General features: G+C 59.0%; 101 protein-coding genes, 2 pseudogenes and 1 riboswitch (2 of these 104 cut by a window edge). Of the genes and pseudogenes, 67 read left to right on the forward strand and 36 right to left on the reverse strand.

Going from position 1 to position 115343, the window contains the following annotated elements; genetic code table 11:
• Window positions 1–730: the 5' portion of a LysR family transcriptional regulator gene (locus tag GGD50_RS19950; RefSeq protein ID WP_246451343.1), read on the reverse strand. It extends 314 nt beyond the left edge of the window; 730 of the gene's 1044 nt are visible here — the first part of the coding sequence; its start codon is at window positions 728–730; its stop codon lies off the left edge, out of view.
• On the opposite strand from GGD50_RS19950, the gene GGD50_RS19955 reads away from it, so the two are divergent.
• From GGD50_RS19955 to GGD50_RS19965, 3 genes are all read left to right on the forward strand, one after another.
• Window positions 698–1684: a quinone oxidoreductase family protein gene (locus GGD50_RS19955; protein ID WP_183938762.1), complete on the forward strand. Its 987-nt coding sequence runs from the start codon at window positions 698–700 to the stop codon at window positions 1682–1684. The genes GGD50_RS19950 and GGD50_RS19955 overlap by 33 nt on opposite strands.
• Before the next feature lie 183 nt (window positions 1685–1867).
• Window positions 1868–2338: a hypothetical protein gene (locus GGD50_RS19960; protein WP_183938984.1), complete on the forward strand. Its 471-nt coding sequence runs from the start codon at window positions 1868–1870 to the stop codon at window positions 2336–2338.
• A gap of 135 nt (window positions 2339–2473) precedes the next feature.
• Entirely contained in the window at window positions 2474–3037 is a 564-nt protein-coding gene (locus tag GGD50_RS19965) for a CYTH domain-containing protein (RefSeq protein WP_183938763.1), read from the forward strand.
• Here GGD50_RS19965 and GGD50_RS19970 read toward each other — a convergent pair.
• Both GGD50_RS19970 and GGD50_RS19975 read right to left on the reverse strand, forming a co-directional pair.
• A complete protein-coding gene (locus GGD50_RS19970; protein ID WP_183938764.1) occupies window positions 3000–3947 on the reverse strand; it encodes a DUF2950 domain-containing protein in 948 nt (315 codons plus the stop codon). The genes GGD50_RS19965 and GGD50_RS19970 overlap by 38 nt on opposite strands.
• Before the next feature lie 27 nt (window positions 3948–3974).
• A complete protein-coding gene (locus GGD50_RS19975) occupies window positions 3975–5372 on the reverse strand; it encodes a DUF3300 domain-containing protein (protein WP_183938986.1) in 1398 nt (465 codons plus the stop codon).
• Between the two features lie 919 nt (window positions 5373–6291).
• Between GGD50_RS19975 and GGD50_RS19980 the strand changes: the two genes are divergently transcribed.
• Genes GGD50_RS19980 through GGD50_RS19990 form a run of 3 tightly spaced genes read left to right on the forward strand, consistent with a single transcriptional unit; the run spans window position 6292 to window position 10028 of the window.
• Window positions 6292–8043, forward strand: coding sequence for a SulP family inorganic anion transporter (locus tag GGD50_RS19980; RefSeq protein WP_183938765.1), 1752 nt, complete (start codon window positions 6292–6294; stop codon window positions 8041–8043).
• On the forward strand, window positions 8027–8860 hold the full coding sequence (gene ppk2 / locus GGD50_RS19985; RefSeq protein WP_183938766.1) for a polyphosphate kinase 2: 834 nt from the start codon (window positions 8027–8029) through the stop codon (window positions 8858–8860). Before GGD50_RS19980 ends, ppk2 begins: the two co-directional genes overlap by 17 nt.
• Before the next feature lie 28 nt (window positions 8861–8888).
• The gene (locus GGD50_RS19990) at window positions 8889–10028 is read left to right on the forward strand and encodes an AI-2E family transporter (RefSeq protein ID WP_183938767.1); all 1140 of its coding nucleotides are present in this window, start codon (window positions 8889–8891) and stop codon (window positions 10026–10028) included.
• Window positions 10029–10109: 81 nt separating this feature from the next.
• On the opposite strand, the gene GGD50_RS19995 is transcribed toward GGD50_RS19990, so the two are convergent.
• Window positions 10110–10418, reverse strand: coding sequence for a hypothetical protein (locus tag GGD50_RS19995; RefSeq protein WP_183938768.1), 309 nt, complete (start codon window positions 10416–10418; stop codon window positions 10110–10112).
• A gap of 132 nt (window positions 10419–10550) precedes the next feature.
• On the opposite strand from GGD50_RS19995, the gene GGD50_RS20000 reads away from it, so the two are divergent.
• The 3 genes from GGD50_RS20000 (at window position 10551) to GGD50_RS20010 (ending at window position 13984) form a co-directional block, all read left to right on the forward strand.
• A complete protein-coding gene (locus tag GGD50_RS20000) occupies window positions 10551–12344 on the forward strand; it encodes a tetratricopeptide repeat protein (RefSeq protein ID WP_183938769.1) in 1794 nt (597 codons plus the stop codon).
• Window positions 12345–12485: 141 nt separating this feature from the next.
• Window positions 12486–12827, forward strand: coding sequence for a DUF3302 domain-containing protein (locus GGD50_RS20005; RefSeq protein ID WP_183938770.1), 342 nt, complete (start codon window positions 12486–12488; stop codon window positions 12825–12827).
• Window positions 12827–13984, forward strand: coding sequence for an HlyD family secretion protein (locus tag GGD50_RS20010; RefSeq protein WP_183938771.1), 1158 nt, complete (start codon window positions 12827–12829; stop codon window positions 13982–13984). The genes GGD50_RS20005 and GGD50_RS20010 overlap by 1 nt, the downstream gene beginning before the upstream one ends.
• A gap of 248 nt (window positions 13985–14232) precedes the next feature.
• On the opposite strand, the gene GGD50_RS20015 is transcribed toward GGD50_RS20010, so the two are convergent.
• Window positions 14233–15252: a quaternary amine ABC transporter ATP-binding protein gene (locus GGD50_RS20015; protein ID WP_183938772.1), complete on the reverse strand. Its 1020-nt coding sequence runs from the start codon at window positions 15250–15252 to the stop codon at window positions 14233–14235.
• Window positions 15253–15394: 142 nt separating this feature from the next.
• Window positions 15395–15631, reverse strand: coding sequence for a hypothetical protein (locus GGD50_RS33245; RefSeq protein WP_281397198.1), 237 nt, complete (start codon window positions 15629–15631; stop codon window positions 15395–15397).
• On the opposite strand from GGD50_RS33245, the pseudogene GGD50_RS20025 reads away from it, so the two are divergent.
• Window positions 15542–15742 (forward strand): annotated as a pseudogene (locus GGD50_RS20025) (helix-turn-helix domain-containing protein); the annotation flags it as partial. The gene GGD50_RS33245 and the pseudogene GGD50_RS20025 overlap by 90 nt on opposite strands.
• Window positions 15743–15898: 156 nt before the next feature.
• Here the strand turns inward: GGD50_RS20025 and GGD50_RS20030 are convergent.
• Window positions 15899–16843: a LysR substrate-binding domain-containing protein gene (locus GGD50_RS20030; RefSeq protein WP_183938773.1), complete on the reverse strand. Its 945-nt coding sequence runs from the start codon at window positions 16841–16843 to the stop codon at window positions 15899–15901.
• A 75-nt stretch (window positions 16844–16918) separates the two neighbouring features.
• On the opposite strand from GGD50_RS20030, the gene GGD50_RS20035 reads away from it, so the two are divergent.
• On the forward strand, window positions 16919–18475 hold the full coding sequence (locus tag GGD50_RS20035) for a trimethylamine methyltransferase family protein (RefSeq protein ID WP_183938774.1): 1557 nt from the start codon (window positions 16919–16921) through the stop codon (window positions 18473–18475).
• A gap of 74 nt (window positions 18476–18549) precedes the next feature.
• Here GGD50_RS20035 and GGD50_RS20040 read toward each other — a convergent pair whose 3' ends face one another.
• Window positions 18550–21939, reverse strand: coding sequence for a response regulator (locus GGD50_RS20040; RefSeq protein WP_183938775.1), 3390 nt, complete (start codon window positions 21937–21939; stop codon window positions 18550–18552).
• A gap of 251 nt (window positions 21940–22190) precedes the next feature.
• Between GGD50_RS20040 and GGD50_RS20045 the strand changes: the two genes are divergently transcribed.
• The 6 genes from GGD50_RS20045 to GGD50_RS20070 all read left to right on the forward strand — a co-directional run bounded on the left by GGD50_RS20045 (window position 22191) and on the right by GGD50_RS20070 (window position 28100).
• On the forward strand, window positions 22191–23846 hold the full coding sequence (locus tag GGD50_RS20045; RefSeq protein ID WP_183938776.1) for an ABC transporter substrate-binding protein: 1656 nt from the start codon (window positions 22191–22193) through the stop codon (window positions 23844–23846).
• Between the two features lie 104 nt (window positions 23847–23950).
• Window positions 23951–24928 (forward strand): ABC transporter permease, encoded by a 978-nt coding sequence (locus GGD50_RS20050; protein WP_183938777.1) that lies wholly within the window; start codon window positions 23951–23953, stop codon window positions 24926–24928.
• A gap of 3 nt (window positions 24929–24931) precedes the next feature.
• Complete coding sequence (locus GGD50_RS20055) at window positions 24932–25846, forward strand: ABC transporter permease (protein WP_183938778.1); 915 nt, start codon at window positions 24932–24934, stop codon at window positions 25844–25846.
• 1 nt (window position 25847) lies between these two features.
• On the forward strand, window positions 25848–26660 hold the full coding sequence (locus GGD50_RS20060; RefSeq protein ID WP_246451345.1) for an ABC transporter ATP-binding protein: 813 nt from the start codon (window positions 25848–25850) through the stop codon (window positions 26658–26660).
• A complete protein-coding gene (locus GGD50_RS20065; RefSeq protein ID WP_183938780.1) occupies window positions 26657–27583 on the forward strand; it encodes an ABC transporter ATP-binding protein in 927 nt (308 codons plus the stop codon). The genes GGD50_RS20060 and GGD50_RS20065 overlap by 4 nt, the downstream gene beginning before the upstream one ends.
• Window positions 27584–27626: 43 nt before the next feature.
• On the forward strand, window positions 27627–28100 hold the full coding sequence (locus GGD50_RS20070) for a GNAT family N-acetyltransferase (RefSeq protein WP_183938781.1): 474 nt from the start codon (window positions 27627–27629) through the stop codon (window positions 28098–28100).
• A 22-nt stretch (window positions 28101–28122) separates the two neighbouring features.
• Here GGD50_RS20070 and GGD50_RS20075 read toward each other — a convergent pair whose 3' ends face one another.
• The gene (locus GGD50_RS20075) at window positions 28123–29028 is read right to left on the reverse strand and encodes a helix-turn-helix domain-containing protein (RefSeq protein ID WP_183938782.1); all 906 of its coding nucleotides are present in this window, start codon (window positions 29026–29028) and stop codon (window positions 28123–28125) included.
• A 199-nt stretch (window positions 29029–29227) separates the two neighbouring features.
• Between GGD50_RS20075 and GGD50_RS20080 the strand changes: the two genes are divergently transcribed.
• The 8 genes from GGD50_RS20080 (at window position 29228) to GGD50_RS20115 (ending at window position 38051) form a co-directional block, all read left to right on the forward strand.
• On the forward strand, window positions 29228–30418 hold the full coding sequence (locus tag GGD50_RS20080; RefSeq protein ID WP_210318918.1) for an ABC transporter substrate-binding protein: 1191 nt from the start codon (window positions 29228–29230) through the stop codon (window positions 30416–30418).
• Between the two features lie 80 nt (window positions 30419–30498).
• Entirely contained in the window at window positions 30499–31407 is a 909-nt protein-coding gene (locus tag GGD50_RS20085; RefSeq protein WP_183938784.1) for an ABC transporter permease subunit, read from the forward strand.
• Entirely contained in the window at window positions 31407–32258 is an 852-nt protein-coding gene (locus GGD50_RS20090; protein ID WP_183938785.1) for a carbohydrate ABC transporter permease, read from the forward strand. The genes GGD50_RS20085 and GGD50_RS20090 overlap by 1 nt, the downstream gene beginning before the upstream one ends.
• Window positions 32255–34345, forward strand: coding sequence for an alpha-galactosidase (locus GGD50_RS20095; protein WP_183938786.1), 2091 nt, complete (start codon window positions 32255–32257; stop codon window positions 34343–34345). Before GGD50_RS20090 ends, GGD50_RS20095 begins: the two co-directional genes overlap by 4 nt.
• Window positions 34346–34350: 5 nt before the next feature.
• A complete protein-coding gene (locus tag GGD50_RS20100; protein WP_183938787.1) occupies window positions 34351–35442 on the forward strand; it encodes an ABC transporter ATP-binding protein in 1092 nt (363 codons plus the stop codon).
• Window positions 35442–37388, forward strand: coding sequence for a beta-galactosidase (locus tag GGD50_RS20105; protein ID WP_183938788.1), 1947 nt, complete (start codon window positions 35442–35444; stop codon window positions 37386–37388). The genes GGD50_RS20100 and GGD50_RS20105 overlap by 1 nt, the downstream gene beginning before the upstream one ends.
• Window positions 37389–37485: 97 nt before the next feature.
• Window positions 37486–37725 carry a ribbon-helix-helix domain-containing protein gene (locus GGD50_RS20110; RefSeq protein ID WP_183938789.1) on the forward strand — a complete coding sequence of 80 codons (240 nt, stop codon included), beginning with the start codon at window positions 37486–37488 and terminating at the stop codon, window positions 37723–37725.
• The gene (locus tag GGD50_RS20115) at window positions 37722–38051 is read left to right on the forward strand and encodes a type II toxin-antitoxin system RelE/ParE family toxin (RefSeq protein WP_183938790.1); all 330 of its coding nucleotides are present in this window, start codon (window positions 37722–37724) and stop codon (window positions 38049–38051) included. Before GGD50_RS20110 ends, GGD50_RS20115 begins: the two co-directional genes overlap by 4 nt.
• A 48-nt stretch (window positions 38052–38099) precedes the next feature.
• Here the strand turns inward: GGD50_RS20115 and GGD50_RS20120 are convergent, their stop codons facing one another.
• The 4 genes from GGD50_RS20120 to GGD50_RS20135 form a co-directional block, all read right to left on the reverse strand.
• Window positions 38100–40358 carry a bifunctional diguanylate cyclase/phosphodiesterase gene (locus GGD50_RS20120; RefSeq protein WP_183938791.1) on the reverse strand — a complete coding sequence of 753 codons (2259 nt, stop codon included), beginning with the start codon at window positions 40356–40358 and terminating at the stop codon, window positions 38100–38102.
• A 326-nt stretch (window positions 40359–40684) separates the two neighbouring features.
• Window positions 40685–40987 carry a DUF982 domain-containing protein gene (locus GGD50_RS20125; RefSeq protein WP_183938792.1) on the reverse strand — a complete coding sequence of 101 codons (303 nt, stop codon included), beginning with the start codon at window positions 40985–40987 and terminating at the stop codon, window positions 40685–40687.
• 97 nt (window positions 40988–41084) lie between these two features.
• A complete protein-coding gene (locus GGD50_RS20130; RefSeq protein WP_246451349.1) occupies window positions 41085–42185 on the reverse strand; it encodes an MFS transporter in 1101 nt (366 codons plus the stop codon).
• Between the two features lie 271 nt (window positions 42186–42456).
• A complete protein-coding gene (locus GGD50_RS20135; protein WP_183938794.1) occupies window positions 42457–43143 on the reverse strand; it encodes a GntR family transcriptional regulator in 687 nt (228 codons plus the stop codon).
• 109 nt (window positions 43144–43252) lie between these two features.
• Between GGD50_RS20135 and GGD50_RS20140 the strand changes: the two genes are divergently transcribed.
• The 4 genes from GGD50_RS20140 to GGD50_RS20155 all read left to right on the forward strand — a co-directional run bounded on the left by GGD50_RS20140 (window position 43253) and on the right by GGD50_RS20155 (window position 47020).
• Window positions 43253–44176: a substrate-binding periplasmic protein gene (locus GGD50_RS20140; protein WP_183938795.1), complete on the forward strand. Its 924-nt coding sequence runs from the start codon at window positions 43253–43255 to the stop codon at window positions 44174–44176.
• Window positions 44177–44192: 16 nt separating this feature from the next.
• A complete protein-coding gene (locus GGD50_RS20145; RefSeq protein ID WP_183938796.1) occupies window positions 44193–44933 on the forward strand; it encodes an amino acid ABC transporter permease in 741 nt (246 codons plus the stop codon).
• Window positions 44934–44946: 13 nt separating this feature from the next.
• Window positions 44947–45738: an amino acid ABC transporter ATP-binding protein gene (locus GGD50_RS20150; protein WP_425503988.1), complete on the forward strand. Its 792-nt coding sequence runs from the start codon at window positions 44947–44949 to the stop codon at window positions 45736–45738.
• A 76-nt stretch (window positions 45739–45814) separates the two neighbouring features.
• Window positions 45815–47020: an NAD(P)/FAD-dependent oxidoreductase gene (locus GGD50_RS20155; protein ID WP_183938798.1), complete on the forward strand. Its 1206-nt coding sequence runs from the start codon at window positions 45815–45817 to the stop codon at window positions 47018–47020.
• Window positions 47021–47041: 21 nt separating this feature from the next.
• Here GGD50_RS20155 and GGD50_RS20160 read toward each other — a convergent pair whose 3' ends face one another.
• From GGD50_RS20160 to GGD50_RS20190, 7 genes are all read right to left on the reverse strand, one after another.
• Window positions 47042–48433 (reverse strand): LLM class flavin-dependent oxidoreductase, encoded by a 1392-nt coding sequence (locus GGD50_RS20160; RefSeq protein ID WP_183938799.1) that lies wholly within the window; start codon window positions 48431–48433, stop codon window positions 47042–47044.
• Window positions 48434–48466: 33 nt separating this feature from the next.
• Window positions 48467–49444 carry an ABC transporter permease gene (locus GGD50_RS20165; protein ID WP_183938800.1) on the reverse strand — a complete coding sequence of 326 codons (978 nt, stop codon included), beginning with the start codon at window positions 49442–49444 and terminating at the stop codon, window positions 48467–48469.
• 1 nt (window position 49445) lies between these two features.
• On the reverse strand, window positions 49446–50465 hold the full coding sequence (locus tag GGD50_RS20170; RefSeq protein ID WP_183938801.1) for an ABC transporter permease: 1020 nt from the start codon (window positions 50463–50465) through the stop codon (window positions 49446–49448).
• Window positions 50455–52002, reverse strand: coding sequence for a sugar ABC transporter ATP-binding protein (locus GGD50_RS20175; protein WP_183938802.1), 1548 nt, complete (start codon window positions 52000–52002; stop codon window positions 50455–50457). Before GGD50_RS20175 ends, GGD50_RS20170 begins: the two co-directional genes overlap by 11 nt.
• Window positions 52003–52063: 61 nt before the next feature.
• Window positions 52064–53074, reverse strand: a complete 1011-nt coding sequence (locus GGD50_RS20180; RefSeq protein WP_183938803.1) for a sugar ABC transporter substrate-binding protein — start codon at window positions 53072–53074, stop codon at window positions 52064–52066.
• A gap of 114 nt (window positions 53075–53188) precedes the next feature.
• Window positions 53189–54247: an ABC transporter permease gene (locus tag GGD50_RS20185; RefSeq protein ID WP_183938804.1), complete on the reverse strand. Its 1059-nt coding sequence runs from the start codon at window positions 54245–54247 to the stop codon at window positions 53189–53191.
• The gene (locus GGD50_RS20190; RefSeq protein WP_183938805.1) at window positions 54244–55728 is read right to left on the reverse strand and encodes a sugar ABC transporter ATP-binding protein; all 1485 of its coding nucleotides are present in this window, start codon (window positions 55726–55728) and stop codon (window positions 54244–54246) included. The genes GGD50_RS20185 and GGD50_RS20190 overlap by 4 nt, the downstream gene beginning before the upstream one ends.
• Before the next feature lie 234 nt (window positions 55729–55962).
• Here GGD50_RS20190 and GGD50_RS20195 point away from each other — a divergent pair, with 234 nt between their 5' ends.
• The gene (locus tag GGD50_RS20195) at window positions 55963–57009 is read left to right on the forward strand and encodes a substrate-binding domain-containing protein (RefSeq protein ID WP_183938806.1); all 1047 of its coding nucleotides are present in this window, start codon (window positions 55963–55965) and stop codon (window positions 57007–57009) included.
• Between the two features lie 74 nt (window positions 57010–57083).
• A complete protein-coding gene (locus tag GGD50_RS20200; RefSeq protein ID WP_183938807.1) occupies window positions 57084–58292 on the forward strand; it encodes an acyl-CoA dehydrogenase family protein in 1209 nt (402 codons plus the stop codon).
• 75 nt (window positions 58293–58367) lie between these two features.
• Here GGD50_RS20200 and GGD50_RS20205 read toward each other — a convergent pair whose 3' ends face one another.
• The 3 genes from GGD50_RS20205 to GGD50_RS20215 all read right to left on the reverse strand — a co-directional run bounded on the left by GGD50_RS20205 (window position 58368) and on the right by GGD50_RS20215 (window position 62286).
• Window positions 58368–59582, reverse strand: coding sequence for an SfnB family sulfur acquisition oxidoreductase (locus GGD50_RS20205; RefSeq protein WP_183938808.1), 1215 nt, complete (start codon window positions 59580–59582; stop codon window positions 58368–58370).
• 254 nt (window positions 59583–59836) lie between these two features.
• Entirely contained in the window at window positions 59837–61078 is a 1242-nt protein-coding gene (locus tag GGD50_RS20210; protein ID WP_183938809.1) for a Zn-dependent hydrolase, read from the reverse strand.
• Entirely contained in the window at window positions 61075–62286 is a 1212-nt protein-coding gene (locus GGD50_RS20215) for a diaminopropionate ammonia-lyase (protein ID WP_183938810.1), read from the reverse strand. Before GGD50_RS20215 ends, GGD50_RS20210 begins: the two co-directional genes overlap by 4 nt.
• A 168-nt stretch (window positions 62287–62454) precedes the next feature.
• Between GGD50_RS20215 and GGD50_RS20220 the strand changes: the two genes are divergently transcribed.
• Complete coding sequence (locus GGD50_RS20220) at window positions 62455–62961, forward strand: Lrp/AsnC family transcriptional regulator (RefSeq protein ID WP_183938811.1); 507 nt, start codon at window positions 62455–62457, stop codon at window positions 62959–62961.
• Between the two features lie 94 nt (window positions 62962–63055).
• Here GGD50_RS20220 and GGD50_RS20225 read toward each other — a convergent pair whose 3' ends face one another.
• The 7 genes and pseudogenes from GGD50_RS20225 to GGD50_RS20255 form a co-directional block, all read right to left on the reverse strand.
• A complete protein-coding gene (locus GGD50_RS20225) occupies window positions 63056–64216 on the reverse strand; it encodes a M20 aminoacylase family protein (RefSeq protein WP_183938812.1) in 1161 nt (386 codons plus the stop codon).
• 298 nt (window positions 64217–64514) lie between these two features.
• Complete coding sequence (locus GGD50_RS20230) at window positions 64515–66545, reverse strand: methyl-accepting chemotaxis protein (protein WP_183938813.1); 2031 nt, start codon at window positions 66543–66545, stop codon at window positions 64515–64517.
• A gap of 393 nt (window positions 66546–66938) precedes the next feature.
• On the reverse strand, window positions 66939–67730 hold the full coding sequence (locus GGD50_RS20235) for a helix-turn-helix transcriptional regulator (protein WP_246451352.1): 792 nt from the start codon (window positions 67728–67730) through the stop codon (window positions 66939–66941).
• A 572-nt stretch (window positions 67731–68302) separates the two neighbouring features.
• Window positions 68303–68776 (reverse strand): chemotaxis protein CheW, encoded by a 474-nt coding sequence (locus GGD50_RS20240; protein ID WP_183938815.1) that lies wholly within the window; start codon window positions 68774–68776, stop codon window positions 68303–68305.
• Window positions 68776–70361: pseudogene (locus GGD50_RS20245) on the reverse strand (methyl-accepting chemotaxis protein); the annotation flags it as partial. The pseudogene GGD50_RS20245 and the gene GGD50_RS20240, both read right to left, overlap by 1 nt.
• Complete coding sequence (locus GGD50_RS20250; protein ID WP_183938816.1) at window positions 70349–70726, reverse strand: hypothetical protein; 378 nt, start codon at window positions 70724–70726, stop codon at window positions 70349–70351. The gene GGD50_RS20250 and the pseudogene GGD50_RS20245, both read right to left, overlap by 13 nt.
• A gap of 876 nt (window positions 70727–71602) precedes the next feature.
• Window positions 71603–73258, reverse strand: coding sequence for a diguanylate cyclase (locus GGD50_RS20255; protein WP_183938990.1), 1656 nt, complete (start codon window positions 73256–73258; stop codon window positions 71603–71605).
• 476 nt (window positions 73259–73734) lie between these two features.
• Here GGD50_RS20255 and GGD50_RS20260 point away from each other — a divergent pair, with 476 nt between their 5' ends.
• The 10 genes from GGD50_RS20260 to GGD50_RS20305 all read left to right on the forward strand — a co-directional run bounded on the left by GGD50_RS20260 (window position 73735) and on the right by GGD50_RS20305 (window position 86203).
• On the forward strand, window positions 73735–74904 hold the full coding sequence (locus GGD50_RS20260; protein WP_183938817.1) for a transporter substrate-binding domain-containing protein: 1170 nt from the start codon (window positions 73735–73737) through the stop codon (window positions 74902–74904).
• Complete coding sequence (locus GGD50_RS20265; RefSeq protein ID WP_183938818.1) at window positions 74901–75491, forward strand: ANTAR domain-containing response regulator; 591 nt, start codon at window positions 74901–74903, stop codon at window positions 75489–75491. Before GGD50_RS20260 ends, GGD50_RS20265 begins: the two co-directional genes overlap by 4 nt.
• A 28-nt stretch (window positions 75492–75519) precedes the next feature.
• On the forward strand, window positions 75520–76413 hold the full coding sequence (locus GGD50_RS20270; RefSeq protein WP_183938819.1) for a proline iminopeptidase-family hydrolase: 894 nt from the start codon (window positions 75520–75522) through the stop codon (window positions 76411–76413).
• A 65-nt stretch (window positions 76414–76478) separates the two neighbouring features.
• Entirely contained in the window at window positions 76479–78176 is a 1698-nt protein-coding gene (locus tag GGD50_RS20275; RefSeq protein WP_183938820.1) for an ABC transporter substrate-binding protein, read from the forward strand.
• Between the two features lie 144 nt (window positions 78177–78320).
• Window positions 78321–79358, forward strand: a complete 1038-nt coding sequence (locus GGD50_RS20280) for an ABC transporter permease (RefSeq protein WP_183938821.1) — start codon at window positions 78321–78323, stop codon at window positions 79356–79358.
• Between the two features lie 10 nt (window positions 79359–79368).
• Complete coding sequence (locus tag GGD50_RS20285) at window positions 79369–80340, forward strand: ABC transporter permease (protein ID WP_183938822.1); 972 nt, start codon at window positions 79369–79371, stop codon at window positions 80338–80340.
• A gap of 2 nt (window positions 80341–80342) precedes the next feature.
• On the forward strand, window positions 80343–81368 hold the full coding sequence (locus GGD50_RS20290; RefSeq protein WP_183938823.1) for an ABC transporter ATP-binding protein: 1026 nt from the start codon (window positions 80343–80345) through the stop codon (window positions 81366–81368).
• Entirely contained in the window at window positions 81365–82351 is a 987-nt protein-coding gene (locus tag GGD50_RS20295; protein ID WP_183938824.1) for an ABC transporter ATP-binding protein, read from the forward strand. Before GGD50_RS20290 ends, GGD50_RS20295 begins: the two co-directional genes overlap by 4 nt.
• A gap of 468 nt (window positions 82352–82819) precedes the next feature.
• The gene (locus GGD50_RS20300) at window positions 82820–84895 is read left to right on the forward strand and encodes a putative bifunctional diguanylate cyclase/phosphodiesterase (protein ID WP_183938992.1); all 2076 of its coding nucleotides are present in this window, start codon (window positions 82820–82822) and stop codon (window positions 84893–84895) included.
• Between the two features lie 69 nt (window positions 84896–84964).
• Window positions 84965–86203, forward strand: coding sequence for an ABC transporter substrate-binding protein (locus GGD50_RS20305; RefSeq protein ID WP_183938994.1), 1239 nt, complete (start codon window positions 84965–84967; stop codon window positions 86201–86203).
• A gap of 51 nt (window positions 86204–86254) precedes the next feature.
• Here the strand turns inward: GGD50_RS20305 and GGD50_RS20310 are convergent, their stop codons facing one another.
• Window positions 86255–87280: a helix-turn-helix transcriptional regulator gene (locus GGD50_RS20310; protein WP_183938825.1), complete on the reverse strand. Its 1026-nt coding sequence runs from the start codon at window positions 87278–87280 to the stop codon at window positions 86255–86257.
• A 258-nt stretch (window positions 87281–87538) separates the two neighbouring features.
• Here GGD50_RS20310 and GGD50_RS20315 point away from each other — a divergent pair, with 258 nt between their 5' ends.
• From GGD50_RS20315 to GGD50_RS20345, 7 genes are all read left to right on the forward strand, one after another.
• The gene (locus tag GGD50_RS20315) at window positions 87539–88345 is read left to right on the forward strand and encodes a LuxR C-terminal-related transcriptional regulator (protein ID WP_246451354.1); all 807 of its coding nucleotides are present in this window, start codon (window positions 87539–87541) and stop codon (window positions 88343–88345) included.
• A 346-nt stretch (window positions 88346–88691) separates the two neighbouring features.
• Window positions 88692–90368, forward strand: a complete 1677-nt coding sequence (locus tag GGD50_RS20320; protein ID WP_183938826.1) for a globin-coupled sensor protein — start codon at window positions 88692–88694, stop codon at window positions 90366–90368.
• A 113-nt stretch (window positions 90369–90481) separates the two neighbouring features.
• On the forward strand, window positions 90482–90700 hold the full coding sequence (locus GGD50_RS20325; RefSeq protein ID WP_183938827.1) for a hypothetical protein: 219 nt from the start codon (window positions 90482–90484) through the stop codon (window positions 90698–90700).
• A 299-nt stretch (window positions 90701–90999) separates the two neighbouring features.
• Entirely contained in the window at window positions 91000–91191 is a 192-nt protein-coding gene (locus tag GGD50_RS20330; protein ID WP_183938828.1) for a hypothetical protein, read from the forward strand.
• A gap of 248 nt (window positions 91192–91439) precedes the next feature.
• A complete protein-coding gene (locus tag GGD50_RS20335; protein ID WP_246451356.1) occupies window positions 91440–91970 on the forward strand; it encodes a hypothetical protein in 531 nt (176 codons plus the stop codon).
• Between the two features lie 101 nt (window positions 91971–92071).
• The gene (locus GGD50_RS20340; RefSeq protein WP_183938829.1) at window positions 92072–92323 is read left to right on the forward strand and encodes an AbrB/MazE/SpoVT family DNA-binding domain-containing protein; all 252 of its coding nucleotides are present in this window, start codon (window positions 92072–92074) and stop codon (window positions 92321–92323) included.
• Entirely contained in the window at window positions 92320–92718 is a 399-nt protein-coding gene (locus GGD50_RS20345; protein WP_183938830.1) for a type II toxin-antitoxin system VapC family toxin, read from the forward strand. The genes GGD50_RS20340 and GGD50_RS20345 overlap by 4 nt, the downstream gene beginning before the upstream one ends.
• A 65-nt stretch (window positions 92719–92783) precedes the next feature.
• On the opposite strand, the gene GGD50_RS20350 is transcribed toward GGD50_RS20345, so the two are convergent.
• Window positions 92784–93779 carry a LacI family DNA-binding transcriptional regulator gene (locus GGD50_RS20350; RefSeq protein WP_183938831.1) on the reverse strand — a complete coding sequence of 332 codons (996 nt, stop codon included), beginning with the start codon at window positions 93777–93779 and terminating at the stop codon, window positions 92784–92786.
• 243 nt (window positions 93780–94022) lie between these two features.
• On the opposite strand from GGD50_RS20350, the gene GGD50_RS20355 reads away from it, so the two are divergent.
• The 12 genes from GGD50_RS20355 to GGD50_RS20410 all read left to right on the forward strand — a co-directional run bounded on the left by GGD50_RS20355 (window position 94023) and on the right by GGD50_RS20410 (window position 105304).
• The gene (locus GGD50_RS20355) at window positions 94023–95339 is read left to right on the forward strand and encodes an MFS transporter (RefSeq protein ID WP_210318908.1); all 1317 of its coding nucleotides are present in this window, start codon (window positions 94023–94025) and stop codon (window positions 95337–95339) included.
• A 65-nt stretch (window positions 95340–95404) separates the two neighbouring features.
• The gene (gene ltnD / locus GGD50_RS20360; protein ID WP_183938833.1) at window positions 95405–96334 is read left to right on the forward strand and encodes an L-threonate dehydrogenase; all 930 of its coding nucleotides are present in this window, start codon (window positions 95405–95407) and stop codon (window positions 96332–96334) included.
• A gap of 3 nt (window positions 96335–96337) precedes the next feature.
• Entirely contained in the window at window positions 96338–97114 is a 777-nt protein-coding gene (gene otnI, locus GGD50_RS20365) for a 2-oxo-tetronate isomerase (RefSeq protein WP_183938834.1), read from the forward strand.
• A gap of 3 nt (window positions 97115–97117) precedes the next feature.
• Window positions 97118–98380, forward strand: coding sequence for a 3-oxo-tetronate kinase (gene otnK, locus GGD50_RS20370; RefSeq protein WP_183938835.1), 1263 nt, complete (start codon window positions 97118–97120; stop codon window positions 98378–98380).
• The gene (gene otnC, locus GGD50_RS20375; RefSeq protein WP_183938836.1) at window positions 98377–99015 is read left to right on the forward strand and encodes a 3-oxo-tetronate 4-phosphate decarboxylase; all 639 of its coding nucleotides are present in this window, start codon (window positions 98377–98379) and stop codon (window positions 99013–99015) included. Before otnK ends, otnC begins: the two co-directional genes overlap by 4 nt.
• A gap of 285 nt (window positions 99016–99300) precedes the next feature.
• Window positions 99301–99741 (forward strand): acetyl-CoA carboxylase biotin carboxyl carrier protein, encoded by a 441-nt coding sequence (locus tag GGD50_RS20380; RefSeq protein ID WP_183938837.1) that lies wholly within the window; start codon window positions 99301–99303, stop codon window positions 99739–99741.
• Window positions 99741–101132, forward strand: coding sequence for an acetyl-CoA carboxylase biotin carboxylase subunit (gene accC / locus GGD50_RS20385; RefSeq protein ID WP_183938838.1), 1392 nt, complete (start codon window positions 99741–99743; stop codon window positions 101130–101132). The genes GGD50_RS20380 and accC overlap by 1 nt, the downstream gene beginning before the upstream one ends.
• Window positions 101129–101557, forward strand: coding sequence for an acetyl-CoA carboxylase (locus GGD50_RS20390; protein WP_183938839.1), 429 nt, complete (start codon window positions 101129–101131; stop codon window positions 101555–101557). Before accC ends, GGD50_RS20390 begins: the two co-directional genes overlap by 4 nt.
• Window positions 101554–102261, forward strand: coding sequence for a 5-oxoprolinase subunit PxpB (gene pxpB / locus GGD50_RS20395; RefSeq protein ID WP_183938840.1), 708 nt, complete (start codon window positions 101554–101556; stop codon window positions 102259–102261). The genes GGD50_RS20390 and pxpB overlap by 4 nt, the downstream gene beginning before the upstream one ends.
• Window positions 102258–103253, forward strand: coding sequence for a 5-oxoprolinase subunit C family protein (locus tag GGD50_RS20400; RefSeq protein WP_183938841.1), 996 nt, complete (start codon window positions 102258–102260; stop codon window positions 103251–103253). Before pxpB ends, GGD50_RS20400 begins: the two co-directional genes overlap by 4 nt.
• A 31-nt stretch (window positions 103254–103284) precedes the next feature.
• Window positions 103285–104052 carry a 5-oxoprolinase subunit PxpA gene (locus GGD50_RS20405; protein WP_183938842.1) on the forward strand — a complete coding sequence of 256 codons (768 nt, stop codon included), beginning with the start codon at window positions 103285–103287 and terminating at the stop codon, window positions 104050–104052.
• Window positions 104053–104098: 46 nt separating this feature from the next.
• Entirely contained in the window at window positions 104099–105304 is a 1206-nt protein-coding gene (locus GGD50_RS20410) for a pyridoxal phosphate-dependent aminotransferase (protein ID WP_183938843.1), read from the forward strand.
• Between the two features lie 64 nt (window positions 105305–105368).
• Here the strand turns inward: GGD50_RS20410 and nac are convergent, their stop codons facing one another.
• On the reverse strand, window positions 105369–106274 hold the full coding sequence (gene nac, locus GGD50_RS20415; protein WP_183938844.1) for a nitrogen assimilation transcriptional regulator NAC: 906 nt from the start codon (window positions 106272–106274) through the stop codon (window positions 105369–105371).
• 240 nt (window positions 106275–106514) lie between these two features.
• Here nac and GGD50_RS20420 point away from each other — a divergent pair, with 240 nt between their 5' ends.
• The 6 genes from GGD50_RS20420 (at window position 106515) to GGD50_RS20445 (ending at window position 111257) form a co-directional block, all read left to right on the forward strand.
• Window positions 106515–107294 (forward strand): SDR family oxidoreductase, encoded by a 780-nt coding sequence (locus GGD50_RS20420; RefSeq protein WP_183938845.1) that lies wholly within the window; start codon window positions 106515–106517, stop codon window positions 107292–107294.
• A complete protein-coding gene (locus GGD50_RS20425) occupies window positions 107291–107998 on the forward strand; it encodes an ABC transporter permease subunit (protein ID WP_183938846.1) in 708 nt (235 codons plus the stop codon). The genes GGD50_RS20420 and GGD50_RS20425 overlap by 4 nt, the downstream gene beginning before the upstream one ends.
• Window positions 107995–108753: an amino acid ABC transporter permease gene (locus tag GGD50_RS20430; RefSeq protein ID WP_183938847.1), complete on the forward strand. Its 759-nt coding sequence runs from the start codon at window positions 107995–107997 to the stop codon at window positions 108751–108753. The genes GGD50_RS20425 and GGD50_RS20430 overlap by 4 nt, the downstream gene beginning before the upstream one ends.
• The gene (locus GGD50_RS20435) at window positions 108750–109517 is read left to right on the forward strand and encodes an amino acid ABC transporter ATP-binding protein (protein ID WP_183938848.1); all 768 of its coding nucleotides are present in this window, start codon (window positions 108750–108752) and stop codon (window positions 109515–109517) included. The genes GGD50_RS20430 and GGD50_RS20435 overlap by 4 nt, the downstream gene beginning before the upstream one ends.
• Window positions 109518–109650: 133 nt before the next feature.
• Window positions 109651–110487, forward strand: a complete 837-nt coding sequence (locus GGD50_RS20440) for an ABC transporter substrate-binding protein (protein WP_183938849.1) — start codon at window positions 109651–109653, stop codon at window positions 110485–110487.
• 95 nt (window positions 110488–110582) lie between these two features.
• Window positions 110583–111257 carry a 4-carboxy-4-hydroxy-2-oxoadipate aldolase/oxaloacetate decarboxylase gene (locus GGD50_RS20445; RefSeq protein ID WP_183938850.1) on the forward strand — a complete coding sequence of 225 codons (675 nt, stop codon included), beginning with the start codon at window positions 110583–110585 and terminating at the stop codon, window positions 111255–111257.
• A 66-nt stretch (window positions 111258–111323) separates the two neighbouring features.
• On the opposite strand, the gene fdhA is transcribed toward GGD50_RS20445, so the two are convergent.
• The 3 genes from fdhA to GGD50_RS20460 all read right to left on the reverse strand — a co-directional run bounded on the left by fdhA (window position 111324) and on the right by GGD50_RS20460 (window position 115101).
• Window positions 111324–112514 carry a formaldehyde dehydrogenase, glutathione-independent gene (gene fdhA / locus GGD50_RS20450; protein WP_183938851.1) on the reverse strand — a complete coding sequence of 397 codons (1191 nt, stop codon included), beginning with the start codon at window positions 112512–112514 and terminating at the stop codon, window positions 111324–111326.
• A gap of 243 nt (window positions 112515–112757) precedes the next feature.
• A complete protein-coding gene (locus GGD50_RS20455) occupies window positions 112758–113855 on the reverse strand; it encodes an FAD-binding oxidoreductase (RefSeq protein WP_183938852.1) in 1098 nt (365 codons plus the stop codon).
• Between the two features lies 1 nt (window position 113856).
• Complete coding sequence (locus GGD50_RS20460) at window positions 113857–115101, reverse strand: aromatic ring-hydroxylating oxygenase subunit alpha (protein ID WP_183938853.1); 1245 nt, start codon at window positions 115099–115101, stop codon at window positions 113857–113859.
• A gap of 91 nt (window positions 115102–115192) precedes the next feature.
• Window positions 115193–115343, reverse strand: a riboswitch (cobalamin riboswitch); it runs 48 nt beyond the window's last position.

Here is a 115343-nt window from a genome sequence, read left to right on the forward strand (position 1 = left end):
AGACCAACAGGCAATTGTGACCCGCAAGGTCGTCAGGATGCGCCGGCAGCCCGTGTGAGTTCCAATAGGAGGGGGCTGCACATATGACCCGCTGGCCGCGCAAGATCAGGCGCGCCTTTAGCGAAGAGTCTCGCAGAGGTCCGTTGCGTATCGCGAGATCGATGTTTTGCTCCACGAGATCGATAACGGCATCCGAGAGATGTAGATCTATCGAAACGCCTGAGTGCAGTTCCATGAACCGGTCGATCGCCGGGACGATTTTGCTCCTGCCGAAGTCAACGGTTGAAGTCATTTTGATGGGGCCACGCAAGGGACCGCCTCTCACTCCTTCGACGGACGCATCCCAGTCGGCGAGCAATCGCCGCGCATTGGATAGGAACTGCAGACCCTCGTATGTAAAAGAAAGGCGTCGCGTTGATCGCCTGATCAATGTCGCGCCTGCCTGCTCCTCCAATTGCTGCAACGCCACCGTAACCGTCGACGTGGCGACGGCGCTCTGTCGTGCCGCTGCTGACAGGCTTCCCGCCTCCGCGATGCCAACGAAAAGACGGAGCGCGTCCAAAGTGTCCATTTCTCGAAAACTCCGAAAGGTGTTGTCGGAACTTACCTGATTATCAAGCAAACCGAAATGATCGATATTTCCGGCATCAAGTTTGGATGCAGCCGCTCGGTGAGTGGCGCCAGGAAGGAAATCGAAATGCCGGTCAAAGCACGAGCAGCGCGGATTCATCAGTATGGTGCGCCAGAGCTTTTAACGTTCGAGGACATTCTCGTCCCGGAACCGGGCGATGGCGAGGTCCTCGTCCGCAGCACGATGATTGGTCTCAATTTCGTCGATGTCTATTTCAGGCGTGGTTCGATGGAGGTGCCGTCGTTCCCTGCAACGATCGGCAACGAGGCTGCGGGGATCGTCGAGGCTGTCGGACGCAACGTCACATCCGTAAAGGTGGGTGATCGCGTCGTTTTCGGCCACAGCACCGGCGCTTACGCCACCGCCGGTCTCCATCCCGCTGACCGGTTGGTGGTCATTCCGGACGGCGTCTCCGATGCGCAGGCGGCTGGCAGTTTCCTCAAGGGATTGACCGCCAGATATCTGATCAAGGACGTCGTGCCGTTGAAGCGCGGCGACACGATCCTTTATCACGCCGCGGCTGGCGGGGTCGGCCAAATCTTCGTGCAATGGGCAAAGTCGCTCGGGTATCGGGTTATTGGTACGGTATCCAGCGACAGCAAGGCAGAGGTTGCGCGCCAGGCGGGGTGTGATCACGTCATCAACTACCGCACGGAAGATTTTGTAGCGCGAACCTTCGAACTGACGGATGGTCTCGGCGTCGACGCTGTCTTCGACTCCGTCGGACGGGATACCTTCCGTGGCTCCCTTGCCGTCCTCAAAGTTCGCGGCACGCTGGTTCAATTCGGTAAGGCGTCTGGCGAGATCGCGCCCATCGATCCTTATGAACTGGGTCCGCGGGGGCTGCACGTCACATGGCCGATGCTGCAGCATTACGTCACCACACCGGCTGAGACCGCAGAAGCCGCTGCTGATCTATTTGCTGCAATCCAATCGGGCGTCCTGCAAGTCGATCCTTCCCGCATTTATTCGTTCGATGACGTCGTCCAGGCTCATCACGATCTGGAAGAGCGACGCACGACGGGTTCGGCGGTCCTTCGCGTAACCCAATAGCGAGGATGCCGAACGGCACCCGTGGGCGCCAAGGCTTTGGCGGCAAGAACGTTAGCCGGGTGTGACAGGCAGCATTTCGGCGCGTCTGGGTATCCTACAGTAACTTACCGGCGATCCAGCGTATCTTACTACGAGGCTGGGCGCCGCTGTTCTATTATCCTCCAAACAGCGGAGGGTAATATCATGACTGGAGAGGAAAAATCGGAATCCCACTCTTCGATGATCAGTGCGGAAGAGCTGCGTAAGCGCGCGCTTGAACTGCAGCTCGTGGAAATGCAGCGCGACGAGAAGATCAGATCGCGCGAAGCCGAAAAACATGCGGAGTTTGTCGAAGAATTTTTTGGAAAACAGATTAGCGACAAGGAGCGGGAGACCATTCGCCGCGTGGTGATGAAGTCCGTTGCCGACGGTAAGGTAGAAGCATTGATCTACAGTTTCCCTTCCGACTTCTGCACCGATGGCGGTCGCGCCATCAACAGCCAGCGCTCCGATTGGCCTTCCACCCTGCAAGGAAAAGCCAAAGAGCTTTACGAGCTTTTCAATGAAGTAGCTCGTCCGAAGGGCTACACCCTCACCGCTGCGGTCATCAACTTCCCGGGTGGCATGCCCGGCGACATCGGCTTTTTCCTGAATTGGGAAGCGCCGGTCGCCTGATCCCTACCGAAATCGGCGCTTCGATGGAATTGGCGACCAACAGGGCTTCCGCAGTGGATTGATATACGGCAAGGACGGCTGGCTTTGCCGCCTGTATTGTCGGTTCGAACACCGACCAGGCCAAGGGGGCGACTCATGAGGACAAGAGAGATCGAGCGGAAGTTTCTTGTCCGAAACGACATGTGGCGACGCAAAGTAGTGGCGGCAAGTGAATTGCGCCAAGGCTATCTTCTTTGCGACGCCGGCAAGTCGGTCCGCGTGCGCGTGGTGGACAATCGGACGGCTTTCCTGACCATAAAGTTCAAACGGCAGGGGATTGTCCGCGATGAGTTCGAATATGCCATCCCGATTCCCGAGGCGGAAGAATTGCTTGAACGCGCGGCCGGTGCAGTGATTGAGAAGTCCCGCTACCAAGTGCCCGTTGGCAAATTTGTCTGGGAAATCGATGTATTCCACGGCGCCCATTCCGGCTTGACGATCGCCGAGATCGAAATGCTCTGCGAGACCGATCGGCCCGTGCTGCCGCGTTGGCTCGGACCGGAGATCACGGGGGATCCAAAGTATTCCAACCAGACCCTGGCCATGACCATTCTGGATCCGCAGGCACAGCCTCGCCCCCTCGTTGCCAAGAGGGCCATCGTTCCAGAGGAGGCATCTGACTCTATTCGCCGACTACCGACCAGTTGTGGTCTGGATTGAACTCTTTGATGGATGCCGCAATCTCTGCAGTATTCTCACCGAGATCCCGTTCGTAAATCACGCTCTGGTCGCTGATCATGAACGTCTGCACGCCCGTTTCTCGATACTTCACCGGCCATGCGATGAGCGCAAAGCCGTCGGTCATGTGTCCGTTGACCACGTAGCTGTGCCGGCCGCCGAAAACGTTCGGGCCCTGGCTAGTCAGGATGCGATATCGGTAACCAAAATAGCCTTCGCCTTTCAGCGCCTTTCCGAATGCCGCATTTTCGATCAGATCACTGGCAGGGCTTTCGTCATCGTCCGTCTCGGCCACCCAGTAGAGCCCGTTCTTCTTTCCCTTGTCGCTGATCAGCACTTGCGCGTACTCGTAAACGCCGTCGCCGTTTCTATCCTTGCTGGCGTAAACGCGCTGCGCCTGCACATAGTCATGCATCGTCTGGATGGTTTGCAATTCATTTTCGCCGATGCGCCGGTTGAGGATTTCTTCCAGGCCCGCTTTCGTGTCAAACGCCCATTTGCCATCCTCTCGCTTGACCAGAGGGAACGGCAGCGGCCAAAGCTTGTCTCCGATCAAGACGATCTTGCGATCCCAGATATCCTGCATGGCGACCTGATTAGCCGCACCTTCCTTGATAAGGCCGAGGGCGGTCATGGCTTCTTCGCTCGCCTTCAGCTTGGCGCCATCGAGTCCCAGCAACTGCGCCAGACCGTCGACATCGTTGGAGGATAGCGCCGTTTTGAGGCGATCGACGGCCTCTGGCGGCTGATCGAACTCTGGCGACTTGCTGTGTGATGCAAAGCCCGCGAGCCTTTGCCGGTCCTGCGCCTCGCTGACATGCCAGCTTGATAAGACGGCGACCGAAGCCGCGAATATCAATGTGGGCAACTGCATTCTGGGCGTCGTTCTCATCGCCTGCCTCCCCGAAAAATATCGCGCCTATCTCCGACCTCTACCACCGCCGCCGCCTCTGCCGCCGCCCCTGCCGCCGCCGCCATGTGGCATCGGGCGCCGACCGCCTTGGTGCATTGATCTGGAGGGCGGCCGCTGTGCGCCCCCCATGCTTTGACGGCCACGCTGGGATGCCATCGCCTCCCGGCGGCCAGATGAGACGTTGCCAAGGGCCGAAGGCTGACGCCCTCTATTGTCGGGCCTGGAGGCCAATGCCTGCTTGCCTTGGCGAGCTCCGGCGGCCTGCCCGCCGCGATTTGCACCCGCCCCAGCCTTTGGCGATTTGGGATTGTTCCGGGCGACATTTGCCGGCCGATTGGCACCTTCCGTCGTCCTGGCCGTCGTCCTGGCTGCTGGCCTTTGTTGCAAGCCTTGCATCGTGTCTCTACGGACGTCAGCCGCACGGTTGACGCGCTCGGACGCGGGACCGCTTCGCTCCCGATTGATGCTCTCGGCTCGGTTACGCAAATTGTTGCCGCTGTCGGATTGGAGATTGTTTCTGATGGCAGACCTGTCCATTTTCGCAAGCTGGTCCTTGCCGATACTCAACTTGCTGCGGTCGACATTCTTCCAATCGACATCATTCCATTTAACCTTGCCGCTGAAATTTCGATTGTTGAAGCAGTTGTTGCAGTCGATATCGACATCGCCGCGCCAATTGCCGCCCCATACGCCCCAATTGTTCCAGTTGACGGCCGCAGCCCACGCAATGCCCGTGACGGCGGCCGCAAAAAAGGGTGCTCCCGGATAATAATAGTTGGGATAGGAATCCGAATAATAGGAGACGGGCTCAGAAGCGTAACCGGGTTGATAGAGCATCTCCGGCGCATATTGGGGTATGTAGATCTTCTCGGGATTTGTCGGCTGGATAACAACGTTGTCGTTTTCGTTGACGACGGTGATTTTGTCGTCGCTCTTGATAATGCCTTTCGCGACGGCTTCATCGCGTAACTGCTGGATGGCGACCAGAACGTCCTTTTGCTGGTTCGTCAGGGCATTTCCGAAGGCCTGTGTCCATTCCAGGTCATCGCTCATCATCTTGACGACTTCCGGATAGTTCAGCAGTGAAATAACGCTGCCGTCCCAGTCGCTTTTCGGCTTGAGGTCCGCATTCTTTTTTTTCGCTTCCAGGAAGCGGCTTGCCTCGACGATCTGGAGCGGAAAGAGCGACGCTGCCGAGATGGCTGCGACAAGGTCGTCGGGATAGAGTGCGATGCGGGCAACGAGAACTTCCAGCTCGTCGTCGGAAAGTAGCGCCGGCGCATCTGCCGCCGTTTGGGCTGCGGGCGCGCTGTTCGCCGATGTTTGTGAAAAGGCGGGAAACTGCGCCTGGATCGCAAGAAGCGATACTGCTGACAAGCCGAAGACGAGCTCTCGAAGTTTCATCCCCATAGCGATCTCTCCCCCATAGCGATTGGTCTGATATGCCGTTTCGTCTTCTCGGCTGCCGCACTGCTTATTGCTTTTCGTTCCGAAGCTTTGTCTTGATCGGCGTTCCCGGCCGGACCAAAAAGCGGCGCGGGCTTTCCCCACCTAAGGCCCTTGCAACGCCCAACGGCCTGCAGATGCTTGCATTGCACTTGCCGCTGCTCCCATCGGCGTCGTGTTCGATCGCAACCATAATATTGCAGGCGATTGCATTAGTTATGTATAATACAAGAAGTTACGCCGCTGACCGGACGGACATCGGGGATTGCAGCTTGCTCCGCGCATCGGAAAGCGCCGCGCCGGGGAAGATTACCTTGCTGCCGGCGTAATTGTCAGAAGGGCGACCTTCTTTGGAGGGCGATAGACAGTGGAGCCGCCGGCAGGTCCGCTATCTCGAATCTGATCGCGCGGTTTGGTAGCCAAAAGCTTACCTTCGCAGCGGTGATAGCCGTTGCGAGGTCCTATGTTTGCGTACGAAGCGTCCGTCAGCAGACTTTATCCCTCCCGTGGACCATGACGCGTGCGCTGCGGTGCGGCTTCGCTCGTTTCTCAACCAAACCGCTGCACAGGGAGAAACGATCCTCGATCAGCACCGGGAAGGAGCGCGAACGTGCCTTCATAACCAGCGGTGCGCGCTTGCTCTTCCTCCGATTCATCGGTCATGGCGGCCGGCGGCATCCAGTCGGATCTGATGCGCCACGGGGATGTTACACGATGCTACACGCGTTCGGGCGGCCTCCGCGTTAAAATCTCGTCCATCTGTCATAAACCTGTCACGAAGAGGGCGAGCCCTTGCCTGAGCTATGCCTTCATCGAGCAGTGATCAAGTGTTGGGACGTCGCTCAAGCGAACGCCCTTTGCGGACGGGAGCTTTAGGATGGCCGTGAGTTTTCATCTGCCCATATTGCGGGGCCTGGGCGGCTTTCGATCCGATTGGCTGCGTAGCGACATCCCCGCCGGTCTGTCGATTGCCGCGGTCGGATTGCCCAGCGCCATCGCCTATCCCGCCATTGCCGGACTTCCGCCGGAAACCGGAATTTATGCCAGTATTGTCGCTCCTATTGCATACGCCCTCTTCGGGCCGTCGCGATTATTGGTGGTCGGACCCGACGCCGCGACGATGACCGTGCTTGCCGCTGCCATGGGTGCGGTGGTCGCCGCCATGCCTGCCGGAACTCCGGTTGATCGAGTCGCCATTGCTGCCGCCCTCGCTTTGGGCGTCGGGTGTTTCTGTTTCGCCGCTCGGCTACTGCGCCTGGGCATTTTGGCGAACTTTCTCTCGCGGCCTATCCTCGTTGGTTTCTTCGCCGGCGTATCGCTTTCCATCCTGGTGGGCCAGATCAGCCGGTTTACGGGTGTCCGCATTGAATCGGATGGTCTCCTGGCGCCGGTTGCGGAAATCCTTCGCAAGAGCGCATCCATCCATTGGCCCTCATTGCTGTTCGGGCTGGCCATGTTTTGTCTGCTATGGGTCGCAAAGGCGATGCGTTCCCGTATACCGGGACCCGTGCTCGTCGTTGTCGTATCCTTCCTGCTATCCGCCATCTTCGATTTTCAGGGGCGCGGAATTGCCGTGATCGGCGACATTCCTCGCGGGCTTCCGTCGATTAGCTTGCCGCCGATCTCGCAATTGCCGCTCGACAAGATCGCCCTGGGATCGGCCGCTGTTTTCCTCGTCAGCTTTGGTGCAGGCATTGTCGCTGCCCGTAGTTTCGGAGCAAAGGCGGGCGAGGAGGTCGATGCCAATCAGGAATTGATCGGTCTGGGTGCTGCCAACATCGCGCCCGGCCTGTTTGGCGCATTCCCGATCAGCGTTTCGGATTCGAGAACGGCGATCAATTTTTCGGTGGGCGGCCGTTCGCAGGCATCCGGCCTGGTGTCTGCAGCGACGTTGATTGCGGCCCTGGTCTTCCTGCACAGCGCCTTGCGCATCCTGCCTATTCCCGCCCTTGCGGCAATACTTGCGACTGCTGCGATCGGCCTTATCGATGTTCATGAGCTGAAAAGAATATGGCAGATCAGCAGAATGGAATTCGTCTTCGCGCTGATCGCCATGTGGGGCGCCATTAGCTTCGGCGTTCTAAACGGCGTGGTCGTCGCCATCGTTGCGACGCTGATCTATCTCCTGCGCAAGACGATGTTTCCTCGCGATACGCTTCTCGGGCGCATTCCCGGCCGGGACGGCTTTTACGATATGCAGCGCTTTCCGGATGCCGCTGCCATCCAGGGCGTGGCGATATGCCTGATCCAGGGCAGCGTGCTGTTCTACAATGCCGATTACGTTCGCATAAGACTGCGCGACATCGCCAAAAGCCTCGCGCCGGACACACGCCGCTTCGTGCTCGACGCCAGCGCAATGGTCCACCTCGACAGCACGGGTGCTGCGGCGCTCGATGCGGTTCAGGAGGCTCTGCAGCAGCAAGGTATCGTCTTTTGCGTAGCGGAGCTGAACGCTGAGGCCAGGGCGCTGCTGGAGCGCGCGGGAGTCGCCGATCGTATCGGCGCGATGAGTTTCTTTGACGACAAAGAGGATGCAATCGGGTCGTTCCGTCTTCAGGAGGCGGAGCGCAAGGCAGTGCAAAACGAGACACCGCAATTCAGGGAGGGAAGTCATGAACAAGATGTATGACCCCAATCGTGACGGGGAGACAGATGGCGGCTCAAAGAAGAAAAAGCGGAACAAGGATTACGAAAAAGAGATCGCAAAGCTGCAGGTCGAACTTGCGCACCTGCAGGCTTGGGTCAAAAGCTCCGGCGCCCGCATCGTGATCATTTTCGAGGGCCGCGATGCGGCCGGCAAGGGTGGCATGATCAAGCGCATTACGGAACGCGTCAGTCCGCGTGTATTTCGCGTGGTTGCCCTGCCGGCACCCAACGACCGTGAAAAGTCGCAGATCTATATGCAGCGTTATATCGCTCATTTGCCCGCGGCAGGCGAGGTCGTGATCTTCGATCGCAGTTGGTACAACCGCCCCGGCGTCGATCGGGTCATGGGCTTCGCCACGGAAAAGAAGGCTAAGCGCTTCCTTGAGCTTGCTCCTCGTTTTGAGGCCGCCATTGTCGAGAGTGGCACAGTTCTGCTGAAATATTTCCTGACTGTCAGCGAAGCGGAGCAAGAGCGTCGCTTCAGACGTCGGATCGACGATCCGGTACGGCAATGGAAGTTAAGTCCGATGGACGTGGAGTCCTATCGTCGTTGGTGGGACTATACGCGGGCCTACGACGAAATGATCAGAATGACGGATACTCAGCACGCTCCCTGGTGGATCGTCCCTTCAGATGACAAGAAGCACGCCCGCATCAATTGCATCTCGCATATTCTGAAGTCGATTCCCTATGAGCGAGTGAAGTTCGATAAACCTGAATTGGGCAAGCGGCAGAAGCGACCCGGGGATTATGTTGAGGACGAGGGCGTCCGCAATATCGTTCCGGACCTTAACTGGTAGACCACAGAATGTGGCGGGAGCTTATGCCATGCAGTCAATCTCAGCTCCGCCCGCACAGGAATTAGCGGGAGATACCAACAGCGTCCGAACGAGCCCGAGCTCCGCCGACGCACGAATAGGCGAATTCATCCGGCTCGCTGTCGCCGGCCTTTTCGCCTATTGGTCCTTTACGATCGTCGCTCCCTTCATCTTGATCATCGCCTGGGCGGCTATACTGGCAGTCGCCCTTTTTCCCGTCTTTGAATTGTTGAGAAAGTTGCTTGGCCCTCGAGGCATTGCCGCGGCAGTTTTGATCGTGATTGCGTGCCTTGCGATCGTGATCGCGCCGCTGGCAACCATCCTGTTTGGCTTCGCCGACGGTACGCGCGCGCTTCTAACCGGCCTGAAGGAAGGGACGATCGCGTTGCCCTCAGCGCCGGAGAGCATAAAAGCGTGGCCCTATTTCGGAGAGCGCGCTTTTGAGCTTTGGAACTATGCCATAGCCAATTTTGCTGAGATGCTGAAGCAGTTCCAGGAGCCGATAAGAGCGGCCGCCGGCGTCATTCTGGAGAGAACAGCGGCTCTTGCAGGCGGCGTGCTCAGTTTCATTGCATCCCTGTTGCTTTGCGGCGTTTTCCTGGTCACTAGGCAGCAGTTGGTGTCGGCGGTGAACCTTGTCGTCACCCGGATCGCAGGCAATCGGGGAACCGATTTTGTTCGTCTGGCAAGCATAACGGTCCGCAATGTGTCTCGCGGCATCATCGGTATCGCATTGCTGCAGACGCTTCTGTGCGGGCTTCTCCTGTTTCTTTTCGACGTTCCTGCTCAGGGAGTGTTGAGCTTTGTCGTTTTCATACTCTGCATCATCCAGATCGGACCTGGCATCGTGCTGCTGCCCCTGGTCATTTGGGCCTGGTTCGCATGGCCATTCACGGACGCCTTATTGTTCATGCTCCTCGCAGTGCCGATCGCCCTTCTGGATAATATTCTAAAGCCGATTTTGATCTCGCGCGGCTTGTCCACCCCGATGCCTCTGATCTTGCTTGGCGTCATCGGTGGAACCCTGGCACACGGGTTGGTGGGCTTATTTCTCGGGCCGGTCGTCCTTGGTGTTTTCTATGATCTGTTTGTGGCCTGGACAAATCCCACAGTTCCCGCCGGTGAGAGTCCCGCAGTGACGTCGGCTTGAGAGGACGGATCGCGGCTGGTTATCGCCGCCTGCTGCCGAGCCATACTCATCGGCAGTGTCGATATGCTCTTCAAAGCAGCACTATGATTTCGGGCGCGCGGACGGTGCGCGCAAGATCACGATCTTCGAATTGCGGAGCGCATCACGAATTTCGCCAGTAAGAGCCTCGACGAGACCGGCATACTCCTGGCGCCGTACTTCCCGGACATTATCAGGCAGGTAGTCCACTCGCGTCAGTGTTTCGACGGCGGCTGCAAGGTCTTCGCACATGCTGCGGAAAGTCTCGTCGGCGCTAAAGAGCTGTTGCACGCGCGCGACTTCATCAGGGAAGCGCACTTCGACAATTTGGAGTGCGGACAAATGCGTTAAATTGTTCTTTCCCGATATCATTTTCCGCCCCGTACGTCACGGTCACGTTAAAGGAGATTGAGACATTATATTGCCACAACGTAAATTAGAGGCGTAATATACATGAACATACAAGGGCGATAAGACGACCGCTATGGTCGCGGAGGGGATACCATGCAAAGCGCTTGGGCAAGCGGCGGGGACGACGCGTCGTCTCCTGATATGTGGGAGATCAGAGAACAGCTACAGCGCATCCTTTCAAGCGAGGAGTTTTTGGCGCCGGAACGGGGCCGCAGGTTCTTGGAATACGTCGTCGAAGAGACGCTTGCCGGGCGCGCTGACTACCTCAAGGCCTATACGATCGCACAGGAGGTTTTTACCCGGGATGCATCGTTCGACGCGCAAAATGACCCGGTCGTCAGAATAGAAGCGGGCCGGATTCGACGAGGCCTCGAACGCTATTATTTGGTTGCCGGGCATGATGACCGGATCGTCATTACTATACCGAAAGGGGCCTATATCCCCTGTTTTCGGTACGCTGCTGCCGCGGAGATGCGGCCCGATCCGCCCGAGACGAAAGATGTCTCGGAGACCGAACCCGAAATCCAGAAGCCAATGATTGCGGCGGATCGCAGGGACGCACCGCCGCCGCCCGTGTGGCTGTGGTATGCGATCGGGGCGGCGATAGCCTTGGCGACGTTTGTTGCCGTTGTTCCGCCGCTCAGCGTCCTTTTCTTTTCATCGCGTGGCATTCAAAATATCACCCCGGTGGCGGCGGGAGTAACCGTTCCCAAAGTTCTCGTCGAACCTTTCGAAGAAATATCAAAAGGGGGCGGGTCCGCCGACGTTGCCCGTGGCCTCACGGAAGAGGTCATTGGCGAGCTTGCGAAGTTCAAGGAAATTGCCGTCATTGCAAAACAGCCGCCTTCGAGGCCCGACACGCGCGTGGAAGAGCCGCGCTTTGCGCTGCAGGGCGGCGTTCGCGTCGACGGAAACAAGCTTCGGCTAACGACCAGACTCGTCCGCCGTTCCGATGGATCGGTGATCTGGGCGAACAATTACGACAGGGACCTTCGAGTGCAGGATATGCTCGAGGTCGAAGCCGATGTTGCGCGGCGGGTTGCGACGGCTGTCGCCCAACCTTACGGCCTGATCTTCCAGGCCGACGTGCCGCGCCTGACCGAGTCTCCTCCCAATGACTGGGACGCTTATGCATGTACCCTGTCCTATTACAACTACCGAATCGAACTGAACCCGCAAAACCATGCGGAAGTGCAGGACTGTCTCAAGCGTACGACCGCGCGGCTTCCGAACTACGCCACCTCATGGGCATTGCTTTCTCTGACCTATCTGGACGAGGTCCGCTTCCAATATCGGCTGGACGTGCCGCAATCGGCTCAGCCGTTGACGCTGGCTCTTGAAACCGCAAAGCGCGCGGTTGAACTCGATCCCGAGAATGCACGGGCATTGCAGGCCTTGATGCTGGCGAACTTCTTCAATGGCGACGTCGACGCTGCACTGAAGGCGGGAGCCGCCGCCTATGCGATCAATCCCAACGACACGGAAGTTTCCGGAGAATATGGTTTCAGACTTGCCTTCTCCGGCAGATGGGAAACGGGCTGCGAACTGATGTCGAGTGCCATCAGCAGAAACCCCGGCCCGATCGGATATTATGAAGTGGGCATGGCAATGTGCGCCTACATTCGGGGCGACTACCAGGCGGCCGAACTATGGGCGCGCATGGCAGATCTCAAATATAACCCCATGCACCATCTTGTCCTGCTCGCGATTCTTGGTGCTCAGGGCAAAGTCGAGGAAGCCGGCCATGAACAGGAGTGGCTGAAATCGAATGCGCCCGCGTTGCTGGTCAACATCCGCAGGGAAGTCGCAAAGCGCCTGCAGCGGCCCTCGGATCAAGAGCTTTTTCTGACCAGTTTAAAAGCCGCCGGCGTCGCGATTACACCCTGAAGCGTGGCGTTTTGCCGACCTAAACAAAGAGCGGCCAATAGACGATACGTGATGCTACAGGCGTTTGAGGTCTGGCAGCGTTACTATCTCCTCCTTGACTACGGCTGGTCGGCTCCGTGATGCAGCCGAAAAGGAGGAACCGTGTTTCTCGACTATTTCGCACTTGGGGTGTTGTTTTTCGTAGTGATCACTTTGTTCTACGCAGTGATCGCGATTCATGACATCCCCCACCTGATTGCCAAGGCCCGTAATCATCCTCATCAAGACGCGATCCATGTTGCCGGATGGGTTAGCCTGTTCACCCTGCACGCCATCTGGCCGTTTCTATTTATCTGGGCAACGCTTTATCGGGAGGACCGCGGCTGGGGAATCCGGCCTGACGGCAAGCTTTCGCGCGAAGCGGAGGCAAACGCTGAAATCGCGCGTCTTCACGCCCGGATCGCCGAGCTCGAAGCGCTCCCGCTGGAGAAGGAGAAAATCTGATGGATCTGCTTCTCATACTCACTTATGCCGCGCTCTGCTGGACGATCTTCAAGATATTCCGGATCCCGGTGAACCAGTGGACACTGGCGACCGCCGTGCTTGGCGGCATCTTTCTGATCTCTGCCTTGCTCCTCATCATGAGCTACAATCATCCTTATTCCAGCGACGGACGGGTCTATTTCACCTCGGCACCTGTCATCCCGGTCGTCGGGGGCCAAGTCGTAGAGGTCCCGGTCACGCCAAACCAGCCGCTGAAGAAGGGCGACGTCCTCTTCCGGATCGATCCCAGACCCTATCAGTTTGTCGTCGATCAGAAGAAGGCAGCTTTGGCTGAGGCGAAGCAGACGGTTCTTCAATTGAAGGCTGCTCTCGATGCCGCCAACGCTGCGGTCACCGGGGCTGAGGCATCGCGCGACCGTTCCCTGCAGGCGTTCGAGAAATTCCAGCAGTCGAATGAAAACGCAAAGTCCAGCGGCAGGGGCGCGGTCTATTCCGAACTCGAGGTCGAGAACCGGCGTGGGATCTATCTGACCGCGGAAGCGGCGGCCGATACGGCACGCGCTCAAGCAGCTCAGGCCAGGCTGGCCTATGAATCCGAAATCAATGGCACGAACCCAACCGTGGCCCGACTGACCGCGGAACTGGGGAATGCCGAATATGAGCTTGACCAGACGACGGTGCGCGCGCCGACCGACGGCTATGTAACGCAGGTCTTTCTCCGTCCGGGGATGATGGCCAATCCGCTGCCGCTGCGTCCTGTCATGGTCTTCATCAACAGCGAAGACCGCATGCTGGCCGCAGCATTCATTCAGAACTCACTGCAACGCGTGCGCGTTGGCGATGAAGCGGAAGTCGCTTTCAAAGCGGTACCGGGCAAGATATTCAAAGCGCGCGTCCAAGAGGTCATCGACGTTATGGCTCAAGGCCAGCTTCAGCCGGGCGGCGCCTTGATAGATCCGCAGTCACCGGAGCGTGCCGCACCGGGACAAACGCTTGCCCGCATCGAATTGCTCGAAGATACCGACAAATACCAGTTGCCGGGCGGTGTTGTCGCGGAGGTGGCTGTATATACCGAGCACTGGCATCACGTCGCCGTCCTCCGAAAGGTCCTTCTGCGCATGAGCAGTTGGATGAACTACGTCTTCCTGGAGCACTAAAGCTCGTCGCGATCTTTCAGATTCGCTCCCACGCTGTAGCTCCTTGTTTGTGCATGTCGTTTTCGCAAAACCGCCGCACACTTTTGCGCGACATGCACTAACGGCCCTCCCTGTGGCGATATCAAATTGCCATTCAAGAAAAAAAGCTGGCAATGACATTGTCATTGCCAGCAAAGCACTTGCCGAGACTAGGAGAACCCGGCAAGTCGGGAGGGTTTGTGGGACCAGTGGCGCGGTCAAGATCGACGTTATCCGCTCACCGCATTCAGGAGGCCGTGTCGAGAAATCACCCCAACCGGCCGTTCGCCATCCAGGACGGTGATTTCTCCATCATGCTCCTTGGCGATTTGCAGAAGCCTCGACAGCTTGTCCGTTGCAAGGACGGTTGGGCCGGATTCAAAAAGGTGCGTCACGTCGACAGGCTGCATCACCCTTCCAGCGGAAACCAGTTCGAGCCGGGAAATTCCCTTCACGAAGTCGGCGACGTAGTCGTCCGCTGGTTCCGTCACGATCTGCTCCGGCGTTCCCACCTGGACAAACCGTCCGTCCTTCATGATTGCGATGTGCGTTCCAAGCCGGATGGCCTCGTCCAGATCATGGGTGATGAATACGGTCGTCTTTTTGAGCACCTTCGACAGTTCGAGGAACTGCTCCTGGAGCTGGCGTCTGATCAATGGATCGAGGGCGGAGAAGGGCTCGTCCATCAGCAAGATCTCCGGATCGGCTGCCATCGCCCTTGCAAGACAGACGCGCTGCTTCATGCCGCCGGATAGCTCATCAGGGAAGCGGTCACCCCAGCCGTCCAAGCTCACCAGCTTGCGTTTTTCGATTGCGATCTTGTGGCGCTCGTTCCGGTTCATACCCCGCAGCTCCAAGCTGAGCGCCACGTTGTCGATCACCGTGCGGTGCGGAAGCAACGCCATGTTCTGGAAGACCATTCCCACGCTCTGAGAGCGCAGTTGCCTGAGTTGCGGCCCCTGCAGCGCGTTGACGTTCTGATTGGCGACGTGGATCTCGCCGGCCGTCGGTTCGACAAGGCGATTGATATGCCGGACCAATGTGGACTTCCCGGAACCGGAAAGTCCCATGATACAGAAAATCTCACCCCTTCCGACAGAGAACGAGACATCCGCCACCCCGACGACACAGCCAAACCGCTCCAAGATTTCCTTCTTGCCCAGTCCATGGTCGTTAATGGCTTTGTGCGCGTCCTTCGATTTCTCGCCGAAAATTTTCCAAACGTTCCTGCATTCGACTGTCTCATCCATGAGCGCATTCCTCAATTCTTGATGGCCGACGACTGCGGCACTTCGGCAGGGGCGTGTGAGCTTCCCATGAAAGACCGGACGAGGCCGACTGGCCCGCGTGTGAGCCATTCACCCCGCTTGGTTGGTTTTGCGAGCGCTTGTGTCAAACGATCCAGCACGATCGCGAGGGCGACATGCCGAGGCCACCGACGGTCGCTATGCCGATATCGAGACGCCCAATGCCCCGCAGCACCATCTGGCCGAGGCCGCCGACGGCAATCATCGAACCGATGACGACCATTGAAAGCGACGTCTCGATCGGGCAAGGCAACTGATAAAAGCCACCAACAAACCCATTGTCGACATCGCAGTGGCATGCGGCTTTGTCTCGGCCACTCACTTTTCGAAATGCTATCGTCTTCTGTATGGGTGCAGCCCGCAGCAAACAAGACTGGACTGTATGAAGACAGTTGGGGTTCGGAAGAAGAAGCGACATACCGCATTCCAATAGACGCCGCATTCGGCACTTTTGCGGGTCTGCGACCCCCAACGACGGTGGCCGGACCAAGAAATTGCCGCTTCCAGTGACGTAACGCGCGTTACTGGCTGCCGTCATAGGCTGAGTTTCTGAGTGCGATGGGGTCGCCTATCGCACTCAGGGCGAGTTTCATCGTGGTGCGCTGAGGATCTCCCCCTCTTGGCGGCTACGTCGTCCCTCCTCGACGAGCCAGTCACGCACCCGTCTTGCCTGGGTATTGAGTTCTCTCGAGCGCGGCCAGACGACGTGGAAGGCCAGGTTGGTGTGCAGGACATGCCCGCCCACGGGAACCAGCGCTTTCGATCGGATCTGCTCCTCGATAAGATGCTGCCAACCGAGGGCCACGCCTTCGCCTGCCAGAACGGCCTGTATGACGAGCACATAATCGTTGATCGCCAGCCGCCGCGGTTGAGCGGAATATCGGACCCCCGCGCTTGCGAACCACTCAGACCAATCGTAGGCGGCTCTCACAGGTTCTTCCAAATGGATGAGGGGTAACGTCACGAGGTCTTCGGGCCGCTCGGGAAGACCGCGCCGTTCGACAAAGCCGGCGCTTGCGACGGGAAAAACAACTTCCGGCGCGAGCATGGCGGAATGATAGCGCGGCCAGCTTGCCGGATCGCCGCCACGAACGCCAAGCGGGATCGGTTCCTCGTCTAGATCGAGGTCACGCACGCTGGTCTGGATGCGCAGATCGATGTCTGGAAGGTCGGCACGGAGACGGGCCAAACGCGGCAACATCCACATGGAACCGAATGCGGTCGAGGCCGCCAGCGTGACATTGGCTTCTCGGCCTTTCGTTCTGATGTCCTCCGCCGACTTCTGGATGCGCGAAAGGCCGACGGTGACATCCGCATGGAAACGCTCGCCGACATCAGTCAATTCGACGCTGCGATGCTCGCGATGAAAAAGGGGTATGCCAAGCTGGTCTTCGAGTTTCCGCACGGCAAAGGAGACGGCAGCCTGGGTCATGCCGAGTTCTTCGGCGGCCCGGCTAAAATTTTGATGCCTTCCGGCCGCCTCGAAAATTATGAGACTGGAGGCGGACGGCAAAAGTCTTCTGAAGGTTTGCATAAACAGAGCTTATACAAAAGCCAAGTTTTTTCCAGCGTTACAAAGCCTCAAAGTCGTTTAGCCTCTATCCGGATTATGGAGGCGGAAATGACTGAGGTAACTGAAGAGAGCACTGGCAGACGTGGACGAAGTGGGCGGTCCGCCCGACGCGATGGCGTGGGGAAAGTCCACGCTCCCTATATCGTTCGCAACATTCCGACCTATGACATTCTCTCGGAAGAGAACCTGCAAAAGATCGAACGCACCGCGGACCGCATTCTGGCAGAAATTGGCATAGAGTTTCGCGACGATCCGGTGGCCGTCGAACACTGGAAGAAGGCCGGGGCCAAGGTGGACGGCGTGCGCGTTCGCTTCGAACCGGGAATGCTTCGTGAGATTGTCTTGTCTGCCCCGAGTGTCTTCACCCAGCACGCCCGCAATCCGGCAAACAGTGTGCAGATCGGGGGAGGCAATGTGGTCTTCTCGCCAGCCTATGGTTCGCCCTTCGTCATGGACCAGGACAAAGGCCGTCGGTACGGCACCATCGAAGACTTTCGCAATTTCATCAAGCTCGCTCAGGCGAGCCCGTGGCTGCATCATTCCGGGGGGACGATCTGCGAGCCGGTCGACGTGCCGGTGAACAAGCGTCACCTCGATATGGTCTACAGCCACATCAAATATTCCGACCGCGCGTTCATGGGCTCTGTGACGGCGGAGGAGCGCGCAGAGGATTCGATCGAGATGACGCGGCTCCTTTTCGGTGCGGACTTTGTCGACAAAAACTGCGTCATCCTCGGCAACGTCAATGTAAACTCTCCCCTTGTCTGGGACGGCACCATGACGAGGTCGCTGCGCGCCTACGCCCGCGCCAATCAGGCTGCAGTCATCGTGCCGTTCATTCTGGGTGGTGCCATGGGGCCGGTCACGAACGCCGGGGCTATCGCCCAATCCTATGCGGAAACGCTCGCCGGCTGCGCTCTGACCCAGCTCGAACGTAAGGGGGCGCCGGTTATTTTCGGCAACTTCCTGTCTTCGATGTCACTACGGTCGGGATCGCCCACCTTCGGCACTCCCGAGCCCGCCATTGGCTCGATGGTCATCGGGCAGCTCGCACGGCGGCTGAAGCTGCCTTTGCGGTGTGCAGGCAACTTCTCCAACTCCAAGCTCCCCGACGGTCAGGCCATGCAGGAGGGGCTGATGTCCATGCTGTCGGCCATTCACTGCGGCGCGAACTTCATCCTGCATTCGGCGGGCTTCCTCGATGGCCTTCTGTCCATGTCCTACGAGAAATTCGTGATGGATGCGGACCTCTGCGGAGCGCTCCATTCCTATCTTGCCGGCGTCACGGTAGACGACAACACGCTGGCCTACGACGCGTTCGAAGAAGTGGGGCCAGGCAGCCATTTCCTCGGCTCCGCCCATACGATGCGAAACTACCAGACCGCATTCTGGCAAACGACTCTGTCGGACAACGAGCCTTTCGAGAAGTGGAGCGAGGAGGGCGGATCGACTGACATTGCGACCCGCGCCAATCGGCAGTGGAAGAGCACGCTCGCAGACTACGAAGCCCCACCTCTCGACATCGCCCTGGACGACGCCCTGTGTGAGTTCGTCGCCAAACGCAAGTCGTCGATGGCCGATGGCTGGTACTGAGGGGCAACCGAGGCAGTCGATCCGCTGCCCTACTGCCGCGCCAAAACGTTGAGCGTATCGTGCAATGTCCCTGCTCAGTTCAAGTTGCGGCCATCGCGAACCATGGCCCGTAACTGATCGAGATCCCGATGCAATGTCTCGGCGAGATCGCTGAGGTCGGCATCCAGGCTGGTTTTGGTGGCATGGGCGAGCGCGAACTCACCCGAGCGTATGACGTCGCGCCAGCGGGGCTGAAGTGGCAGGGTTTCGAGCAGTAGATATTTCTCGAGTGTTCGGGCCTGCAGCGAAGAGCGGTCGAGGTTCACGCGCCAGATTCCACTGCGCTCGGCGAAGTCGATCTTGCCTTTGCCTGTCATCCGTTTCCAGAGCTCCAGGCTCTGTTTCATGACATCGATGATGGTCAGGCGAAAGGCGCGCTGGTGCTTCGGCTCACCTTGCGGTTCGAGGGACAGAGCATCGGCGTGCTCAGGCTCCGGCACCAAAACGGTCAGGTTGGCGCCGGCGCTGTCGATTGCTCCCAATACGTGGTGAACCACGCGGTCTCTGCGGAGCATATCGCTCGCCGAAACCGGTTGAATGACGAGCGCAAGTCCGCCGCCGGTTCCGATATCGAACTCGAAGACGCTGAGCGTGAATGCATCGCCGCCAAGGCGAACGCTCGGCTGGAAAAATTCTCCCTCCCGTTTCACGGCCTGATACATGGCTTCAGCAAGCTCGGTCCCCGTCAACGATGAAAGCGCTGTTTCGTTTGCGATGATCGGCATGTCAAACATGCCGAGGGCAGCCTGGTTTGCGTAGATGATCCGGTGCTGGTGATCGGTGCAGAGAATTGCCACCTCGAAAATCTCAAGAAGTCTGGCCATACGCTGCTGCGACAGCCGAAGCGCGTCCTCGACTTCAACCCTTCGCTCGATCTCGGCCTTAAGCGAGCTGTTTTCGCGGATCTGGCTGCGTGCGCGTGCGGCCTCCAGCAGCGTCGCCACCCTGGCCAAAAGCTCGTCCTTGACGAAGGGTTTGACGACATAATCATTCGCGCCATGTTCGAAGCCGGCGATCACGTCGCGCGTGCGGCTGCGCGCTGTTACCATGATGATCGGCACATCGAGCAAGTCGTAGCGCTCGCGGATGGCCTTGGCGACTTCCAGCCCGCTCATCCCGGGCATCATCACATCGAGCACGACGAGATCGGGCTTCACGCGATTGATGAAGGCCAGCGCATCCGCACCGCTTTCCGTCGCGCGCACGACATAGCCGACCGGCTGCAGCACATTGCGCAGCACCTGGATGTTGATCGGCTCGTCGTCGACCACAAGGATCAGCGGCGCGCCGGGAGCCATCGGTGCATCGGCGGCGATCTGGCTGCGGGCGATCATGTCGACCGTTTCGTGGAGCCGCTTCTGATCGAGTTCCTCGCCGAAATAATCGATATAGGACGGCTCGACCGTTGCGGCCGGCAGCACGAGCGTGAAGCGTGATCCTTCGCCCAGGACGGAATGGGCGGTAAGCTTGCCATTGAGGAAGGTAGCGAGCTGGCGGGCGATGGTCAGCCCGAGGCCAGTGCCGGCCGGTCCTCGTGTGCCATCCCCGAAGCCCGCCTGCTCCAGAGGCTGGAAAATGCGTTCGAGGCTATCGCTGGCAATGCCGACGCCCGTATCCTCGACGCTGATCGCCACATTCTTGCCGGCCGGCGTGGCAACGACCCGGATCGTGCTCTGGCCGGCATATTTGATAGCGTTTCCAAGGAGATTGTAGAGGATCTGCTCGAAACGCACGGGGTCAGCCATCACGAAGGGAATATCTTCGGGGATATCGACCTCAAGGGCCACCGGCTCGCCGCGTAGCAGCGGTTCGCACATTTTCAGCACATTGCTGACGCTGGTTGCGATATGCACCGGGTGGATGTCGAGCCGCATGCGGCCCTGGCGGATGCGGTAGAGATCAAGCAGATCGTCCACCAGACGCGAAAGCCGTCGGGCGCTGAAGCTGATGAGCTGAAGCTGGTTGCGCTGGGTTGCCGTCAATTCACCGGCCACACCCGCCACCAGGGTTTCGGAAATGCCGATAATGCCGTTCAAGGGCGTGCGCAATTCATGCGACGTGTTGGCGACGAAGGCGTCCTTCATCCGGTCCACCTCTTCGAGGGCCTTGTTCTTCTCCTCGATCAAGCCGACATGCGTTTCCAGTTCGGCGTTTTTCTGATTGATGAGGTTGAGCTGCTCGCGCACGGCATCGCGCATGCGCGTGAAACTCGCCGTCAGCCGGCCGAGTTCGGACGGGTTTTTGATCGTCGGCATGGCATGATCGAGATCGCCGTCGGCGATCGCGCCTGCCGCATCGGTCAGGCGCTGCACGGGCCGGGTCATCGTGCCGGAGAGATAAAAGACCAGGGTGACGAGCACAGGCAGCAGAACCAGGGCCAGCGTGATGACGATCTGCCGGAGGGAATTGCTGTTGGCGAAGGCGACAGATTCCGGCACTTCGGCAACCAAGCTCCAGGGAACGCCGCCAAAATGCAATTGGACATTTGCCGCAAGCGCCGGAACGTCGCCAAGCCCGTCCTCAACGAGCGCCGTGCCGGAGGGCGTGCTGTCACCGATCGCCGCGGGATTGCTACGCGCACCCGGCTGATGACCCGCCGGCGCAGAGATGTAGAAACCATCGGAATTGAGGAGATAGAGACTGCTGGTTTCCCCCTGCTGCGACTGAACGATCCGGTTGAGCCCCTTGGTGCCCATGCGGAAGATGACCATGCCGCGCACTTTGTTGTAGAAGGCAACGCGAACGGCGACGTAGGCGCCGAATTTGCCGGTGACCGGATCGGTGGTGAAATCGCCCACCAACATGGTCCGCTCCCGGGGCGCTTCGGCCATGGCGCGCGCCAGGCGGGAGAGGGGCGTCGGGGCAACCAGCGTCTTCAGGTCCGTACCAAGATAGCGGTCCTTCTCGACCGAATAGACGACACGCTGTTCCGGGGTGATGAGGTACAGATTTTCGAATTCGGACGTCGTGACGAAGCTGACGAAATCATCGTGGAACTGCTGATGAGCGTTGGCATATTCGAGCGCCGAACGCAGCATGGCGTCATTGTCCTTCGGCAGCGCCGCGCCGCCACCATCGTTGTCGATCCCGAACATCTGGCGCAGGATGGCGGTTGCCCGCTCGGGCGAAGGATCGATCTGGCGAAACGCATAGGCAAAACCATAAAAGTCGCCGATCGAATAGCGCACGGCATTCGACTGGCTGAGGCTTTCAGCCTGCCTTGTGGCAAAGGTCAGATATTGTTCGATTTCGCTGCGCTTGGCGTCTCGAACGAAGGCGAGCTTGGCAAAAGTCTCCACCGTGACGCTGCGATTGAGGATGTAGAAGAAGGCGGAAGCGGTGGCCAGCAATGGCAGCAGGCTGATCGCCAGGAGGATGAGCAGAAGACGGCCCCGAAATCCGGATGGCGACAGCGCTCTCAGCATCGGCAGTATTCCCGCATCATGTCTGGTATGCCCTCCTCCCGCTTTCCCCATGGCGGATAATTCCGGCCAATCTATACAATTGCGGAAAAAGGGGAGTCGGTTTTTTCGATATGATCGGAATTTCCGGTTTTGACGATTTTGCCGCAACTCTTGCCGGAATTGTCGGGTGACTTTGCCGCTTGCCTCGCGCTGATATGACGTCGCAAACCGGGCCGGGCAAGAACCTGCGCCTCGAGAGATGGGGAACGGAAATGAACATCAGGACTATTTTGAAGGCCGCGCTCATTGCCAGTGTCATGGCGCCGGTCGCGGCGCGTGCAGAGGCGATGTTGACTGCGTTGCCGGACGAATCGACCGCATGGGTCGAGAATTTCAATCCCTTCAACACCACGACCCGCGTGCCGTCGGTGGAAGATTTCATGTACGAGCCGCTGATCATCTTCAACGCGCTCAAGGATGGCGAGCCGAACTATCGGCTGGCGGAATCCTTTACCTATTCGGACGATCTGAAAAGCGTCACGTTCAAGCTCAGGGATGCGAAATGGTCCGACGGCAAGCCGTTTACGGCGAAGGACGTGGCCTTCACCTTCAACCTGATTAAGGACCACAAGGCGCTCGACCTGCAGGCGATCTGGGATCAGATCGACGGCATCGAGGCGGTTGATGATCACACGGTCAAGATCAATTACAAAAAGGCCGACAGCGGTCTGATCTTCAAGATCGTGCAGGTCTATATCGTCCCGGAACATATCTGGGCCTCGGTCAAGGACCCCGTCACCTTCACCAATCCCCACCCGGTCGGCAGCGGCCCGCTCACTGAAATCCGCCGCTTCACGCCGCAGGAATATATCCAGTGCCGAAACCCCAATTATTGGGACAATGCGACGCTGAAGGTCGATTGCATGCGCTTCCCGCAGGTCGCAGGCAATGATCAGACGATCGCGCTTGCTGCAAAGGGCGAACTCGACTGGTTCGGCTCCTTCCTCCCGGACATTGAAAAGACCTATGTCGGTACGGACCCCAAAAACCATGGCTACTGGTTCCCGGCCGGTTCCATGGTTGCCTTCACCATGAATTTCGAAACGGCGAATGCCGGAAATCATGAGGCCTTTAACAATCTCGCCTTCCGCCGCGCCTTCTCCATGGCGATGGATCGTCAGGCGATGGTCGACATTGCCGGCTATGGTTATCCCACGCTCAACGAATATCCGTCCGGCCTCGGTCGCGCCTTCCACTCCTGGAACAATCCGAAGGTGGATGAGGAATATGGCGTCTACTCGAAATACAATATCGAGAGCGCCAAGGCCGAACTTGCCAAGGCCGGCTTCAAGGATATCGACGGCGACGGTTTCGTGGAAAATCCCGACGGCAGCAAGATCAGCTTCGACATCATCGTGCCGAATGGCTGGACGGATTGGGTCAACACCTGCCAGCTCGCGATCGAAGGATTGACCCAGATTGGTATCCAGGCAAAGCTTTCAACTCCCGATGTTCCCGGCTGGACCGATGCGCTGACTACCGGCAAATACGATGTCGCGATCAACTCGTTTCGCACCGGCGTCACACCTCATTTCATGTATGACGAAGCGCTCAATTCGCGCAACAAGGGCAAGACGCGCTTTGCTTCGGCCCATTACAGCAACCCCGAGCTTGATGCGCTTTTGAACTCCTTCTACACGACCAATGATCATGCGCAGCAGCTCCAGACCATGAACAAGATCGAGGAGTTCATCGGCGCGAACCTGCCCTTCGTGGCGGTCTACAACAATCCGCTTTGGTACGAATACAACACCAAGCGGTTCACCGGCTGGTTCAGCGCGGACAATCCGGTTGCTCGCCCGGTTGTCTACGATGGTGTGCCAGAGCGTCTCCTGCATCTTCTGGCACTGCGTCCGGTCGCACAATAGCTCCGGCGCGTCCGGTTCGATCCCTCTCCCCGGACCCGCTCCTTCGGTTCAGGCTTAAGGCCTGAACCGAACGGCGACGGTCACCCACCGCCGGAGACAAGCCGATGATGTTCATTCTGCGAAGACTGTTTTTTTATGTCGCCGCCTTTTTCACCGCGGCCACGATCAATTTTTTCATACCGCGGCTGATGCCGGGCAATCCGGTGGACGTGATGTTCGCCAAGATGAATTCCTCGCTGCCGCCGGAAGCCAAAACTGCCCTGATCGAAACATTCGGTTTTGCTTCGGGACCGCTTTATCTGCAGTTTCTCGACTATATAAAAAGCGTCTTCACCTGGAATCTGGGACCATCGATCAAATTCTATCCGCTGACGGTGGGCCAGGTACTCGGCCATGCGCTTCCCTGGACGATCATGCTCGCCGGCACGGCGTCCGTCCTCGCCTTCCTATCGGGTTCGTTGCTTGGGGTGTCGGCGGCCTGGCGTCGCGGCGGCATCCTTGATACGATCGCTTCTCCCAGTGCGCTTGCGATCCAGTCCATTCCCGCGGTCGTCGTGGCTCTGACGGCGCTCTATGTCTTCGGCCTGATCCTGGCTTGGTTTCCAACGAGCTTCGCCTTCGATCCTCAGCTTGATCCGGGGCTAACGCCGAGCTTCCTCTCAAGCGCGCTTTACCACGCCGTCATGCCCGTCGTGTCGCTCGCCTTCGTTCACATTGGCGGCTATCTCGTCACCATGCGCAACAACATGATCGGCCAGCTTGGCGAGGATTATGTTGTCATGGGTCAGGCCAAGGGCCTTTCCGACCGTCGTGTGATGTTCAACTACGCGGCGCGCAATGCCCTGCTGCCAAGCGTGACGGCGTTTGCCATCACGCTTGGCGCCGTGATGGGCGGCTCGCTGGTGACCGAGGTGGTGTTCAATTACCCAGGTCTCGGTCATCTCCTCTATCTCGGCATCGTCGCGCGCGATTATCCGCTGATACAGGGTCAGTTGCTGATCATGACGCTCGCCATGCTCTCGGCCAATCTGCTCGTCGACCTCATCTACGTCCTGCTTGACCCAAGACTGCGGAAGGCTTGACCCATGAAAAGGATGCTCCTTCCCATTCTCGGCAACCGCAAGGCGCTTATCGGCCTTGCCATCGTCATCCTCTATGTCGCCGTCGCCGTGCTTGCTCCCGTGCTGACCGGCCATGATCCGATCAAGCGGGTCGGCCGGCCGCACGAGGCGCCGTCTTTGGACCATATCCTCGGCACCACGCGGATGGGCCGCGACGTCTTCACGCAGTTGATCTGGGGCACGCGCACATCGCTGTTCATCGGGCTTCTCGCAGGCTCGATCGTCACTGTGATCGGTGTGATCCTCGGCGTGACCGCCGGCTATTTTGGCGGCGTGATCGACGAAGCGATCAACTTCGTGACCAATATCGCCCTCGTCATTCCGCAATTGCCGCTGCTGCTTGTCATCGCCGCTTTTGTCGGCGAGGCAAGCCCGTTGGTCATCGCGCTCATCATCGGGCTGACCTCCTGGGCCTGGGGGGCACGCGTCACGCGGGCGCAGACCCTGACGCTCCGGCAACGTGATTTCATCCTTGCCTCCGAACTGATCGGCGAGCCCAAATGGCGGATGATCGTCGTCGAACTGATGCCCAACCTGCTTTCGATCATCGGCTTCAACTTCATCGGCTCGGTCATCTATACGATCATCACCGAGGCGACACTGGAGTTTCTGGGCCTGGGCGATCCACTCGCCGTTTCCTGGGGCGCCATGCTTTACAATGCGCAGACCTCATCGGCGATGAGCGTCGGTGCCTGGTGGGAAGTGTTCGCACCGGCAACTGCGATCGCCATTATCGGCATCGGCCTGTCGATGATCAATTTCGCCGTCGATGAAATCTCCAATCCGCGGTTGCGCACGCTCGGGACGGTCCATGCGGCCGTCCGGAAACAGCGTAAGCTCGACCGCGCTCGGACCGTGGTCCTGGAACAGGAGGCTTAAATTGAACCTCTCCTCCAATCTTGTGGAAGTGCGCGGACTGCAGGTGGATTTCCTGACCCATAACGGTCTCTTCACCGCCGTCAAAGGCGTGGATTTCGACATAAGGCGCGGCGAGGTGATGGGGCTGGCCGGCGAGAGCGGCTGCGGAAAATCGACCATAGCCTTCGCCCTGATGCGGCTGCATCGTCCGCCGGCGATCATTTCGAGAGGCGATATCCGGATCGACGGAACCGATGTGCTGGCGCTTTCCGCCCGCGCCTTGGAGCAATGGCGCTGGCGCAAGGCATCCATGGTGTTCCAAAGCGCCATGAGCTCGCTCAATCCGGTGCTGACGATCTTCGAACAGTTCCGGGATGTGTTGTCCCGGCATGACCGAATGGGACGGGACGCGGCGCGGGCGCGTGCCGAAACGCTGATGCAGCTCGTCTCCATTCCCTCCGATCGGCTTGACGACTACCCTCATCAATTGTCCGGCGGCATGCGCCAGCGTGTCGTGCTCGCCATCGCGCTCGCGCTCGAACCGCAGCTCGTGATCATGGATGAGCCCACGACTGCGCTCGACGTGGTGGTGCAGCGGGAGATCCTGCAGGAGATCGTCACGCTCAAGGAAAAGCTCAACTTTTCCATCCTGTTCATCACCCACGATCTGGCGCTGATGGCACAATTTGCGGACCGGATTGCCATCATGCTGAAGGGTGAAATTGTCGAAACCGCGCCGGTCGCCGATATCGTTGCCGCACCCCGGCATGATTATACGCGGCGCTTGTGGGACGCGATGCCGCGGCTCGGTCACGCGATGGAGGCCGTCGTATGATGGGCGAAAATTTCCCGCCGCTGCTCGAACTGCAGAATGTCAGCAAGATCTTCACGCTGAAGCCTTTCTTCGGGCCGGAAAAGCGGGTCGAGGCGCTTCGAAACGTGACTTTGACATTGCAGGCGGGTCGGGCGCTGGCGATCGTCGGCGAATCCGGCTCCGGAAAATCGACCGTAGGGCGAGCCGTCGCCCGGCTCTTCCAGCCGACGTCGGGCAGCATCCTGTTTACGGGCCGAGATATCGCCGGCCTTACAACCCATGCCGACCAGATGAGCTATCTCCGCCGGGTGCAGATGGTGTTCCAGGATCCGTTCGCCGCGCTCAATCCGGCGCATAAGATCCGCCATCATCTCGTGCGGCCTCTCGTCCTGCATCGCGGCTTGAAAGGCGAGGCGTTGGAGGAGGCGACGCGCCGAACGCTCGTCGATGTCGAACTCGATCCGGACGTGACGCTCGATAAATATCCGCATGAGCTTTCGGGTGGGCAGCGCCAGCGCGTCAATCTCGCTCGCGCGCTTGCCGTCGATGCGAAGTTGATCGTCGCGGACGAGCCGACATCCATGCTCGATGTCTCGATCCGCCGCTCGGTGCTTGATCTCATGCGCCGGCTGAAGCTCGAGCGCGGCATCGGCTTCCTCTACATCACCCATGATATCGCGACGGCGCATTATATCGCCGAGGAGACGGCGGTGATGTTTGCCGGCCAGATCGTCGAATATGGTCCGTCCGCCAGCGTGATCCGCGATCCGCAGCATCCCTATACGCGGCTCCTGCTTTCGGCTGTGCCCGATCCGGCAGTCCGGATCACGAGCGGTCGTGGCGAACGGGGACAGCCGTTCTCCATGCATGCCGAAACGGTGCGGAATTCGTCTCGCAGGCCGGTTGGGCAGTCGGTCGAAGTTGCCTCCGGCCATTTCGTCTAACATCATCCCGATATCAACCCTCCAACAGGAGACATTGCACAGCATGCCTGATCTTCTGGTCCGTCTTTACGACCTGCCTGCCCATGACAATGCGAAAGTGGCAGCCCATGGCATTGAGATACGCCGGGCGCTCACGCCGGAGCGCGGTCTGGTACTCGACTGGATCGAGACGCATTTCGGCTCGAAATGGGCAGCCGAAAGTGAAACAGGTTTCGGCAGCCATCCGATCATGACGTGGATTGCGGTCAGGAATGGCGAGATGTTGGGCTTTGCCTGCGGCGATGCCACTGCCAAAGGCTTCTTTGGGCCGACGGGGGTCGCTGAGGATCAGCGCGGCAAGGGGGTGGGCGAGGCGCTGTTGTTTGCCGTGCTCTACGGCCTTCGCGAAGCGGGCTATGCCTATGCCATCATCGGCGATCCAGGTCCGGTCGAATTTTACCGCAAACGCCTCGATGCACTCGAAATCCCCGGATCATCGCCCGGGCTCTATCGCGGCATGCTCCGCACGTCTTCCTGACAACCTATCGGGACATGACGCCTTAGGTTGGTCTTGCAGCGGCAACACCGAAGCTGCTGCGATATTTCGCAGGTGTCGTCGAAAAGCGCCCTTCGAACGCTTCATAAAAGCGCGACAGCGAACCGAAACCTGCTTCAAAGGCGACAGCGGCGACGGGCAGATCGCTGGAAATCAGCAGGGACTGGGCGGTATCGAGACGATGACGCGTTATCGCCTGGTTGATTGTAAGTCCTACCGCCTTTTTGAAAATCGACATCGCATAGTTCGGATGCAGCCCCGCGGCCAGTCCCACGTCTATTGCCGATATTTCGCCTAACGCCTTCTCGGCAATGAAGCGGAGCATTTTCTCAATCCTTGGCAACCGGTCGGGGTCCTGGTTGCGCGATATTTCGATGGCCGAGCTGCGTTCGCGCAGGTCTTGCCAGCCGTCGCGCGCAATCCGTCTAATGCGCGCAACGAGTTCGTCACGTACGATCTGCTCCAGCTCCGGGTCGCCGGACAACAGCTCTTCGCGCCATCTGAGAAAGACATCCCGATCAGGAGGCCTGGGGTTTAGCGCTTCTATAAGGCCGCCACGAAACACGGCGTCGCGGAACGAGCTCATGCTGTTGAAATTAACGAGAACGGACATCGGGACATAGAGGCAGACGAAATTTGTCGGCTCGGTGACCTCCACGACCTGATGCGGGATCATTCCCCAGAACAGGCAGAGCTGCCCCGCGGAAATCTGCAGCCTGCGGCCATCGAACCAGTAGGTGATGCGCCCGTCGAGAACATAGTTCAGCTCCACCTGACTATGCATGTGAGGCCCGCTCATGCGCCGCACGTCCAATCGTTCACCGGCACAGAAGCGATGGTCGCCAAACACGACGAGCGGATGGCGGGTTGGGCCGTCATGAACTGGAACTGACTCATCTTCGAGCAGCATCGGGGCGTCCTTTAGCAAGTTCGCGATCTTAGAAAACCGGAAGTGATCTTCGCAATCGCGGTAGCGGTCTACGAATTTGGATGATGAATATCAATCGCCGCACATGGGAGTGACATGTGCGTAGGCGATATGGCGCAACGAGTCAGTGGAGGATTGTGTGCCCTTTTTTAAAAATTTCAGCTCGATTGCATTGAGCTACATGCTGATCTCGTCGGCAGCTTGTGCTGGAGAAATCGTTCTCAATTCCGATCAATCCGACCCAACGCCGAAGAAGGCAATGGAGCAATTGATCGTAAACTTCGAGGCGAAGAACCCTGACGTAAAGGTCAAGTGGAACGATTTCGATCACGAAGGCTACAAGTCCGCTATCCGCAACTTCCTGACTGCAGACGCTCCCGATGTCGTCGCCTGGTATGCAGGCAATCGCATGGAGCCTTTCGTCAAGGCGGGCCTCTTCCAGGACGTGAGCGATGTCTGGGCAACCAACGGTTTGAACGACCAGTTGAAGGCGGCTTCCGCCTCCATGACGATCGACGGCAAGAAATGGGGCGTTCCCTATACCTACTATCAGTGGGGCATCTACTACCGCGCCGATATTTTCAAGGATAAGGGCATCGAGCCGCCGAAGACCTGGGACGAATTGGTGGGAGCTTGCGCCAAGCTGAAGGCCGCCGGCGTCACGCCGTTTGCCATCGGCAGCAAGGCACTCTGGCCGACCGCCGGCTGGTTCGACTATCTCGATCTGCGCCTGAACGGCTATCAGTTCCACATGGATCTGACGTCGGGCAAGGTGTCCTACACCGATCCGAAGGTCAAAGCCGTGTTCGCCAAGTGGGCGGAACTGGTGAAGCCCGGTTACTTCCTTGCAAACCATTCCGCGCTCGATTGGCAGGATGCGATTCCGCAATTCGTCCAGGGCAAGGCGGCCATGTACCTCATGGGCAATTTCGCAGTTGCTCCGATGAAGGATGGCGGACTGAAGGAAGATCAGATCGGCTTCCTACCGTTCCCGGAAATCACGGCCGGATTGCCGTCTTCTGAAGAAGCGCCGTTGGACACGTTTCATATCCCGTCGGGCGCCAAGAACAAGGAAGACGCGAAGAAATTCCTTGCCTATGTGGCTTCTGCGGACGCGCAAACGACAATGAATGCCACCCTTGGCCAGTTGCCGGTCAACAACCAGTCGACTAAGCCGGACGACAAATTCCTGAAGGCAGGCTTCGAGATGCTGTCGAAGGCGCAGGCCCTCTCGCAGTTCTACGATCGTGATGCACCTGCCGACATGGCGAAGGCCGGCATGGAAGGCTTCCAGGAATTCATGGTCAAGCCCGACAAGATCGATGCGATCCTCGCGCGTCTCGATAAGGTGCGCGCTCGCGCATACAAATAGCATCCTCCCATGATGATAGGGTGCCGGACGTCCGTGACGTCCGGCAGAATTCTTACCAGCAGTTTGTATAGGAGCAGACGGTGGGCACGCCCAGTACCGCTCAACCAACGTTCTGGAAACGCAATCAGCAGGCTCTTGCCCCCTGGCTCTTTCTCGCGCCAGGCGTCCTGATGTTTCTGGTCTATGTGATTGTTCCCGTATTCCAATCGGTGTGGATCAGCTTTCACGACTGGGACGGCCTTGGGCCGAAAACCTGGATCGGTCTTGGAAACTATGTCGAGCTTTTCTCCGACGATGCCTTCTATACGTCGCTGGAGAACAACGTCATATGGCTTGTCCTCTATCTGCTCGCCGTTCCGGCCGGGTTGGCGGCAGCGCTGTTCTTGAACCAGACCGTGGCGGGTATCCGCCTCTACAAATCCCTCTTCTTCTTTCCCTTCGTCATCAGCCAGGTCGTCGTCGGCCTGATCTTTACGTGGTTCTACGCCCCGAACTTCGGCCTGCTTTCGGCGCTGCTGAACGCCTTGACGGGAACGCAGATCGCCGTCCTTGCCGATGAGCGTCTGGTGACCTACGGCATTATTGCTGCCGGCCTTTGGCCGCAGATAGCCTATTGCATGATCCTCTACCTGACGGGCCTGAACAACATCAATCCGGAGCAGATCGAAGCCGGGCGCATGGATGGCGCAAAAGGCTGGCATTTGTTCTGGAACATCGTCCTGCCGCAGCTTCGCCCGGCAACCTTCATCGCGGTGGTGGTGACGGTCATCGGCGCTCTACGGTCCTTCGACCTCGTCTCGGTCATGACCGCCGGCGGTCCCTACGGATCGAGCCGCGTTTTGTCCTATTACATGTATGAGCAGGCGCTTTCCGAATATGGTTTCCGCATGGGCTACGGTGCAGCGATTGCCGTCGTTCTCTTCCTGATCATGATGATCTTCATTGCCTTCTTCCTCATTCGCATGCTGAGGCAGGAAAGGAATTCCTGATGTTTCCGACACCTGTCCAGAAATCCGGGCCATGGGTTTCCATCGCCTATCAGATCATTCTGCCGATTACTCTCATCGTCTGGCTCCTGCCATTGATCGGCGTGGCGTTGACATCGATCCGCCCATCGGGGGATTTGGCTGCCGGCAACTATTTCGGCATCCCATCCGGCTTCGCCGGCGTCGAAAATTATACCGCCGTCTTCCGGGATTCACCCATCGGTCACTACATACTGAACTCGTTCAAGATCACCATCCCGACGGTGATCGGCGCAGTCGGGCTGTCCTGCCTCTGCGGCTTTGCCCTTGCGGTCTATCGCTTCAAGGGAAGCCTCGCGCTGTTCTTCATCTTCGTCGCGGGCAACTTCATTCCATTTCAGATCCTGATGGTTCCGGTTCGCGACCTTACCTTGAAGATGGGCCTATACGACACGGTAACCGGGCTCGTATTGTTTCACGTCGCGTTCCAGACGGGCTTCTGCACGCTCTTCATGCGCAATTTCATCAAGGGGCTGCCGTTTCCCTTGATCGAATCCGCGCGCGTGGAGGGCGTCTCGGAGTGGCGGATTTTCGTCCACGTCGTCCTGCCCTTGATGCGCCCGGCGATTGCGGCGCTGTCCGTGCTGATCTTCACCTTCGTCTGGAACGACTATTTCTGGGCGACAGTTCTTGTGCAGGGACAGGCTGCAATGCCAGTCACCGCTGGTCTTAATGCACTTAATGGACAGTGGGTCGCCGCATGGCATCTGGTGTCGGCGGGCTCGATCGTCGCCGCCATGCCGCCGGTTCTGATGTTCTTCTTCATGCAGAGGCACTTTATTGCAGGCCTCACTCTGGGAGCGACCAAAGGATGAGCAAGACTGTTGTCGTCACAGCGGGAGAGGTCTCCTTAGCGCTCGGTCTGCCGAAACGCGGCATGCCCGAGATTCTTGGTTTCGGCCGGGGCGCGCGTGCGCCCGAATTCTGGCCCGACGTGCCGCGGTCGAGCCGTGTCAATGGCATGGATTTCGATGTGCCCTCGAATGTCCTGTTGCCTGTTGGCGGTCTCGGCTTCTTCGGCTGGCCGGCAATCTCAGGCCATCGAGATGGACGTTCGTTCATTCTGGATTTCGGCAATTGGCAGTCCGAAGAGAGCGATGCGGGCGTCGTCCTGGAGGCCAAGGATGCTATCGCGGAAATCGGCCTCCAGATCCGCATGGAGGCAAGCCCGACCGGCGTTCTGTCGATTTCGACCTCCCTGACCAATAACGGCTCCGGCGACTACACCCTAGACCGTTGTATGGCGGCAAGCTTTCTGATGCCGGCTGGCGCAGCGGAACTGACGAGCTTCACCGGCATGTGGGGCAGGGAGTTCCAGACCCGCCGCTTCCCGCTTTCCAGCGGGCTCTGGATGCAAGAAAGCCGGCGCGGACGCACCTCGCATGACCGCTTTCCTGTGGTTTTCCTCGACAGCGGCGACGAGCAGATGGGCTTTCATCTCGGCTGGAGCGGCAATCATCTTATCGCGATCGACACGCTCGACGACGGACGCCGGCTGGTGCATCTCGGCGAACTCTTCGAGCCGGGTGAAATGCGCCTTGCGCCGGGAGAAAGCTACGACAGCCCGACGGCCTTTGCAGGCCCCGACAGCCAGGCCTTCATCGCCTTTGTCCGGGAACGCGTGGTCGCATGGCCCGGTGGCGCGATGCGACCACGGCCGGTGACGCTCAACACCTGGGAAGGCAATTACTTCGATCATCGCATGGAGTCCCTCAAGGCCCAGGCGGATGCCGCGGCGGCGATCGGTATCGAGCGTTTCGTGCTCGATGACGGATGGTTCGGCAAGCGCGACGACGACACGACCAGCCTTGGCGACTGGTTCATCGACGCGCGAAAATATCCTGACGGCTTGAAGCCGCTTGTCGATCATGTGACGTCGCTCGGTATGGAATTCGGCCTCTGGTTCGAGCCTGAGAACGTCAACCCGGAATCGGAATTGTTCCGCGCTCATCCGGATTGGGCCTTGCAGGTCAAGGGCCGTTCGCTTCTCCTGTCGAGAAACCAGCTTGTGCTGGATCTGACGCGGCCGGAGGTCAGCGACTATCTCTTCGAACGCATGGCGGCGGTGCTGTCTGCCCATGCGATCTCCTACATCAAATGGGACATGAACCGCGACCTGACCCATGCCGGCGGCGTTGATGGTCGTGCGCTCATCGCGCGGCAGACGCGCGCCGTTTACGCGTTGATGGATCGGATCCGGCAGGCATTCCCGGCCGTCGAAATCGAAAGCTGCGCATCCGGTGGCGGGCGCATTGACTATGGCGCCCTCAAGCGTACTCACCGCGTCTGGACGTCCGATTGCACCGATGCCTTCGAGCGGCTGGAAATTCAGGACGGCGCCTCGCAGTTCGTGCCGCCAGAAATCCTCGGCGCTCATATTGCCGCTTCGCCGAACCATCAGACCGGCCGTAGGCTCAGCCTTTCCTTCCGCGCCCTTGTCGCGCTCGCCTATCATCTCGGCGTCGAGCTCAATCCGCTCACCCTGGAAGCGGAAGAGAAACAGGAGCTTGAAGGCTGGATCGCGCTCCACAAGCGCCTGCGGCCGCTGCTGCATGCCGCCGGCAAGCAATTTCGTCTACCGGCGCTCGACGGCCGCTACGTCTGGGGCGCTGCCGATTCCGAACGTAACCTGGCCTTCGTCGTTCAGGGGCCGCAGATGGTCGGCGAACAGCCGGCGCCCGTCCGCCTGCCGGTTGATGGCGACGACAAGGGGCAGTGGCGGATAGCGGCAGTGCATCCCGCCGAGCCCGACTTCATCCGAATATCCGAAGGTCAACGGAAACTTCTGAGTGGAGAGCTGACGTTCAGCCTCGATACGCTCAGGCATGTCGGACTGCCCCTGCCGATGCTCCGTCCCGAAAGCGGGCTCCTTCTCGAACTCGAACCCGTGATCAAAGGCTAAATTCCATGGGAAATGTAACGCTCAACCGCGTGACGAAGCAGTTCGGCGCCGCCAGCGTCATCAAGGGTGTCGATCTGACGATCGAGGCCGGCGAATTCTGCGTCTTCGTCGGACCCTCCGGCTGTGGCAAGTCCACGCTTCTGCGCATGATAGCCGGGCTGGAGGACATCTCCTCCGGCGCGCTCAAAATCGGCGGCAATGACATGACCAGGGTCGGCCCGGCCGAACGCGGGGTCGCCATGGTGTTCCAAAGCTATGCGCTCTATCCGCACATGACGGTGGCGGAGAATATCGGCTTCGGCCTGCGCATGACCGGTCATTCAAAAGACGAAGTCGCCCGCCGGACCAAGGCGGCTGCCGAGATGCTGCAACTGCAATCGATGCTGGGCCGGAAGCCTTCCCAGCTTTCGGGTGGTCAGCGTCAGCGCGTCGCTATCGGACGCGCCATCGTGCGCAACCCGCAAGTCTTCCTGTTCGACGAGCCGCTCTCCAATCTCGACGCCTCGCTCAGGGTGCAGATGCGCACGGAGATCAGCAAGCTGCACCAGGATATCCGCACGACGATGATCTACGTCACCCACGATCAGGTTGAGGCCATGACGATGGCCGACAAGATCGTCGTGCTTCAGGGCGGACTGGTCGAGCAGGTGGGATCGCCGCTGGAACTTTATCATCGGCCAAAGAACATTTTTGTCGCTGGCTTCATCGGCTCTCCGAAGATGAACTTCCTCAAGACCACGGCTTCACCCGTTGCCGATAGTGTCAAGGTCAATCTGCCCGGCGGCCAGTCGATCACCCTGCCGGGCGCTTCGGTCAGGGAAGGCCAGTCGGTCACGCTCGGAATTCGTCCCGAGCATCTCGATCGGGGCGAGGGGAATGGTACTGCGCTTTCCGGCAAAGTCCGCCTTGCCGAATATCTGGGATCGGAGACAATGTTCTATCTCGCGCTTGCAGATGGTAGCGAGGTTGCGGTGAAGGCAGATGGTCTCGCGCAGGCTAAGCCCGGCGACGATCTTTCCATTCATGTCCGGGCCGCCGCCTGCCATCTGTTCGACGATGCCGGCAATGCCATCCTCAACGGAGATCTGACGAAATAATGCTTGGCGTTTGCTACTATCCGGAACATTGGCCCGAAAGCTGGTGGGAAAAAGACGCGCGCCGCATGCGGGCGCTTGGGATTTCCTATGTGCGCATCGGCGAATTCGCCTGGTCGCGCCTTGAGCCCGCGCGTGGTATGTTCGATTTTTCCTGGCTCGACCGGGCGATGGACACGCTAACGAAAGCCGGTCTGAAAATCGTCCTGGGGACGCCGACGGCCACGCCGCCGAAATGGCTGATGGACGAATATCCCGAAATCGCCCCGGTTGATGAGCAAGGCAAGGTGAGGGGCTTCGGCTCGCGCCGCCACTATACCTTCTCGTCGGACGTCTGGTGGAAGGAATCCGAACGCATCGTCGAAGCCGTCGCCAAGCGATATGGCGAGCACCCTGGCCTGGCCGGCTGGCAGACGGACAATGAGTATGGATGCCATGACACGAGCCTTTCCTGGGGCGTGGAGGACCTGAAGGCGTTTCGCCGCTGGCTGCGTCTTCGCTACCAGTCGACGCAGCAGTTGAACGAAGCCTGGGGCTCGGTGTTCTGGTCGATGGAAGTCCAGAGCTTCGACGATGTCGTGCTGCCGAACTTGACGGTGACTGAGCCCAATCCGGCCGTCAGGCTCGATTTCTGGCGCTTCCATTCCGACCAGATCGCCGCCTATGACCGGATGCAGTGCGATATCATCCGTCAGCATTCACCCGGCCGCTGGATCACCCATAACTTCATGGGTTTCGTCAACGATTTCGATCATTGGAAGGTTGGCGAAAATCTCGATCTCGCCTCCTGGGATTCCTATCCGATCGGCTTCGTCGAGAAGTTCCCCTTCAGCGAGGAAGAGCGTGTGCGCTGGGCTGAGACATCGCATCCGGACATCGCCGCCTTCCATCATGATCTCTATCGCGGTGTCGGCAATGGTCGCTTCTGGATCATGGAGCAACAGCCGGGGCCGGTGAACTGGGCGCCCTGGAACCCGGTGCCGAAGCCGGGCATGGTGCGGCTTTGGGCCTGGGAGGGTCTTGCCCATGGCGCCGAGGTGGTGAGCTATTTCCGCTGGCGCCAGGCTCCCTTCGCGCAGGAACAAATGCATGCAGGGCTCAATCTTCCGGGTCTCGACGAACTTTCGCCGGGAGGCTTGGAAGCTGAAACCGTCGGACGGGAAATTGCGGCGATCGGTGCCTTGCCGGAGGCTTCTCAAGCGCCAGTGGCCATCGTCTATGACTACGAAAGCTACTGGTCCGCGGTCATTCAGCCGCAGGGCAAGGATTTCCGCTACGAGGAGCTCGCGTTCCGCTGGTACGAGGCTGTCAGAAAGCTGGGGCTCGATGTCGATTTCGTTCGACCGGGCGCTAGTCTGAAGGGTTATCGGCTGGTTCTCGTCCCCTGCCTGATGCATGTCTCCGATCTGGCTCTTGCCGCATTCGAGCAGGCGGACGGCGTCGTCCTCTTCGGCCCGAGAACCGGTTCGCGGGACCGCAATTTCAAAATCCCAACCAATCTTCCGCCTGGACCTGTCCGTGACCTTGCTGGCATTCGGATCACGCAGGTCGCCTCCCTGCGACCGGGTCTCGGCATTTCGTTGTCCGGCGCGATCGATGGCCAGGCGACCCGATGGCGCGAATATATTGAGACTGCGGCGGACGCCAAGGTCGAGACGACATTCGAAGACGGCCTTCCGGCGCTGGTATCCAAGGGACGATATCGCTATCTCGCCTGCTGGATCGAGGGGGCTGCCCTCCAGGATCTGATGCAATATCTTGCCAATGGTCTCGATCTGCAAACCGTTGCTCTGCCAGATTTCATTCGTTATCGCAGTGCCGGCGAGCTAACATTCGCGTTCAATTATGGGCCTGATGCTTGGTCGATTCCTGAAACGCAGGAGTTTGTGATGGGCGGACAGCAAGTCCCCCCATTCTCGCTCTCTGCATGGAGAAAGGCGTCGGTCTGAACATCGAACGGGTGGTGCGCAGAAGCACATTCTGCGCACCCAATCGCCGTAGTCGCGCATCCTTGCCAAATTTTGCCATCGCGGCTATGTTTTTCGCATGAGCACGATGAACATTTCCCTGCCGGATCATCTCAAGAGCTTCGTTGATGAGCAGGTGGCAGGACGTGGATATGGGACGAGCAGCGAATATATCCGCGAACTGATCCGGCGAGATCAGGACCGTCTTATTTTGCGTGGGCTTTTGCTTGACGGGGCATCGTCTGTGCAGACTGATCCTGCCGACGGACGCTATTTCAACGATCTGCGCGATCGAGTGCGTGGTCATTCCAGTAAGTGACAAACAAAACCATCATCCCTCGGGAGCTGGCTCGCGGTGACGTCGAAGCGGCCGTGGACTACTACGCAAGCGAGGCTGGGACCAAGGTCGCCCTCGGCTTTATTGACGCTCTACAGGCCGCTTACGATCTCGTAGCGAGGCATCCGGAATTGGGATCGCTGCGTTATGGATACGAATTGGGATTGCCTGAACTGCGCAGCATTGCGCTAAAACGATATCCCTACATCGTCTTTTATCGCGACCAAGAAAATCACGTTGACGTGTGGCGCGTGCTTCATGACAAACGGGATATCCCGCAGTCGATGCAGGAACCCGAGAATCATTGATTTCCGGACAGATGCCGTCTGAAGCGTGGCGGTGAAAGCGTGCGTAGCTTACCCTGCCTCTGTCAGTCTTTCATTCTTCGTACGGCAAAATTCGATCAACTGCTTCGAGGTCATTGGTCGTGCCAAAGCGTAACCTTGCAGCAGATGGCAGCCGAGATCCTTCAGGATCTTCGCATGCTCCATCGTCTCCACGCCCTCGGCAACGATGTCGATGTTCTGTGACCGGCCGATCTCGATGATCGAGGAGACCAGGCGGCGTTGAGATGGAGACGTGACAATCGGGTTGATAATTTCCCGATCGATCTTGAGCCGTCGTGGCTCGAATCTGAGTAGGCTGACGATACTGGCATGCCCGGTGCCGAAATCATCGATCTCGATTTCAATGCCAAGCTCTTTGACGGCCGGAATGATCTCATTGAGAACAGGCTGGAGATCGTCGAAGGAGATTGTCTCGAGCAGTTCGAAACACAGGCGGCCTTTTACCAAGGGAAGCGCGGACAGTTCGGCAAGCAGGTTTGCCTCCGCCAGTCGACGCGCCGAAATATTCACGGAGACACGCGGGATGTGCATTCCCAGGCTGTCCCACCTTGTCAGCTCGAACAGGGCCTTTTGCAGGATGAGCCTATCCATGTCGCCGGAACGCCCCAGATTTTCTGCGACGCCAAGAAATTTGTCCGGGGTGAGCAGACCCTTTTGCGGGTGTTCCCAGCGGGCAAGTGTCTCGACGCCGGCGATATCCAAGGTGTTGGCGTTAAACTGCGGCTGGAAGAATGCAACGAGTTCATCGCGATCGAGCGCATGATTGAATTCGTTCGCCAATTCTTTCGAATGGATCGCGGCGCTGCGAAGCTCTTCGGTGAAAATGGCCGAGCGGCCGCGACCTGCCTTCTTCGCCTCGTAGAGAGCCAAATCGGCATTTAGAAGCAATTGACCGAGTTCCCGCCCGCGCGCAGATGCAGTCTCCCAGGCGACGCCGACGCTGGCGCCGACCACACACTCCCAACCATCGATGAAGAGCGGCTGCTCGAGCGTATCGACGATCTGCTCAGCCAATTCGTTTGCTCCGCGCTCGGGATTGGCACTCCAACTAGCGAAGATGAACTCATCTCCGCCGATCCGAGCCGCTACGTCATGTGGACCGGTCAAATCGGCAAGGCGCGACGCCGTTGCCTGCAAGACCGCGTCGCCTCCAGCATGCCCCTTCGTGTCGTTGATCTCTTTGAAGCGATCCAGGTCGATATGAATGAGGATCAGACAATCTTCCGAACTGGGTCGCGGCGGTTGGGCGATCATCTGGTCAACAAATCGCCTGTTAGGAAGCCCCGTGAGGGCGTCATGCAGCGACAGATATTCCAGCCTTTGCCGTGCTCGAACGAGCTTTTTCTTGTGAAGGCGGAGCTTCTCAATGGTTTTCTGGCGCGATTTCGTCAGAAAGCCAACCCAGACCATCGGCGCAACGACGCATAACGCCAACAGGCTCGCATAAAGCTCAAAAATGGCTATGCCGTTATTTTGACCCCAACCGCCCTTGGGCAGGGCGACGAGGGTCCAACGGCCATACGTCATATCGACGGATGCCACCACCGGCTGCTTCGAAAACGTTCCGAGGTCGCCGAGAAAAACTTGTTTGGACAAGTTCGGTTGCGGCGTGGTGCTGACGGCAATCTCAAGGTCGCTCGATCCAAGACCGCTATCTTGGTAGAGCCTCGGTATGTCTATGATCCCGGAAAGAAGGCCCCAAAAAGTCTGGCTTTTTCCGTCATTGATATAAACCGGGCACCTGACCACGAAAGCAATTCCGCCTTGGACCAGCTCCACGGGGCCCGTCAAAACGATGTTGTGGGTGTTGCGCGCCAGCATCGCGCTATCCCGCTGCTTCTCGTTCGTTCGGTAGTCAAGGCCGATGGCCTTTTCGTTTCCTTTTTCCGGATAAACCCACTTGACCACCATGCCGGGCGCGGCGGCAAAGCTTCGCAGTTGTGAATCGGGCTGCAAGATTTCCGCGGCAAGTTTGGAAAAGGCGTTCTGGTCCATCGTCGGATTGACCGCGACACCGGCGGCCAGGCCTTGCAACAGCTTGACGTTGCTATTGATGTTCGTCTGAAGCCGCGACGATATGGTGGCAAGTTCGCCCGCAACAACCGAGCGCTCGTCGGCCAGCGATCGTTCCCGCTGCCAGTTCGTTGCAACACAGACGACGATGGCTGCAATAGTCGCTGCAAATATTGCCGGCGCAAATGCGCTGGCATGGCTTATTGCAGAACTCGCGAAGCCGCGTAATATTTTTGAATTTCTTCGAAACTTCATCAGGTTGCCGGTATAGAGAACAGGCCTGCATCCTGGCACAGTTTCTTTAAAGCAACGCTAAACCCATCAGCCAATCTACTATCGAAGAAAGCCGTCTATTCTTTCTGGATTGCGGCACTGAATGTCGCTGATTGTTGATTTCAACGGCTCGTTATATTTGACGGGCTTCGCCTTAATTATTTGAATTAACAACATAATTTTATGGGCGGCGATGTTCTGATCACAGCTCACAAGCTGCAATCCCGGTTCGATTGCGAAAGTGGATGAAAGCGATCTTCTTCTGTAATTTTTGCTGTGACAACCGCCCGCCAGATCCGCTTATTGTCTCAGAATGCCGGTTTGGGTGGCTCGATGGTGGCAAAATCTGGGATGAAACATCCGAGCTTCATATAGATGCAGGCTTCGTGCGCTGCCACGATGAAAGCATCTCTTGCAAGCTCAGGCGTGGATTTGCCCTCGACTGCGGCGCTGCAGATCATCAACGCATCCTGATATGCCTGATCTTCTTCGGCGGGCCAGTTTACCAATAGGCAATCGAGTGCTTCCAAACTGCTCCGGATCGTTCGAAACTCGCCGATCCGGTGTAGCTCAAGGCTTACGGGCTCCTGCCATGTTCCACACGTCATCATGATCTACCTCTGACGCTGAAACGGAGCAAAGGGGATTTTTGTTCCTGAGAGAGGCTGCGTGACGGTCTTTCCGATCCTTGAAAGCTAATCGCGGTTTTCAAGATTGGGATGATGCCAGCATCCAGGACTGGCGGGCGCCGAGCAATAAGACCGCAGCGGCAAAGACAGCGACTGCCGAAGCGACGTGAAGTACGGTTCGAAAGCCATAGGTCTGTGCGATGACACCGACGGCCGGGCCGGCCAGTACGCCGCTGATCATCAAGGTGTTCCAGTAAATCGCCGTGGCGCGCGCCGGACGGTCTTCGGCGTAGGACTGGACAAAACTGATGCCAAGGCTTGCATAGAGTCCGTAGTACAGCCCCTCCATTGCCGCGCTCGCCAACATCTGTGGAAAGCTCTGGACCGAGGCCAGGAACTGAATGGCGATAACGGCTAGCAGCGTTGTCGCCAATAATGGCTTCCGGATTCCAAACCTGGCCATCAGAAGCGGCGTTGAAAAAATAGCGAAGACTTCCACAAAGGTTTTGACGGTGAAGGCTAATCCCGGCGCATAGCCTGGCAGCCCAACTTCCTGCACGTAGAAAAGGGGCAAGGTCGAAAATGTCAGCGAGCGGGCGGACGATAGGCAGAACACAAATGTTGCGGCGAGCCAAAGACCGGGATTTACGCGACCGCCTTCGCGCTTTTCCAAAGCGCCTTCCTTGGGCTTGGCCTTGGCGTTCTGTGGCTTCACCCACCACCAAAGTACCAGCCAGACGAGCCCGAGTAGGAGGCCGCATCGGAAAACACCAACTTTGCCGATTTGATCTGCGATGACAAAGGAAACCGCCGGCCCGACCATCCAGGCCGTGGAGGTTGTGGCGCGCATGAAGGCGTTTAGCCGGCTCCGTTCGATCTGGTGCTGCTCAGCCAAACCGCTGCCCAGACTGAACATTGTCGATACCGCGCTCGTGCTGACCCCGAACCCGACCACGCCGAATGTCAGCACTGTCCAGAGAGCCGGAACGATTGACAAAGTGAGGTTCGCTAAGAGATAGCCGCCCAGGGCGACCCCGATCAGCGGAAAGGCACTTTTGCCGCGATCAATACGCTGAGCAAACTGACGATTGATCGCGATCGCCAAGCACGAGAGGGCTCCCGCATAGATGCTGATCGTCCATGGGGCCTGCTTCAGACCGTCAACGATGAAAAAGCCCATGAATGGCGCGATCATCGCATTGCAAACTGTTCCGACGAACAGAAGGAGCAGAAAGGGGAGGAGTGCACGTCTAGGGGGGGCGGGACATAGGGACCGAATATGAAGCTCTTGGGATGTCACGCATCGCACGACTTACAGACCTGCGCAATCACAGGTGCAATCGGCTTTCACCAACGTCCACCATCTTGCCACTGCGAGACATTCTCACCGCCGGCCAGCCAAGTCTGTGAATGCTTTCGCCGAAGCTAAGCTGAAATCCGGCGGGCGACCGTCAGATGACTTTGCGGACTTCCTGCTCGAAACTGAGGACGTGATGTAGCGCGATCCGTTCAGCGGTTTCGGCATCTCCGCGGCAGACGGCTTCAAGCATGAGTGTCTGCTCCTGCACGACCTTATCGAGCCCCGGCGCCAGTTCCGGAAATCGCCTCATGGCGACATGAAGAATCCGGAGGGAGAGATTGTGGTAATGATCGAGCGTGTCGAACAGATAGCGGTTCTTGGCGCTTCGATAGATAAAACGATGGATGCGCCGGTCTAGCGCGAGCAGGGCGTCAAGTTCCGTGGGCAGAGAAAGAGCCTTCAGCGCCTCGATCAGTTCGCCGGCTTCGCGGCGTTCCGGCTCACGCAAACGTTCCGCCGCCAAGCGCGTCGCCCAGGATTCGATCCGTGCTCTGGCTTCGTAGATTGCGGTAAGGTCGCTGATATCGATCCTGCTGACAAAGGTACCCCGACGCGGATTGACGTCCACGAAGCCGTCACGCTGCAGCCGGAGCAGGGCCTCGCGCACGGGCGTACGGCCAACGTCCAGGCGGCGCATCACTTCGTTCTCACGCAGAACAGTACCCGGCGGCAAGTGTACCGTGATGATATCCTCCCGGAGCTGCAGATAGGTGCGCTCAGCCAGCGTCAACCCTGCTTCCGGGTCGTCGAGCATTTCTTCCGACACCCAATTGTCCATCACATCGTCTCCGTCCTGAGAGTGATCCGGTCCGATTGCTGAATCACTTGACAATGCACTTCGATAATATACTCTGTAATATATTACAAAAATATTAGGAGGGTGAACCATGAATAGCAACGAAATTTCCTCATATCCCCCACTCAAACGTGGTGTGGCGGCAATCTTGGGCTTCGGGCTTGGGATGCTGGCTGCAACCGTGGTTGCGCAGGCCGAAGACTTTGAAACGCTGAAGCCAGGCGTGCTCCAGGTCGCGATCGAGCCCTACATGCCGTATACGGCGCTGAAGGAAGACAAGCTGGTCGGGCTCGACAGCGACATTATCGACGCGGTTGCCAAGAAGCTTGGCCTCAAAATCGAAACCACGGTGACTGACTTCCCCGGCATGCTCGCTGCGGTGCAGTCTCAGCGCGCCGACATCACGATCGGCGGCATCGCCTGGTCCGACGCTCGCCAAAAGGCGGGCCTGTTCACTGATCCTCCCTATTATTCTCCGCCCGCCATGGCCGTTCATGGCTCGACGTCTTATCCGGACGTCAAAAGCCTTGAAGGCAAGGCACTTGGCACTGTCACAGGATATGTCTGGGCCAAGTCGATAGCCGAAGTGCCGAAGGCCAATGCGCGCACTTATCCGACGGCTGACAGCGTGTTCGAGGATCTTTCATCGGGAAGGCTCGATGTCGGCTTTCTCGACCCCTTGCTGATCATCTATCAACAGCAGCAGCGGCCCGACATGAAGTTCCAGGTCGCATATCTCAATGCCCCAACCGCAGAGCAGGTCGCCGCGCATCCGGATTACAAATATTTCCAGCCGTATATGACCGGCTTCTACCTCCCCAAGCAGGCTCCGAAGCTCACAAAGGCGGTCTCGGATCAGATCGACGCAATGTACAAGGATGGTTCGCTTGCGGCCCTTGTGACGAAATGGGGAGGCGATCCGAAGCAATTCCTGGTTCCGTCGCCGGATATGGCCGCGCAGCGTCGTGGTGTCGACCGCTCGCAGACTTGGTCGCCGCCGTCAATTGCTGACTGACTACCGGGAGGACGACATGAACCTTTGGCAACCTCTTGCTGAAATGTTTCAAGTTCCCTGGGGCGAATATGCGGCCAATCTGGGCGAGGGTCTTTTACGGACCCTTGCCTATACGCTAGCGAGCTTCATCGGTGCTGCAGCCCTGGGTCTTCTGCTTGCCTTGATGCGCCTCAATCGGCTGCGCGCCGTACGCCTGCCTGCGGTCATCTACACGGAAGTCTTCAAGAACGTACCGCTGCTGGCCATTATCTTCGTCACGTATTTTGGCTTGCCCTCGGTCGGCATAAGATTCAGCGTGTTCGTCGCTGGCGTCTTGAGCCTGGTGCTGTTCTATGCGGCCTATCTGTCGGAGATCTTTCGTGCAGCGATTGCCGGCATCCACCCTGGCCAAAACGAGGCGGCGCATGCATTGGGTCTCGGACGCGCGACCACTTTCGGTCATGTGATCCTGCCCCAAGCGCTTCGCCTCGCGCTGCCGGGTACCAATACGATGTTTGTGGATCTGCTCAAGTCGACATCGCTGCTGGTGACCATCTCGGCGGCGGAGCTGATGACAAGGGCGCAATTGATTGCCTCGGAGACGTTTCGTTCACTCGAAGTCTATCTGGTGATCGCCGCAATCTATTTTGCCGTCTGCTACCCCCTTTCGCAAAGCCTGCTCTGGCTTGAGCGCACTATTCACGCAGGCGTTCCCTTGTCGCTTGGTCGCCGGCGAAGGCTCCGGCTGGCGCAGGCTTTGATCCAAAACGGGGGCTAGGCGAATGGCACATATGACAGTCGAAACTGCTGGCATCGCGGCTCCTTCCGACAATGCTGCGGCAATCAAGATCAGGGGTCTTCGGAAATCGTTCGATGGAAGACTGGTGCTCGATGGCATCGATCTCGACGTTCCGCGCGGCCGCATCATCAGCATCATCGGTCAAAGCGGGGGCGGCAAGACGACCCTCATGCGTTGCGTGAATCTGCTTGAACAGCCCGACGACGGCTCTATCGAAATAAATGGCGAGGCGATCTTTGTAAAAGGTGCGGTGACTTGCAAAGACCTTGCCAGATTGCGCCAGCGCGTCGGCATGGTGTTCCAGCGCTTCAACCTATTCCCGCATCTGACCGCTGTGGAGAATGTGGTTCTCGCCCAGATGCACGCGGCGGCTGTCGGGGAGGGGGAGGCTGTCGAGCGTGCGGTGCGATTGCTGACGCGGGTCGGGCTCGTACACCGGGCAATGGCCTACCCGGAGCGCATGTCCGGGGGTGAGCAGCAGCGTGTCGCCATCGCGCGTGCTCTTGCGCTCTCGCCGACCGTACTCCTGTTCGACGAGCCGACATCTGCGCTTGACCCGGAATCGACCGGCGAAGTGCTGCGTGTGATGCGTGAACTCGCAAACGACGGGATGACGATGATCATCGTCACGCACGAGCTGCCATTTGCCCGGGAAGTATCGGACTGGGTCGTCTTCATCGATGGCGGCCGGATCATTGAACAGGGACCGGCAGCGGATGTACTCGACAACCCTCGGGAACCTCGAACCGCTGCCTATGTCGCGCGATACGCAAAACCGGCCTGACCGCAGGGCACGTCAGCGCACCCACCTGGATCTTGGGTGCGCTACCGATCGGTTCCTCTAAAGACTCATGGATGAGATGAATAGGATTTCGACAGATATCGCCGTCGTTGGCGGTGGCGTCATTGGCTTGGCCATCGCACTTCGGCTTCGCGCCGACGGACGTGAAGTCATGATCATAGAGCCGAACGAACCGGGCTCCGGCGCTTCTTACGGGAACGCCGGGACGGTAGCGAACTACGCGGTCATACCGGTCGGGACGCCATCCGTTCTTCGAAACTTTCTGTCGCTGCTGCTTAATCCGAACAGTCCTCTGGCGATCCGCACATCCGCATTGCCGACCTTGTTTCCTTGGCTGGCGCGGTTTGCCTACGAATCTCTGCCACATCGCTATAGGGAAAATGCCGGCCAGATCGCCGAACTCGTCTCGGACGCGTCGTCAGCCTGGACCGAATTCGCCGCCGAGATAGGCGCATCGAATTTCCTGTCGGCAAAGGGTTGTCTTTACCTTTATCACACGCGCAAGGCGTTCCAGGCAGCCTGCGCGGACATTGAGCTGCGTCGCAGCTATGGCGTTTCGCAAGAGCTTCTCTCGGCCAGCGAAGTACTTGGGCTTGAGCCGCGGCTTCCAGGGTTCGAAGGCGGCGGCCTCTTCTTTCCCAAAGCCATCAACCTTAGCGATCCGGGCGAAGTGATGCGCCTTCTGTCTGCGGCGGTGAAACGGGTTGGCGTCGAATTCGTCCAAACCTCTGTGACCGGCATGTCACGCAAGCAGAATGGCCTGCGTATCGCGGCGTCGCCATACGAAGTGCATGCCCATACCGTGGTTATCGCCGCTGGCGCCCATTCACGCAAACTGGCTGCGGAGATTGGCGATCCCGTGCAGCTCGATACCGAGCGCGGCTACCATGTCGAATACGACATGCCGGAACCACCCATCGAGCGGCCGGTTTGCCCGACAGCACATGGCTTTTATTTCTGTCCGTTGCGAGGACGGCTGCGTGTTGCCGGTCTGGTGGAACTCGGCGGCCTTACCGCTCCGGAGAACCCGCAACTCTTGCAAGCTCTGGCGCGGAATGCTCGCCGCTTCTTTCCCGAACTCGGTGCGCCAAGTCGTACATGGCTTGGCTTTCGCCCTTCGATGCCCAATTCCGTGCCGGTTATCAGGCCATCGAAAGGCGGCAAGGACGTTATTCTTGCCTTCGGGCATGGGCATATAGGGTTGACCCTGGCCCCCCGCACCGCCCGGTTGGTTAGCGCGATACTGACGAGCAAAGGCAAATAAGCGTCCAGCGACCAACGCCCGTCATTCTGCTGCCACCTTGGACTGGCGCGACAAGATGCGATAGGCGGCTCCGGGGTGCGGAGCAACCAGCCGCGGCCCCGCTTGTCCAAGCTTTTCGCGCAGCGTGCCCTGCCGGTACTCGGTCTTGTAGACGCCGCGCTTCTGCAGCTCGGGCACCAGCAAATCGACGGCATCCTCGAAACTTTCTGGCGTCACCGCATAGGCGAGGTTGAAGCCGTCGACATCGGTATCCTCGATCCATTCCTGCATCAGGTCGGCGACGGTCTGCGGCGAGCCGACAAAGACCGGTCCGAAACCGCCAACGCCCACCCAGTCCGCCATTTCGCGCACCGTCCATTCCTTGGTCGGATCGATGGTGGTGAAAGTCTCGACGGCCGATTGCACCGCATTGGTATGACGGTGCCGCAGCACCCCGTCCGGTCCGAACTGGCCGAAATCGATACCGGTCCAGCCGGAGATCAGCGTCAACGCACCTTCGAAGGATGCATATTTGCGGTATTCGTTGAACTTCCGCTGCGCCTCGGCATCCGTCTCGCCGAGAACCACGGTTTGCAGGTTAAAGGCAAGGATGTCGCGGGGATTGCGGCCGGCGCGTTCGGCCGCCTCGCGGACATTGGCAACATAGCGTTTCAGCACGGGTTTCGACGGGGAGGCGACGAAGATGCATTCCGCATGGGCGCCGGCGAAATCCTTGCCGCGGCTTGAGGCCCCGGCCTGGTAGAGAACCGGCGTGCGCTGCGGCGAGGGCTCGCTCAGGTGAATGCCGGGAACCGTGAAGTATTTGCCGGAATGGCTGATCGGATGGACTTTTTCCGGATGGGTGAAGATGCCCTTTTCGCGATCGCGAACGACCGCATCGTCCTCCCAGCTTCCTTCCCAGAGTTTGTAGCAGATCTGGAGATATTCGTCGGCGAGATCATAGCGGTCATCATGGTTGGTCTGTGCCGGCTGGCCGATATTGAGTGCGCCGCTGTTCAGATAGGAGGTAACGATATTCCAGCCGACGCGACCCTTTGTCAGATGGTCGAGCGTGGAGATACGCCGGGCAAAGGTATAGGGATGCTCGAAGGAGAGCGAGGCCGTCAGCCCGAAGCCGAGATGTTCGGTCTCATAGGCCATGGTCGGAATAAGCTGCAGGGGATCGTTGACGGGCACTTGCGCCGAATGGCGCAGGGCTGCATCGACATTGCCGTTCAAGACATCATAGACGCCGAGCACGTCGGCGATGAAGAGACCGTCAAACTTGCCGCGCTCCAGCGTCTTTGCCAGATGCACCCAGTAATCCAGGCCCTTGTAGGTCCAGGACTTATCACGCGGATGCCGCCACAGCCCCGGCGACTGGTGTCCGACGCAATTCATGTCGAAGGCATTGAGCCTGATTTCACGGGTCATGTCATTCTTCCTGCATCTATCGGCGAGCATCGTTTAGGCGCCGACGGTTTTTCTATTGATGAAACTGAAGGCGAGCACGGCGAGGATCAGCGTGCCGGTGCCCACCTGCTGCCAGTAGAAGTTCAGGCCCGTCAGCAGCAGGCCATTGGCAACGATGCTGAGCAGCAGGACGCCGAGAACGGTGCCGAGGACATTGGGCCGGCCGAGCGGCGATAGGGTGGTGCCGATGAAGGTCGCGCCGATGGCGTTCAGGAGAAACGCATTTCCGGAGGAGGGGATGTAGACCGTCACCGTTGCCGTCAGGATGAGGCCGGCCACAGCGGCAATCACTCCGGCAAGAATGAAAGTGACGGCAACGGGGGCACCAAGTCCGACGCCGGAATAGCGCACGACGCTCGGCTGGATGCCAATTGAAACCACGATGCGTCCAAAGCGCGTGCGGGCTAACACCGCGGCCGAACCGGCTATGACCACGGCAGCGATCACCAGCGGCACCGGTACATTCGCGATTGTGCCGTGGCCGAGGAAGCGGAAGGCGGCGGGAACGCCCGAAGGCGGCAGATAGACCGGATTGCCGCCGTTGGTCAGTAGCTGCTGGAGACTGCGGCCGATGAACAGGGTACCTAGCGTCGCAAGAAATGGCGCGACACCGATCACGGAAACAAGGATTGCATTAAACGCGCCGACAAGCGCGCCAGCACCGAGGCCGGCAAGCAGAGCCAACGGCACCGGCTGGCCAGCCAGCACGAGGGAGACGAAGGCAAAGCTTGCAAAATCGACGGCCGTACCGACCGAAAGATCGATGCCACCCGAGGATACCGCAAAGGTCATGGCGATCGAGACGATGGCGAGCAGCGTGAAGTTGTTGACCAGAATACTCTGCAGGTTGCCGGGTGTCAGGAACGTTGGCGCCAGAATCGAGAAGACGGAGAAAACCGCAATGAGCGCCACGATCAGCCCATAGCGTGCGAGGCTGGCGACCGAGCGTCCGGCGAGGGTCGGAGCGGGCATGTCAGATCTCCCGTTTGCGCAGCAGTGTCGTGGCTGACACGACGATCAGGATGAGAAAGCCCTCAACACCGCTGACGAGTGTGCTCGGCAGGTTCAGGAGCTGGAAACCGTTGGTGAGGAAGCCGACGAACAGCGCCGAAATCAGCGTTCCAGGAATGGTCGGCACCAGGCGGCGCGAAAAGACGGAGCAGAGGAGCGCGATGACGACGACGGGCAGGAGCGCCTCGCCCGATCCTGTCGTGCTGCCGCTAAGATAGGAGACCGACAAGATACCGGCAAAACCACCGCAGAATCCGCTGGCAATGAAGGCGCCGGCAAGCAGGCGCTTGAGCGGCAGCCCGGCGGCGCGTGCCGCATCAGGAAACTCACCGATGGCGTAGAGCCTCAGACCGATCGGCGTGTATTGTACGATTGCCGTCGCGGCCGCCGTAAAGCCGATCAGGAGATAGGCGAGAACGGGGATGCCGAAACTGTCGGACGCCGAAATTGCGGTGAGAAAATCGGTCGAAGCGGGCACGACGGTATTCTCTGTAAGCACAAGTTCGAGGCCGGCCACGATGTTCATGACCGCAAGCGTCGCGAGCAGCGGCACGATGCCCACGAACACGACGGCGGCAGCGTTGACCGCGCCGATCGCAAGTCCTGTCAGCAGAGCGGCGGCGGCGGCTGTGAGATCGCCGTAGCCGAGTTTGATCAGCGTGGCATAGACTGCGGCACTCAGACCCATATTGGCCGCTATCGAGAGGTCGATGCCGCCGGTGACGACATTCGAACCGCCGGCGATCAGCACCACCGTCAGCCCGATTGCCAGCACGCCCGAAAGCGCCGACTGGCCGAGAACATTGCCGATATTGCCGACCGAGAGGAAATAGGGTGTCGTCAGTGAGAACGCGGCGAGGATCGCGGCGAAAGCAAGCAGGGAGCCGAAGCGCAGGAAGGCCACGGCCGCCTTGCCGCTCGATTGCGGCGCGGACTTGGAGGACGCAGTGGGAAGAGGCGCATACTGAACGTCAGCCGACATGGCGCAATCCTTCCGAAGCGCCGGTCGAGATCGACAGCACTTCATCCGTTGTGGTTTTCGAGGAGTCGAGTTCGCGGATCAGCCGGCCGCGGAAGAAGACCAAAATCCGATCGGTGATGCCGACCAGCTCCGGCAGGTCGGAGGAGAGAACGATGACACCGGCGCCGCGGGCGGCAAGCTCGCCGATCAGCGAGTAGATCTCGACCTTGGAGCCGATATCGACGCCGACAGTCGGCTCGTCCAGGAGATAGATTTCCGACTGACGGCTCAGCCATTTGGCGATCGCGACCTTCTGTTGATTGCCGCCCGAGAGCGTGCGGACAGGTGCATCACGCCCGGCGGTCTTGATCTGCAGCCGCTTGATCAGGTCGTTGGCATCGGAACGTTCACGCTTTTGATTGAGGAAGCCGAAGCTGTAGCGGGAAAGGCTCGGAAGGGTGATATTCTCGGTCAGGCTCAGATCGAGGCCGACGCCGTGTCCGCGCCGATCCTCGAGAACAAGCGCAAGCCGGCGGCTGACGGCTTTTGCGGGGCTGCGCGGCTGGGCCGCCCGCCCCTCTATTTCGATTTCGCCGCTTGCCGCCTGTTCCAGACCGAACAGCGTTCGGATCAGGTCTTTGGCTCCGGAGCCAAGCAGGCCGGTGATCCCCAGTACTTCCCCGCGCCGCAGGGTAAAGCTGACATCATCGAACCGGTTGGGCGTCGAAAGCGCTCGCACGTTTAGAATTGCCTCGCCCAGATCGACCTGGCGCTTTGGGAACATGTCTGCAATGTCGCGTTCGATCATCAGGCCGGCGATTGCCTTTGCAGAGGTTTTGCCGATGGGCAGCGACGCCACATCCAGGCCGTTGCGCAGCACGGTGACATGGTCGCACAGCGTCTCGATCTCGTTGAGGTAGTGCGAGATGTAGATGATGGTCACGCCTTCGTCGCGCAGGCGGCGGATCAGGCGGAAGAGGATGTCGGCCTCACGCCGGACAAGTGCGGCCGTCGGCTCGTCGAAGACAAGAACTTTCGGCTTGTGGAGCAGTGCGCGGGTGATCTGGACGATCTGCCTTTCGGCGGTCGACAATTCACCGATCAAGGCGTTCTTCGGCAGGCCCACGCCGAAATAATTGGCGAGAAGCTCGCTGGCGCGCCTCTGCATGGCGCGGCGATCAAGAAAAGGCGTGCCTCCAAGCCGCGTCTCGCGGCCGAGAAACAGCGCTTCGCCGACCGTGAGTGTCGGAACCAGCAGCCGGTCTTGGTGGATGAAATGGATGCCCAACTCTTGGCAGAGGTGTGGCGTCAGCCGGTCATAGGGCTTGTTTTCGATTTCGATCTGACCCTCATCCGGCGTGTGCAACCCGGCGAGCAGCTTGATCAGCGTCGATTTGCCGGCGCCATTTTGGCCGACGAGACCGTGGACGGTGCCGCGGCGAATGGCGAGCGATGCGCCAGCTAGTGCCTGTGCGCCGCCGAAACGTTTCACGACGCGGTTGAAGCGAATGATGACATCGTCATTCTCGGCCGGTAGCGTCGGGATGGATGCAGTCATGATGCAGCTTTCCGGAAAAAGGCGGACCTTGCGGCGTCGGGCCGCAAGGTCTGGTTTAGTGTCAACCGATGCCGAGCTTCTTGATGATCTCGCCAACGTTCTTCTTGTTGGCGAGCAGCGCCGGTACATAGGTCTCGCGCGGCAGCGTGTCGCCGCGAAGCAACTTGGCGACGTTGCGGATCGCCACACGGCCGATCTCGGCCGGCTGCTGAGCAGCATCGGCGCCAGCCGGCGAATTCGGATCGGCAACGAGCTGGAGAACCTCCGGGCTGCCGTCGACACCATAGGTGCGGATCTCATTGCGCCCGGCGGCGGCAATTGCCTGCGTTGCGCCGAGCTGCGGAATATCCCAGGCCGACCAGACGGCCTTGATCGAGCCCTTGTCGGGATTTTTATTGAGGATGGCTGTGATCTGCGTGAAGGCGTCCTGCACCGTATTGGGAATGACGTCACGCAGTTCCGGCTGGATGAGCTTCACCTTGGGGAAATACTTGATGACGTTGACGAGCTGGTCGTAGCGGATCGCGCAGGGCGTCACGCCATAGAAGCCGTTAAAGACGACGATATTGCCTTCCCCGCCGATGTCGGAGACGAGCTGCAGGGCGAGATCCTTGCCGATGCCCCAATTGTCCGACGTCGTGTTGTTGATCGAATTGGTCGAGCCGACATCGACGGTCAGCACCGGAATGCCGGCATCGCGGGCCTTCTTCAGCCAGGGATCGATAACGCTGAGCGTGCCGAGGATCTGCACCAGCGCATCCGGCTTCTGGGCAACCAGTGTCTGAAGCTGGGCAATCAGCTTCCCGTCGTTGCGGCCGGCATCGACTGCGATCGGTTCACCGCCGAGCCGCTTCACCTCTTCGATCTGGGCATTGTAAACCTGAAGATCGAAATAGTGGTCAGTGCCGGTGGCGCTGATGGCGATGCGCTTGCCTTTAAGCGAAAGACCGTCGTCTTCGGCCCTTGCCGCAGGTGCAAGCAGCATGCCCGCGCCAGCAAACGTCGCTCCGGCGACTGCCGCGAGCTTCAAGATGTCCCGGCGCCCAAAGCCGCCCTCAAGTCCTTCATTCATAACGATGTCCTTTCGATCCAATAATCTATAAACTATATAGATTTTATTGTAATAAGAGGTACGTTATTCCAAAAGCATTCGGTCGCGGGAAATTTCTGAGGCCGAATGCTGGACTCAGCGATCGGCGTTGCGGCCAGGGCCGTAGGTCAGCGCCAGCGCGCCGACGAGTACGGCGCCTTTGACGAAATCCTGCGTGTAATAGGGAGCATTCAGCATGGTGAGGCCGTTTAGCAGCACACCGACAAAGACGGCGCCGGCGACTGTGCCGAGCACATTCGGACGGCGCAGGTTGAGGACGGCAAAGCCGATCAATGCGGCAGCGACCGAGTCCATCAGCAGGGACCCGCCGGAGGAGACATCGCCACGCCCGACGCGGGCGGCGATCACGATGCCGCCGAGCGCTGCCAGCGTTCCCGAGATGACATAGGCAAGCGTCTTCAGCCGCCTCGTGGAAGCGCCGGCAAGCCGCGTCGCCACCTCATTGCCGCCGGTGGCAAACAGCAGCCGGCCGATGCGCGTGCGCTCGGTCAGCACGAAGAGGACGATGGCGACGACCGCCATCAGCACGACGGAAACGGGCAGGGTACCGAACAGGCTATAGCGGCCGATCAGCAGGAAGGCGGGATCATAGCTGCCGGTCGCCTTGGAGCCGTCGGGCAGGACCAAGCCTGCCGAGATGGAGCGCCCAGCCGTCGGAATGAGCTGCAGACCTGACAGCAGGAACATCACGGCGAGCGTGGCCAGCAGATCAGGCACACGCAGGCGCACGATGAGAAAGGCGTTGATAAGCCCGACGGCAGCGCCGAATGCAAGCACCAGCGGCGCGGTGGCGAAGGCATTCAGATGCCAGACGATCATGGCGTAGCTGGCCGCCATGACGCTGGAGGCAGCAACCGCGCCGATCGACAGGTCGAAGCCACCGACGGCGAGCGTTACGGTGACTCCGGCGCCGAGGATCGCAACGACGGATACGGCTTGCAGGATGCTCATCAGGTTGCCGATATTGATGAACGCCGGTTCGGCGTAGGTGAAGCCGATCACCATGAGCCCAAGCAGGATGAAGACCGCACCGGCGCGCAGGAAACTGCCGAGCGCTACCGCTGGGTTGTTCCGGTCATAGTTTTCCGGTGTTGCGCCGGCCTTTGGCAGCGCCTCGTCATCGATGGTCGTCATGCGGAAATTCCCTGTAGGGCTGAAGAAGAGGCGAAATCGGCGGCAACTGGCCGCAGCGTGTGACGGTCGATGGTCAGAATGCGGTCGGCGACCTCGTAGGCCTCTTCGGGATCGGATGTTGCGATCAGCGTGGCACGGTCGGTGCGAGCGCGGATCGCCTGGATGATATCGTGGCGGGCGCCGACATCGACGCCCTGGAAAGGTTCGTCGAGCAGCAGCAGCCGGCTCGGTTCGGCCTCCCAGCGGGCGATCACCGCCTTTTGCTGGTTGCCGCCCGACAGCGTCCAGACGGAGGCGAGTGCACCGGTGGCCTTGATGCCAAGGCGGGAAATCGCCTTTTCAGCCTCACGCCGCTCGCGGCCGCCGAAAAGCAGACCGCGCGGATACCACTTGGCAAGATGCGGCAGGCTGATGGTGGCGGCCAGCGAATTGCCGGGCCAGGCGGCCGGCATGAGCGACGAGCGATGGCGGTCTTCCGCCGCCATGGCGACACCTCCGGCAATTGCATCGGCCGGCGATCTCGGTCGATAGGGTCTGCCGTCAAGCCGCATCTCGCCGCCGGCAAAGCCTCCCACGCCGAAGATCGCCGAGAGCAGGCGGCTCTTGCCGGCACCGAGCACGCCGGTTATTGCGACGACCTCGCCCTCGTGCAGGGTCAGATCAAAGGGCCTGCTCGTCGGTAGAAGACGCATGGCGCGCATCTCGAAGATGGCCGGGCCAGTCGCCGGTCGCGCATCCGCTCTCGCCGCTTCTAGCCTGCGGCCGATCATCATTTCGATGGCGCTCGGAAAATCGATAGGGCGGGAGAAGCTGCCGACGATACGGCCGCCGCGCATGACGAGCGCCTGATCGGCAATCGCTTCGAGATCGGCAGTCCTGTGGGAGATATAGAGGATCGCAAGGCCCCGCGCCCGAAGGCTGAGCAGGATATCGAACAGGCGCCGGCTCTCCTCGGCCGAAAGGCTTGCGGTCGGCTCGTCGAGGATCAGCAATTCAGCCTTGTTCGATAACGCGCGGGCGATTGCAGCGAGTTGCCGGTCCGCAGCGGAGAGGTCGCCGAAATCCCTGTCGAGCGGCAGCGAGAAACCAGCGGTATCGAGCATTGCGCGCGCTTCGCGACGCACGCTTGCTCGCGAGACGAAGAAGGGCGTGCCCCGCTCGGCGAAGCGATGCAGAAGAAGCGCATCGGCGACCGTCAGACCGGCTGCTCCGACAAGATCGGTGGACTGATGCACAGTCACGACCCCGGCCTTCGCCGCCTCGGACGGGGTTTTGGGCGAAAAGGGCCGGCCGTTCAGTCTGATCGCGCCGCCGTCGGCCGAAAGCACGCCCGACAGTATTTTCACCAGCGTCGATTTGCCCGCGCCGTTGGCGCCCATCAGTGCGACGATCTCGCCGCGTTCAATGGAGAAATTTGCGCCTGAGAGCGCGCGCGTGGACCCGAAACTGCGGGTGACGTTTTCGACATGAAGAAGTGGCATCGGGCAAATCCGAATTTGCATTCGAGCCGCAATATTGGCCTGCGGGGTGCCTGATCTTCGAGGCAAGCCTTTGCCGAGGGAATGCGCGGCGGGAATAAAGAATCTCCTGAAGCGCGGAAAATCGGATCATTTAATCTACTAAAAAGATAGAGTTTATATCTAATGAATTCATGCGTCGCGAGGAGTTGCCAACCTGTCAGACGACGCTTCCGATTGATCAGAAGGATCGCGACGATGAAATCCCTCGCACGGCTGGCGCTCTCCGCAGCCGCAATCTCTTTTTCCCTCTATCAGCCTTCCTTTGCCGCTGGCCTCAGCGGCGCGCCTGCCCCCTTCGACAAGGGCGGCGTCAAGGTTGCGCTGATCAGCTATATCTCGGCCGGCGACTTCTTCCAGGCCTATCAGTCGGGCGCGGAAGCCCAGGCCAAGGCGCTCGATATAGACCTGCGCGTCTTCCCAGGCCGGCAGGATGCAGCCGAGCAACGCGAACAGATCCTTCAAGCGATCAATCTCGGTGTCGCCGGGATCGTCATCGACCATGGCTTGCCGGAATCGCTCAGCGATGTCGTTCAGCAGGCGCTGGACAAAGGCATCAAGGTCGTCGCCTTCGACGTCAACCTGAACAACCCCAGGATTCCGCAGGTGGAGCAGAGCGACCACGAGCTTGCCGAGCACGCGCTGGAGCAGGTGGTGAAGGACAACGGCAAGAGCTTCAAAGCCGGCTATGTCTATGTTGCCGGCTTCGCGCCGCTCGACCGTCGCAACGAAGTCTGGGAGAAGTTCAAGTCGGAGAATTCCGGCGTGGTCGAAAAGGCCCGCTTCGGCAATGTCAGCGATACGACGGCGACCTCGACCGCCGACCAGGCCAAGGCTGCCTTGACCGCCAATCCTGACATCAGCGTCGTCTTCGCGCCATATGACGAATTTGCCCGCGGCGTGAAGCTTGCGGCGAACGATCTCGGTATTGCGGGCAAGCTGAAGATCTATTCGGCCGACGTGTCGACCGCCGATATTCAGGAGATCACCGAAGAAGGTAGCCCGTGGGTCGCGACGGTCGCGACCAATCCCGCCGTGGTCGGCGCCGTTTCCGTTCGGGCCGCAGCTCTCCAGATTGCCGGCGTGGAGATTCCCCATCAGATCACCGTCAAGCCGACATTGCTGACGCAGGAAAGCCTGCGCGCGGCCGGCGTCAAGACGATCGAGGATCTGGCGCAGAAGGTCCCGGCCTTCAACACGAGCGGCGCGATAACCGCGAGCTGGATTCCGGACAAGCTTTTCTAAGCTGCGACGCTCGATCTTCCGGCGGGGGCGTGCGGCCCCGTCGATCCATTTTTCAGAAACTGGAGTTCCGACCCATGAGCCAGTCCAATGTCGTCTTCGCGACCAATCGCAGCACGACGCGAGAGGACCTCTTTGCCCGCGCCGAAGAAATCTCGGCCAGCCTTACCAAACGCGCCCCGGAGCTTGACCGCGAAGGCCGCCCGCCGCGTGATGAAATCGTCAAACTCAAGAATGCTGGTCTGCTGAATGCCCTGCATCCGACGCAGATCGGCGGTGGCGGGCTCGATTGGGTTGATGGGCTGCGGCTGGTACGCATCCTCGCGCGCGGCGAAAGCTCCATCGGCCAGCTTCTTGGCTATCACTACGTCAACAGCCAATACGTCTATTGGGCGCTCGATGAAGCGCGCGCCCATGCGCTGGGTTCTGAAACCGTTGTGAAGAACCTCTATTGGGGCGCGGCCGTCAATCCGCGCGATCCGGGCCTTGTTCTCACCCACCGTGGCAACGGTTACGTGCTGAATGGGCGCAAGTCCTTCTCCACGGCAGCCCATGTTTCCGACTACATCAACGCCAATGCCGCACTCGACGACAAGGTCGTCGGTTTTGCCGTGCCGACCAGCCGGCCGGGCTATACGGCCAATGACGATTGGGACAATTTCGGCCAGCGGCTATCCGACAGTGGCAGCGTAGAATTCCATGATTTCCCTGTCTATGAAGAGGATTTTGTTGGTGCTCCGACCGCCCCCGACGCGGCTCCGTCGGTGCTTTCGACCTTCAACACCCCGTTCATCCAGCTCGTCTTCGTCAATTTCTATCTGGGTACAGCCGAGGGGGCGCTTCGAGCTGCCGTCGACTATGTGCGCGCGACAACACGTCCCTGGGTGACGTCAGGTGTCGCGCGTGCTGCCGATGACCCCTATATCCTTGAGCGGGTTGGCGAGTTCACCGCCGCGCTCAAGGCATCCGTCGCGTTGGCGGATACGGCGGCTGCCGCAGTGCAGGCAGGGCTTGCAAAGGGCCATGCCGTCACGGCCCGCGAGCGTGGCGAAGCGGCTGCGGCTGCCTATGCCGCCAAGGTGCACGCCACCCATGTCTCGCTCGATATCACCTCCCGCGTCTTCGAGTTGACCGGCGCACGCTCGACGGCAGAGAAACATCGCTTCGACCGTTTCTGGCGCAACGTGCGAACCCATACGCTGCATGACCCGGTTTTCTACAAGGCCAAGGAAGTCGGCGAATTCGTGCTGAACGACAAAATCCCGGAAGTCAGTCTCTATAGCTGAGGTCAGGCATATCGTTCACAAGACAAAACCCCATTCCCGGCGCCGGGAATGGGGTTTTCATTTTCTGCGGGCAAATCAGAGCGCGCCGTTCTTCGGCGGTATCACCCCGTTCAGATGGTAGTTGCCGACGACGTGGTACTTCCAGCGCACAGGATCGTGCAGCGTATGGGTGCGCGCATTGCGCCAGTGGCGATCGAGATTGAGGCCGATCTGCACAGAGGAAGTTCCGGCAAGCTCGAAGAGCGTGCTTGAGGCCTCAAGCGCCACCTCGGTCGTCAGCACCTTGGCGGCGACAACTGCAAGCGTCGCTTCGACAACGGTCGCTTCCGTCGTCTCGATCTGGGCCGCATCGACCTTGCGGCCGGCGTGTTCGATCAGTGCTGTCGCGGCCTCCAGCCGGATCGCGATCTGCCCAACCTTTGATATCGTCAGCGGATCGTCGGCGGCGCGCTCCACGCCACTATTCATCCAGGGGCGCGATTTGGTGCGCACGAATTCCAGCGTTTCCGCAAAGGCGGCGCGCGCGATGCCGAGATCGATGCCGGCATGGATGATCTGGCCGACGGAGCCGATCGTCGTCGGCCGCTCGAAGCCCTTATGATGAAGAACGACGGAATCAGCGTGGACATAGACGTTGTTGAAGATCGTCGTACCGCTGCCCGTCGTGCGCTGCCCGAAGCCGTCCCAGTCGTCGATAATCTCGACACCTTCAGTACCTTTGGGCACGAAGGCCATCACCATCTGGTCCTCTTCATTCAGCGCAAAAACCGTGACCCAGTCGGCAAACAGAACGCCGGTCGAGTAATATTTGGTGCCGTTGATGCGATAGCCGGGTCCGTCCCGCGTTACGCGGGTATTGTAGTGCCCGACTGTCTTCGTGCCGCGCTCGGAAAGCGCATTGCCGAAACGGTCGCCGGCGAGCGCTCGACCGAAGAAATACCGCTGCTGCTCCTCGCTACCGTCCGTGCGCAGCGCCTCCAGAATGTAGAAGTGGTTTTGTGGGATCTGGCCGATCGAGCCATCTGCTTCCGCGAGAATCGCGGTCACCTCCGCCAGGACTGCGTTCGAGACGTCGATCCCACCATATTCCATGGGAATAGCGATCGCCAAAAGGCCGGATTGCGAAAGCTGGTCGAGTTCGGCGAAGGGCAACCGGCGTTCCGCATCGCGGTCCGCGGCGGTGGCGGCAAATTGGGCGGCGAGCCTGCGCGCGGTCTCAAGCGCCTCGTCAGGACTTGCAATTCGATTTACTGCAGGCTGGGTTATGTGAATGACAATGGGCGCGCCCATGCCTTAGCTCCTTGTTCTGCCGGCAGACATTGGAAGCGTCCGGCGTGTTTTCGACCTCGGCGCAGCGGTCAGCGCCTTCGGCTCCAATCTAGGCACCAAGGAGGTCGAGCGAGCAAAGGCATAATTTCTATAAATAATATAGATTATAAAACGCCGTTTCTCCAAAGGGCCGGGCACCTCGCATAGGCTCGCGGCTCCATCGAAAAGCGAGAAGACTTTGGGTCAAGAGAGGCCAGCCGCGGGTGAAGGCTGCGTCAGTGCGTCTTCGCCGCAAGCCGCCGGACAACATCCAGGAGCATGTTCGCTCCCGCGATTAAGTCCGCATCGGATGTGCTTTCCTTTGGATTGTGGCTGATGCCGCCAGTGCTGGGGACGAAGATCATCGCTGCGGGCGCGATCCTCGCAATCATCTGTGCATCGTGCCCGGCACCGGACGTCATGCGCCGGCATGAGTGACCGCGGCTCTTAGCAGCGCCTTCGATCATCTCAACGATATTCCGATCGAACTGCACCGGCTCGAAACGAGCCAGACCCTCGACTTCGATCGAGACGCCTTCCTGGTGCTCAAGCTCGTCCAGAAAGGCAGCCAGTGCGGCCTCTTCTTGTTGCAGGCGGCTTTCGTCCGGATCCCGCAGATCGACCGTGAACACAGCTCGTGACGGAATGACGTTGATGGCGTTCGGCTGGAACTCCATACACCCGACCGTAGCGACCGTCGGCGTATTGGAATTCTTCGCTCGGTCCCGAAGGAAGGTAATCACCCGTGCGGCAACATAGCCTGCGTCGCGCCGCATCGAGATCGGCGTCGTGCCAGCGTGGTTCGCGTCGCCCTCGATCGTCACCTTCTGCCAGGATATGCCCTGCAGATTTTCGACGGCACCGATCTGGACGCCTTCGCGTTCGAGCACCGGACCCTGCTCGATGTGCAGCTCGATATAGGCATAGGGACGCATGAAGCCCGGTTCATGCGCTCCATCGTAGCCGATGCGTTCCAGTTCCCTGCCAAGGACGCTGCCGTCCGTGCCGACCGTCGCCAGCGCGATCTCGGCATCGAGACCGCCCGCGTAGACGAGCGATCCCATCATATCCGGAGCGTAACGGACGCCTTCCTCGTTGGTGAATGCCGCCACCACGATTGGCTGCGACGGCTCGAATCCGGCCTCCAGGAGTGTCTCTATCACCTCAAGTCCCGACAGCACGCCGTAGCATCCGTCATAGATGCCCGCATTGATGACGGTGTCGATGTGAGAGCCGAGCATGAGGGGCGCCTCCTCGGTCACGCTGGCTGGCTTCCATATCCCGAAAATGTTGCCGATGCGGTCGATCGTAACTTCCAGCCCTGCCTGCTCGATCCAGGAGACGAACTTGTCGCGGCCCAGCTTTTCGGAGTCCGTCGCAGCGAGACGGCTGAGTTGACCGCCGCTATCCCGGCCGATGTTACCGAGTTCCACCAGACGGCTGAGCAGCCGCGCGGGATTGATCGAATTGTCGCTCATCCCGCGACCCTTTCCATATTTCTTGACAGAACTTCTGAGGGCGTCGCTCCGATGAGCTCTTCATAGAGGTTCGGATCCGTCGCGCCTTCAGTGTTGATCAGGAATATGCGCGACTGCGGTCCGAGGCCGATCTTGTCTCGCAGTGCCTTGTCGGCGGCCAGGTTCAGAAGGGCAGCAAGCCCGACGCCGCCGCTTTCGCCCGCGACCATCGCAGGGTCGGAACCCCTGGGGTTGGCGAGGAGCTTCATGGCCGCGATCGCCTCGGAGTCTTCAACTGCCATGAATGCGTCGGCGGTCCGCGAAAGGATGCGCCAGGCGACCAAGGACGGCTCATAGCATTCGAGCATCGCCATCACCGTGGCTTCGCCATGCTCGACCTTGACCGGATGACCGGCACGGGCGGTCTCGAAAAGGCAGGCCGCACGAGACGGATCGACGACGACGAAATAGGGGCGAGCGTCTCCAAGGAGGATGGAGAAATGGCCAGCCACCGTCGCGGCGATGCCGCCGACGCCTGCCTGCACGAACACATGGGTCGGCGGTTCCGGCATCTGCCGAAGCGCTTCGCTGAGAAGGGCGGTGTATCCTTGCATGACGAAGCGGGGGATGCGCTCGTAGCCGGGCCAGGATGTGTCTGAGACGGTGATCCAGCCCTTCTTTTCGGCGACGCGGGCAGCCTCGTGAACCGAGTCATCATAGTTGCCGTTTACGCGGATCATGTCGGCCCCGTAGCGCGCGATTGCAGCGACGCGTTGGGCGCTGACACCCGAATGAACGAAGATCGAGCACTTCGCACCGACGAACTGCGCACCCATGGCCACCGAGCGGCCATGGTTTCCGTCGGTTGCGCAGGCGAATGTCATCTTGGCGGCCACGGCCTTCACGTCGTCATTCTGCAGCTCGGAGACATCCACCTCTCGACCAAACTCTTTCGAGGCTTCCTCAAGGACAAGCCGGATTACGGCATAGGAGCCGCCAAGTGCCTTGAAGCTTCCGAGGCCAAGCCGATGTCCTTCGTCCTTGATGACAATCGATCCCACTCCGATTTTGCGCGCGAGTGCCGGCAATGAGACGAGGGGAGTGACGTTGTGGCCTTCGCGATGCCGCAGGAAGCGCTCAACTTCGTTGGCTGCCTCGGCACTCAGAATCTCGGCGTCTCCAGCCTCTAATGGCGTGCGAAAATCGGCTTGGTCGTTCAGCATGAACATCGTCGAGACGTCCTCTTTGAGTTGACGGTGAATGAGAATTACTTCATCTCGAACGAGAAAGGCGCTCCTTTTTGACGCCATTTATGCAACATTCGCTCGCCAACGCGAGGAAAATGGGTTTGAATCGCCAATTGAGGTGAAATCCTGAAGTCCACAAAGGAACGGAACATGCCGGAAAAGACGCGCGCCGATATGGTCGAACTCGATCGCTTCGACCTCGCGATCCTCGAAATTCTGCAGTGCGACAACAAGACGCCGCAGCGGTCGATCGCCGAGGCGATCGGCTTGTCGGCCCCGGCGGTCCAGCGGCGTGTGAAGCGGATGGAGGAAACCGGGACGATCATGGCCAATGTCGCGGTCGTCAACCCTTCACACGTTCGCCAAGAGATCTCGGTGTTCGTCGAAGTGGAGATGCATAGCGAGCATAAGGACATGCACGACCAGGCCAAAAAGGCCTTCAGCGAAGCACCCGAGGTGCAGCAGTGCTACTATGTCACCGGGGAGGTGGACTTCATCCTCCTCGTCGTCGTCCGGACGATGGCAGACTACGAGGCCATGACCAGACGCCTGTTCTTCGCCAACAACAACGTAAAGCGCTTCCGCAGCTTCGTCGCGATGGACAGGGTGAAGGTAGGCCTGAACGTTTCCCTCGATACCCGCCGAAACCGCACCTGAAGGAGCGGCACGCATGTATGCCCGAACTGATCGTCGGGCGCGGTCTGGTTCGTCTCTCTGCCTGTGGCGATCGGTTGGGAGCGGAGAAGAATTCTCAGTAGACGCGAAGACGTTCGCGGACGAATTCGCGGTGCAGGCTCGCTCCTAAAGGCAAGAGCGCGTCATTGAAGTCGAAGTTCGGATTGTGGAGCGGAGCGGAATCCTCACCGTTTCCCATGAACACGAAGCAGCCGGGAACATGCTCCAGGAAACGTGCGAAGTCTTCAGAAGCAGTCATCGGCTCGCGAGCAACGCGGACCTTGTCATCGCCTAAAACCTTGCGGGCCGCGGCGAAGGACACATTCACGAGTTCCTCGTCGTTCAGGGTGGGAACGAATTCCCTGGTGTAATTGACTTCGACCGCCACATTGTAGGCGAGGGCCGTTCCTTCGGCGATGATGCGCATCTGCTTTTCGATATCGCTGCTCACCTCCGGGCGGAAGCTCCGCGCATCGCCCAGGATCCGGGCAAGACCCGGAAGCGCATTTCGCGTTCCGTCCGTCAAAAGCTCCGTCACCGAGACAACTGCGATGTCGCCGGGGCTCAGCCGGCGCGAGACGATCGTCTGCAGATTGGTGACAAGGGCATACGCCGCAACGAGAACTTCGCTTCCTGCCTGCGGTTTGGAGGCGTGACCACCGACCCCGCGCAGGATGATCTCGAAATTGTCTTCGGCCGACATGACCGGGCCGACGTTGGTTTCGAAGGTGCCGACGGCCATTCCCGGCATGTTGTGGATGCCGAATATTTCCTCGAACGGAAAACGTTCCAGAAGGCCGTCCGACAGCATGGCCAGCGCCCCTTTTCCCCATTCCTCGGCGGGCTGGAACACGAACCGAACGGTTCCGTCGAAGTCATCGTCTTCGACGAGCATCTTGGCTGCCCCGAGAAGCATCGCCGTATGTCCGTCATGTCCGCACGCATGCATGACGCCCGGCGTCTGCGACTTGTGGCTGAAGCTGTTGTTCTCAGGGATCCTCAGGGCGTCCATATCTGCTCTAAGGGCGATCGAACGATTACCCGATCCGCGCGTCAGGGTACCCACGACTCCTGTCCCGCCGATACCCTCGACGACGTCGTCCAATCCGAACTCGCGCAGTTTCCCGGCGACGAAAGCGGCTGTTCCTTTTTCTTCGAAGCCGAATTCAGGATGGGCATGTAGATGACGGCGCCAGGCGGTCATTTCTTCGTGCAGTTGCTGCATCTCGAAACCCATACGTTTCCTCCCCGTAGACGCGGATACGCCATCCGGCACAAACACTACTTGGTCGAGGACAAGTCGGCATGCTCCGGGCTGCGGCGGCTCTTTCAACGAGTAGCGCATTCCCGATGATTTAACCGCTGTATTTTAGTCCCCGTTTTGAAACAAAAACTCGGTTGTGCTGCCAAAGGAACCGCAGCGGTCCCCTTTTCTAAAGCTTTCCAATCGGCGTGCTGCGATTGATTGGTAGATGCTCGCGACAGAGCAAATTCGTGGAGGCGTACTCAATGGTCGTTGAGCACGCCTCTGGCTATCAAAATTTGTCCCAATCGGCCTTGTGGGCCAAGGCTGCGTTGCCGGAGAAGGCGCCCGCGAGCTTGCGGCCAAGTGCGCGCGCTGGCGATGCAACCGGATTGGCGGTCTCACCGGCTGCGCGCGGTGCCGTCCCTGCCTCAAGCTTGAAGCGGGCGATGAGATCGCGAAGTTTGACTGCCTCGTCTGCCAGGCTGTTGGTGGCGGCGGTGGATTCCTCCACCATGGCTGCGTTCTGCTGGGTGACCTGGTCCATCTGATTGACGGCGGTGCTGACCTCGGAGAGGCCCGTCGATTGCTCCTTGGCGGCGGTTGCGATCGAATGCACGTGATCATTGATCTTCACCACATGATCCTGGATCGATGTGAGCGCCGTGCCGGTTGCCGTCACCAGCTTGACGCCGGAATTCACCTCTTCGCCCGAGCGGTTGATCAGCGTCTTGATATCCTTGGCGGCGTTTGCCGATCTCTGGGCCAATTCCCGCACCTCCTGGGCAACGACTGCAAAGCCCTTCCCGGCCTCACCCGCACGCGCGGCCTCGACGCCGGCGTTCAAGGCAAGCAGATTGGTCTGGAAGGCGATCTCGTCGATGACGTTGATAATCTGACCGATCTCGCCCGAGGCCTGCTCGATCCGCCCCATGGCGACAACGGCCTGCTTGACGATGGCGCTTGACTGTTCGGTGCTCCTGCGTGCCTCGTCGACCATATGGCTTGCTTCGAGCGCCCGTTCCGTCGAGCTCTTCACGGCGACCGTGATTTCCTCGAGTGCAGAGGAGGTCTCCTCCAGCGCGGCTGCCTGTTGCTCCGTTCGTTTTGAAAGATCGCCGGATGCCAGGCGCATGTCACCGGCATTGTTGCTGATCGTTTCGATCGCGGTGCGGACATCGCCAAGTACGGAGCGCAAATTGGCCATCGTCGCGTTGACGTTGTTCTTCAGTTCGCCGAAAGCCCCCTGGAACTCTCCGCGCATTGTCCCCGTCAGATCGCCTTCGGCCAGTGCGGCGACGACGCGACGGGTCTCGGCAACACCTTGGTCGACGGAGGCGACAAGCTCGTTGACGCTCGTCGCAAAGCGGTCGAGATCGGCATTGTCATAGGCCTTGGTGATGCGCTGCGTGAAATCGCCGGCGACCGCTGCCGATACGACGGCTCCGATGCTTAGCTGCAGATCGGCGCTTTTTGCATGCAGCGCCGCTTCCTGGGCATTCAATTCTTGCACCTTGATGCCGTTCTGCTTGAACACCTCGACCGCGCGCGCCATCGCACCGATTTCGTCGCGGCGACCGACATAGGGAATGCTCGTGCCGAGATCGCCGTCGGCGAGCAGACCCATGCTATTGGTCAACATATTGATAGGACGGGCGATCGTTTTCCCGCCGAATACGGCGGATGCGATCAGTGTCGCCATGACCAGCAGCCCGACACCAAGATTGAGCAGCAATACGAGTTTTGCTGCCGCATTTGCCTCGCCGTCAACCTGGGTCGCCATCGCCTTTGCCGATTCAACACCCTCATCGAGCAGTTTGGATAGCTCGTTCGTCATGCTGAGCATCCTTGCTTGGACGTCCTTTTCCTTCCCATCCAATGCTGCGCCACCATCTTTGCTCTGCAGCTCCGCCTTCATGACCTCAACCATGTCGTTCGTCGCAGCGAAAAAGCTCTCGGTCATGGCTTTAAGCTGTTCTATCCGGTCTCTGTTGACCTGCAATCTCAAACTGCCCTCGGCGTCGTCCAGATATTTGATTGCTGAGTGATGACGAGCTGCGATGTAATCAACGGCAGTGGTGAGTTCCTCCGCAGAGGAGGCAAGACGCAGATCGCGCACGCCGACCTGCATGCCGCGCAACGATGCCTTTGCATCGACGAGGTCGCGGGAGACAATCAACTGGCTTTTGAGATAGGCTGAGCGTTCATCGATCACCCGGCCGCCATAAAGCACGATCAAAAGCATCGCCGCGACCATGAAAATGCTAATAGCGGAAAGTGCGGCCAATTTGGCGCCGAGGCGCGACGAAATGGATGATAGCATTCGTATACTCTCAATCACCGCGAGATGCCGTCATAGGGCTCGCGGAAGCTAAAATATCGTCCTGCATCATGCATGCGATGTGCCAAGTATTGTGGCGGCGTGGAAAAGCTATGTCGCCCAAGAAAATCGATTAATCACCTGACATAAAAGTAAACGATCGTCTTTTATTAACCGTGGTCCATGAGGTTTTTGCGCAAATTGGACGATCCTGCATAAAATGGCTATTCAGGTGCAGGTTGTGGCCCATGTCGGATTGAGGAGCATCAATCCCATTCAACGGTTGTGCTCGGGGGATTCGGAAATATCGGCTGCGTCGAACTCAGCATCGCTTTCGGCGAGCATTGACCTGAGGGCAGGTTGGTCAGCCGTCGCTATCGCTTGGTGGCGACGATGTTATTCGCTCGTGGGTTTACGCTGCTTTGTTGCGTTGGATGGCATTTCGCCGAAGGACCTGCGATAAAGCGCAGCGAAGCGGCCCATATGGGAGAACCCCCAACTCTGGGCGATTTTCGCAATCGACAGAGAGGTGGTTGGATCCTGCAGTGCGTTGCGAGCGCCCTCCAAGCGGATTGTCCGCAGATAGTTGAGAGGTGTCGTGCCCTTGAATTGCTGAAAGGCAGCTTGCAGCGATCGAACGCTTGTGCCGGCGGCCTCTGCGATATCGGCGGTGTTCATCGGCGATGCGACATTGACGTGCATATACTCGATTGCTCTCTTCAAATGCCTGGGGATTGCCGGGGATGCTAATTTTGCGAGCCGCCCTGAATAGTTATTCGGGACCGTTTCCAGCAACGTGATCATCATCGCATTCAACAAATGTTCGATGAGCGTCGAAGGAGGGTGGGCAAAAAGGCTTGTGTCGAGACAGCTCCAAATAAGAGTTCCCAGCATCGCTATCTGCGCGCCTTTTGCGGTAGCCAGATTAATTGCGCCCATAAAACTGATGTCTTTGACAACGGGCGCATCCAGCAATGTGCTCAATTGCCGGATCATCGCGGACTTTTCGAACGCTATGCCGACATGGCTGAGGTCTACATGAGGAGTCAGTGCCTCAAAGCTTGACATGTCGCCCAATAGGACGGTTGTCGGCTTTGAAGTGCCCTGTCTATAGCTGGTTCCTATGGCTTTCGTATCCACAAATGGAACGTAGAGCACAAAGACATCAGGTCCGTCTGAAAGTTTCATTCTTATTTCGGAATGGCGTCTTCCATTCCAGATTCTGTAGTGCCCGACGTGGTAAGGCCGGTCTTCGACGGAGATCAGCGGGTCTCGTCGCAACGCTTCTATCATGAGTGGCGTCACGGACCGTGTATGGAGCTTGAACCTTTTGTCGCACTCGACATTTCTAATCTTGAAACCGACATGATCTACGTACCTCAGTCTTTGCTTGCGGCATTGGAAATATCTAAGGCCTATCCGTGGGATAGAAGGATTGCGCGTCAGCGGAATCCGTTTCCGGATATGTGGGACTGGGGGCCGTTAGTACAGCAATGCGATATACGCACTGCGCTCAGGATATCCGCTAAGCGCAGAATAATCTGCTCGCAGTTGCAGCATTTTCGTTTGGGCGGATCATGGGTGCCGTACATCGGGTGATTGCGAACGGGAAATCATTCCCGTGAGGGGCTTCGGCTGGAAAATGGCTCCAGCCGAAGCGAATGGTTGGAATGCCTGGCCATTGCTGGCTCCGATGATCGGAACGTCGCGGGCTTGCATTTGAGGCGGGCGGTTTACTGACGCCCCGCAAAATAGAGCCGCTACGCCGCCGCTACCTGCTCGATGTTGGCGAACATTTGATCGAGGTTGAGGAAACAGACCATACCTTGGTCGAGCGGGATAATTCCGTACGAGAAGGTCGGGTCGAACTCGGTGCCGAAGTCCGGCACCGGCTGGATTTGTCCATTGCCGATCGACAGGATGTCCGACACGCGATCGACCACCAAGCCTATCGTGCTTGATCCTACCTCGGCAACGACGATGGCGCTGCGGCTGGTGTGTACGGAGCTTTGCACGCCGAGCTTAGCGGCAAGATTGATGATCGGAATAACCGAGCCCCTGAGGTTCATCATGCCGAGAACATGCGGTGGCGCGTGGGGCAGTGCCGTTGCCGCTGCCCATGCCCGGATTTCCCGGATCGATGTCGTCTTGATGCAGAACTGCTGGTCACCGAGATGAAAGGCAATGATTTCCAGCGTCGTTGCCTGACTTTGGGCTGAAGAGGTCGCCTCCATCAAAATTCCTCCCATTCCTTGGTGGCTGCCGCAGTCGCCGCCTTGCCGCCAAAGGCGCGGGCAATTTTGTTGCCAAGCGCGCGTGCCGGAGAGGCAACCGGCTTTGCCGTGTCACGGGCAACCCGCGGGCCAGCAGCACCGTCCAACTGGAAGCCGGCAATGAGCGAAGCTTCACCGCTTCCTGGGCTAGGCTGGAAGCGGCCGCCGTCGACTGTTCCACCATGGCCGCATTCTGCTGTGTCGTCTGATCCATCGAATTGACCGCCGTGTTGATCTCGGCAAGACCCGTCGACTGCTCTTTGGCGGAGACGGCGATGGCGTTCATGTGGCTGTTGACCTGACCGATGAAGCCACCGATGACGTTCAGCGCTTCGCCGGTGTCGCGCACCAGCTTCACGCCGCTTTCGACTTCGGCCGAGGACTTCTGAATATGTCCCTTGATCTCCTTGGCCGCCTGGGCGGAGCGCTGGGCAAGTTCACGCACTTCCTGGGCGACGACGGCAAAGCCCTTGCCGGCTTCACCGGCACGTGCCGCCTCGACGCCGGCATTCAGCGCCAGCAGGTTGGTCTGGAAGGCGATTTCGTCGATGACGCCGATGATGTTGGAAATCTGCTGCGAACTCTCCTCGATCCGCCGCATCGCCTCCTCGGCATGCGAGACCACTTCGGCGGATTTCTGGGCGCTCTGATTGGCTTGGGTCGCGACCGTGCGGGCTTCTTCGGTCAGTTTCGTCGACGAGCCGACATTGGCGACGATCTGATCGAGGGCTGCGGCGGTCTCCTCGATCGACGCGGCCTGCTGTTCCGTCCGCTTGGAAAGATCCTGCGCGCCTGACGAGATTTCGCGTGTGCCGCTGTCCATCGCATCGACACTTTCGGCGATGGTCGACAGTGCTGAGCCGAGCTGGCGAACGGAGCGATTGAAGTCCTGGCGCAACGGTTCGAAGTCCGCCGCGAAGGTCTCGTTGATTTGGAAGGCGAGATCGCCGGCGGCCAACCGCTTCAGACCGGATGCGAGGTTTTCGGAGGCAAAACGCAACTGTTCGGCTTCCTGCTCGCTGCGGCGCTGTACCTCGGCACGTTCGGCCTCCTGATGACTGCGAGAAACTGCAGCGTCTTGTTCGAGACGAGCGTTGGCGACGGCGTTCTGTTGGAAGACCTTAACGGTTTCATACATGGCGCCAATTTCGTCCCGGCGCATTTTGAAGTCGATATCGACACTTGTGTCGCCGTCGGCAAGTCGGCGCATCACCGCCGTCATCGTCTTGATGGGCCTGGCAACTCCGATCATCAATACGATCGCCGATGCGAACAGGACGAAGATGACGCTTGCGCCAATGATCAACGAGATCGTTTCGGCGCTTGAAACGGCAGCGGCCAAAGCCGTTTTTGCTTCCTCAGTAAAGTGACGAGCGTTCTTGATCGAGGCTTCTGTTGCTGTGCGCGTACGCTCCATGACCTGGTCGATGTCTGTGGTGGCGACGACGGCCAATGCCGTATCGGTTTCCGTCTGGCTCAAGGGAGCGCCGTTCTTTTTCGCCATGGCTGCGGTCAGAGCGGAGGCACGTTTTGCTATAAGGCCCTCATACTCGCGCAGGCCACAACGATGTCTTTCAAGGCATCGGGCTTCAGAGCGATATTGATGGGCTCCTCAAGGCCATCCCATGCCTGTTGGCTGCTTCTTTTGGCCTGGTTAAGTGCGGCTTCGATATCCCGAGTGGTCGCGCCGGAGCCGACTTCGTTGGAAGCCGCCCGCATTTCCGCGAGAGATACGGCGGCAGTCTGAATGCCATTGAAAATCGTTTGCTCACGAGAAACAGCGGCGTTCGCCGAACTGATTTCGCTGCTTGCTATCTGCTGATTGATAAGGATACCTGCGATCAGGACGATGCCGATACCGGATGAAAGTGCGAGCTTGGTGCCAATCTTGAGGTTCGCCAAGAAGGACATAATAGAAATCCTTTGTGTTTAAGCGCCGGCAGCCTCCCCCCTGCAGCCGGAAGCGTTGAATGGTTTAGGTTGGAGATAAAAGAGACGGCGGGCCTCTACGCCGTCTGCACCGATCGCCCGTCTGCGTTCATTGGGTGATGCGGCATGGCACCGGTGTCGTGCCTGAGCGACCTACAGAGCGCTTCAAGGTAGTTCGTTGCGCTGACGAGGAGTTCATGTTTGCTCATCAACAGAAGTTCAACTTCGTCGGGGAGCATCGGAATATTCAGGGTCGGGGCATCCGGTCGATTGCGCTTTTGGGATGGAAACGGAATAAGATTCGGCATGCTGTTCCAGTATGAAAAGACAGAGGCGCCGTCGTCATTGGGCTCTTTGTGAATTGGTGAAAAAAGCCGCCTCAAATCATTTGTGCAGCGTGGACAGGCTTTTGGTCGCGCGACATGGAACATCGCGGCAATTGCGCCCGCGTTGGATGAATTGACGGTAACTCTTAACAAACACTGGATTTTTGCGGGTTTGCCTTGGCCATCGCGGTTGCGAAGGAACTTCGCTGCTCATTCTGGATATTATGATGAAAGCTGGATAGAGAGAGGCATGAGCAGATAGCGGAAATGCATCTCCGCGCCCGTTCCTGTAGAACTCCATCTCGATCCAGATTCAACACCCCGCCAAGCCGCAATATGCAGGCACGCAAGAACTCCTGCACCAGGTGTTTCTGATGCAGCATCATAGAACTTGGTATGAGAGGACGTATCGCTGAGCACGCATGTTGCCGCTCGGGCGGCGCCATCTGGCGCAACTACGCGGCCGGATACACTGGCGCGATCCGCCTAGATTTGGCGACTGTTACCTTCGCCGAAAGCTGTACAATGCCCGTTACGCAACAACCTGATTTCGCCCGCCTCTTTTTGCTGCATAGAGATTTTGGTCGGCGATCTCCAGAATTTCGTTGGGTGCGTTGGCAGAGAGGGTGCCAGCGACACCTATGCTGATCGTGACCTGCAGCCCGTTGCAGATCTCCGACCAGTCCCAATGCTCGACGGCCGAACGCAGTCGCTCGCAGACATCGGCGGCGCCTCGGGGAGGGCCTGCCAGCAGGACGATGAACTCCTCGCCGCCAAAGCGAATTGCCTGGTCGGTAATCCGCAACTGGTTGCGCAATATGGTTCCAATGGCACTCAGAACCTGGTCGCCGATCATATGGGAGAAGTTGTCGTTGATCGACTTGAAATGATCGACATCCAGCATCGCGATGGAATATGGACGGTTCTCAGATTCCAGTTCCTTAAAGCGGCTGTCGAGATATTTGCGGTTATAAAGCCCAGTCAGCGCGTCCAGATAAACGGCACTGGCAAGGATATCGGTTTCTTCCTGCAGTTTCTGATAGGAGGCCTCCAGCGTGTCGGCACGCTTCGTTTCCGTTTCAGCGACTTCCTTAAACCGCTTGGTTTCATAGTAGATTTCGGCGAGACGCGCGCGCTGCTGGGTTCTCTCGGCGCTATTCTGCAAATATGCGTGGTGGAACTTTTTATGCGTCTCCAGCGCCAGGTCGAACTGTCCCAGCCCCTCATAAGCCTGCGACAGATAAAGATAGATCTGGATATAGGAATCGAAGCTGCCGCCGTCGCCGATCAGATCCAGCGCCTCAAGCAGCAGCGAGCGGGCTTCCACGAAGTTTCCGCCATTGATGTGGATTTGGCCTAGAGTGTAGAGATATTGCTGCCTGTCCCGGACATAGCTGTTTTCCTGAAATGCCTGGTAGCGGACCATGCACTGGAGCGCCTTGTCGTGCTCGCCTAGATGGCTGTAGTAATCGGCTTCGTTGCCGAGACAAATGCGAGCAGCCCAGCGGTCGCCGATCTCGATTGATATATCCAGCGCCTGTTCGGTCAGCTCCAGCGCTCTCACTAGCTTCCGGTGCCCTTCTTCCTGCTGGCCGAGAGACTGCGCGATATAGCCGCCTTCCGAATGAGCGCCGCCGAGATTGATGAGCCACCAGCATTCGAAGGTCTTATCGCCGATCAATCTGGCGAGCTCGACAGCCCTTTCGCTCATCAGGATGGCGCGGTCGGGCTGCTTGTTGTACCAGAAGATAATGCCGATGACGTTGGTGGCCAGGCTCTGCACCCTGGCGTCTTCGGTCCTGTCGGCCAAATCCAGGGCGCGGGTAGCCTCTTCGATCGCTTCCTCCGGCAAGCCCAATTCCAGGAACAACCATCCGAGATAGGCCCGGGCATAGGCTTCCTGAATGGGCTCCCCGTTTGACTTCCAGAAGTCTACTGCCTTGCGGACATGCGTTATCCCGAGTTCGGCCTTGCCGATCTGCAAGCAGTACCAGGCGATATCGGTGTCGCATAGCGCGGCGGTCCGATCGTCGCTCCGCGACTTGGCATCGGCAAGAGTTTGGCTGGCAAGTGTGAGCGCCTCAACCGAACGGCCGGTACATCCGAGGTGCCAGGCTTCCCGTAAGTTCGAATTTGCTTTTTGAGCAATTGCCTCGATATCAACAACTTGCATATTGAACGCCAATATTTGTCTTCCGGGCACCGATAGCATCAGAAGTTTAACAATGATGCAAATTGACCAATAAAACATGCCGCAGGTTCGTATTTATTGTGGCATGCAAGTGAGGGTGTTCCGCGGTTGCTGTTGGAGTGTCTGTTTTAGTTATTGCGCATCCTCGCATCGAGCGCCCCGCCACGGTGCGATATCACCGCATCGCACCTATGCGATTGATTGAAAAATGAGCATGTTTTCTAATTGACTATAAAGTGAGCCTATCGTAGCGTTGAAGTAAGAAATGGCATTAATCGCCGACGGCAAACGAGCCCCGATTTCCGCATATCCTGCGGACGGGGCTTTTTTATTGCCGTTTGGTTGGTCTTACCAAGCACGTATTCGAACTGAGATATTGGCGTGATAAGCGATACACCCAGTCAGGATAATCGATTGCCTTTCGGGCGGCAGACAAGCGGTTGCCGCCTGCGTTACGTGTCGTGGGACGCCTCATGATCCGGAAGCCCATCCCTGTTTCGCTTCTTTATTCGACGACAGGCACTTACGCAGCGCTTGGCCGCGATGCTGTGGACGGGGCCTTGGCGGCGATCGCCGAAGTCAACGGTGATCCCAACTGCTTCTTCCAATTCGAACCGCGCGTCGATGATCCAGCCGGTAGCGCAGAACGCTATGCCGAACTTGCCGAAGCCACCATCCGGCAACGGGGATGTCGGCACATTGTCGGTGCGATCACGTCCTGGAGCCGGAAGGAAGTGCTTCCGGTCGTCGAACGCCACGGCGCGCTGCTGTGGTATGCCTTTCCGCATGAAGGTTATGAGACGAGTGACAGCGTCATCTATCTGGGGGCCTGTCCCAACCAGCATCTGCTGCCCTTGTTCGACTATGTCCTGCCGCGCTACGGCCGGCGGCCGTTCATCGTCGGCTCGAACTATATCTGGGGCTGGGAAATTGGCCGCATTGCACGCGAGATAACCGAAGCCGTGGGTGGTGAGGTTCTGGCTGAGCGCTTTGTGCCACTCGGTTCGGAAGAGGTTGACCATCTGATTGCCGAGATCCGCCAGAAGCGGCCGGATTTCATCCTCTCCAACCTCGTTGGTCGTTCCGCCCAGGCGTTCATCCGTGCCTATGCGGAGCTGCGTGAGGACGACGTCCAGTTTAGCGCCGAACGCCGACCACTCGTAGCCTGCAACCTTTCGGAAATCGACCTCGCGGACCTCAGCCCGCAGGCCAAGGCTGGGCACATCGTCACCAACATCTATCTGGACAGGCTCGACACTGAGGAAAACCGGCGTTTCAAGGCGCGGTTGGCAGCCCGTCGCGGCGGCGGACGCCCGGTCACCGGGCCATTCGTCTTCGCCTACATGGCGGTTTCCGTCCTGGCTCAGGCAGTCGCTGATGCCGGCACGGACGATCCGGATCTGATCCGCAAGGTGGTCACGCAACGGCGGTTCGATACGCCCATTGGGCCTATTTCGTTTGATCCGCGCACACATTATGCCGGGTTGCGGCCATTTATCGGCAGGTCCGACAGTGAGGGCGGTTTCGAGATTTTCGACACCGAAACGCCCGTTGTCGAGGCTGACCCTTACTTGGTGCGTTCGATTTTTCCGGGCAAACCCAGCGGCTATGCGCCGGGAGCCGGACTAAGGGTGGTGAAATGAGCCGCTTCGAACGACCGATGTTTTCCAGTTGGCGCGCGGTGATCTTGCATCGGCCGCACCCGGCCGTCGAGGCGCTGACGCGCCAGTTGGACTCGCTGCATATCCAGGTCAGGGCCGTCTGGCCGCAGCTCGACGAGCAGGATGCGCTCGCCGACGTCGTGTTTTTCGATGCCGATATGGGACACGACCAGCAATTTCCCTGGCCATCAGGCTTTTCGCCCATGCCGCTTGTGGCGCTGATCGGCTCGGAAGCGCCCGGACGGATCGAATGGGTGCTGGGCCAGGGCTCCAACGCGCACATGCTGAAGCCGATCGGCTCCACCGGCGCCTATAGCGCGCTGCTGATCGCGTCGCATGCCTACCAGAAGGCCCGCGGCGATGCCGACGATATTCGTACGCTCGAGGACCGATTGCGACAGCGGCCGATCGTTGTGCGCGCCGTATTGCAGTTGATGCAGCAAGGATATGCCGGCGAAGCGACCGCTTTCAAACGCTTGAGAAGCATCTCGATGGATTGGGGCATGACGATCGAGGAAGCCGCGGATGCCATCTGCAAGAATGACAGGCGTACCCGTGGCGGACTCTAAGGAAGATGATGAAGAAGGGAGACGAAACATGCAGCTAACCGAAGACTATGCACTCTACGGCGCCTATCAGACCTGGTATCGGATCACCGGCGATCTCGCCTCCGGCAAGCCGCCGCTGATCGTCGCGCATGGCGGGCCGGGCTGCACGCATGACTACGTCGACAGTTTCAAGGACATCGCCGCCACGGGCCGCGCCGTCATCCATTATGACCAGGTCGGCAACGGCAAGTCCACGCACCTGCCGGAAAAGGGTGGTGATTTCTGGACGGTCGATTTCTTCAAGGCGGAACTCCACAATCTGATCGACCATCTCGGCATCCGCGATGCCTACTGCCTGCTCGGACAATCCTGGGGTGGGATGCTGTCGGCAGAATTCTCAGTCGATCGGCCGGCCGGGCTCAAGGCGCTGGTGATCGCCAATTCGCCGGCGGCGATGAAGACCTGGATTTCTGAGGCCAATCGCCTTCGGGAAGCCTTGCCGGCCGATGTGCAGGCCACGCTGCTCAAGCATGAACAGGCGGGCACGACGGACAGCTACGAATACGCCAAGGCGACCGACGTTTTCAACGAACGCCACGTCTGCCGCGTCGTCCCCATGCCGCCCGAGGTGAAGCGCACTTTCGACGCCATCGCCGACGACCCGACTGTCTACCACACGATGAACGGTCCCAACGAATTCCATGTCATCGGCACGATGAAGGACTGGTCGATCGTCGGCCGCCTCTCGACCATCGACGTTCCGACGCTGTTAATCTCTGGCCACTATGACGAGGCGACGAAAGCCTGCGTGCAACCCTATGCCGATGAAATTCCGGATGTGCGCTGGCGGATATTTGAACAGTCCAGCCACATGCCGCATGTCGAGGAGCGCGCGGCCTGCATGGCAGAGGTCGCTGCCTTTTTGGATGAGAAAGCACCGTGAAAACAAGAGATTGCCTCACGGGGCAGCCGCATGGAACCAGCTATAATAAAAGGGAACAGATAATCATGACGATACGATCGACAATATCCATCCGCTGCACTGTGGCGGCTTTCGCCGGCCTTCTGCTCGCGCAGACCATGCTTTCAGGGGCGGCCCATGCCGAAGACCGCGCGGCGCTGATGACCCAGCATCGCGGCGGCACGATGACGCTTTCGGCCGTTTCGGCTGCCGGCACCATCGATCCGATGCTCAACTACACAGCCCAATATTGGCAAGTTTACCAGATGACCTACGACGGTCTCGTCAAGTTCAAGCAGGCCGGCGGCACGGAAGGTTTCAAGATCGTGCCCGCGATCGCCGAGGCGATGCCAGAGGTCAAGAACGACGGGAAGACCTATGTGTTCAAGATCCGCAAGGGCATCAAGTTCTCCAACAGCAAGGACGTCACCCCGGCCGATGTGCTGGCCTCGTTCCAGCGGATCTTCAAGGTCAAGGGCCCGACCATGGGCAGTTTCTACAATGGCATCGTCGGCGCCGATAAATGCATGGAAAATGGCGATACCTGCACGCTTGATGGCGGCGTGATTGCCGACGAAAAGGCCGGCACGGTCACCATCAATCTCGTCGCGGCGGATTCGGAGTTCTTCGCCAAGCTCGCGGTGCCGCATGCGAGCATCGTTCCGGCCGATACGGCTGCCAAGGATGCCGGCACGAGCCCCATCCCGGGGACCGGCGCCTACATGATCGCAAGCTACAATCCGAATGAACAGATGGTGCTGAAGCGCAATCCTTATTTCAAGGAATGGAGCGCCGACGCCCAGCCGGACGGCTATGCCGACGAAATCGATTACAAGTTCGGCATGACGGAAGAGGCCGGCATCAATGCCGTAATCAACGGTCAGGTGGACTGGATGTACGACACGCCGCCGGCAGACCGCTTGCCGGAACTAGGCTCGAAATATGCCAAGCAGGTTCATCTCGATCCGCTGGCGGCCTTTTGGTACGCGCCGATGAATGTCGGTCTGCCGCCCTTCAATAACATCAAGGCACGACAGGCATTGAACTATGCGATCGACCGCGATGCGCTCGTCGGTCTTTTCGGCGGCGAAGTGCTGGCACAGCCGAGCTGCCAGATCCTGCCGCCTGATTTCCCCGGCCATGTCGATGATTGCCTTTATACCAAGGATCCTGGCCCGCAATGGTCCGAGGCAGACATGGATAAGGCCAAGCAACTGGTCGAAGATTCCGGTACGAAGGGCCAGAAGGTGACCGTGATCGCCGAAGACAACGCAGTTGCGCGCGGCATCGGCACCTATTTGCAGAGCGTGCTCAGCGAGCTCGGCTACGATGCCTCGATGAAGGCGATCTCGCCTAATATCCAGTTCGCCTACATCCAGAATACCAACAACAACGTCCAGATCAGTGTTACCCAGTGGTACATGGACTATCCGGCCGCATCGGACTTTCTGAACGTGCTGCTTTCCTGCGATAGCTTCCACCAGGGCAGCGATTCCTCGATCAATATCTCAGGCTATTGCAACAAGGACCTCGACGCCAAGATGAAGGCAGCCATGACCCTTTCGCTGACCGATGAGAATGCTGCGAATGCGGAATGGGCCAAGATCGACAAGGCCTATATGGGTGAATCGCCGCTGGCGCCGCTGTTCACGCCAAAGAGCGTGAATTTCACCTCGGCCCGCCTCGGCAATTATCTGTTCAACAAGCAGAATCGTTGGATCGTTTCCCAGTCCTGGGTGAAGTAAATGGCTTGGGTGAAGTAAATGCCTTCGGGCAATGGCGTGCGATACACGCCATTGCCCGTTCGATCTCTTCTTGAACAATCCGGACCGGCAAGAACAGAGGGCTATTTGCAGCCGCTCGACTGTGCATGATGGCAGGAAACGGAAATGACCCTCGTACCCGACAGCGTTGCAAATCCGGTGGAGAGTTCCGAAAGCCAAGGCGTGCGAAAAGGCTCGGGGCATTGGCAACGGGCCTGGCGGCTACTCAAGCGCGACAAGGCGACGGTCGCCGCTGCCCTGGTACTGCTTTTGATTATCCTGTCCAGCCTCGCTGCGCCGCTTTATGCGAACTACGTGTCGATGACCGATCCGTTCCGGTCCAATCTCAGCGGCAAGGTCAATGTCGACGGAAAGAAAATCAAGATCATGCAGCCTTCGACGGAAGGCCTGGGCCTTGGTGTCACGCCGATCGGTCCGACCTGGGCTGCACAGTATTTTCTCGGCGCCGATACGCAGGGACGCGATGTCGCTGCCCGGCTTCTCTATGGCGGCCGCAATTCGCTACTGATCTCCTCCTGCGCCACTGCGATCTGTCTGATCCTGGCCGCGCTGATCGGCATCTGTGCGGGCTTTTTCGGTGGCGTCGTCGATATCATCCTGTCGCGACTGCTCGATATCCTCTGGGCCTTTCCGGTCTATCTTCTGGCGATTTCTCTGTCGATCGTGCTGATCTCCAAGGGCATCGTGCTTGGCCCGATCGAGATCACCGCCGATAGCCTGCTGCTGCCGATCGGAATTATCGGCATCATCTACGTGCCTTATGTGGCGCGGCCGGTGCGCGGCCGCGTGTTGGAGCTGAAGAACAGCGAATTCGTGCTGGCCGCGATCGGGCTGGGCGTTCCCGAATGGCGCATCCTCTGGAAGGACATTCTGCCCAATGTCACCACGATGCTCATCGTGTTCATTCCGCTGATGATGGCACTCAACATCGTGACGGAATCGTCCTTGTCCTTCCTTTCGATCGGCGTGCAGGCGCCGGATGCGAGCTGGGGAACGATCATCCAGGACGGGCAGACCCTGCTTTATACGCGCCCGGCCGTGGCACTGGCACCCGGCATTGCCATCGCGCTCACGGTTCTGTCGCTCAACGTGCTCGGCGACAGCATCCGCGATGTGCTCGACCCACGCACCAAGATCGTCTGAGGAAGCGGAGATGGTTTTTGCAATCCTTCAGCGTCTCGGCCAGATGGTGTTCGTCATGTTCGGCATCTCGGCGCTGGTGTTCCTGATCTTCTTTGCGACGCCCGGTTCCGACCCGGCCGCGCGCATTGCCGGCCGCAATGCGTCCCAGGAGACGATCGCGCAGATCCGCAGCGAATTCGGCTTCGACCGGCCTCTGCCGGTCCAATATGCGCTGATGATGAAACGGCTGTTCGTGACGCAGGATCTCCCTTCCTACGTCAATCGCGGCATGCGCGTCGTGCCGCAGGTTGCGGAGGCTGCACCCGTGACGCTGTCGCTGGTGTTCGGTGCCGCCGTGCTCTGGGTAGTCGGCGGCATCGTCTTCGGTGTCGTCGCCGCCATGGCCCGCGACACGCTGCTCGATCGGGGGCTCATGGCGCTCGCGCTGATTGGCGTCTCCATGCCGGTCTATTGGCTGGGCGAAGTGATGAACCTGATCTCGCAGAGCCGCTTCCACGACACCTGGATGTTTTCCTGGGTTCCGGCGCTCGGCTATAAGCCGCTGTTTTCCGATCCCGTCGGCTGGTTCCTGACGCTGATTATTCCCTGGGCAACGCTCGCAGCACTTTATGTCGGCATCTATGGCAGGGTGCTGCGTGCCAACTTGGTGGAAGCCTATCAGGAGGATTATATCCGCACCGCCCGTGCCAAAGGGCTGAGCCCGGCGCGGGTGATGCTCAGGCATGCGCTCCGGACGTCGCTGATCCCGTTCGTGACCATGTTCGGCCTTGATTTTGGTGCCCTTGTCGGCGGTGCAGCCCTTCTCACGGAAGTCGTGTTCGGCCTGAACGGCGTCGGACGGCTCACCTATCAGGCGTTGCTCAACCTCGATCTCCCGATGATCCTCGGCACCGTCATGTATGCCTCATTCTTCGTGGTGCTCGCCAATGCGTCCGTCGATATCGTCTACGTGCTGATCGATCCGCGCGTGAGGAAGAACTGACGATGCAGAACGCGGAAAAACCCATTCTTCTCGATGTCCAAGGTCTCACGGTTTCGTTCGTCACTGATTATGGTCTTGTCAGGGCCGTGGATGACGTGTCCTTTTCCGTGCGCGAAGGAGAAATCCTGTCGATCGTCGGCGAATCCGGCTCAGGCAAATCGGTAACGCTGCTTTCGCTGCTCGGCCTCCATGATCCAAAAACCACCAAGGTCGAAGGCGCGGTCGCCTTTCGCGGAGAGCGGATTCTCGAACTGTCAGCAAGTGCCATGCGCCGCATCCGCGGCAAAGAAATCGGGCTCATCTCGCAGGACCCGATGACGGCGCTCACTCCGGTCTATACGATCGGCTGGCAGATCGCCGAACAGATCCGCGCCCATGAGCCGATCTCGGCCGGGGCTGCCCGTTTGCGGGCGATTGAGCTTCTGGGTGAAGTCGGCTTTTCCAACCCCGCAGAAGCGGTCGAGCGCTATCCACACCAGCTATCGGGCGGCATGCGGCAGCGGGCGGTGATCGCCATGGCGCTGTCCTGCCAGCCAGCGCTCTTGGTCGCCGACGAACCGACGACGGCGCTGGACGTGACCGTGCAGGCACAGGTGCTCGACCTGCTGCTCAGACTGCGCAAGGAACTTGGTCTGGCGATTGTTCTCATCACCCATGATATGGGCGTGGTCTCCGAGGTCGCCGACAAGGTGGCGGTGATGTATGCCGGCCGCATCGTCGAGCGCGGCACGACGCGCGAAATCTTCTCCAATCCCATCCATCCCTATACCTGGGGCCTGATGGCCTCGATCCCGCCGCTGGCGGGCGAGCGTCCGAAGCGGCTGATTTCGATCGGCGGCATGCCGCCGACGCCGGGCAGCATTCCTGAGGGCTGCGGTTTTCAGCCGCGTTGCCGGTTCGCCCGGAGCGAATGCGCCGCCCGCCCGCCAACCCGCCATATCGGCAATCAGTCGGTGCTCTGCTTGCTCGATGGAGAGGAACGCGAGGCCCTGCGCAATACCGTCCTGATATCGGAGGAGCCCGCATGAGCGCGACCGAGAACACCAGGCCGCTGCTTTCCGCCGAGGGGCTGACCAAGAACTTCGTCGTCGGCAAGACCATCTGGCCGGGTTCGGGCCGTATATTGCAAGCCGTCGAGGAGATCAGCCTCGATGTCTATCCCGGCGAAACGCTGGGTCTGGTGGGTGAATCGGGCAGCGGTAAATCCACGCTCGGTCGCTGCCTGACGCGGCTCTACGATATCACCGCCGGCCGGCTGACTTTCGACGGCCAGGACATTTCCAAGGCGGAGAAACGCGCGCTTATGCCCGTGCGGCGCAAGGTGCAGATGATTTTCCAGGATCCTTCGTCCTCGCTCAATCCACGCCGCAAGGTGCGTGATATGCTCGAGGAAGTGCTGAAGGTGCATGCCATCCGCAGCGGAGTGGCAATCGATAACCGGCTGGCCGAACTGATGGAAATCGTCGGCCTGCGTCGCGAATATCTCGACCGTTATCCGCACGAATTCTCCGGCGGTCAGCGCCAGCGTATCGGGATTGCACGCGCGCTCGCCGTCGAGCCAGCCCTGATCGTCGCTGACGAGCCGGTATCGGCGCTGGACGTTTCGGTGCAGGCGCAGATCGTCAACCTTTTCGCCGACCTACGGCAGCGGCTAAACCTCACCTATGTGTTCATCGCCCATGACCTGGCGGTGGTCCGGCAGGTGTCGAGCCGGGTGGCTGTCATGTATCTCGGATCGATCGTCGAGATCGGCGAAACGGATGCACTTTATGGTGCACCGCACCATCCCTATACCCAGGCGCTGCTCTCGGCCGTTCCGCAGCCGCACAATCGCGGCAAGCGGGGGCGCATATTGCTCGACGGTGAGATACCAAGTCCCCTTAACCCTCCCAGGGGTTGCAAATTCTCGACCCGCTGCCCATACGCCAAGCCGCTTTGCCACGAGGTCAGGCCGCCGCTGACTGCCGAGACGGGCGGCCATAGCGTCGCCTGCCACTTTCCGCTTGCGTGACGGCGTCGTCTTTTCAGGCGCGTCATCTTTTCGATTGGCTTTCTGAGATTGTTTCTATCGATCCAAAGTGGCGTAGGCATGAGGAGCGACACGCAGACGGTGAGACTGATAAAACAAGACTATCCGTATTACGTCATCTGATCCAAAATGCGCGGTGAAGGCTTGCTCCCTTCGGCACGCTCAGCATTTTATTAAACTTCTCAAAGGCTAATCGTCCCACGCCTTGCAGCAGCGACCTTCGGATATCGATGACGCAGCGAGGCCGTTGATCCCGCCCGAATGACTTGTGCGGCTTCCCCCCAATGAGAATAGACCGGATGGATGACACGTCTGGTCACCGCTGCAGCCAGGAGGATCGCCATGAAGCTACCCTCGTTTTCGCGCAAGGTATCCTATGGCGCGTTCACCGCAGGTAAGCCGACAGTTCGAACAAGTGTGCTGCCGATCGATGCGGTGACGATCGAGCATATGGCTCCGTCTGACCAACGTCATTCCTCTTTGGATGGATACATCAGGTCCATTGGGCGGCACTATGTCGCCGCTGTCGTCGTCATGACGATGCTCATTGGCGCGACCTACCAGACCGTCGAGATCGCACTCGATCGCCATTCGCTGCAGCAGGACATCAGCTATCTTACGGGGCGCCAGTTCATCCGTTTTCAGCAGCTTACCAATCAGACGCGCGCCGTCATGAGCGCCTCGGCCAACGCGGAGATGCCGGAATATATCATCAAGCCGATGGTCGATGATGTTCGCAAAGCAATCGGCGACATCCGCGCCATGAGCACGCAGCTCAACGAACTGCACGGCAAGTTGGAACGGAATCTTCTTGAAAAGCTCAATACGCGCGATGCCGCATCGGAAGAAATGCGGCTGGAACTCGCCGGGCGGCTGGAGGATTTCCTCAAGCGCGCCGATAGGGTTGTGTCGGCAAAACTGGAAGATCGACGTCAGCGTTATTCTTTTTGGGGGCCGATCGATTTTGCTGCTTCTTCGGACAGCATGCTCATGCGCCAGTTCAGTGCGTTGATCGACAGCGCGCATGATAGCAGCGACGGGAGCATAGATCATGCACGCCTGATCAGCGCCGTGCTTCTTAGCCTCACGGCGACCGCACTCATTCTGGCCACCTCAATTCTTTTCATGCCGCTTCTGAGGAGGCTCCGTAACGAGCACCGGCGAACGATCGATTTTGAGTCCAAGTTGACGCATCAGGCGCATACCGATGCGCTCACCAGCCTCAGCAACCGCTCGTCCTTCAATGATGCGTTGATCGCGTTTTTTGTGTCGCTGGAGCGGAGCGGCACGGGCTTTTCGATGCTGCTGGTCGACCTCGATCATTTCAAGGGCATCAACGATAGTTTGGGGCATCCGGCGGGGGATGCGGTTCTCCGCCACGTTGCCCGCATCCTTCAAGGGACCTTTCGCTCCACGGACATCGTGGCGAGACTTGGCGGCGACGAATTTGCCGTTCTGCTCCCCGGTCTTGCCGATATAGCGGCGTTGGAAGCACTCGCCGAGCGCGCGGTTGCGGCGATTGGCGCGGAGTTTTCTTTTGATGGTCGGGGCTTGCCGATTTCAGCCAGCATAGGCGGTGCGATTGCACCTCAGCATGCGGCAGACGAGACATCGCTCACGCGTGTTGCCGATCTTGCGCTTTATGCTGCGAAGGCCAAGCGCAATACCGCCGTGATCTTCGACGAAGCCTCGCTCGCGCGGCGTCTTGAGGAGAACCAACTGGCAGCGGCTCTGGCTTTCGCCGCCGACCGCGACGAGTTCGTGGTCTACTATCAGCAGAAGGTCAATCTGCAAACCGGAGAACACCTGGGCTTCGAGGCCCTGGTGCGTTGGAATCATCCCCGGCTTGGCATCTTGCCGCCAGGTCGCTTCTTGCCGCTCGTCGAAGGATCCCACTTGATCAGCAGCATGACGCGCTGTGTCGTCAACATCGCGGCTCGTGATCTCAAGGCGTGGAAGGCCGCGGGGCTCCGCCCCGGATCGGTGGCCGTCAACCTTCCAGAGGTCCTGCTGCTCGGTCGGGACGGCTATGATATCATTGCTGCGGCGATCAGAGCCAATGACCTTGAATGGCGCGACTTCGCCGTTGAAGTGACAGAAGACGTTTTTCTCAACCGTGGCGCCAGCCAGATATTGGAGACCATAACACGCTTCAGGGAGCGGGGCATGTCGGTCTCGCTGGATGATTTCGGCACCGGTTTCGCGTCACTCGTGCACCTGCGTGACTTTCCATTCGACGAGCTCAAAATTGACCGCAGCTTCGTTGCCGATCTTGGCAGCGATATCCGATCGGAGCAGATCGTGGGAGCGATGATCAACCTTGCTCGCAATCTGGGCAAACGCTGTGTCGCTGAGGGTATCGAAACCAAAACCCAGCAGGATTTCCTTCTGCAGGCAGGATGCGAGATCGGCCAAGGCTATTTGTTTGCCAAGCCTGAACCGGCCTCCGCAGCAGTCGAGCGTCTGACGGTCTCGAACCGCGGCACACGCATCGCATCACGGAGAACGATGCGCATCGCAGGCTGACGTTCAAGGAGAATTCCGCATTCGGTGGATCGATCAATTTTATCAATGAAGGAACAGCGGATGAATGGAATGATGCGGGCATTGCTCGCGGTTGCTTTGGCGGTCACTGGCCCGGTGGCGCCGGCGCTTGCCGGCGACGGGGTGTCGGTGGATGTCGTGCATTTCTGGATATCGAAGAGCGAGTCTGCCGCACTCGACGTGTTTCGAAAAGCTTGGGTGGCGGCCGGCAACCAGTGGACCGACATGCCTGCCGCCAATAAGGTCGCCGTCCAGCGTGTCGTGAGTGATCGTATCGCCAATGGCTATCCGCCGGCCGTGATGCAGTGGAACGCGAATGTTGGATCGCGGGAACTGCCGGAGATGGGAATCGTTCAGGATATAGATGACGTCGCCGAGGCGGATCACTGGCGGGATGTCATGCCTGCGACTGTCCTCGACCGGATATCGTACCGGGGAAAGGTGTATTTCGCGCCGACCAATATCCATGCGGAAAATTGGCTATGGACCAGCAGGAAGATATTCGACGATGCCGGCCTTAGCGTGCCGGTTTCCTGGGACGATGTCTTCAACGTCGCCGAAAAGATCAAAGCCGCCGGACATGTTCCGATTGCACTTGGCGGTGCACGATGGGAAGTGTCGCTCATTTTCAACGACATCATCTATCATAAATTCGGACCGGAGGGATATGCACGCCTTATGAGCGGTGATACGGCATTGGTTCAGGATCCGCGGATGATCGAGGCCCTGGAAATGCTTTCGCGTTTGTCGGACTATGTGGAACCGTTCGCAACGCGAAAAAGCAAGACTTGGGCAGAGGCCACGGCCGCGGTTGGCGCCGGCCAGGCTGGCATGCAGTTTATGGGAGATTGGGCAAAAGGTGAGCTTGTGGCGCGCGGCTATCACGTCGACGAGGACTTCGATTGCGTGCTCGTTCCCGGCACCTCCATCGCTTATTTCATGGTGATCGATGCTTTTGCCTTTCCGCTGACGAACCGTGATGGCACGGCAGATGCCCAAAGAGCGTTTGCGCGCATGATCCTGGACCGGGACAATCAGGTCGCTTTCAGCCGGATCAAAGGCTCGCTTCCCGTTCGCACCGACGTCGATCCGGCCGGTCTCGACCGTTGCGGCCGGCTAGGATTGGAAATGATCAGGGCGAAGAAGGGCGAGGTGAGCGCTCAATCCCAGGCGATGCCGAGCCAGATGTCGGAAGGTTGGATTGGTGTGGTCGGGGATTTCTTCAATGACAAAAATATGTCGCCCGCCGAGGCGCAGAAACGACTGTATGAACTCTTGATGCAGCGATAAGCGGTGCAACGGAAATTTGAGGTCACTGGATCGAAATGACTTCAGTGACCTCTAAGCCTTCAATGTTTGTGACGGCAGGTACCCGAAACGCTTCTTGTATTCGGCTGCAAATCGACCGAGATGCGAAAATCCCCATTTGGCCGCAACGTCTGCAACGGTCTGTTTCGTGTCGGAGGAGAGCAAATCGTGATGAGCGGCGGTCATGCGCATCTCCTGCAGATAGGTCATGGGGCTCGTATTCCTAAACTGCCTGAAGCCCTGCTGCAGGGTTCGAACGCTGACTTTGGCGGCGATCGCAATATCGTCGAGCGATATCGGGGCGGCGATATGCTCGTGCATGAAGTCGATGGCCCACTTGACATGGCGCGGAGCGGGGGCAGGGGCCGGGCGTCCCAGTTCGTTCGAGTAGCGATGCTGACAGTTTTCAAGGATGAGATAGGTGGCGGCGTCGCAAAAAGAGGCTAGAGCCAGGGGCGATTGCCGCAGGGGGCCATCCTTGCAAAGGCCGCGATGAAGCTGCTCGGCCAGATGCACCAATGCAAGCCCCGCATCCGACGTCATATCGAAATAGGGATGGATGTCGATCTTGCCGCTGATGGTCCGGTCAAGCATATGGCTCAGGTGGCCGGTGATCTTGGCCTTATCGATGAACAGAGCCAGATGACGGCGTGGGCCGAATAGAAGGGTACCGGTGGTGGGGTCTCCTTCCAGAATAGTGCCGCGCCCGGGAACCGACTCAATGGGTTTCCGCGGGTAGTTGAAGATCAAATTTCCCTGCTTTGGCAGAAAAATGATCATCTTCTCGCTGGGCGCCTCCCGCTTGAGGGCGATCGTCCCTTCGTAGGCGCAATCCGCCACCCTTACCGCTCCTGCGGAGAGAAAGTTGCAGTGGAACCTAATGGGACTATTGTTCAGTGCCGCAACCTTGATCGGCGATCCTGGCGTCGACAATACCTCAGAGAGTTCATCCGGATCGGTGCCGCTGACCACGGTTTCTGTTCCCAATGAGATACCCCCTGCGCCGCCCGTCGCCGGACCTTGGATCGAACCAGCGCGGGTATAAGAATTTAACGACATTCGCGACCTCGAAAGATCATACCTGTCCGTGACAAGGTACGTACCTCAAACCCCACCCAAAACTCCTTTCCGGATTAAAACCGGCGTTGACCAAACCTCATCGATACCCCCAAATTGGGATGAGGAAATGAATGATTCGTTAAGAGTAACGATAAATGTGATTAAATTTAATCAGTTCCGCAGCTCTCTAATATCAAGCTCGTCGACTGACAATGTGCTTGGTTGTCGCGCAGCCCAGCGGTTAACTGGACGAGCGATATGCTCGTTCTGCGGCAGTTAGTGTGTTATTTGTTCGCGGCCAGAATCGAGAATCAGTTGGCTTTTCAAAAAAAAGGGACTGCGATGGGCTCCGCTGATCGCACGGGGGACTTTACAGGCTACGTTGACCTTTCGTCTGTTCCGACCGTGCGCAGGCTGCGTCAAAACGCGCTGCTCGAAAGGCTGCGGAAGGCCATTTCGTTCGAATACGTGACGATTGGCGGCCTGGATCTGGAAGGCTATGAATTCGGCTGCAGCCAGTCGATCGACACGGATATGCCGCCACTCTACATGGACACCTACTTTGCCGAGAAGATGAGTCCACAAGACCCTTTGGTTGTGGCCGGCAAAACAAGGAAGACGGTCTACACGGAAGAAGAAGCCTTCGATCTGTCATCACCACCGCTGAGGCTTCTTTATCTTTCGCGCGCTCATGACGTGCGAAACAGGATCTTGTTCCCCTTGTGCAGAAACGATGTCGTCTACGGCGCGGTTTGTTTCACAAATGCGCGGCCATTCACAACAGACGAGCGCGACTTCTTATCGATAATGGCCGAACCGCTCTATGGTGCCGTTACCCAACCTATCATGGACAGATTTGCCGCCAGTCATTTTCGCCTGACTGGGGGCGAACTGCTTTGCCTGAAACTCGCCAGTCGCGGTTTGACCAGCGAGGAGATTGCCGATGAATCCTGCTACACAGCGGAAACGATCAACAGCTATCTCAAGTCGGCGACCCGAAAGCTCGGAGCCTCCAACCGCGTCCAGGCAGTCGCCTCGGCGATAAGAAAGAACCTGATCGATTGATCCCTGGGCGCTTCCGGCGTCTCGTGAGCGCTCGCGAAACGAATAGCGACGAAATATCGGGATATTGCCGCCGTTTGACCGACCTCAACGCGGTCGCAACTGGCCTCTTGTGGTCCATTTTTAGGCCTAAACGGGCAGCTTCTCTACCAATGGCCGAAAAACGCATGGATATCCGATGCGCGCGGAGTAGGTCACGGCTGGCTGAAATGTTTACGCATCATTAACTATCTCGTCCCAAATCCGGTACATCCGATGAGGTTCGGTCTGTACCTCTTCCCGCCATGAAGACGGGTTTCGGAGCGCTTGTCGCGCATCATCCATTTCGAAATCCGGCTTTGGAGGAACAATGTCGAACCATTCTTATGAACATAGCGATCGTCACACGCATCACGGTTCGGCCGCTGGGCCAAGCGGAACGTCCTTAAAAAATCAGAACATCGACCGCCGGTTGGAATTCATGGGCTTGGACACGAAGGCTCGTGCCAGCATTCGCTCGCTGAAGGCTCTCATCGAACGCGAGCTGCCGCGGGGCCTGGACAAGTTCTACGCCGAGCTTCGCAAGAGCCCCGAAGTCAAGCGGTTCTTCTCCTCGGACGAGCACATTGCTCGCGCCAAGGGCGCGCAAGCGGGCCATTGGGTGAACATTTCCGACGGCAATTTCAGTGAGGACTATGTCGGAAAGGTGCGTACGATCGGCACGGTTCACGCGCGGATCGGGCTCGAACCACAATGGTATATCGGCGGTTATGCCATCATTCTCGATCACCTGATCAGCACTGCTGTCGAGGAGATGTCTCCGAAGGGCGGGCTATTCTCCAAAGGACCGATGAAACCAGCCGAATTCGGCAAGGCGCTCGCAAGCTTGGTGAAGGCCGTCATGCTGGATATGGATCTCGCCATTTCCGTCTATATCGATGAGGCCGAGGCCGCCAAACAGAAGGCACAGGCGGAGGCGATTGCCGCGGAACAGAAGCTGGTATGCGACTGCTTCGGCCGGGCGATGGCAGCCATCGTCAGCAAGGACATCAGCTATCGCATCCATGACGATCTGCCGAGCGCCTATCACGGGCTGCGCGACGATTTCAACAATGCGCTTGAACAGTTGGCCGGCACGGTAGGCCAGATCGAAGGTGCCGCATCGCAGATTCATGGCGGATCGCAGGAGATACGTTCGGCAGCGGACGATCTGGCCAGGCGGACCGAGCAACAGGCCGCCTCGATCGAGCAGACGGCGGCTGCATTGGAAGAAATCACGACAACGGTCAAGGATTCCGCTCGACGGGCAGAAGAAGCAGGCCAGCTCGTCGCCAAAGCGCGCCTTGGTGCAGAAAAATCAGGGGCGATCGTCCGCCAGGCTGTCGCCGCCATGGGCGCGATCGACAGCTCGTCTCGCGAGATTTCCAACATCATCGGTGTCATTGATGAGATCGCTTTCCAGACGAACTTGCTTGCATTGAACGCCGGTGTGGAAGCGGCACGCGCTGGGGACGCAGGCAAAGGCTTTGCGGTTGTCGCCCAAGAGGTACGAGAACTTGCCCAGCGCTCCGCCAAAGCGGCAAAGGAAATCAAGGAGCTGATCAACAATTCCGGCGAGCAGGTTAAAGCCGGCGTCGGATTGGTTGGCGAAACCGGATCGGCACTCACGGTCATCGTCGAAGAGGTGAAGGAAATCGACCACCATATCGGTGCGATCGTTGAAGCGGCTCGCGAACAATCGACCGCGCTTCAAGAAATCAACACTGCCGTCAATGCAATGGACCAAAGCACGCAGCAGAATGCCGCGATGGTCGAGGAGTCGACTGCCGCCAGCCATGCCCTCGTACGGGAGGTCGGTCGCATTACGCAATTGTTGAGCGAGTTCAACATCAGTCGTGGCCGGACCTCCGATGCGCAGCCGCGGAACAGGAAGAGCGAGCTGCAGGCACCTCCTTCGCCCGCGCGCGAGCTCAGATCCAAAATTGCGAAGGCCTTTCCGACCCATGGCAACGCCGCGATTGCCACCGAAGGCTGGGAAGAGTTTTGACGCCGTCTCGCAATCTATTTTCGGTCTAAAATACCTGGGTCCATCCGGGCCCGGGTACCAATTCTGAGCGAGCCAGGACGGCGCTCCAGCGCATTTCAATTCAAGGAATTTCAATGAGCATCGTTATCCCCTTTCCTCTCGACAGCGCTTCGGATGCTTCGGGGCTCTCTTACGACGAGGTCGACGCACTGCAAAAAATGCTGTGTGTTCGTGCAGAAATCGAGGGCATTTTCAATCGACTGACCGCAATTCACAACGGAATAGCGGCGGTAAAGGCCGGGGAAACCGGTCACTTCTCCGAGGGCAGGTTGCGCGCGGGAGGCGAAGCTTAGGTTTGAATATCGAAGGCACGTTCGGTTCTGGTTGTCCGAACGTGCCTTCAAGGGATCGCGAACATCCCAAATCTCGACACTTAAAGCCGATTGATTCAAATGCTTCGCTTTCGAGCAATCGTTGCAGAAGGTTTTTACGCTAATAATCGTCCTTGAAAGACCTTACTTCAAAAGACAAAAGCCTCAAAAAATCAGTTTGTGAATTCCTCGGGGATAATATGCGAACGGTCCTGGGTGCATTTTCTATCGACAGTAGTCACGGTGCGACCGTGATCTTGGAAGGGAGGTCAAACCTTCCTATGGGTAAGAAGCTTCGTGCCGAGATACGTATTCCGGGCCGGGCTATCATTGAAACGACCGCCTATAAGGACTGGCCATATCCAAGACCGGTTGCCTACGAAGGTTATTTTTTGACGGGAATCGAAAGAGCCGACCTGATCGACGGAACCGCGATCAACGTCGAGCTGCTGTCGAATGACCGTCAGATGTGAGCGTGCGGTTGTTTCAGATGCAGGTCTGATGAAACTTCGCCCTTATAAGCCAGTTGAATATAGTCTCAGCGCATTCTTTGTCGCCTATGAACTGAACGCTTCTGGCGGCGAGCCTGAGCGCAATCTTCGCTTCTAGACTCCGAATCGCCCTCTAGGTATTGCTGCCTTCAGAGACATTCATCGCTGCTTTGTCCTTGTCCCGCGAGTAAGGCTTGCCGGGTGACGGACGACAAGCCTATGGCGCAGCGATGAAGAAGGATGTGGTTGATTTGTCGAGAGTATTCGATCGAATGAAAAGGTTGCCTGGCATCGCCTGGATCGCACTGATGGCGATCTCTGCTTCACCGGCACTGGCTGGATCGGAAGATCACCATTGGTCGCACGACCCGGTGAGCCGCTGCCAGTTCGTCGCGCCAACATCCCTGACAAATGGACCTGCCTTCTGGACGGGCGCTTGTGTTGACGGGAAGGCTTCGGGCTCGGGCATGTTGCGCCGACGCGACGGCAATCGCGCCGGACCGGCCTTCTTTGGTCGAATGAAGAACGGCATTCCCGAGATCGGCGTTGCCGATCTCGGCGACGGATATCGGGCTGGTACGTTCAGTGACGACGACATTGGTGGCCAAGCTGAGCTTGAGCCTCAGGTGAAGATTGACGCGTTTCGTATCGCGGCCGAGGCTGCGCGGCAGGTCGGTGCCAAGTATGCCGCCGAGAAGAATACGGCGTCGGCACAACACTATGATGGGATTGCAAAGACGCTTGAACTGCAGATCGAATGAAAGTGTGTTCAGTCGCGTGACCGTCCTTGGACGCGGGGCGTACCTTGAATGTAAGTAGAATTTCCATTGCCTTTGTGTTGGCTCACGATAGGAGATTTTCAATGCCTTCCCTTGCGGTCACCATGAAAGGACAAATCACGTTGAAGCGGGATCTGCTGGCGCACCTTGGCGTCAAACCAGGGGAGCGGATCGAGTTCGATAAATTGCCTGGTGGTGAGCTGCGGGTACAGGCTGCGCGTCCGACGGGGACGATCGATGACTTTATCGGTCGGCATGCCGGCAAGACGAAGAAGCCGTTGACCATCGAGGAGATGAACGAAATTGCCGCTGCAGGTTGGGCCGGAGAGGAATGAAAGTCTCCGTCGACACAACCATTCTTGCACGAGCGGTCCTGCCGGATGATGCGCAGCAGGGGAGCGTTGCTGCAAAACTTCTCAAGGAAGCCTCGCTGATTGCGGTTTCTCTCCCGTGCTTATGTGAGCTGGTCTGGATACTGCGTCGAGGAGCCAAGCTATCGAAGGAAGATGTTTCACAGACGATTCGCGATCTGCTCGATGCAGGCAATGTGGCGATGAACCGCCCTGCGGTCGAAGCAGGATTGGGCGTGCTGGAGGCTGGTGGCGATTTCGCAGATGGCGTGATTGCCCATGAAGGAGCATGGCTTGGTGGCGAGAGCTTCGTATCTTTCGACAAGCAAGCGGCCGAATTGGTTGCCCACCAAGGTCAAGCAGCGCGTCTTCTTGCCTGACGTCCTCGTCTGACGATCTACTCCAGCCGCTCGACAGTCAGCGCAATGAAATCGCCCCGTTGAAATCAAGCCGTCTCGCCCGGCACAAGCAAGAATCCGACATCGACCGTCTGAGCTGGCGCATCCTCCAAAAGGAGTTCTGCTGCGCGTCTTCCTATCTCCACACGCCGTGTGAGAATGCTGGCAATGGGCTGTGGGGTGTGGCGGCAGATATCGAGTGCGTTGAAGCCGATGATTGCCAGCCGGTCAGGCACGGGAATTCCCACGGACAGGCAATGGAAGTAGCCGCCGAGCGCCATGTCGTCATTGGAGAAATACACGGCGTCAACATCGGGCGATCGGCTCAAAACATTCGCCAACCCCGCCTTTCCCGCGCTGACAGAGGAAGGAGCATTGCGGATTTCCCGATCTCTCAGCGTGAGCCCTGCCTGGTTGAGCTGCTCGACAAAGCCTTCCAAGCGTTTTGCGCTGCGGGTGTCGCGTTCCATGTCGTGTCCGACATAAGCGATACGCGTGTAACCTTTTTCAATGAGATGAGCGGCGGTAGCCCTGCCAGCCGAGCGATGAGAGAATCCGACAGCGATATCGATCGGTTCTCCATCGATATCTAGCAATTCCAGAACACGGCATCCGGCGGCGCGTAGCAGTTTCCGCGTTCCTTCCGTATGTTCCAGGCCGACAAGCATGACCGCTTCCGGCCGCCACGCCAGAACGGCGGCGACGAGCGCCTCCTCCCGCATCGGATCATATTCGGTAACCGCGAATACCGCTTGCTTCTGCCGCACCTCAAGCGCCCGGGTAACGCCGCTCAAGACGTCCGCGAAAACGATATTCGAGAGAGATGGCACGATGATCGCCACCAACGGTGTGCCCGTCGATGCCAAGGCTCCGGCGATCTTGTTGGGAACGTAGCCAAGCTTATCGACCGCCGCCATGACGCGCGCGCGCGTCTTCTCGGAAAAGGACCCGTGATTGCGCAAAACGCGCGAGACGGTGCTTTCGCCAACGCCCGCAGCGTCCGCAACCTCGGCCAGTGTGATCGGAGCGTTTTTCAGGTCCATTTCCTTCCCCCCGGCTCGAGTTTTCCGCCTCGTTTCACCTTGTCAATCAAGATTTTGGCGAACGCGATGCACTCTGAAAAGGTAGCCTTCGCAAGCATATTCGGAACAGGCCCGTCTATTCAATGGCAGCGCTGCCAAAAATTACTTGGCAGCGCTGCCAAAATGATTTACAAGAATGGCAGCGCTGCCAATTTGGGGCGCGAGGAGGCGAAACGAACCGCATTTCATCGGAGGAGGAGAGCAATGACGGTGCTGGATCAGGCATCGGGCGCCCAGGCGGGCGTGTCCGAAGCTTTAGAAAATACTGCTTACAAGAAAGTGTTTTGGAGGATTATCCCCTTACTGATGTTCTGCTACGTGGTCGCATATCTCGACCGCGTCAACGTCGGCTTTGCCAAACTACAGATGTCCAGCGAGCTGGGCCTTTCGGAGGCCGCCTACGGGGCCGGCGCCGGCATTTTCTTTATCGGCTACTTCCTTTTCGAAGTGCCCAGCAATCTGCTGATGAACAAGGTCGGAGCGCGGATATGGATCGCGCGCGTCATGATCACCTGGGGCATCGTTTCCGCCGCCTTCGCATTCACGAGCTCGGAAATGATGTTCTACATTCTGCGTTTCCTGCTCGGTCTGGCGGAAGCCGGCTTTTTCCCGGGGATCATTCTCTATATGACATCTTGGTATCCGTCCCATCGGCGCGCCAAGATCATTGCGACCTTCATGTCCGCCATTCCGGTTTCCGCCATCTTCGGGAACCCGCTTTCGGGCTGGATCATGGACAGCTTTCACACGTTCCACGGCATGTCCGGATGGCAGTGGATGTTCCTGATTGAGGCCGTTCCCGCAGTTCTGCTTGGCCTTGTCGTCCTCTTCTATCTCGACAACCGCATCGAAGACGCAAAATGGCTGGACCAGAAGGAGAAAGACGTTCTGTTGGCCAACATGGAGGCTGAGAACCGGATCAAGACCGCGAGCCCCAGCAGCCTCGGCGCAACCCTGCGCGACGGCCGGGTGTGGCTGATGAGCCTTATCTACTTCTGCTTCGTGCTCGGCCAATACGGCTTGAACTTTTGGATGCCGACGCTCGTCAAGGCTTCCGGGGTTGTCGGCAATTTCAACGTCGGCTTGGTCTCGGCAATTCCCTACATCTGCACATTCATCACCATGCTCGTTCTCGGACGCTCGTCTGACCACTTCCGCGAACGTCGCTGGCATCTCGTTGTCCCCGCCATGATCGCCTGCGTCGGCTTCATCGCCGCAACCATGGCATCGAGCACTGGAATTGCCATCGCAGCGCTGTCGCTGGCTGCGGCCGGTGTCATTACCTGCGCGCCGCTGTTCTGGTCCCTGCCAACAGCCTTCCTGGCCGGCACTGGCGCCGCGGCAGGCATTGCATGGATCAATTCGGTCGGCAATCTCGCGGGTTTCCTGGGACCCTTCATAATCGGTTATCTCAAGGACGCTACGGGCAGTAATTCCATTGGTATGTATTTCCTGGCAGCGGCCTTGGTCGTCGGTTGCATCGCAACGCTTTCGGTGCCGGCGAAAATGGTAAACCGCTGAAACGAGCGGCTCCCCGACACCAGATGTCGGGGAGTCCACCCATTGCATCATCTAAGGATCATCACATGACAACCCTTCAGGAAAACGCGGAAACGCCCCAGGTGGCGGTGGTAATTGGTCTTGGCGCCATGGGCATGGGCATGGCCCTCTCGCTCAAGAAGGCCGGCTTCGATGTGATCGGTGTCGATATTTCCGCAGATGCCGTTTCCCGCTTCGTGCAGGCAGGAGGCCGTTCGGCGTCCAGCATCGCAGAAGCCGCAAGAGAGGCCGACATCGTGGTTTCGGTGGTCGTCAATGCGGCCCAGACGGAAAACGTCCTGTTCGGTACTGGCGGCATTGCAGACGTCATGCGTCCCGGCTCCGTATTTATCTCGTCGGCAACGATGGATCCCGCCGTGGCCGGCAAGCTTTCCTCGCAACTCGAGACAAGGGCCGTTCACTATCTCGACGCCCCCATTTCGGGGGGAGCGGCGCGTGCTGCCAATGGCGAGCTGACGGTCATGGCCTCAGGGACAAAGGCTGCCTTCAGCGCCGCGCGCCGCGCGCTCGATGCCATGGCCGCCAAAGTCTATGAACTCGGTGATACCGCCGGCGCCGGCGCCGCGTTCAAGATGATCAATCAGTTGCTCGCCGGCGTTCATATCGCCGCGGCTTGCGAGGCGATCACGCTCGCCGCGAAAATGGGGCTCGACCTCGACAAGGTCTATGAGGTGATCACCGCTTCCGCCGGCAATTCATGGATGTTCGAAAACCGCATTCCTCATGTGCTCGCCGGCGACTACACGCCGCTCAGCGCCATCGAGATTTTCGTCAAGGATCTCGGCATCATCCAGGACATGGCGCGGTCCGAACGCTATCCGGTGCCGCTCAGCGCCGCAGCATTGCAAATGTATCTCGCGGCTTCCGGCGCCGGCATGGGACGCGACGACGATTCTTCGCTCGCGCGCCTTTATGCGCAACTTTCCGGCGCTTCGCTTCCAGAAAAGACGAGGTGAGCCATGCCTGCCTTTGCTGCCAACCTGACGATGATGTTCAACGAATGGTCGTTTCTTGATCGTTTTGACGCTGCCGCCGAGGCAGGGTTTTCCGCTGTCGAATATCTGTTTCCCTATGACTTCAAGCCGGAAGACATCCAGGAACGACTTGTCCGCAACGGCTTGACCCAGGCACTGTTCAACATGCCTCCGGGCGATTGGGCGGCCGGCATGCGAGGGCTGGCGTCGTTGCCGGGCCGCTTCGACGATGTGGCCGATGGCGTGACCCGCGCGCTCGTCTATGCCGAGGCCACCGGCGTGAAGAACATTCACCTGATGTCAGGCTTGGGCGATCGTAACGATCAGCAAGCGCGACTAAATTACCGTCGTGCGGTGGAGCATGCCGCTGAACGGCTCGCCGAAAGAGGGCTCAATCTTTTGCTCGAGCCCATCAACGGGCGTAATATGCCGGGCTATTTCCTCAATGATTTCCATGCAGCCGCGCAGATGATCGGCGAGTTCGGCCTCACCAATGTGAAGCTGCAGTTTGATATCTATCACTGCCAGATCATTCATGGCGACGTGACGACACGCCTGCGGGAGCTGATACCGATCAGCGGGCATGTGCAAATCGCCAGCGTGCCGTCGCGTCAGGAGCCCGACGGCGAAGAGCTTAACTATCCGTTCCTGTTTTCCGAGCTCGATCGGCTCGGCTACACGGGCTATGTCGGCTGCGAGTATCATCCTCGCGGTCGAACGACGGACGGTTTGGGCTGGTTCGAACCTTACAAGCGGGGATGATCGATGGGTATTCTTCTTGGCGTCATAGCTGACGACTTCACCGGTGCAACCGACATCGCCAGCATTCTCGTCCGCGAAGGCATGCGGACTGTCATGTCGATCGGTGTTCCCGCGCCGGCATTCGACGTTCATGACGCGGATGCCGTCGTCGTTGCGCTAAAATCCCGCACCACTCCAGTAGCGGAAGCGGTCGCGCAATCGCTCGATGCGCTGACGTGGTTGCGGGCGCACGGCGCCGAGCAGATTTTCTTGAAATACTGCTCGACATTCGACTCCACTGCTAAGGGCAATATCGGTCCCGTCGCAGATGCCTTGAGCGACGCGCTCGATGCAAAGATTGCGGTTGTATGTCCTGCTTTCCCCAAGAACGGGCGGACGGTGTTCAACGGGCATCTTTTCGTCGGCCGGCAACTGCTGCAGGATTCGCCGATGAAGGATCATCCGCTGACGCCGATGCGTCGTTCCGATCTGGTCTCGCTGATGGCGGAACAGTCGGCCCACAGCATCGGCCTCGTTCCCCATGACGTCATCTCTGCGGGTGATGCTGCGATTGCGGACGCTTTTGGCAGAAGCGTAGAGGCCGGACAACGCTATGTCGTCACGGATGCGATCCATGATGATCATCTCCGGGCCATTGGGCGGGCTGTGTGCGGTCATAAGCTTGTCACCGGCGGTTCGGCGCTCGCCATGGGCCTGCCGGCGAATTTCGGCATTTCACCACGCAAGCCGGCGGAACGCGAGTCCACATCCTCGGCGTCACCGCGAACGGCAATTCTGGCGGGCAGTTGCTCCGCCGCCACGCGCCAGCAGCTCGCCAGGGCTACGGCGCTTTGGCCGAGCCGCAGGATCGACCTGGACGCCATCGCCAATAAGCGCCCCGTCGTTGAGGAGACCCTGTCCTGGGCGCAGAGCCAGCCTGCCGGCCAACCGGTCGTGATCTACGGGTCTGCCGATCCCGCCGAGGTGGAAGAGAACCAGGCAAGATACGGAGCACAGCAGGCGGGCGCCATGATGGAACATACGCTCGCCGCTATTGCGGAAGGGCTGGTGGCGAACGGCGTCAGCCGATTGCTTGTAGCAGGCGGAGAGACGTCCGGCGCGGTGATTTCGGCGCTCAAGGTGCAGGGCCTCTCCATCGGCGCTGAGATCGCGCCCGGAGTGCCATGGACGACAACACTCTCCGATCGGCCATTGCAGGTGGCGCTCAAAAGCGGCAATTTTGGCGGTCCTGATTTCTTCGAACGTGCCCTGGATATTTCCGTATGAGCGAGACAAAGATTCGCGACCAGATCACCGGCTATGCAAAATCGCTGTTCGACCGCGGCCTGACCGCCGGATCGACCGGCAATATCAGCGTCCGCGTCGACGATGGATGGCTGATGACTCCGACGGGATCGTCCATGGGAGCCATCGACCCATCACGCATCGCCAAGCTGGATGAGGCAGGGCGGCACATCTCGGGTGACGCGCCCACCAAGGAAGCGTTTCTTCATCGCGTCATGTACGAGAAACGGCCGCGCGCGCGGGCTGTCGTCCATCTGCATTCGACTTATTCCGTCGCGGTCAGTTGCCTGTGCGGCCTCGACCATGATGATGTGCTTCCGCCGCTCACAGCCTATTATGTCATGCGCGTCGGTCGCCTGCCGCTCGTGCCCTATTATCCCCCTGGCGACGAAGCCTTGGCTCAGGCTGTTGCGGAGCGCACTGCCAACAGCCATGCCGTGCTTCTCGCCAATCACGGCCCGGTCATTGCCGGTGCCGATCTTTCCGAGGCGGTATATTCCGTCGAGGAACTCGAAGAGACGGCCAAACTGTTCCTGTTGTTGCGTGGTGAGAAAACAAGGCCCTTGAGTTGCGACGAGACGACTGAACTGCAACGCCGCTTCCCAGCCAAATGCTAGGGTCGATCGGCACGGCTGTGGCCTGAACTGATTTCAGCCGCTGAAGCATCTTGCGGCAGATCGGGGTCGCATCTTGATCGCGACCCGAATCCTGATCGGCAAGCCGCTGATCAGGAGCCGCAGGCTCCAAACCCCTTAAGGCGTCTCCCATCGTCCGTGACCGCTGGTCATTGAAAGTTCTTCTGACCCCATCGCTCGGCCCATCGTGTACGGAGGAAGTCAGCCGAAAGCGGTTCTCACAGTATGGGGATCGCGAAGAGGCACTCCGAAATACCGAGTACTCTGATGGACCTGTCGAAAATAAAGACGCTGATCGATTTTGTCGGACGATCGAATGTTTCCGAGCTGACGGTGACGGAAAAGGACGTCACGGTTCGAATCTTCCGGACACCGGATCAGGCGGCCTCCACTGCTCCAGCGCAGGTCCCCGAAAAAGCAGCGGCTGGTCCCGCCGCATCCAGCCGCCATGCTTCGGCAAATGCACCTGCCTCGACCATCGCCGTGAAAGCGCCCCTTTTCGGCGTGCTGCATCGCGCGCCGGCACCGAAGGAAGAGCCTTTCGTTGGGATTGGCGACACGGTGGAGGAGGGGCAGACCCTTTTCATCATCGAAGCAATGAAGGTCTTCAACAAAATCGTCGCGCCGCGTGCAGGCCGCATTTTGCGCCTGACCGATGTCGATGGCAGCGAAGTCGAAACGGGCGACGTGCTGGCGGAGATCGCGTGATGGCGGAGTCTTTCGACAAGGTCGGCTTGGCGGAACGACGTTTCGATACGGTTCTCATCGCCAATAGAGGCGAGATTGCCGTGCGAATTCAGCGCGCTTGCCGCGAACTTGGCTTGAAGACCACGGCGATCTGCTCCGAGGCGGACCGGCAGGCAGCGTATGGCAAGACAGTCGACTGCTTTCTGTGCATCGGTCCCGCGAATGCGGCCCGGAGTTATCTCAATCCGGATGCCATCCTGCTTGCCGCGCAACTGACCGGGGCAGGCGCGATCCACCCCGGCTATGGGTTCCTGTCGGAAAACGCTGCCTTCGCTGAAGTGGTCGAGATGGCCGGTCTCGTCTTCATCGGACCGGAGGCTTCCTCGATCGCGACCATGGGCGACAAGATATCGGCAAAACGGGCAATGATCGCCGCCTGCGTTCCCTGCGTGCCTGGCCCCGATACGGCGCTTCCGGATGATCCGTCTTCCATCGAGCGTATCGCGCTGGAAATCGGCTATCCCGTGATCATAAAGGCGGCCGGCGGCGGCGGCGGAAGAGGCATGCGGGTGGTTCCCGACGCCGGCTCTCTGCACGAAGCCATCGCCCTGACGCGCGAGGAAGCGCGTCAGGCTTTCGGTTCCCCCGCGCTCTACATGGAGAAGTTTCTCCAACATCCACGGCATATCGAGATTCAGGTGCTCTGCGATACCTATGGCAATGCCATCTGGCTCGGACATCGCGATTGTTCGATGCAGCGTCGGCATCAGAAGGTCGTGGAAGAGGCGCCGGCACCGGGAATTTCACCGGAGACGATCAAGCCTGTCGGCATGGCCTGCGTCGAAGCCTGCCGGCAAATCGGTTATCGTGGCGTCGGGACCTTCGAGTTCCTTTATGAGAATGATGCGTTCTATTTCATTGAAATGAACACGCGCCTGCAGGTCGAGCATCCGGTCACCGAGATGACCAGCGGGATCGATATTGTTCGCGCGCAAATACAGGTCGCTCAAGGGCTTCCCCTGGAAACCGCCCAGGATGATGTGACCTGTACCGGCCATTCCTTCGAATGCCGCATCAATGCCGAGGATCCCGAAAGCTTCCTGCCTTCGGCAGGCACGATCTCCGATCTTGTCTTACCGGAAGGTCCCGGCATCCGGGTCGACACCCATATCCATGCCGGCTATCGAATTTCGCCCTATTATGACTCGCTGATCGCCAAGCTGATCGTTCACGCGCCCAATCGGGCGGAGGCGATGGCGAAAATGCGCGAGGCGCTTGCCGCCACCCGAATAGAAGGGATTTCCACCAACCTGCCATTGCTGCGCGCATTGTTCGACGACGAAGGCTTCGCCCGCGGCGGGACGGATATCCATTACCTGGAGCAATGGCTACAGCATCGGAGGGCGGCATGAGCGCGATCGACTTCAGCGATCCCTTAACCATCGCAGCCCTTGCCGATGCTTTGACGGCAGCGGGGGTAGACGGTCTGGAAATATCGAGGCCCGGCGGCAATCTGCGCATCGTGGTTTCGAAGGAGGCGGGCGCGCAAATCAGCCTGACAGGAAAAGCGCAGCCGGGCTTGGCCGCGATATCGGCGGCGCCGGTCAAGGCGCCGATGGCAGGTCATTTCTATCCTTTGCATCCCCGGGATACCAATGGAGCCGAGCGTCTGCCTCGTACCGTCGCCAGTGAAGACGTGATCGGCTTCATCCGCATCGGTTCCGTCCTGCTTCCCGTTCCCGCTGGCCGGTCCGGCTTGCTGGCCAAGCAGTTGATGGAGCCAGATGCGCTCGTCGGATTTGGTGATCCCCTGTTCGAAATCGAGCCGATATCATGATTGCTACTTCGAACATTCTTACGCCATTGCGCGAAATCGTTCCCGCCACGAAGGGCCAGGCGCGGGTTTCCTGCATCGGAGCCCGATCCTTCCTGCTCGAAGCACTGGGTGAATTCGATCTCCCTGCGCAACGATGGATCTGGGCCCTGGCCCAAACTGTAAAGGGCTGGGCTGATATCGCGGAAGTGATCCCCGGCATGACCAATTTGCTGGCGATCTTCAAGGAAACGCCCGAGGATCCCGAAATCATTGCGGGCCGGCTTCTCGAAGCATGGAGCAATGCCGAGAGCCTCGACCTGGAAGGCAAGATCATCGAAATTCCCGTTCATTACGGCGGTGCTTATGCGATCGATCTTCCCGCCATCTGCGACTTCTGCGGATTAAGCGACCGCGAGGTGGTGCGCATTCACTACGAGGCGAGCTACCGCGTCTTTGCCCTGGGAAGCGCCCCGGGTTTCGGCTACCTGCATGGTCTCGATCCGCGCATTTACATGCCGCGCAAGACCGTCCCATCACTCAGGATGGAAAAGGGCAGCGTGACGATCGGGGGAATGCAGACGGGCGTCGCGATGCTGACCGGCCCGAACGGCTGGAACTCGCTCGGCCACGCAGAATTGCAAATGTTCGATCCAACATCTGCGACACCGGCCTTGATGGCACCCGGCGATACCGTGCGCTTCTTACCGGCGAGGATCGAGCTATGATCGAGATTGTCGAGACCGGTCCATTCAACACGGTCCAGGACCTTGGCCGACCCGGCTATCGCGATATCGGGGTTTCGGCCTGCGGCGCAATGGATCCTCTTGCCGTGAGGATCGGCAATATTCTCGTTGGCAACGAAGACGATGCAGCCGCGATAGAGGTCCAGACCTTTCCGTTTAAGCTTCGATTCGAGACCGGTGGCGTCTTTGCTGTCACGGGTGCGGACGGCCATCCGATGCTGGACGGTCGGGAACTGCTTCCGTGGTGTACCCATGTTGCGGAGCCGGGTCAGATTCTGGAGCTGAGACAGCCGCCGAAATTGGCCCGCGCCTATATCGTGTTCCGTGGAGGATTGGATGTGCCGGTTCTCATGGGCTCGCGCAGCACCTCGTTACGCGGTGGCTTCGGCGGAAATGCCGGTCGACCGCTCGTCAAGGGCGACAGGATTGAATTCGGCACGTCTTCTGATGCGCTTCCTCTGCCACCAGGCGGCATCGCTGTCGTCGAGCCGGCCGTGGCCCTGCGTGATGTCTTTCCGGCTATGATAGAGGGCGTTCTGCCGATCCGTGCGATAGCCGCCGGCGAACATGAGCTGTTTGCCGGCGATGGCGAGGCCTTCTGGAGCCAGACCTGGAGGATATCGTCGAGCAGCGACCGAACCGGTTATCGCCTGTCCGGCGAACCGATCAAACCGACGGCGACAGTCGAGATGCGCTCTCACGGCATCGTGCCTGGCGTGGTGCAGGTTCCGCCCGGCGGCGAGCCGATCATTCAGATGAGCGACGCCAACACTGCGGGTGGCTATCCTAAGATCGCCGGCGTCATCGAATGCGATCACTGGCGTCTCGGCCAAGCCCGTATCGGGAGCCGGTTGCGGTTCGTCCGCTCCACGCATGCCGAGGCACGCGCGGTGGAGCAGGCCGTTGCCCGCTACATCGCGGATATCAGACAGACCTCGCAGATGGTCAAGCGCGCCTTGAAGGCGATGGCTTGACGGCAATTGCAGGGATCAAAGGGAGGAAACGATGAAGATCGATCTGAATTCCGACATGGGCGAAGGTTTCGGTCCTTATCGGCTCTGCGATGACGAAGCGATGATGAAGATCGTCTCCTCAGCCAACATCGCCTGTGGTTTTCATGGTGGAGACTCCGACACGATGGCGCGCATGGTGCGTCTTGCGAAGGAAAACGGCGTGGGTATCGGCGCACATCCGGGTCTGCCGGATCGGGCCGGCTTCGGCCGGCGTGAAATGCCGTTTCAGCCCGATGAGCTGCGGCAGCAGATGCTTTACCAGCTCGGCGCACTGATCGCGATCGCCAAAAGCGAGGGCATGACTGTCGGCCATTTCAGCTTTCATGCGGCTATGGGCAATATGGTCAATCGTGATGCTGCGCTCGCCGACCTGATGATGGATGCCATTTTCACGGTGGATCCACGTCTTGTGGTGTTCGTGACGCCTGACAGTGAAATCAAAAAAGCGGCAAAACGCGCGAAGCTCAAGACGCTGGCGCTGTTTCTGGCCGACCGCGCCTATGACGCCCGCGGCGCGCTTGTTGCCCGCGGTCTGCCGGGAGCCTTGGTCAAGGACGAGGCTGCAGTCCGGGCGCGGGTGCGCCGTTTCCTGACGGACGGCACAGTCGAGGCCATCGATGGCACCACAATCCAGATGCCGGCGAGATCAATCCTCGTCCACAGCGATACGCCCGGTTCGCTGGAACTTGCCCGCATCGTCCGCAGCGAAATCGAGGCTTCCGGCGCCACGCTCGCGCCTGCTGCCGAACTTGCATCCTGATTGCTTCCAGCAATCAAGTTTTCATTTCCATCGAAAGAGCACACCAATGCCTTCCATAGCCGATCGCCTCAAGAACGTCTCCATATCCGCTTCCGCCGCCATGACCCAGCGCGCCAGGGAACTGGCCGCCAAGGGCATCAAGGTCGTCAGTCTTTCGTCGGGGGAGCCGGACTTCCCGACGCCCGCTCATGCGATTGAGGCAGCTCATGCCGCAGCCCTCCGCGGCGATACAAAATATCCGCCGATGGACGGCACGCCGGCGCTGAAGGCTGCGATCAGCAGAAAGTTCAGGCGCGACAACAACCTCGATTACGATGCCAGCCAGATCGTGGTGTCCGGCGGCGGCAAGCAGGTGATTTTCAATGCGATGCTTGCCACCTGCAATCCCGGCGACGAGGTCGTTATTCCGACTCCGTCCTGGGTCAGTTATGCCGATATCGTCAAGTTTGCCGGCGGTGTGCCGGTCGCCGTGCCGTGCTTCGAACAGGCGGGGTTCAAGCTGCGTCCCGAGGACCTTGAGGCCGCAATCACGCCGCGCACGAAATGGCTTATCCTGAACTTCCCGAACAATCCGACGGGTGCGGCCTGCTCGCGCGCCGAGATGGCCGCAATTGCCGAAGTCATGCTGCGCCACCCGAATGTCTGGATCCTGACTGACGATATCTACGAGCATCTGGTCTATGGCGGCTTCGAATTCTGCACGATCGCCGATGCGGAGCCCAGGCTTTACGACCGCGTCCTGACGATGAACGGCGTCTCCAAGGCTTATGCCATGACCGGCTGGCGGTTGGGATATTGCGCAAGCGGATCGAAGGAGCTGATTGCGGCGATCAGCAACGTCAACGGCCAGAACAGCGGCGGCACGACGACCGTCACGCAAGCGGCGGCGATCGCGGCGCTCGATAGCCCCCAAGACCTGCTCAAGGAGCGCGCGGCCATCTACAGGGAAAGGCGCGATTTCGTTCTCGATCAGCTCTCAAAGGTCGAAGGGCTGCGCTGCCATAAGCCCGAGGGGGCCTTCTATATCTATCCCAATATTTCCGGTCTGATCGGCAAGACTACGAAGGGCGGGCGCAAGATCGAGACCGATGTCGATTTCGTCATGGCGCTCGTGGAAGAGCATCACGTCGCGACGGTGCAGGGTGCCGCCTATGGCATGAGCCCGTATTTCCGTATCTCCTATGCGACAAGCATGGAAATGCTTGGCGAGGGCTGCGCGCGCATCGCCCAGTTCTGCCGTGATATGCGCTGACGGATGATCGGGCCTCTCCGGTCCGGTTTCCGGGTCGGAAGCATTTAGCGCCTACTTTCAGGCTTCAGAGCTTCAGGTGCTCGGTCAGCTCGACGAGGATGTCCTTGACGGCGAAGGCCGGCTCCGACAGCGAACTCTGATCGGATGTGCAAAGCGACAGTGCTTCTTCGATGCGGGGTGTGACCAGCCGGCAAACGAGAGGCTCGCTCGATTCCGACACGATGCGGTCGGCGATCGCCTTTGGCATAATGGTCGCGCCAAGACCGCTGCCGACCGCACGCGCCAGGGTTCGCACGATTTCGATTTCCGCTACGACCTTGAGATTGATCCGGCTGCGCGTGAAGGCGGCGTCGACGGCCCGACGCACGAAATTGTAGGCCGGCGGCAACAACATCGGCATTCCATCCAGTGCACTGACCGGCACGGGCTTCAGGTCTGAATCGATCGCGAAATTGCGATGGGCAACGAAATAGAATTCCTCCCTGAGGATCGGTTCGAACCGCACGCCTTTGATTGGGCCGACGCCGTGGATCAGCGCCATTTCCAGCCGACCATTCATGATCATCTGGCTGTAGGTCTGGCCGACGCTCTCGGTCAGATGCAGCAGAATCCCGGGGTGTCTTTTTCTCGTCTCCGCCAGAAGATCGACCGAAAGCGTGGCGGCGCTGCTGAAGGGCACGAGGCCGACTGACACACGCCCAGCAAGCGAATTGCCGGCGGCGGCCGCATCCGTCTGCGCCTGTTCCATCTGACGGAGAATGATCTGCGCATGCCGGTAGACCGCATGTCCAGCATCGGTCATGCTGACGCCCTGCTGGCTTCGGATCAGGAGCTTCTGACCGAAATGCTCCTCGAGCGCCGCCAACTGCTGGCTGAGTGCCGGTTGGGCGAGGTGCAGGATATCGGCAGCCCGCGTAATGCTGCCGCTGTCAACGATGGCGATGAAGGATTTGAAACGTCTGATATCCATGGCATTGGGTACTATTCTGTTTTCGCGGGCATGTTTGCAGACGCGCATCCGTTTTGCAACGCGGACTGATGTTTGAAAGTCATGAGGGCTCCGGCAAAATGGGGCAATTGCCCGCGTTCGCAGCCCGCTCCCCGCGGCAGGTCAACCTCCATAAAAGTTGCTTATTACTCCAAAAGTAATCGGTCTTAGGCAAGCAGTTAAAGCTCCGCTAATGTCCACCGCAACAACAAGGGGATCAGAATGCCATTCTCCGATTACAAGACCGCGTTGGTCACTGGCGCTTCCTCCGGTATCGGCGCAGCCGTCGTAGAGCGGCTTCGCCGCGAGAATATCGAGGTGCATGCGATTGCGCGCAGTGCTGGTCCACTGAAGGAATTGGCAGAACGCACGGCATGCATTGCCCACGTCATCGACGTGACGGATCGTGCTGCCATCGCCGATCTCGCGAACCGCGTTCAGTTTGACATTCTGGTCAACAATGCCGGCGTCGACCGGCCGAAGAAATTCCTTCAAGCGGACGAAGAGGACATAGACCTCCTCATCGACGTCAATCTTCGCGCCGTCCTGCATATCTGCCGCCTGATCGTACCCGGCATGGTGGCGCGCGACTGCGGACATGTCGTCAACATCTCCTCGATTGCCGGCAACTATAATTTCGGCGGCAACTCCGCCTATCATGCCGTCAAAGCCGGCGTCGCCATGCTGTCGAACCAGTTGCGTATCGACGCGTTCGGCAAGCGCGTCCGCGTGACCGAAATCTGCCCCGGCCGCGTCGCGACCGATATTTTCAACCACGTCCATGGCAGCGACCCCAGTGTGCGCGAACGCTTCATCGATGGGTTTGAGCTGCCGCAGGCCGCCGATATTGCTGACGCAATCGCCTTTGCGATTGCCGCGCCGGTCGCAGTCAATATTGGCCACATGGAAATCACCCCGACACTGCAGGTAATGGGCGGCCTTCAGACGGCCAAGCCAGAGACGCCAGCCGCCCAATCTGACGCGGAAGGTGCCAAGCGGTGAGCGGGTTCGATCTCTCGGCCATCCTGAGCAATCCGGACTATCAGGCGATGCTCCTGGAGGGCATCGAGGTGACTTTCGTCATCTATATCGGCTCCTGGCTGTTGGCCATGACGCTCGCCATTCTGCTCTTTGCCTTCCGGATGTCGCCGCTTCGTGTTGGCGACCCGATCGTAAAGGCTTACGTTTCCTATCATCGCAATGTTCCGACACTCGTGCAGCTCATGCTGTGGTATTTCGGAATCTATTCGTTGATGCCGCAAGGCATCACAGACTGGCTCGCCAACCATAATGCCGAAGCCATATTCGCGGTCATCGGGCTCGGATTGTGTCAGGCGGCTTATTTCAGCGAGGATTTGCGTTCCGGTCTGCGTTCTGTCAGCCCGGGGCAGATGGAAGCTGCCAAAGCTCTCGGGCATGGTTATCTCTCCGCAATGCGTTTCGTGATCATGCCCCAAGGCCTGCGCAATGCACTGCCACCGCTGATCAACCACAGTGTCTCCCTTTTCAAGAATAGCAGTCTTGCCATCGTCGTCGGTGCGTCAGAGCTTACGCATGCGGTGAAGGAAATCGATAATGTCAGCTTCCGCACCTTTGAGATCTATCTGATCGGCACCGTTATCTATCTGTTCTTCTCGCTCATCATCATGGCCTTGGGCGCATATTTCGCCATGCGTGCCGATCCGATGCGGAGGGCGCGCGCTTGATCCAGGACATTATCAATATCATCCATGACTATTGGCTTCTGTTGCTGATCGGCCAGTATCCCAACGGCCCGCTGGGCGGCCTTGCCAATACGCTCATCCTGTCCGCACTCGCCATTGCGCTCGCTTTCCCTCTCAGCATCCTGCTTGCCATGGCGCGCCTTTCCAAATGGGCGGCTCTCAGATGGCCGGTGACCGGCCTGGTCTACATCACACGCGGCGTTCCGCTGCTGATGCTGATCCTTTGGTCCTATTTCATCGTTCCGCTTTGGACCGGCGCTGACGTGCCGAGTTTCCTGATCATGCTGGTAACGCTGGTCATCTATGAGGGCGCGTTCTTGAGTGAGGTCGTGCGGGCCGGCATCGTTTCACTCGGCCAGGGGCAAATGGATGCCGCCAGGGCGCTCGGCCACAGTTATATCGGAGCGATGCGCTTCGTGATCTTGCCGCAGGCGCTCTACAATATGATCCCGAGCATGATCTCGACGTTCGTCTCGACGATCAAGGACACGACGCTTGGTTATGTCATCAATGTGCCGGATCTCACGTTTGCGGCAAGCCAGGTGAACAACCAGCTTCTCTCGCAGCCCTTCCAGGTCTTCTTCATCCTTGCCGTGGTCTACTATCTCCTTTGCTGGAGCCTGACCCACGTCGCTAACAGCGTTGAAAAGCGAATTGCTCGCCGACGTGCCGGGCCGAGCAAAGCGCGCCTCCGCACCGATGTCGTTCCCCTCAAAACATTTACGGAGCAGCTATGAGCATCCCAGTTTCCGGGCCGCAGGACGCTCAGGAGATACGCCTTCACGAGGTCTGCAAGAGCTACGGTCATTACCAGGTGCTGAAGAACATCAACGCCGATGTCAGCCGCGGCGAGGTGGTCGTCATTTGCGGGCCGTCCGGTTCCGGCAAGTCCACCCTGATCCGTACGATCAACAGGCTGGAGGAGATCAACAGCGGTTCGATCAGTTTTGAGGGAAAGAATATTCACGCCCCGATGGGTGGTTCCGAGCTAAACCGGCTGCGCAGCCGGATCGGTTTCGTTTTTCAGAATTTCAACCTGTTTCCCCATTTGTCCGTCGTCGACAACATTGCCATGTCGCCGATCCGGGTGAAGGGCGTGCCGGCGAAGGTCGCGCGCGACAAGGCCGTTGCGCTGCTTCATCGCGTCGGTCTTGCCGACAAGGCAAATGCCTATCCCGGCCAGCTTTCAGGCGGTCAGCAGCAGCGCGTGGCAATCGCCCGCGCGCTCGCGATGGAGCCGCCCGTCATGCTTTTTGACGAGCCGACGAGCGCACTCGATCCGGAGATGGTGGGCGAAGTGCTGAGCGTCATGAAAAGCCTGGCGGCCGAAGGAATGACCATGCTCTGCGTCACCCACGAAATGGGCTTTGCCCGCGATGTGGCGGACCGGATCTGGTTCATCGACGCGGGCGAGATCCTGGAGACCGCTCCTCCCGAGGAGTTCTTTAAAAATCCCCGCCATCCCAGAGCTCAGCGCTTTCTTTCCGATCTGCGCCACTAGAGCAATTCCAGGAAAAGTGCATAGCGGTTTTCCGTCCGGAATTGCGGAAAAACAAAGAGATAGAGCGGTTCTGAGATTCCGTGAAAAGCTGAACCGCTCTAGGCATCACAAAGCAATAACAAGGAGAACAGCAATGAATTGGAAATGCTTCACCGTAACGCTGGCACTCGCGGGCATCGCCGGCGCCATGCCGGCCAAGGCCGACCAGCTCGACACGATCATGTCGGCAAAGACGCTGCGCTGCGCGACCTATGCGGATGTCCCCCCGTTTTCCTCTCCTGATCCCAAGACCCGCGAAATGGCTGGGTTCGACGTCGATCTGTGCAAGGCGATCGCAAATGAACTCGGCGTGAAGGCTGAGATCAAGCCGATTTCGGTCGAAGCGCGTGTTCCCGAAGTCAAGCTTGGCCGCGTCGACATTACGGTCGCCAACCTTGCTTATACGCTGAGCCGCGCCGAGCAGATCCAGTTCAGCGATCCTTATTATGTCGCCAAGGAAATGCTCATCGTTCCCGCTGATGACGCCGGCAAGAAGAAGGCCGATTACGAGGGCCAGCGTCTTGCCTCGACCAAGGGCTCGACCTCGGAACTGGCGATCAAGCTCAATAAGTCCGACCCGCTCACCTTCCAGGATACGGGGTCTGCATATCTCGCCGTTCAGCAGGGCAAGGCGCGTGGCATGGTCGCGAACACCATGACGACGACGCTACTGGTCAACCAGTCGAAGACCAAGGGCAAGCAGATGCGGATGATCGACGAGCCGATGCTGCTGGAGCCGGTCGGTATCGGCATGCAGAAGGACCAGCCCGCCCTGACCGCAAAGATCAACGCAATCCTGCATAAGCTCGACGACTCGGGCGAGATCAACAAGATCTGGGACAAATGGCTCGGCCCGAACACGGAATACAAGATGACCCGCAACGAAAAGGTTGTACCAATCTCCGAATTGAAGTTCGAACCAATCCCTTGATGCCGCATCCCTTCGCCTGATCGGTGATCCATCCGAACATCGTTGTTGATCGCCGGCGGCACTGCCTGCCGCCGGCCTAACCATGAGAAGTTTCCATGACCCACATCAAAGATATCGCCGAGCGACCGAGCAAAGCAGACATCGAGGCGCTCTCCAAATTCTCGCCCGCGACGATCCATGAGGCCCAGGGTCGCCGTGGCGCACTTTCCTCGCGCCTGAAGCCGGTGGACTATCGCATGAAGCTTTGCGGCCCGGCCTTCACGGTGAAGTCCGCGCCGCGCGACAACATCATGCTGCAACTTGCGATCAACTACGCCAAGCCGGGCGACATCATCGTCGTGTCCGCGGGCGAATACGAGGAAGCGGGTTCCTTCGGCGATGTCCTGGCCAATGCCTGCCTTGCCAAGGGCATCGGCGGATTGGTGACCGATACCGGCGTGCGCGATACGCTTCAATTGCGGGAACTTGGATTTCCGGTCTTCTCGCTCAGCGTCTGCATCAAAGGCACCGTCAAGGAAACGATCGCAGCCGTCAACGACCCGATTATCGTCGGCGGAGAGATCATCAATCCAGGCGATATCGTCGTCGGTGACGCGGATGGTCTCGTTGTCGTTCGCAGAGGAGAAGCGCAAGAGGTAGCGCGGCTTTCGCAGGCGCGCGAGGATGCCGAAGCCGGCTATATCGAAGCCTATAAGCAGGGCAAATCGGTCATCGAAGTCAGTAAGCTCGAACCGGTGCTGAAAGCCAAGGGCCTCATCGTCGATATCTGACGGCCTCTTTGAGGCATCCCAGTCGGCCGGAGAATACAGTCCGGCCGACCGATGGCGCAGATCCGACTATGCTGCTTTCAGCAACGCCCCATGCGGATCCAAGACGAACTTCGTCGCCGCACCCTGGTCGAAGCTTTCGTAGCCTTGGGCGGCATCTTCAAGCGAGATGATTTTTGCGTTGACGATGTCGGCAATTGGCAGCCGATCATGCAGGATTGCCTGCATGAGTTGCCGGTTGTACTTCAAGACCGGAGTCTGACCTGTATGGAAGGACTGCGCCTTCGCCCAGCCGAGGCCTAAGCGTAGGGAGAGGCTGCCGTGCTTGGCCGCAGCATCGACCGCGCCCGGATCTTCCGTGACATAGAGGCCGGGAATGCCGATCGAGCCGGCTGCGCGGGTGATTTCCATCATCTGATTGAGGACGATTGCCGGCTGTTCACCACCCGAGTGGCCGCGAGCCTCGAAGCCGACGGCATCGATGGCGCTGTCCACTTCGTCGCTGCCAACGACTTCTGCAATCATTTCGCCGAGGCGATCGCTCTTGGACAGGTCTATCGGCTCGAAGCCAACCTTTGCCGCATGTGCCAGGCGTTCCTTGTTGAAGTCGCCGATCATGACGACGGCCGCACCCAGGATGCGGGCGGAAGCTGCCGCCGCCAGACCCACCGGACCAGCACCTGCGACATAGACAGTGGATCCTACGCCGACACCAGCGCGAACGGCGCCGTGAAAGCCGGTGGGCAGAATGTCCGACAGCATGGTGAGGTCACGGATCTTCGCCATGGCCTTGTCGCGATCAGGGAACTTCAGCAGATTGAAATCCGCATAGGGCACCATCACATAGCGCGCCTGGCCGCCGATCCAGCCACCCATGTCGACATAACCATAGGCGCCGCCTGCGCGTGACGGGTTCACCGTCAGGCAAACGCCGGTATCCTGCGATTTGCAGCAGCGGCAGCGGCCGCAAGCGACATTGAAAGGAACCGAGACGATATCGCCGATGTCGAGCATCTCCACATCGACGCCTTTTTCAATGATCTGCCCGGTGATCTCATGGCCAAGCACGAGACCCGGCATGGCGGTCGTGCGGCCACGCACCATATGCTGATCAGAGCCGCAGATATTCGTGGAGATCACCTTCAGGATAACGCCGTGCTCGATATGACGGCCGTCCGGCGCCTCCAGTTTTGGATCATCGATGTCGCGAACCTCTACGCGACCGGGCCGCATATAAACGACGCCTCTGTTGCCAGTCATGCCATCTCCTCCTTGGTTCAACACTTGATCGTCACTGTCCGCGATCGCCTCCTGTTCGGCCCGCTCCTCAACGGCCGAATAGAAGTAAAAATCGACCGCGGCCACCGCGATTTCAGCGGCGCCCGGTCCACTTATCGAGAAGGTGTCCGGACAACACCTTCGACATGTCTAAAAGACCACACCTGCAGGATGCGGTGCCCTCAGGAAAGCGACTCCACAGATATCCATGGGCGACGCTCCATCTCACGCCTCGATCGACACATCGCCTGTTGGCTGTGAGCAGCAGGCCAGGATGTAGCCTTCTTCGATTTCTTCATCGAGAATGCCACCGTTGTGCCGCATATCGACCTCACCCGAAACCTTCATGATGCGGCATGTGCCGCATAGGCCGCCCTCGCAGGCAGCGCCGATGCGTACGCCGATGGCGCGGGCCGTCTGCAGGATTGTCTGGCCAGGCGGGCACTTGGCCTCCTTGCCGGCCATGGTAAAGGTAACGGTGGCAACCGCATCGGCACCGGTCTCGCCCGGGCCGGCGCGCACCGCGAGCTCCTCGGCTGCGGGTGCTGCCGCGGGCTGGAAGCTTTCCTCATGGTAACGGTCCATGTTGAAACCGCAGACCTTCAGCATGTCGCGCACGCCACGCATGAAGGGCTCGGGACCGCAACAAAATACCGTGCGCTCGCGAAAATCAGGGGTCAGCAACGAAAGACGCGCCGCATCGATGCGGCCGCGCAGCCCATGCCAGCCGTCACGCGGATTGTGGTTCTTGACGATGAAACCGAGCGACAGCTTCGGCATCTGCGCCGCGAGACATTCGAGTTCCGTCTTGAAGAACAGGTCGTCCGGTGTGCGGGCGCATGAGATGAAGCCAACGTCCGCCTGCGGCGTACAGTCCGCCATCCAGCGGATCATCGACATCATCGGTGTGATGCCGGAGCCGCCCGAGATGAAGAGATATTTTTCGCCCGGATGGCGCACGAAGGAGAAGTCGCCAAGCGGCCCGAAGGCCTTCAGCTTTATCCCCGGTTTGAGGTTGTCGAACATCCAGCGCGTACCGATGCTCGTTGCCTGGGCCTTCACCGTCACGGAGACGGAAAAGGGTCGTGAGGGCGTCGACGATAGCGTATAGGTGCGAAATACCGGCTCGTTTTCGGAAACGGGTAACTCCAGGGTTACGAACTGGCCTGGCAAATATCGGAACCAATTGTCCCGGTCGGAGCGGAACGTGAAGGTCATCACATCAGGTGTCTCCACCGTGGCGGCGATGCATTCCAGCAGGTCGTGGCGGTCATTCCACGGCTGCAGTTCGTCGAAGTGGCGAAATGTGCTGACAGTCGTCATGTCAGGCCACCTGCAACAGAGGCTTCTTCACGCCGTCGAGCCGATCGATCATGAAGTTGGAATACCATTCGACGAACTGCTTGACGCCATTTTCGTCTTCCGGCGAGTAGGGGCCGGGCTCGTAAGCGGGCGAGCGGATGCCGAAGGCATTTTCTTCAACAATCCGGCGGTCCTGGTCGTTTGTCTCGGTCCAGACATGCGTAAGCTCATCAAGACGATAGTCGACGCCTTCGACAGCATCCTTGTTGACGAGCCATTTGGTGGTGACCTGCGTCCGTTCCGGCCCGAGCGGCAGGACACGGAAGGTGACCGCGTGGTCTGCGAGTACGTGGTTCCATGTGGTAGGATAGTGGAAGAGCAAGAGTGTGCCGATACCGCTTTCCAGCATGTCGTTGGCAAGCGGACGCTGAACGGCACGAGCACCGGACATGGTGTAGCTCTCGGCGTTCTGGATGAGCGGCATGCGCGCGGCACGGAATTGACCGGTCGGCGAGATGCGGAATTCGCTGGGAAGTCCTGCTGCTTCGCACTTTGCCCAATGCTCGGCGATAACCGGATCGTCCTTGGCACCCTGCACGCCCGTGGCACTTGGCGCCTCCGGATAAGTGCGGCAAAGTTCGGGGTGATTGGCGGCGCAGTGATAGCACTCGCGATTGTTTTCCCAGACGAGCTTCCAATTGCCTTTCTCGATGATCGTGCTTTCGAAAGCGACCTTCGTTTCGCCGAGACGGTGTCGGGCAAGGTAGGGCTCGACGGTATCGCGGAAGGGCGCGAAATCCGGCGCCTGATCGGCGAGGCAGATGAAGATGTATCCACCGACAGTCTCGCAGTGGATCGGCTTCAGACCATGTTGGTTCTTGTCGAAATCCTCCGCCATATGGCGAGCGAACAGCAGACTGCCGTCCAGCTCATAGGTCCATTGGTGATAGGGGCAAACAAGTTTCGCCGACGAGCCCTTGTCTTGCGCGCAGACGCGCGAGCCGCGGTGACGACAGGAATTGTGCAGCGCGTGGATTGTACCCGCCCGGTCGCGAGTAAGAACGACAGAATAATCACCGACCTGCGCCGTGAAATAATTGCCGGCCTTCGGAATCTCGCAGTCATGACCAATGAACAGCCAGTCGCGATACCAGATGGTCTCCAAATCGAGCTTGTAATAATCGGGATCGGTGTAAAAGGCCTGCTCCAGGCTGTAACCGTGGCGGCGGTTCTTAAGCTTGCGGAGCACGTCGCTGGCAATATCCATTCTCTTGATCCCCTAAGGGACTGTTGGATGGTATCGTCGGCATCGATATCGCAAAGCGGTACCGCCCGCCTGATCGCCATCGCAATCAGTCGTGTTGTTTTCGTCTCGAACTGGTTTCCGGGCTTCAGAACTGTCCGTTCGGACTTCGACATACTTTCCCAGGCAAAAAGCCAGTGGAATCATATCGGTTATTCGCTCTGCTACCGTTACGGGGGCGGCGGCGACGGTCGCCGGCTTTCCAA

Source organism: Martinezella paranaensis (assembly GCF_014200235.1).
GTDB classification, from domain to species: Bacteria; Pseudomonadota; Alphaproteobacteria; order Rhizobiales; family Rhizobiaceae; genus Rhizobium; species Rhizobium paranaense.

Coding starts and splice junctions, on each gene's coding strand:
- GGD50_RS19955 (WP_183938762.1), top strand. CDS start 698: ATGCCGGTCAAAGCACGAGCAGCGCGGATTCATCAGTATGGTGCGCCA.
- GGD50_RS19960 (WP_183938984.1), top strand. CDS start 1,868: ATGACTGGAGAGGAAAAATCGGAATCCCACTCTTCGATGATCAGTGCG.
- GGD50_RS19965 (WP_183938763.1), top strand. CDS start 2,474: ATGAGGACAAGAGAGATCGAGCGGAAGTTTCTTGTCCGAAACGACATG.
- GGD50_RS19970 (WP_183938764.1), bottom strand. CDS start 3,947: ATGAGAACGACGCCCAGAATGCAGTTGCCCACATTGATATTCGCGGCT.
- GGD50_RS19975 (WP_183938986.1), bottom strand. CDS start 5,372: ATGAAACTTCGAGAGCTCGTCTTCGGCTTGTCAGCAGTATCGCTTCTT.
- GGD50_RS19980 (WP_183938765.1), top strand. CDS start 6,292: ATGGCCGTGAGTTTTCATCTGCCCATATTGCGGGGCCTGGGCGGCTTT.
- ppk2 (WP_183938766.1), top strand. CDS start 8,027: ATGAACAAGATGTATGACCCCAATCGTGACGGGGAGACAGATGGCGGC.
- GGD50_RS19990 (WP_183938767.1), top strand. CDS start 8,889: ATGCAGTCAATCTCAGCTCCGCCCGCACAGGAATTAGCGGGAGATACC.
- GGD50_RS19995 (WP_183938768.1), bottom strand. CDS start 10,418: ATGATATCGGGAAAGAACAATTTAACGCATTTGTCCGCACTCCAAATT.
- GGD50_RS20000 (WP_183938769.1), top strand. CDS start 10,551: ATGCAAAGCGCTTGGGCAAGCGGCGGGGACGACGCGTCGTCTCCTGAT.
- GGD50_RS20010 (WP_183938771.1), top strand. CDS start 12,827: ATGGATCTGCTTCTCATACTCACTTATGCCGCGCTCTGCTGGACGATC.
- GGD50_RS20015 (WP_183938772.1), bottom strand. CDS start 15,252: ATGGATGAGACAGTCGAATGCAGGAACGTTTGGAAAATTTTCGGCGAG.
- GGD50_RS20030 (WP_183938773.1), bottom strand. CDS start 16,843: ATGCAAACCTTCAGAAGACTTTTGCCGTCCGCCTCCAGTCTCATAATT.
- GGD50_RS20035 (WP_183938774.1), top strand. CDS start 16,919: ATGGAGGCGGAAATGACTGAGGTAACTGAAGAGAGCACTGGCAGACGT.
- GGD50_RS20040 (WP_183938775.1), bottom strand. CDS start 21,939: ATGCTGAGAGCGCTGTCGCCATCCGGATTTCGGGGCCGTCTTCTGCTC.
- GGD50_RS20045 (WP_183938776.1), top strand. CDS start 22,191: ATGAACATCAGGACTATTTTGAAGGCCGCGCTCATTGCCAGTGTCATG.
- GGD50_RS20050 (WP_183938777.1), top strand. CDS start 23,951: ATGATGTTCATTCTGCGAAGACTGTTTTTTTATGTCGCCGCCTTTTTC.
- GGD50_RS20055 (WP_183938778.1), top strand. CDS start 24,932: ATGAAAAGGATGCTCCTTCCCATTCTCGGCAACCGCAAGGCGCTTATC.
- GGD50_RS20065 (WP_183938780.1), top strand. CDS start 26,657: ATGATGGGCGAAAATTTCCCGCCGCTGCTCGAACTGCAGAATGTCAGC.
- GGD50_RS20070 (WP_183938781.1), top strand. CDS start 27,627: ATGCCTGATCTTCTGGTCCGTCTTTACGACCTGCCTGCCCATGACAAT.
- GGD50_RS20075 (WP_183938782.1), bottom strand. CDS start 29,028: ATGCTGCTCGAAGATGAGTCAGTTCCAGTTCATGACGGCCCAACCCGC.
- GGD50_RS20080 (WP_210318918.1), top strand. CDS start 29,228: ATGCTGATCTCGTCGGCAGCTTGTGCTGGAGAAATCGTTCTCAATTCC.
- GGD50_RS20090 (WP_183938785.1), top strand. CDS start 31,407: ATGTTTCCGACACCTGTCCAGAAATCCGGGCCATGGGTTTCCATCGCC.
- GGD50_RS20095 (WP_183938786.1), top strand. CDS start 32,255: ATGAGCAAGACTGTTGTCGTCACAGCGGGAGAGGTCTCCTTAGCGCTC.
- GGD50_RS20100 (WP_183938787.1), top strand. CDS start 34,351: ATGGGAAATGTAACGCTCAACCGCGTGACGAAGCAGTTCGGCGCCGCC.
- GGD50_RS20105 (WP_183938788.1), top strand. CDS start 35,442: ATGCTTGGCGTTTGCTACTATCCGGAACATTGGCCCGAAAGCTGGTGG.
- GGD50_RS20110 (WP_183938789.1), top strand. CDS start 37,486: ATGAGCACGATGAACATTTCCCTGCCGGATCATCTCAAGAGCTTCGTT.
- GGD50_RS20120 (WP_183938791.1), bottom strand. CDS start 40,358: ATGAAGTTTCGAAGAAATTCAAAAATATTACGCGGCTTCGCGAGTTCT.
- GGD50_RS20125 (WP_183938792.1), bottom strand. CDS start 40,987: ATGATGACGTGTGGAACATGGCAGGAGCCCGTAAGCCTTGAGCTACAC.
- GGD50_RS20130 (WP_246451349.1), bottom strand. CDS start 42,185: ATGGGCTTTTTCATCGTTGACGGTCTGAAGCAGGCCCCATGGACGATC.
- GGD50_RS20135 (WP_183938794.1), bottom strand. CDS start 43,143: ATGGACAATTGGGTGTCGGAAGAAATGCTCGACGACCCGGAAGCAGGG.
- GGD50_RS20140 (WP_183938795.1), top strand. CDS start 43,253: ATGAATAGCAACGAAATTTCCTCATATCCCCCACTCAAACGTGGTGTG.
- GGD50_RS20145 (WP_183938796.1), top strand. CDS start 44,193: ATGAACCTTTGGCAACCTCTTGCTGAAATGTTTCAAGTTCCCTGGGGC.
- GGD50_RS20150 (WP_425503988.1), top strand. CDS start 44,947: ATGACAGTCGAAACTGCTGGCATCGCGGCTCCTTCCGACAATGCTGCG.
- GGD50_RS20155 (WP_183938798.1), top strand. CDS start 45,815: ATGAATAGGATTTCGACAGATATCGCCGTCGTTGGCGGTGGCGTCATT.
- GGD50_RS20160 (WP_183938799.1), bottom strand. CDS start 48,433: ATGACCCGTGAAATCAGGCTCAATGCCTTCGACATGAATTGCGTCGGA.
- GGD50_RS20165 (WP_183938800.1), bottom strand. CDS start 49,444: ATGCCCGCTCCGACCCTCGCCGGACGCTCGGTCGCCAGCCTCGCACGC.
- GGD50_RS20170 (WP_183938801.1), bottom strand. CDS start 50,465: ATGTCGGCTGACGTTCAGTATGCGCCTCTTCCCACTGCGTCCTCCAAG.
- GGD50_RS20175 (WP_183938802.1), bottom strand. CDS start 52,002: ATGACTGCATCCATCCCGACGCTACCGGCCGAGAATGACGATGTCATC.
- GGD50_RS20180 (WP_183938803.1), bottom strand. CDS start 53,074: ATGAATGAAGGACTTGAGGGCGGCTTTGGGCGCCGGGACATCTTGAAG.
- GGD50_RS20185 (WP_183938804.1), bottom strand. CDS start 54,247: ATGACGACCATCGATGACGAGGCGCTGCCAAAGGCCGGCGCAACACCG.
- GGD50_RS20190 (WP_183938805.1), bottom strand. CDS start 55,728: ATGCCACTTCTTCATGTCGAAAACGTCACCCGCAGTTTCGGGTCCACG.
- GGD50_RS20195 (WP_183938806.1), top strand. CDS start 55,963: ATGAAATCCCTCGCACGGCTGGCGCTCTCCGCAGCCGCAATCTCTTTT.
- GGD50_RS20200 (WP_183938807.1), top strand. CDS start 57,084: ATGAGCCAGTCCAATGTCGTCTTCGCGACCAATCGCAGCACGACGCGA.
- GGD50_RS20205 (WP_183938808.1), bottom strand. CDS start 59,582: ATGGGCGCGCCCATTGTCATTCACATAACCCAGCCTGCAGTAAATCGA.
- GGD50_RS20210 (WP_183938809.1), bottom strand. CDS start 61,078: ATGAGCGACAATTCGATCAATCCCGCGCGGCTGCTCAGCCGTCTGGTG.
- GGD50_RS20215 (WP_183938810.1), bottom strand. CDS start 62,286: ATGTTCATGCTGAACGACCAAGCCGATTTTCGCACGCCATTAGAGGCT.
- GGD50_RS20220 (WP_183938811.1), top strand. CDS start 62,455: ATGCCGGAAAAGACGCGCGCCGATATGGTCGAACTCGATCGCTTCGAC.
- GGD50_RS20225 (WP_183938812.1), bottom strand. CDS start 64,216: ATGGGTTTCGAGATGCAGCAACTGCACGAAGAAATGACCGCCTGGCGC.
- GGD50_RS20230 (WP_183938813.1), bottom strand. CDS start 66,545: ATGCTATCATCCATTTCGTCGCGCCTCGGCGCCAAATTGGCCGCACTT.
- GGD50_RS20235 (WP_246451352.1), bottom strand. CDS start 67,730: ATGAAACTTTCAGACGGACCTGATGTCTTTGTGCTCTACGTTCCATTT.
- GGD50_RS20240 (WP_183938815.1), bottom strand. CDS start 68,776: ATGGAGGCGACCTCTTCAGCCCAAAGTCAGGCAACGACGCTGGAAATC.
- GGD50_RS20250 (WP_183938816.1), bottom strand. CDS start 70,726: ATGTCCTTCTTGGCGAACCTCAAGATTGGCACCAAGCTCGCACTTTCA.
- GGD50_RS20260 (WP_183938817.1), top strand. CDS start 73,735: ATGATCCGGAAGCCCATCCCTGTTTCGCTTCTTTATTCGACGACAGGC.
- GGD50_RS20265 (WP_183938818.1), top strand. CDS start 74,901: ATGAGCCGCTTCGAACGACCGATGTTTTCCAGTTGGCGCGCGGTGATC.
- GGD50_RS20270 (WP_183938819.1), top strand. CDS start 75,520: ATGCAGCTAACCGAAGACTATGCACTCTACGGCGCCTATCAGACCTGG.
- GGD50_RS20275 (WP_183938820.1), top strand. CDS start 76,479: ATGACGATACGATCGACAATATCCATCCGCTGCACTGTGGCGGCTTTC.
- GGD50_RS20280 (WP_183938821.1), top strand. CDS start 78,321: ATGACCCTCGTACCCGACAGCGTTGCAAATCCGGTGGAGAGTTCCGAA.
- GGD50_RS20285 (WP_183938822.1), top strand. CDS start 79,369: ATGGTTTTTGCAATCCTTCAGCGTCTCGGCCAGATGGTGTTCGTCATG.
- GGD50_RS20290 (WP_183938823.1), top strand. CDS start 80,343: ATGCAGAACGCGGAAAAACCCATTCTTCTCGATGTCCAAGGTCTCACG.
- GGD50_RS20295 (WP_183938824.1), top strand. CDS start 81,365: ATGAGCGCGACCGAGAACACCAGGCCGCTGCTTTCCGCCGAGGGGCTG.
- GGD50_RS20300 (WP_183938992.1), top strand. CDS start 82,820: ATGGCTCCGTCTGACCAACGTCATTCCTCTTTGGATGGATACATCAGG.
- GGD50_RS20305 (WP_183938994.1), top strand. CDS start 84,965: ATGATGCGGGCATTGCTCGCGGTTGCTTTGGCGGTCACTGGCCCGGTG.
- GGD50_RS20310 (WP_183938825.1), bottom strand. CDS start 87,280: ATGTCGTTAAATTCTTATACCCGCGCTGGTTCGATCCAAGGTCCGGCG.
- GGD50_RS20315 (WP_246451354.1), top strand. CDS start 87,539: ATGCTCGTTCTGCGGCAGTTAGTGTGTTATTTGTTCGCGGCCAGAATC.
- GGD50_RS20320 (WP_183938826.1), top strand. CDS start 88,692: ATGTCGAACCATTCTTATGAACATAGCGATCGTCACACGCATCACGGT.
- GGD50_RS20325 (WP_183938827.1), top strand. CDS start 90,482: ATGAGCATCGTTATCCCCTTTCCTCTCGACAGCGCTTCGGATGCTTCG.
- GGD50_RS20330 (WP_183938828.1), top strand. CDS start 91,000: ATGGGTAAGAAGCTTCGTGCCGAGATACGTATTCCGGGCCGGGCTATC.
- GGD50_RS20335 (WP_246451356.1), top strand. CDS start 91,440: ATGAAGAAGGATGTGGTTGATTTGTCGAGAGTATTCGATCGAATGAAA.
- GGD50_RS20340 (WP_183938829.1), top strand. CDS start 92,072: ATGCCTTCCCTTGCGGTCACCATGAAAGGACAAATCACGTTGAAGCGG.
- GGD50_RS20345 (WP_183938830.1), top strand. CDS start 92,320: ATGAAAGTCTCCGTCGACACAACCATTCTTGCACGAGCGGTCCTGCCG.
- GGD50_RS20350 (WP_183938831.1), bottom strand. CDS start 93,779: ATGGACCTGAAAAACGCTCCGATCACACTGGCCGAGGTTGCGGACGCT.
- GGD50_RS20355 (WP_210318908.1), top strand. CDS start 94,023: ATGACGGTGCTGGATCAGGCATCGGGCGCCCAGGCGGGCGTGTCCGAA.
- ltnD (WP_183938833.1), top strand. CDS start 95,405: ATGACAACCCTTCAGGAAAACGCGGAAACGCCCCAGGTGGCGGTGGTA.
- otnI (WP_183938834.1), top strand. CDS start 96,338: ATGCCTGCCTTTGCTGCCAACCTGACGATGATGTTCAACGAATGGTCG.
- otnK (WP_183938835.1), top strand. CDS start 97,118: ATGGGTATTCTTCTTGGCGTCATAGCTGACGACTTCACCGGTGCAACC.
- otnC (WP_183938836.1), top strand. CDS start 98,377: ATGAGCGAGACAAAGATTCGCGACCAGATCACCGGCTATGCAAAATCG.
- GGD50_RS20380 (WP_183938837.1), top strand. CDS start 99,301: ATGGACCTGTCGAAAATAAAGACGCTGATCGATTTTGTCGGACGATCG.
- accC (WP_183938838.1), top strand. CDS start 99,741: ATGGCGGAGTCTTTCGACAAGGTCGGCTTGGCGGAACGACGTTTCGAT.
- GGD50_RS20390 (WP_183938839.1), top strand. CDS start 101,129: ATGAGCGCGATCGACTTCAGCGATCCCTTAACCATCGCAGCCCTTGCC.
- pxpB (WP_183938840.1), top strand. CDS start 101,554: ATGATTGCTACTTCGAACATTCTTACGCCATTGCGCGAAATCGTTCCC.
- GGD50_RS20400 (WP_183938841.1), top strand. CDS start 102,258: ATGATCGAGATTGTCGAGACCGGTCCATTCAACACGGTCCAGGACCTT.
- GGD50_RS20405 (WP_183938842.1), top strand. CDS start 103,285: ATGAAGATCGATCTGAATTCCGACATGGGCGAAGGTTTCGGTCCTTAT.
- GGD50_RS20410 (WP_183938843.1), top strand. CDS start 104,099: ATGCCTTCCATAGCCGATCGCCTCAAGAACGTCTCCATATCCGCTTCC.
- nac (WP_183938844.1), bottom strand. CDS start 106,274: ATGGATATCAGACGTTTCAAATCCTTCATCGCCATCGTTGACAGCGGC.
- GGD50_RS20420 (WP_183938845.1), top strand. CDS start 106,515: ATGCCATTCTCCGATTACAAGACCGCGTTGGTCACTGGCGCTTCCTCC.
- GGD50_RS20435 (WP_183938848.1), top strand. CDS start 108,750: ATGAGCATCCCAGTTTCCGGGCCGCAGGACGCTCAGGAGATACGCCTT.
- GGD50_RS20440 (WP_183938849.1), top strand. CDS start 109,651: ATGAATTGGAAATGCTTCACCGTAACGCTGGCACTCGCGGGCATCGCC.
- GGD50_RS20445 (WP_183938850.1), top strand. CDS start 110,583: ATGACCCACATCAAAGATATCGCCGAGCGACCGAGCAAAGCAGACATC.
- fdhA (WP_183938851.1), bottom strand. CDS start 112,514: ATGACTGGCAACAGAGGCGTCGTTTATATGCGGCCCGGTCGCGTAGAG.
- GGD50_RS20455 (WP_183938852.1), bottom strand. CDS start 113,855: ATGACGACTGTCAGCACATTTCGCCACTTCGACGAACTGCAGCCGTGG.
- GGD50_RS20460 (WP_183938853.1), bottom strand. CDS start 115,101: ATGGATATTGCCAGCGACGTGCTCCGCAAGCTTAAGAACCGCCGCCAC.